Origin of the sequence: Janthinobacterium lividum, from assembly GCF_011601275.1 — a bacterium.
GTDB lineage: Bacteria > Pseudomonadota > Gammaproteobacteria > Burkholderiales > Burkholderiaceae_D > Janthinobacterium > Janthinobacterium lividum_E.
The window spans coordinates 1-115343 of record NZ_JAAOLY010000010.1 but is presented as its reverse complement, the minus strand read 5'-3'; the positions used below and the strand labels follow the sequence as shown (position 1 = coordinate 115343).

General features: G+C 62.8%; 102 protein-coding genes and 3 pseudogenes (1 of these 105 running past the window's edge). 36 read left to right on the top strand and 69 right to left on the bottom strand.

Features of this window, described 5'->3' with window-relative positions:
- A protein-coding gene (locus GYK42_RS16630) for a hypothetical protein (RefSeq protein WP_166448383.1) crosses the window boundary here: on the bottom strand, nt 1-52 show its 5' end (the start). The gene continues 683 nt to the left of window position 1, outside the view; 52 of the gene's 735 nt are visible here — the first part of the coding sequence; its start codon is at nt 50-52; its stop codon lies beyond the left edge, outside the window.
- A gap of 208 nt (nt 53-260) precedes the next feature.
- Between GYK42_RS16630 and GYK42_RS16625 the strand changes: the two genes are divergently transcribed.
- The 3 genes from GYK42_RS16625 to GYK42_RS16615 are packed head-to-tail and all read left to right on the top strand — an operon-like array spanning nt 261 to nt 3111.
- A complete protein-coding gene (locus tag GYK42_RS16625) occupies nt 261-1277 on the top strand; it encodes a M14 family zinc carboxypeptidase (RefSeq protein WP_166448382.1) in 1017 nt (338 codons plus the stop codon).
- Nucleotides 1274-2077 carry an alpha/beta fold hydrolase gene (locus GYK42_RS16620; RefSeq protein WP_166448381.1) on the top strand — a complete coding sequence of 268 codons (804 nt, stop codon included), beginning with the start codon at nt 1274-1276 and terminating at the stop codon, nt 2075-2077. The genes GYK42_RS16625 and GYK42_RS16620 overlap by 4 nt, the downstream gene beginning before the upstream one ends.
- Nucleotides 2068-3111: a serine hydrolase domain-containing protein gene (locus GYK42_RS16615; protein WP_205711431.1), complete on the top strand. Its 1044-nt coding sequence runs from the start codon at nt 2068-2070 to the stop codon at nt 3109-3111. Before GYK42_RS16620 ends, GYK42_RS16615 begins: the two co-directional genes overlap by 10 nt.
- Before the next feature lie 3 nt (nt 3112-3114).
- Here GYK42_RS16615 and GYK42_RS16610 read toward each other — a convergent pair whose 3' ends face one another.
- On the bottom strand, nt 3115-4245 hold the full coding sequence (locus GYK42_RS16610) for a YbfB/YjiJ family MFS transporter (RefSeq protein WP_166448380.1): 1131 nt from the start codon (nt 4243-4245) through the stop codon (nt 3115-3117).
- Nucleotides 4242-5117, bottom strand: coding sequence for a LysR substrate-binding domain-containing protein (locus GYK42_RS16605; RefSeq protein WP_166448379.1), 876 nt, complete (start codon nt 5115-5117; stop codon nt 4242-4244). Before GYK42_RS16605 ends, GYK42_RS16610 begins: the two co-directional genes overlap by 4 nt.
- A gap of 87 nt (nt 5118-5204) precedes the next feature.
- On the opposite strand from GYK42_RS16605, the gene GYK42_RS16600 reads away from it, so the two are divergent.
- Nucleotides 5205-6266, top strand: a complete 1062-nt coding sequence (locus GYK42_RS16600; RefSeq protein ID WP_166448378.1) for an NAD(P)H-dependent flavin oxidoreductase — start codon at nt 5205-5207, stop codon at nt 6264-6266.
- A gap of 40 nt (nt 6267-6306) precedes the next feature.
- On the opposite strand, the gene GYK42_RS16595 is transcribed toward GYK42_RS16600, so the two are convergent.
- Nucleotides 6307-7707, bottom strand: coding sequence for a PLP-dependent aminotransferase family protein (locus tag GYK42_RS16595; RefSeq protein ID WP_205711430.1), 1401 nt, complete (start codon nt 7705-7707; stop codon nt 6307-6309).
- Between the two features lie 294 nt (nt 7708-8001).
- Between GYK42_RS16595 and GYK42_RS16590 the strand changes: the two genes are divergently transcribed.
- Nucleotides 8002-8247, top strand: coding sequence for a hypothetical protein (locus tag GYK42_RS16590; protein WP_166448377.1), 246 nt, complete (start codon nt 8002-8004; stop codon nt 8245-8247).
- A 550-nt stretch (nt 8248-8797) separates the two neighbouring features.
- On the opposite strand, the gene GYK42_RS16585 is transcribed toward GYK42_RS16590, so the two are convergent.
- The 5 genes from GYK42_RS16585 to GYK42_RS16565 form a co-directional block, all read right to left on the bottom strand.
- Complete coding sequence (locus tag GYK42_RS16585) at nt 8798-9247, bottom strand: VOC family protein (protein ID WP_166448376.1); 450 nt, start codon at nt 9245-9247, stop codon at nt 8798-8800.
- An 853-nt stretch (nt 9248-10100) separates the two neighbouring features.
- A complete protein-coding gene (locus GYK42_RS16580) occupies nt 10101-10406 on the bottom strand; it encodes a hypothetical protein (RefSeq protein WP_166448375.1) in 306 nt (101 codons plus the stop codon).
- 661 nt (nt 10407-11067) lie between these two features.
- Nucleotides 11068-11538, bottom strand: coding sequence for a hypothetical protein (locus GYK42_RS16575; protein ID WP_166448374.1), 471 nt, complete (start codon nt 11536-11538; stop codon nt 11068-11070).
- Between the two features lie 13 nt (nt 11539-11551).
- Nucleotides 11552-11935: a hypothetical protein gene (locus GYK42_RS16570; protein ID WP_166448373.1), complete on the bottom strand. Its 384-nt coding sequence runs from the start codon at nt 11933-11935 to the stop codon at nt 11552-11554.
- A 485-nt stretch (nt 11936-12420) separates the two neighbouring features.
- The gene (locus tag GYK42_RS16565) at nt 12421-12765 is read right to left on the bottom strand and encodes a hypothetical protein (RefSeq protein ID WP_166448372.1); all 345 of its coding nucleotides are present in this window, start codon (nt 12763-12765) and stop codon (nt 12421-12423) included.
- A gap of 245 nt (nt 12766-13010) precedes the next feature.
- Here GYK42_RS16565 and GYK42_RS16560 point away from each other — a divergent pair, with 245 nt between their 5' ends.
- Entirely contained in the window at nt 13011-13637 is a 627-nt protein-coding gene (locus GYK42_RS16560) for a tyrosine-type recombinase/integrase (protein ID WP_166448371.1), read from the top strand.
- Nucleotides 13638-13696: 59 nt separating this feature from the next.
- Here GYK42_RS16560 and GYK42_RS16555 read toward each other — a convergent pair whose 3' ends face one another.
- From GYK42_RS16555 to GYK42_RS16535, 5 genes are all read right to left on the bottom strand, one after another.
- Complete coding sequence (locus tag GYK42_RS16555) at nt 13697-14086, bottom strand: hypothetical protein (protein ID WP_166448370.1); 390 nt, start codon at nt 14084-14086, stop codon at nt 13697-13699.
- 465 nt (nt 14087-14551) lie between these two features.
- Complete coding sequence (locus tag GYK42_RS16550; RefSeq protein WP_166448369.1) at nt 14552-15007, bottom strand: nuclear transport factor 2 family protein; 456 nt, start codon at nt 15005-15007, stop codon at nt 14552-14554.
- 62 nt (nt 15008-15069) lie between these two features.
- Complete coding sequence (locus GYK42_RS16545; RefSeq protein WP_166448368.1) at nt 15070-15582, bottom strand: DUF1579 domain-containing protein; 513 nt, start codon at nt 15580-15582, stop codon at nt 15070-15072.
- Nucleotides 15583-15757: 175 nt separating this feature from the next.
- Entirely contained in the window at nt 15758-16543 is a 786-nt protein-coding gene (locus tag GYK42_RS16540) for a TOTE conflict system archaeo-eukaryotic primase domain-containing protein (RefSeq protein WP_166448367.1), read from the bottom strand.
- Nucleotides 16544-16603: 60 nt separating this feature from the next.
- Nucleotides 16604-18145, bottom strand: coding sequence for an MFS transporter (locus tag GYK42_RS16535; RefSeq protein ID WP_240943621.1), 1542 nt, complete (start codon nt 18143-18145; stop codon nt 16604-16606).
- A 118-nt stretch (nt 18146-18263) separates the two neighbouring features.
- Between GYK42_RS16535 and GYK42_RS16530 the strand changes: the two genes are divergently transcribed.
- The 5 genes from GYK42_RS16530 to GYK42_RS16510 all read left to right on the top strand — a co-directional run bounded on the left by GYK42_RS16530 (nt 18264) and on the right by GYK42_RS16510 (nt 23715).
- Nucleotides 18264-19124: a LysR substrate-binding domain-containing protein gene (locus GYK42_RS16530; RefSeq protein ID WP_166448366.1), complete on the top strand. Its 861-nt coding sequence runs from the start codon at nt 18264-18266 to the stop codon at nt 19122-19124.
- A gap of 61 nt (nt 19125-19185) precedes the next feature.
- Entirely contained in the window at nt 19186-19905 is a 720-nt protein-coding gene (locus tag GYK42_RS16525; protein ID WP_166448365.1) for an SDR family oxidoreductase, read from the top strand.
- Nucleotides 19906-20089: 184 nt separating this feature from the next.
- A complete protein-coding gene (gene gstA, locus GYK42_RS16520; protein WP_166448364.1) occupies nt 20090-20704 on the top strand; it encodes a glutathione transferase GstA in 615 nt (204 codons plus the stop codon).
- A 286-nt stretch (nt 20705-20990) separates the two neighbouring features.
- Entirely contained in the window at nt 20991-22547 is a 1557-nt protein-coding gene (locus tag GYK42_RS16515) for an FAD-dependent monooxygenase (RefSeq protein WP_166448363.1), read from the top strand.
- A 61-nt stretch (nt 22548-22608) separates the two neighbouring features.
- Nucleotides 22609-23715, top strand: a complete 1107-nt coding sequence (locus GYK42_RS16510; RefSeq protein WP_166448362.1) for an acyl-CoA dehydrogenase — start codon at nt 22609-22611, stop codon at nt 23713-23715.
- Here the strand turns inward: GYK42_RS16510 and GYK42_RS16505 are convergent.
- From GYK42_RS16505 to GYK42_RS16495, 3 genes are read right to left on the bottom strand one after another with little or no spacing between them, the layout of a single operon-like run.
- Complete coding sequence (locus GYK42_RS16505; protein ID WP_166448361.1) at nt 23698-25068, bottom strand: MFS transporter; 1371 nt, start codon at nt 25066-25068, stop codon at nt 23698-23700. The genes GYK42_RS16510 and GYK42_RS16505 overlap by 18 nt on opposite strands.
- Before the next feature lie 37 nt (nt 25069-25105).
- Nucleotides 25106-25753, bottom strand: coding sequence for a 4-carboxy-4-hydroxy-2-oxoadipate aldolase/oxaloacetate decarboxylase (locus GYK42_RS16500; protein ID WP_166448360.1), 648 nt, complete (start codon nt 25751-25753; stop codon nt 25106-25108).
- A gap of 32 nt (nt 25754-25785) precedes the next feature.
- Complete coding sequence (locus tag GYK42_RS16495) at nt 25786-26448, bottom strand: RraA family protein (protein WP_166448359.1); 663 nt, start codon at nt 26446-26448, stop codon at nt 25786-25788.
- A 93-nt stretch (nt 26449-26541) separates the two neighbouring features.
- On the opposite strand from GYK42_RS16495, the gene GYK42_RS16490 reads away from it, so the two are divergent.
- The 4 genes from GYK42_RS16490 (at nt 26542) to GYK42_RS16475 (ending at nt 29851) form a co-directional block, all read left to right on the top strand.
- Nucleotides 26542-27435 carry a LysR family transcriptional regulator gene (locus GYK42_RS16490; protein ID WP_166448358.1) on the top strand — a complete coding sequence of 298 codons (894 nt, stop codon included), beginning with the start codon at nt 26542-26544 and terminating at the stop codon, nt 27433-27435.
- 150 nt (nt 27436-27585) lie between these two features.
- Nucleotides 27586-28383, top strand: coding sequence for an HDOD domain-containing protein (locus GYK42_RS16485; RefSeq protein ID WP_166448357.1), 798 nt, complete (start codon nt 27586-27588; stop codon nt 28381-28383).
- A gap of 92 nt (nt 28384-28475) precedes the next feature.
- The gene (locus GYK42_RS16480) at nt 28476-28907 is read left to right on the top strand and encodes a hypothetical protein (protein ID WP_034788152.1); all 432 of its coding nucleotides are present in this window, start codon (nt 28476-28478) and stop codon (nt 28905-28907) included.
- On the top strand, nt 28904-29851 hold the full coding sequence (locus tag GYK42_RS16475; RefSeq protein ID WP_240943620.1) for a DUF2145 domain-containing protein: 948 nt from the start codon (nt 28904-28906) through the stop codon (nt 29849-29851). The genes GYK42_RS16480 and GYK42_RS16475 overlap by 4 nt, the downstream gene beginning before the upstream one ends.
- Before the next feature lie 9 nt (nt 29852-29860).
- On the opposite strand, the gene GYK42_RS16470 is transcribed toward GYK42_RS16475, so the two are convergent.
- The 8 genes and pseudogenes from GYK42_RS16470 to GYK42_RS16440 form a co-directional block, all read right to left on the bottom strand.
- Complete coding sequence (locus tag GYK42_RS16470) at nt 29861-31159, bottom strand: glycosyltransferase (RefSeq protein ID WP_166448356.1); 1299 nt, start codon at nt 31157-31159, stop codon at nt 29861-29863.
- Nucleotides 31143-31751, bottom strand: a complete 609-nt coding sequence (locus tag GYK42_RS29295) for a flavin reductase family protein (RefSeq protein WP_166448480.1) — start codon at nt 31749-31751, stop codon at nt 31143-31145. Before GYK42_RS29295 ends, GYK42_RS16470 begins: the two co-directional genes overlap by 17 nt.
- A 21-nt stretch (nt 31752-31772) precedes the next feature.
- A pseudogene (locus GYK42_RS29290) lies at nt 31773-32177 on the bottom strand (GNAT family N-acetyltransferase); the annotation flags it as partial.
- A 47-nt stretch (nt 32178-32224) separates the two neighbouring features.
- Nucleotides 32225-32854: an NAD-dependent dehydratase gene (locus GYK42_RS16460; protein ID WP_166448355.1), complete on the bottom strand. Its 630-nt coding sequence runs from the start codon at nt 32852-32854 to the stop codon at nt 32225-32227.
- A 39-nt stretch (nt 32855-32893) separates the two neighbouring features.
- Entirely contained in the window at nt 32894-33277 is a 384-nt protein-coding gene (locus tag GYK42_RS16455) for a nuclear transport factor 2 family protein (RefSeq protein WP_166448354.1), read from the bottom strand.
- Between the two features lie 31 nt (nt 33278-33308).
- A complete protein-coding gene (locus GYK42_RS16450) occupies nt 33309-34409 on the bottom strand; it encodes an alkene reductase (RefSeq protein WP_166448353.1) in 1101 nt (366 codons plus the stop codon).
- A 74-nt stretch (nt 34410-34483) separates the two neighbouring features.
- Nucleotides 34484-35068 carry a TetR/AcrR family transcriptional regulator gene (locus GYK42_RS16445; RefSeq protein ID WP_205711428.1) on the bottom strand — a complete coding sequence of 195 codons (585 nt, stop codon included), beginning with the start codon at nt 35066-35068 and terminating at the stop codon, nt 34484-34486.
- 59 nt (nt 35069-35127) lie between these two features.
- Nucleotides 35128-36408, bottom strand: a complete 1281-nt coding sequence (locus GYK42_RS16440; protein WP_166448352.1) for an arsenic transporter — start codon at nt 36406-36408, stop codon at nt 35128-35130.
- 177 nt (nt 36409-36585) lie between these two features.
- Here GYK42_RS16440 and GYK42_RS16435 point away from each other — a divergent pair, with 177 nt between their 5' ends.
- Nucleotides 36586-38067, top strand: coding sequence for a phage tail sheath family protein (locus tag GYK42_RS16435; RefSeq protein WP_166448351.1), 1482 nt, complete (start codon nt 36586-36588; stop codon nt 38065-38067).
- 33 nt (nt 38068-38100) lie between these two features.
- Here the strand turns inward: GYK42_RS16435 and GYK42_RS16430 are convergent, their stop codons facing one another.
- Entirely contained in the window at nt 38101-39750 is a 1650-nt protein-coding gene (locus GYK42_RS16430) for a DUF4394 domain-containing protein (RefSeq protein ID WP_240943619.1), read from the bottom strand.
- A gap of 197 nt (nt 39751-39947) precedes the next feature.
- On the opposite strand from GYK42_RS16430, the gene GYK42_RS16425 reads away from it, so the two are divergent.
- The 3 genes from GYK42_RS16425 to GYK42_RS16415 all read left to right on the top strand — a co-directional run bounded on the left by GYK42_RS16425 (nt 39948) and on the right by GYK42_RS16415 (nt 41741).
- Complete coding sequence (locus GYK42_RS16425; protein ID WP_166448350.1) at nt 39948-40220, top strand: DUF6150 family protein; 273 nt, start codon at nt 39948-39950, stop codon at nt 40218-40220.
- Nucleotides 40221-40261: 41 nt separating this feature from the next.
- Complete coding sequence (locus GYK42_RS16420) at nt 40262-40831, top strand: Hcp family type VI secretion system effector (RefSeq protein ID WP_166448349.1); 570 nt, start codon at nt 40262-40264, stop codon at nt 40829-40831.
- Nucleotides 40832-40919: 88 nt separating this feature from the next.
- A complete protein-coding gene (locus GYK42_RS16415) occupies nt 40920-41741 on the top strand; it encodes a hypothetical protein (protein ID WP_166448348.1) in 822 nt (273 codons plus the stop codon).
- A 3-nt stretch (nt 41742-41744) separates the two neighbouring features.
- Here GYK42_RS16415 and GYK42_RS16410 read toward each other — a convergent pair whose 3' ends face one another.
- From GYK42_RS16410 to GYK42_RS16400, 3 genes are read right to left on the bottom strand one after another with little or no spacing between them, the layout of a single operon-like run.
- Nucleotides 41745-43118: an efflux transporter outer membrane subunit gene (locus GYK42_RS16410; protein ID WP_166448347.1), complete on the bottom strand. Its 1374-nt coding sequence runs from the start codon at nt 43116-43118 to the stop codon at nt 41745-41747.
- A complete protein-coding gene (locus GYK42_RS16405; protein WP_166448346.1) occupies nt 43118-46264 on the bottom strand; it encodes an efflux RND transporter permease subunit in 3147 nt (1048 codons plus the stop codon). Before GYK42_RS16405 ends, GYK42_RS16410 begins: the two co-directional genes overlap by 1 nt.
- Nucleotides 46265-46297: 33 nt before the next feature.
- Nucleotides 46298-47467, bottom strand: a complete 1170-nt coding sequence (locus GYK42_RS16400; RefSeq protein WP_166448345.1) for an efflux RND transporter periplasmic adaptor subunit — start codon at nt 47465-47467, stop codon at nt 46298-46300.
- A 133-nt stretch (nt 47468-47600) separates the two neighbouring features.
- Here GYK42_RS16400 and GYK42_RS16395 point away from each other — a divergent pair, with 133 nt between their 5' ends.
- Nucleotides 47601-48356, top strand: a complete 756-nt coding sequence (locus GYK42_RS16395) for a response regulator (protein ID WP_166448344.1) — start codon at nt 47601-47603, stop codon at nt 48354-48356.
- Nucleotides 48356-49438, top strand: a complete 1083-nt coding sequence (locus GYK42_RS16390) for an ATP-binding protein (RefSeq protein WP_166448343.1) — start codon at nt 48356-48358, stop codon at nt 49436-49438. The genes GYK42_RS16395 and GYK42_RS16390 overlap by 1 nt, the downstream gene beginning before the upstream one ends.
- On the opposite strand, the gene GYK42_RS16385 is transcribed toward GYK42_RS16390, so the two are convergent.
- Nucleotides 49435-50328 (bottom strand): LysR family transcriptional regulator, encoded by an 894-nt coding sequence (locus GYK42_RS16385; protein WP_346768101.1) that lies wholly within the window; start codon nt 50326-50328, stop codon nt 49435-49437. The genes GYK42_RS16390 and GYK42_RS16385 overlap by 4 nt on opposite strands.
- Nucleotides 50329-50427: 99 nt before the next feature.
- Between GYK42_RS16385 and GYK42_RS16380 the strand changes: the two genes are divergently transcribed.
- The 3 genes from GYK42_RS16380 to GYK42_RS16370 all read left to right on the top strand — a co-directional run bounded on the left by GYK42_RS16380 (nt 50428) and on the right by GYK42_RS16370 (nt 59001).
- Nucleotides 50428-51426, top strand: a complete 999-nt coding sequence (locus GYK42_RS16380; protein ID WP_166448342.1) for an aldo/keto reductase — start codon at nt 50428-50430, stop codon at nt 51424-51426.
- Between the two features lie 120 nt (nt 51427-51546).
- Nucleotides 51547-52185: an NAD(P)H-dependent oxidoreductase gene (locus GYK42_RS16375; RefSeq protein WP_166448341.1), complete on the top strand. Its 639-nt coding sequence runs from the start codon at nt 51547-51549 to the stop codon at nt 52183-52185.
- Between the two features lie 258 nt (nt 52186-52443).
- Nucleotides 52444-59001 (top strand): DUF3320 domain-containing protein, encoded by a 6558-nt coding sequence (locus GYK42_RS16370; protein ID WP_346768100.1) that lies wholly within the window; start codon nt 52444-52446, stop codon nt 58999-59001.
- Between the two features lie 71 nt (nt 59002-59072).
- On the opposite strand, the gene GYK42_RS16365 is transcribed toward GYK42_RS16370, so the two are convergent.
- Both GYK42_RS16365 and GYK42_RS16360 read right to left on the bottom strand, forming a co-directional pair.
- Nucleotides 59073-60383: an ATP-binding protein gene (locus tag GYK42_RS16365; RefSeq protein WP_166448340.1), complete on the bottom strand. Its 1311-nt coding sequence runs from the start codon at nt 60381-60383 to the stop codon at nt 59073-59075.
- Nucleotides 60377-61042, bottom strand: coding sequence for a response regulator (locus GYK42_RS16360; RefSeq protein WP_166448339.1), 666 nt, complete (start codon nt 61040-61042; stop codon nt 60377-60379). Before GYK42_RS16360 ends, GYK42_RS16365 begins: the two co-directional genes overlap by 7 nt.
- Before the next feature lie 186 nt (nt 61043-61228).
- On the opposite strand from GYK42_RS16360, the gene GYK42_RS16355 reads away from it, so the two are divergent.
- Together GYK42_RS16355 and GYK42_RS16350 are read left to right on the top strand one after the other, a co-directional pair.
- Entirely contained in the window at nt 61229-63094 is a 1866-nt protein-coding gene (locus GYK42_RS16355; RefSeq protein ID WP_166448338.1) for a LodA/GoxA family CTQ-dependent oxidase, read from the top strand.
- The gene (locus GYK42_RS16350; protein WP_166448337.1) at nt 63091-64191 is read left to right on the top strand and encodes a tryptophan 7-halogenase; all 1101 of its coding nucleotides are present in this window, start codon (nt 63091-63093) and stop codon (nt 64189-64191) included. The genes GYK42_RS16355 and GYK42_RS16350 overlap by 4 nt, the downstream gene beginning before the upstream one ends.
- Before the next feature lie 24 nt (nt 64192-64215).
- Here the strand turns inward: GYK42_RS16350 and GYK42_RS16345 are convergent, their stop codons facing one another.
- Genes GYK42_RS16345 through GYK42_RS16335 form a run of 3 tightly spaced genes read right to left on the bottom strand, consistent with a single transcriptional unit; the run spans nt 64216 to nt 65926 of the window.
- Nucleotides 64216-64878: a DUF799 domain-containing protein gene (locus GYK42_RS16345; RefSeq protein WP_046684982.1), complete on the bottom strand. Its 663-nt coding sequence runs from the start codon at nt 64876-64878 to the stop codon at nt 64216-64218.
- On the bottom strand, nt 64875-65234 hold the full coding sequence (locus GYK42_RS16340; RefSeq protein WP_198511281.1) for a DUF4810 domain-containing protein: 360 nt from the start codon (nt 65232-65234) through the stop codon (nt 64875-64877). Before GYK42_RS16340 ends, GYK42_RS16345 begins: the two co-directional genes overlap by 4 nt.
- Nucleotides 65235-65251: 17 nt before the next feature.
- Nucleotides 65252-65926, bottom strand: a complete 675-nt coding sequence (locus GYK42_RS16335) for a CsgG/HfaB family protein (protein WP_166448336.1) — start codon at nt 65924-65926, stop codon at nt 65252-65254.
- A 264-nt stretch (nt 65927-66190) separates the two neighbouring features.
- Here GYK42_RS16335 and GYK42_RS16330 point away from each other — a divergent pair, with 264 nt between their 5' ends.
- Both GYK42_RS16330 and GYK42_RS16325 read left to right on the top strand, forming a co-directional pair.
- Nucleotides 66191-67390 (top strand): YbfB/YjiJ family MFS transporter, encoded by a 1200-nt coding sequence (locus tag GYK42_RS16330; protein WP_166448335.1) that lies wholly within the window; start codon nt 66191-66193, stop codon nt 67388-67390.
- Between the two features lie 38 nt (nt 67391-67428).
- On the top strand, nt 67429-67959 hold the full coding sequence (locus GYK42_RS16325; protein WP_166448334.1) for an ankyrin repeat domain-containing protein: 531 nt from the start codon (nt 67429-67431) through the stop codon (nt 67957-67959).
- Between the two features lie 283 nt (nt 67960-68242).
- Here GYK42_RS16325 and GYK42_RS16320 read toward each other — a convergent pair whose 3' ends face one another.
- Complete coding sequence (locus tag GYK42_RS16320) at nt 68243-69613, bottom strand: efflux transporter outer membrane subunit (RefSeq protein ID WP_240943618.1); 1371 nt, start codon at nt 69611-69613, stop codon at nt 68243-68245.
- 81 nt (nt 69614-69694) lie between these two features.
- Between GYK42_RS16320 and GYK42_RS16315 the strand changes: the two genes are divergently transcribed.
- The 4 genes from GYK42_RS16315 to GYK42_RS16300 all read left to right on the top strand — a co-directional run bounded on the left by GYK42_RS16315 (nt 69695) and on the right by GYK42_RS16300 (nt 75898).
- Entirely contained in the window at nt 69695-70249 is a 555-nt protein-coding gene (locus GYK42_RS16315) for a TetR/AcrR family transcriptional regulator (protein ID WP_166448333.1), read from the top strand.
- A gap of 37 nt (nt 70250-70286) precedes the next feature.
- Complete coding sequence (locus GYK42_RS16310) at nt 70287-71375, top strand: efflux RND transporter periplasmic adaptor subunit (protein ID WP_166448332.1); 1089 nt, start codon at nt 70287-70289, stop codon at nt 71373-71375.
- A complete protein-coding gene (locus GYK42_RS16305; protein ID WP_166448331.1) occupies nt 71372-74482 on the top strand; it encodes an efflux RND transporter permease subunit in 3111 nt (1036 codons plus the stop codon). The genes GYK42_RS16310 and GYK42_RS16305 overlap by 4 nt, the downstream gene beginning before the upstream one ends.
- A gap of 309 nt (nt 74483-74791) precedes the next feature.
- Complete coding sequence (locus GYK42_RS16300) at nt 74792-75898, top strand: GGDEF domain-containing protein (protein ID WP_166448330.1); 1107 nt, start codon at nt 74792-74794, stop codon at nt 75896-75898.
- Between the two features lie 6 nt (nt 75899-75904).
- Here the strand turns inward: GYK42_RS16300 and GYK42_RS16295 are convergent, their stop codons facing one another.
- From GYK42_RS16295 to GYK42_RS16280, 4 genes are all read right to left on the bottom strand, one after another.
- Nucleotides 75905-76873, bottom strand: coding sequence for an IS1595 family transposase (locus GYK42_RS16295; protein WP_166448329.1), 969 nt, complete (start codon nt 76871-76873; stop codon nt 75905-75907).
- 94 nt (nt 76874-76967) lie between these two features.
- Nucleotides 76968-78743 carry an AI-2E family transporter gene (locus GYK42_RS16290; RefSeq protein WP_166448328.1) on the bottom strand — a complete coding sequence of 592 codons (1776 nt, stop codon included), beginning with the start codon at nt 78741-78743 and terminating at the stop codon, nt 76968-76970.
- Nucleotides 78744-78823: 80 nt separating this feature from the next.
- On the bottom strand, nt 78824-79474 hold the full coding sequence (locus tag GYK42_RS16285) for a hypothetical protein (RefSeq protein WP_166448327.1): 651 nt from the start codon (nt 79472-79474) through the stop codon (nt 78824-78826).
- 145 nt (nt 79475-79619) lie between these two features.
- A complete protein-coding gene (locus tag GYK42_RS16280) occupies nt 79620-80648 on the bottom strand; it encodes an AraC family transcriptional regulator (protein ID WP_166448326.1) in 1029 nt (342 codons plus the stop codon).
- Nucleotides 80649-80752: 104 nt separating this feature from the next.
- On the opposite strand from GYK42_RS16280, the gene GYK42_RS16275 reads away from it, so the two are divergent.
- Nucleotides 80753-82246 (top strand): flavin-containing monooxygenase, encoded by a 1494-nt coding sequence (locus tag GYK42_RS16275; RefSeq protein ID WP_166448325.1) that lies wholly within the window; start codon nt 80753-80755, stop codon nt 82244-82246.
- An 11-nt stretch (nt 82247-82257) separates the two neighbouring features.
- Entirely contained in the window at nt 82258-83136 is an 879-nt protein-coding gene (locus GYK42_RS16270) for an alpha/beta hydrolase (RefSeq protein ID WP_240943617.1), read from the top strand.
- Here the strand turns inward: GYK42_RS16270 and GYK42_RS16265 are convergent.
- From GYK42_RS16265 to GYK42_RS16190, 16 genes and pseudogenes are all read right to left on the bottom strand, one after another.
- A pseudogene (locus GYK42_RS16265) lies at nt 83028-83615 on the bottom strand (methyl-accepting chemotaxis protein); the annotation flags it as partial. The gene GYK42_RS16270 and the pseudogene GYK42_RS16265 overlap by 109 nt on opposite strands.
- Nucleotides 83616-83738: 123 nt before the next feature.
- Entirely contained in the window at nt 83739-84695 is a 957-nt protein-coding gene (locus GYK42_RS16260; RefSeq protein ID WP_166448322.1) for a WD40/YVTN/BNR-like repeat-containing protein, read from the bottom strand.
- Between the two features lie 10 nt (nt 84696-84705).
- Nucleotides 84706-87084, bottom strand: a complete 2379-nt coding sequence (locus GYK42_RS16255; RefSeq protein ID WP_166448321.1) for an efflux RND transporter permease subunit — start codon at nt 87082-87084, stop codon at nt 84706-84708.
- Nucleotides 87084-88997, bottom strand: coding sequence for a DUF1302 domain-containing protein (locus GYK42_RS16250; protein ID WP_240943616.1), 1914 nt, complete (start codon nt 88995-88997; stop codon nt 87084-87086). The genes GYK42_RS16255 and GYK42_RS16250 overlap by 1 nt, the downstream gene beginning before the upstream one ends.
- A gap of 28 nt (nt 88998-89025) precedes the next feature.
- Nucleotides 89026-90390: a DUF1329 domain-containing protein gene (locus GYK42_RS16245; protein WP_346768099.1), complete on the bottom strand. Its 1365-nt coding sequence runs from the start codon at nt 90388-90390 to the stop codon at nt 89026-89028.
- 217 nt (nt 90391-90607) lie between these two features.
- Complete coding sequence (locus GYK42_RS16240; RefSeq protein WP_166448320.1) at nt 90608-91297, bottom strand: TetR/AcrR family transcriptional regulator; 690 nt, start codon at nt 91295-91297, stop codon at nt 90608-90610.
- 89 nt (nt 91298-91386) lie between these two features.
- The gene (locus GYK42_RS16235; RefSeq protein ID WP_166448319.1) at nt 91387-92757 is read right to left on the bottom strand and encodes an NAD(P)/FAD-dependent oxidoreductase; all 1371 of its coding nucleotides are present in this window, start codon (nt 92755-92757) and stop codon (nt 91387-91389) included.
- 13 nt (nt 92758-92770) lie between these two features.
- The gene (locus GYK42_RS16230; RefSeq protein ID WP_166448318.1) at nt 92771-93493 is read right to left on the bottom strand and encodes a hypothetical protein; all 723 of its coding nucleotides are present in this window, start codon (nt 93491-93493) and stop codon (nt 92771-92773) included.
- A 22-nt stretch (nt 93494-93515) separates the two neighbouring features.
- A complete protein-coding gene (locus GYK42_RS16225; RefSeq protein ID WP_166448317.1) occupies nt 93516-94199 on the bottom strand; it encodes a c-type cytochrome in 684 nt (227 codons plus the stop codon).
- Complete coding sequence (locus tag GYK42_RS16220; protein WP_166448316.1) at nt 94196-95692, bottom strand: flavin monoamine oxidase family protein; 1497 nt, start codon at nt 95690-95692, stop codon at nt 94196-94198. The genes GYK42_RS16225 and GYK42_RS16220 overlap by 4 nt, the downstream gene beginning before the upstream one ends.
- 10 nt (nt 95693-95702) lie before the next feature.
- Nucleotides 95703-96386: a c-type cytochrome gene (locus GYK42_RS16215; RefSeq protein WP_166448315.1), complete on the bottom strand. Its 684-nt coding sequence runs from the start codon at nt 96384-96386 to the stop codon at nt 95703-95705.
- Nucleotides 96383-97867 (bottom strand): flavin monoamine oxidase family protein, encoded by a 1485-nt coding sequence (locus GYK42_RS16210; protein WP_166448314.1) that lies wholly within the window; start codon nt 97865-97867, stop codon nt 96383-96385. Before GYK42_RS16210 ends, GYK42_RS16215 begins: the two co-directional genes overlap by 4 nt.
- Before the next feature lie 213 nt (nt 97868-98080).
- Nucleotides 98081-99691, bottom strand: coding sequence for a glutamine-hydrolyzing GMP synthase (guaA, locus tag GYK42_RS16205; protein ID WP_034752205.1), 1611 nt, complete (start codon nt 99689-99691; stop codon nt 98081-98083).
- Nucleotides 99692-99757: 66 nt separating this feature from the next.
- Nucleotides 99758-101218, bottom strand: a complete 1461-nt coding sequence (gene guaB, locus GYK42_RS16200) for an IMP dehydrogenase (protein ID WP_034752206.1) — start codon at nt 101216-101218, stop codon at nt 99758-99760.
- A 119-nt stretch (nt 101219-101337) separates the two neighbouring features.
- Nucleotides 101338-101634: an RnfH family protein gene (locus tag GYK42_RS16195; RefSeq protein ID WP_166448313.1), complete on the bottom strand. Its 297-nt coding sequence runs from the start codon at nt 101632-101634 to the stop codon at nt 101338-101340.
- The gene (locus tag GYK42_RS16190; protein WP_035818194.1) at nt 101627-102058 is read right to left on the bottom strand and encodes a type II toxin-antitoxin system RatA family toxin; all 432 of its coding nucleotides are present in this window, start codon (nt 102056-102058) and stop codon (nt 101627-101629) included. The genes GYK42_RS16195 and GYK42_RS16190 overlap by 8 nt, the downstream gene beginning before the upstream one ends.
- Before the next feature lie 93 nt (nt 102059-102151).
- Here GYK42_RS16190 and smpB point away from each other — a divergent pair, with 93 nt between their 5' ends.
- Nucleotides 102152-102601 carry an SsrA-binding protein SmpB gene (smpB, locus tag GYK42_RS16185; RefSeq protein WP_034752217.1) on the top strand — a complete coding sequence of 150 codons (450 nt, stop codon included), beginning with the start codon at nt 102152-102154 and terminating at the stop codon, nt 102599-102601.
- 308 nt (nt 102602-102909) lie between these two features.
- On the opposite strand, the gene GYK42_RS16180 is transcribed toward smpB, so the two are convergent.
- The 5 genes from GYK42_RS16180 to ppsA all read right to left on the bottom strand — a co-directional run bounded on the left by GYK42_RS16180 (nt 102910) and on the right by ppsA (nt 108469).
- Nucleotides 102910-103218 carry an H-NS family nucleoid-associated regulatory protein gene (locus tag GYK42_RS16180; protein WP_010397665.1) on the bottom strand — a complete coding sequence of 103 codons (309 nt, stop codon included), beginning with the start codon at nt 103216-103218 and terminating at the stop codon, nt 102910-102912.
- Nucleotides 103219-103838: 620 nt separating this feature from the next.
- Nucleotides 103839-104783 carry an SPFH domain-containing protein gene (locus GYK42_RS16175; RefSeq protein WP_046684976.1) on the bottom strand — a complete coding sequence of 315 codons (945 nt, stop codon included), beginning with the start codon at nt 104781-104783 and terminating at the stop codon, nt 103839-103841.
- Nucleotides 104784-104798: 15 nt separating this feature from the next.
- Nucleotides 104799-105215, bottom strand: a complete 417-nt coding sequence (locus GYK42_RS16170; RefSeq protein ID WP_046684975.1) for an NfeD family protein — start codon at nt 105213-105215, stop codon at nt 104799-104801.
- 177 nt (nt 105216-105392) lie between these two features.
- Nucleotides 105393-105890 carry a Dps family protein gene (locus tag GYK42_RS16165; RefSeq protein ID WP_046684974.1) on the bottom strand — a complete coding sequence of 166 codons (498 nt, stop codon included), beginning with the start codon at nt 105888-105890 and terminating at the stop codon, nt 105393-105395.
- A gap of 146 nt (nt 105891-106036) precedes the next feature.
- The gene (gene ppsA, locus GYK42_RS16160) at nt 106037-108469 is read right to left on the bottom strand and encodes a phosphoenolpyruvate synthase (RefSeq protein WP_046685533.1); all 2433 of its coding nucleotides are present in this window, start codon (nt 108467-108469) and stop codon (nt 106037-106039) included.
- A 152-nt stretch (nt 108470-108621) separates the two neighbouring features.
- Between ppsA and ppsR the strand changes: the two genes are divergently transcribed.
- Nucleotides 108622-109470: a posphoenolpyruvate synthetase regulatory kinase/phosphorylase PpsR gene (gene ppsR / locus GYK42_RS16155; RefSeq protein ID WP_035818186.1), complete on the top strand. Its 849-nt coding sequence runs from the start codon at nt 108622-108624 to the stop codon at nt 109468-109470.
- 113 nt (nt 109471-109583) lie between these two features.
- On the opposite strand, the gene GYK42_RS16150 is transcribed toward ppsR, so the two are convergent.
- The 8 genes and pseudogenes from GYK42_RS16150 to fabZ (GYK42_RS16115) form a co-directional block, all read right to left on the bottom strand.
- Nucleotides 109584-110801 carry an aminotransferase class V-fold PLP-dependent enzyme gene (locus tag GYK42_RS16150; RefSeq protein ID WP_166448312.1) on the bottom strand — a complete coding sequence of 406 codons (1218 nt, stop codon included), beginning with the start codon at nt 110799-110801 and terminating at the stop codon, nt 109584-109586.
- Between the two features lie 11 nt (nt 110802-110812).
- Nucleotides 110813-111598: a TrmH family RNA methyltransferase gene (locus GYK42_RS16145; RefSeq protein WP_166448311.1), complete on the bottom strand. Its 786-nt coding sequence runs from the start codon at nt 111596-111598 to the stop codon at nt 110813-110815.
- Complete coding sequence (gene rnhB / locus GYK42_RS16140) at nt 111595-112233, bottom strand: ribonuclease HII (protein ID WP_046684971.1); 639 nt, start codon at nt 112231-112233, stop codon at nt 111595-111597. Before rnhB ends, GYK42_RS16145 begins: the two co-directional genes overlap by 4 nt.
- Before the next feature lie 37 nt (nt 112234-112270).
- Entirely contained in the window at nt 112271-113455 is a 1185-nt protein-coding gene (lpxB, locus tag GYK42_RS16135) for a lipid-A-disaccharide synthase (protein ID WP_166448310.1), read from the bottom strand.
- Nucleotides 113439-114230, bottom strand: coding sequence for an acyl-ACP--UDP-N-acetylglucosamine O-acyltransferase (gene lpxA, locus GYK42_RS16130; protein WP_046684970.1), 792 nt, complete (start codon nt 114228-114230; stop codon nt 113439-113441). The genes lpxB and lpxA overlap by 17 nt, the downstream gene beginning before the upstream one ends.
- 1 nt (nt 114231) lies before the next feature.
- Nucleotides 114232-114726 (bottom strand): 3-hydroxyacyl-ACP dehydratase FabZ, encoded by a 495-nt coding sequence (gene fabZ / locus GYK42_RS16125; RefSeq protein ID WP_034752234.1) that lies wholly within the window; start codon nt 114724-114726, stop codon nt 114232-114234.
- A pseudogene (locus GYK42_RS16120) lies at nt 114723-114875 on the bottom strand (UDP-3-O-(3-hydroxymyristoyl)glucosamine N-acyltransferase); the annotation flags it as partial. The pseudogene GYK42_RS16120 and the gene fabZ (GYK42_RS16125), both read right to left, overlap by 4 nt.
- A 110-nt stretch (nt 114876-114985) precedes the next feature.
- Nucleotides 114986-115343 (bottom strand): 3-hydroxyacyl-ACP dehydratase FabZ (gene fabZ / locus GYK42_RS16115; RefSeq protein WP_166448309.1); only part of this gene is annotated, 358 nt, incomplete at its 5' end.

The window sequence follows — 115343 nt, the reverse complement described above, 5'->3', positions numbered from 1 at the left end:
CCAGGTATCCCGCCAGCGCAAGCACATGGACGGATGCCGGGCTGCCTGTCATATCGCTATCGTGTCGCTATCGAGTGAGGGGAAAACTGCGTGGCAACAAGGCATTGCCAAGTAATAATTCTTGCATCAACTGCAATAGCCTACACACAAAAAATGACGGCTTCGTGACATGGCGCAGCGTGCAAATTTCGCCATGCGGGACGTCGGGCGCGGCTGTGATTTCGGCTACACTGGCTGCTACTTTCCCTTTCAGACGCCTGATGATCGAAAAGAATCTGCCCGAGCTGGTCATGCTGAAGCGCCTCATCGACGAGGGCGGCAGCCACCTGGAAGTGGCCGCGCCCTGCAGCATCGCCATGGATGGGCGCGAGTTTCCCGTCTACACGATCGCCATGGGCAATCCCAGCCCCGACGTGCCCGTGCTGGGCTTTTTTGGCGGCATCCACGGTCTCGAACGCATCGGCACGCAAGTGCTGCTATCCTTTTTGGAAAGCCTGGTCGCGCGCCTGCGCTGGGACGCCACCCTGCACCAGCAGCTGGAAAGCATGCGCCTCGTGTTCATGCCGCTGGTCAATCCCGGCGGCATGTGGCAAGCCACGCGCAGCAATCCGCACGGCGTGGACCTGATGCGTAACGCGCCATTGAGCGCGCGCGAAAAAGTGCCGTTCATGCTCGGTGGACAGCGCTACAGCGCCCGCCTGCCCTGGTACCGGGGCGCTGACGGAGGGCCGATGGAGCTGGAAAGCCAGGCCGTGTGCGACCTCGTCGAGCGCGAACTGCTGTCGCGCCAGTTCAGCATCGCCCTCGATTGCCATTCCGGTTTCGGCTTGCGCGACCGCATCTGGTTTCCCCACGCGCATACCAAGGTGCCAATCGAGCACCTGGCCGAGATCGGCGCGCTGGAAGAGCTGTTCAGCCAGAGCTACCCCAACCATAACTATGTGTTCGAGCCGCAAAGCCGCCAATACCGCACCCATGGCGACCTGTGGGACTATCTGTACCTGAACGGCACGAGCTACAGCGGGCGCGTGTTCCTGCCGCTGACCCTGGAAATGGGCTCGTGGCGCTGGGTCAAGAAAAACCCGCGCCAGCTGTTCAACCGGGTCAGCATCTTCAACCCCACGGCCGCGCACCGCCTGCAGCGCGTGCTGCGCCGGCATCTGGTGTGGTTCGATTTCCTCATGCGCGCCGCCAGCAGCCACGGCCGCTGGATGCCGGAAGGCTTGCTGCGCAAGGCCCAGCGCCGGCGCGCCCTGGCGCAATGGTACGAATCATGAACCCGCCCACGTGGATTCTATTGCGCGGCCTGATGCGCGAACAGCGCCACTGGGGCACCTTTCCGGGCACACTGGCGCGCGCCCTGCCCGGCGCCCACATCGTCACGCCCGACCTGCCCGGCAATGGCACGCGCCATGCGCAGGACAGCGCCACCCGCGTGGCCACCATGGTGGAGTCTTGCCGCCAGGAGTTGCAGGCGCACGGCATCCCGGCGCCCTACAATTTGCTGGCCCTGTCCCTGGGCGGCATGGTGGCCGTCGAATGGGCCAGCCGCTATCCGCATGAAATCGCCCGCTGCGTGCTCATCAACACCAGCATGCGGCCATACAGCCCGTTTTACCGGCGCCTGCGCTGGCAGAACTACGGCGCCCTGCTGCGCCAGCTGCTGCTGGGCGACGCAGCCAGCCAGGAAGCGCTGATATTGCGTCTGACCAGCCAGCGGCATGCTGGCGGCAACCCCGCCCTGCTGGCCGACTGGCTCAGCTACCAGCAGCAATACCCGGTGAGCCGGCGCAACGCGCTGTGCCAGTTGCTGTCGGCCGCCCGCTACCGCGCGCCCCTCGTCCGTCCATCCATGCCCGTGCTGGTGATGGCCGGTGCACAGGATCAACTGGTCGATCACCGCTGCTCGCAGCGCCTGGCGCGCGCCTGGCAGGCGGACTGTTTGATCCACGGCGGCGCGGGCCACGACCTGCCGCTCGACGAGGGGCAATGGGTGGCGCAATCGGTGGCGAGGTGGCTGGGCGTGGCAGCGGCAGACGATAACAAGATAAACACGGCACAATCATCATGCAGATAAGCAACCATACAGAGCAACTGACAGCGCTGGTGGAAGCCGGCGTACACGAACAGATTTTTCCAGGCGCGGCCTGGGCCGTGGGCACCGTCGACCACAGCGTGATGAGCGCGGCCGGGCGGCTCACGCCCGAACCTTCCAGCGCCGCGATGCAGGTCGATACCTTGTTCGACATCGCGTCGCTGACCAAGATCATCAGCGTCTGGTCGCTCATCGGCAGGCTGATAAGTCAGAAACGCCTGGCCCTGGACAGCCGGCTGGCCGACGTCTTGCCCGGCACGGCAGGCCATGCGCTGGCGCCCATCACGATTTTCCAGCTGCTCACGCACACGGCCGGCTTGCCGCTGCGCGCCCGCCTGCGCGCCAGCTATGGCGACGTGTACGATGATATCGTGCGCGGCGTGCTGCGCGAGCCGCTGGAAGGCACGCCGGGCCAGGCCGTGGAATACACGGACCGCGCGGCCCTGATCCTCGGCCTGGTCATCGAACGGCTGCTGGGCACGCCGCTGGACGTGGCCCTTGCGGAACATGTGCTGCAGCCGCTGGGCATGGCAGCCACGGTCTACGGTCCCGTGGCGCCACGGCACGGCCAGCTGGTCGCGCCCACCGAATTCTGCGAGCAGGCGGGCGCCCACCTGTGTGGCGTCGTGCATGATTTTTCAACCCGGCTGCTGGGCGGCGTGTGCGGCATTGCCGGGCTGTTTTCCAACGTGCCGGACCTGCAGCGCTTCTTGCGGGCGATGCTGGCGCCGGGCCGGCACGGCAGCGTCTTTGACGCCGGCTGGGTACATGCTTCGCTGACGGTGCAGACGGGCGAGCTGCAGCCGTCGCGCGGCCTGTTCTGGCACCCGGCGGCAGGCACCGCGCCGCAAGACGATGTCTGGTGCCACCTGGGCTTCACGGGCACGGCCATGTGGCTCAGCCCCCGGCGCGGCCGCTATGCCGTGCTGCTGACGAACAAGCTGTATTACACGCGCGAGTTCGACAGGATCAACGCGCTGCGCCGCGACTTCATGCGCTGCGCATTCGACCTCTGATTTTTACAAGCGCAGGCTGACGATAATCGCCAGCAGCAGCGCACTGGCCGCCGCCAATAACGCACTGTTGAAACTGTGCGACTGCGCATACAGGCTGCCGGCCAGTACGGGGCCGATGATCTGGCCGATGCCATACACCACCGTCATGACGGCCATCATGTTGGTCCCTGCCTTGACGGCGGCCCGCTGCGCGGCCGGCATGGCGATGGTCACCGTGCCGACAAACGTGCCGCCGACGAGGATGGCGCTGAACAGATAGCCGGCGGCCGTGGGCGCCAGCACGGGCAAGGCAACGCCCAGCGCCTGCAGCAGCAAATTGAGCCTCAGCGCCTGGCGCGTGCCAAGTCGCTCGTGCAGCCGGTGCCACAGGAAGCACGACGGCGCCGCCCCGAGGCCGAACACGGCCCACACGTGAGCGGAGTTCAGCCCAGGCAAGGCCGCGCCGACCAGCATGGGCAAATACGTGGCCGTGACGATATAACCAAATCCCGCCAGTCCGTAGATCAGCACGAGCGGCCACGGCGCGACGGGCGCCAGGGCCGATGCGACGGCTTGCGCCGGCGCCGCCAGGGTTGCCTGGCCGCTGGCGGCAATGGCGGGCGTAGCCACCAGCCCCGCCAGCACCGTGACGCCGGCCAGCAGCAGCCACATGCCGGCGCTGTGCCAGCCCAGGTGCGACGCCAGCACCAGCAATTCGGCCGACACGGCGATGCCGACGCCCACGCCCGCATACAGCAGCGGCGCGCCGCGACCATGGCCGCGCTGCACCAGCAGCCATAATGACGCGGCCACCATGGCCAGGGCGCTGAAGACGCCGGCCACGCCACGCACCGTCACGATGAGCCAGACGGGCATCGGCAAGGCCAGCACGCCCAGGCACAGCGCCGTGCCGGCCACCGACCACAGGCACAGCCGGTGCGCGCTGTGGGCGCGCGCGCGCATGGCCAGGACGGCGCCCAGCAAATAGCCGGCATAGTTGGCCGAGGCGGCCAGGCTGCCGTCGCGCAAGCTCAAGACGCCTTCCCTGACCATGTGCGGGTAGATGGCCGTGAAGGCGAAGCGGCCAAAGCCCATGCCAATGGCGAGAATGACGGCCGCGGCGATGGCGACGCGCAGCCTGGCCGCCGCGCTCATGCCGCAGCCTCGCCTACCTGCGCCAGCAACTGCTGGAAGGCGGGCACGTCGAATCCCGCGCGCCACACGAGCACGGTGTCAATTGGCCCTGCAGGCAAGGTTTTCAAGGTGGCCGGCGCGTCCGACAGCGCCAGCACGCTGGCCGGCAGCAAGGTCACGCAGGCGCCGGCCGCCACGCAGGCGATCATCGTGTGATACGAGTTCATTTCCTGCACCTGCCACTGCGTGCTGCCCGCCACGCCCAGCACTTCCTCCGCGATGCCGCGGTAGGTGCAGCCCTGCGGGAAGGCCGCCAGCGAGCGCGTGCGCACGTCCGAGGCGCGGCGCGCCTGCGCCTCGCTGGCTGGCAGCAGCAAGTACAACTCTTCTCGCCACACGGCCGTCGATGCGAGGCCCAGCTCCGCCAATGCGGCGGCGCCGCCGAACGCTGGCGGCAAGGCCACGAAGGCGCAGTCGAGCAAGCCCGTGCGCACTTGCTCGATCAGGGGACGCGACGGCCCCGTGCCCAGCGCCAGGCGCGTCGCCGGATAGCGGGCGTGGTATGCGGCCAGCAGCGCCGGCAGGCGGCTGGCCGCCGTGCTTTCCATACTGCCGACGCGCAAGGTGCCGCCCTCGCGCCCACCGGTGACGACGTGCCGCGCTTCCTCCGCCAGCGCCAGCAAACGCTGCGCATACTCGAGAAAGCGTTCGCCCGCCGCCGTCAGGGCCATGCGTTTATTCGTGCGCACGAACAGTTCCGCGCCGATATCGGCTTCCAGCTGCTGGATGCGCGTTGTGACGCTGGACGGTGCGCGGCCCAGCCTGGCCGCAGCCTGGGTAACGCTCAGTTCACTGGCGACGGAGCAAAAAATCCGCAATGATTCAGTATCCATCGTATTCTCTATATGAAAATGATTGTGATATTATATTCTCTAAATACGAATACTGTACAGCCGCCTTAACTTCGTGAAGGAAACACCATGAGCTCGTCCCGGCAATTTCTCGACCACCTAGCCCTGCAATTGCCCATCATCCAGGCGCCGATGGCAGGCATCTCCACGCCGCGCATGGCCGCCGCCGTCTCGAACGCGGGCGGCCTCGGTTCGCTGGCCATCGGCGCCGGCACCGTGGCGCAGGCGCGCCAGATGATCGTCGACACGCGCGCGCTGACGCACCGCCCCTTCAATGTGAATGTGTTTTGCCATGCGCCGGCAGTCAGGGATGCGCGGCGCGAAGCGGCCTGGCTGGCCCATCTGGCACCCCTGTTTGCGGAGCTGGGCGCGGCCGTGCCAGTGGCGCTCGACGAAATTTACGAAACGTTTATCGGCAATGACGCGGCGTTCGACCTGTTGCTGGAACAGCGGCCCGCCGTCGTCAGCTTCCATTTCGGCTTGCCGACGCAACAGCAGATTGCCGCCCTGCGCCAGGCCGGCGTCTACACGATGGCCACGGCCACCAATCTGCACGAGGCGGCGCTGATCGAACAGGCCGGCGTCGACGCCATCGTGGCGCAAGGCGTGGAAGCGGGCGGCCATCGCGGCGTTTTCGACCCGCAAGCGCCGGACGAGCGCCACAGCACCAGCGTGCTGCTGCGCCTGCTGGCGGGCCGCACCGCCCTGCCCCTGATCGCCGCCGGCGGCATCATGGATGGACAAGGCATCCGCGCCGCGCTGGACCTGGGCGCCGCGGCCGCCCAGCTGGGCACGGCGTTCCTGCTGTGCCCGGAATCGTCGGCCAATGCAGGCTACCGGGCCAACCTGAAAAGCGAACGGGCCGCAAGCACGCGTTTGACCAGCGTACTTTCGGGCCGCCTGGCGCGCGGCATGGTGAACCGTTTGATCGAGCACGGCGAAGCGCCGGGCAGCCCGCCCCCCGCCGACTATCCCGTCGCCTACGATGCCGCCAAACAATTGAACGCGCTGGCCAGCCAGCACGGCAATAGCGAATTCGCCGCACAGTGGGCCGGCCAGGGCGCGCCGCTGGCGCGGGAAATGGAGGCGGAGGAACTGGTGTCGGCACTGGCGAGGGAAATGGCGGCCTGATGCCGGGATGCTTCTGGAGATAAGGAAGTGCTCCTGACAGTCAAACCACGGCAGCGCTGAATGACTCGGGCCGCCGCGCAAGCAGGTGAGACAGCCGCTGAAGACCGGCCTGCAAGCGTCCACGGTCCTTGATGCTGCCCAAAGAGATGCGAATGGCGTTCACGGATGCGCTGCCCGTTGCGAATGCCTCCGCCGGCGTGACGGCGATGCCGTAGCTGGCGGCTGCGAGCGCAAGCTGCGAGGAGTGCCAATACGCGGGCAACTCGAGCCATACATGCAGACCGTCTCCGGCGCCGCTGTAGCGTCCCGCCAGCACATCGCGCGCCATCCGGTGGCGCAGGCGCGCCTCCTTGCGTACGCCTTCCATCAATCTGTCAGCCGAGCCGTCGAGTATCCACTGCGTGGCCAGGGCGGCCGTCAGAGGAGCGACCATCAGCGCAAATGATCTGAGCGCGACCAGGAAACGCTCGCGCTCCGCCGGGTCGCGTATCAGCACGAAGGCGACACGCAAGCCGGGCGTCAGGCATTTCGACAGCGTCGAGATGTAGAGCACCTGTGCCGGGGCAAACGCGGCAACGGGCGGCGGCGGGGCATCGGCAAGCAGCCAGTAGGGATCGTCCTCGACGATGCGTACATTGCAGCGCTGCGCAATGCCGGCCAGCTCCTTGCGCCGGCGTTCCGGCATGGTGATGGCGGTCGGGTTCTGCAATGTCGGATTGAGGTAGAACAGCGCGGGCTGGTGCTGGCGGCACGCTTGTTCAAGCAGCTCAGGCAGCATCCCATGCTTGTCCGCGCCCACCGCGATGACGTGCCGGCCGAACTGGGCGGCCGCGGCACGCAAGCCCGGATAACTCGTCGGCTCCGCCAGGATCACATCGCCAGGCTCCGTCAGCGCCAGGATCAATGCGGCGATCGCCGCTTGCGCACCGGGACAGACAACCACCTGCCCTGAATCCAGAGGTCCGAACATCGGTTCCAGCCACCTGGCTCCGGCCTTGCGGTCGGAGTCGCTTCCCCCGCCCAAGTGATAGGTCATCAGCAACTCATTATCGGCGCGCATCAGTACTTGAGACAAACCTTGTCGCAACATGTCGTCGAAGTCCACGCCATCCGGCGGTGGCGGCGTATTCATGGAGAGGTCAAGGATGGCGGTCAATTCGACTTTCGGCGCCGCGACATACGTGCCGCGCGCGCCGCGCCCCTCCAGCAAGTTGCGGCGCCTGGCTTCGTCGTAGGCGCGCGTGATCGTCGTCAGGTCGACGCCCAGCTGTGCCGCCAACTGGCGCTGCGTCGGCAGACGATCGCCCGCTGTCAGCGATCCGTCTGCCACCGCCACCTGCAAGGCATCGGCAATTTGCAAAAAACGGGGCCCCTTGTTCCCGGCCAATCGCGGCAACCAGCTCGTCAAATTTTCATCTTGTATGGTTTTTAACTGGGACATTTTGTCTCAATGTATGGAGATTGTTTTAAGGTAGTATGCCTCATAACCTGCAGCAACACCATCCTTGCATGGCAGTCGCAGACGTTTTTTCCTCACTCATCCGCATGCGGCACATCACCGCGCTCGATACCGTCGTTATTTCAGAGCTAGCTATAATGAAAGAGTCAAACAGGGTGCCTGGGGGGATAGTTGAAGAAAAAGTTGGAACAGTAGCTGCTGAAGCAGCATTTTGAGGCAGTGCGCCTCACGACAGATAGTGTCAAGTAATCAAGTAATAGACTGGAAATACGCAAAATGATCGATTGGACCCCTATAGTCTTCGTGACATTCAAGGCACTCGTGCTCGCCACGGGCATGTTCTTCGCCATCAAGTGGCATTACGATCAAGGCAAGAAGGATAAGGACAAGGCGAAACAGAATCGCGCGGTGCTGCGCGCGAGCGGCAAGGTGGTCGCCGGCTTCGTGCTATTGCTCATGGGCCTGGGACTCGTCACCTTCTTCATTGTCAGGATGGTCGGCTTGGACATGACCCTCCCATGACGGTCAAGAATAGCCGGCAGGTGCATTGCCGGCCATTCGCGGCAAAAACGAGGCCAAAATCCGGCAAGTCGTCTGCACCGAATGGTTGAAATCCGAAGACACGACATCAATCGGGCATGCTCATTGTCTTTGTTGAATTCCGCATCCAGCAGTTGATGTGCAGCGAAAACTGCACCGTATAGTATGTCAGGTTCGGCTTTGCTCAATTATCCAGGAGATACATTTGATGAAAATACTCGGCTTGGCGGGATTGGCGTTATTGGCAGGTGGTCTTTTCGGATGCGCCAGCATTCCCACGGCGCCTGTCACTTGTGCGGCGCCGGGAGGCTCCTGCTACGCCGGGCCGGGAGGGCCTTTGTACGCGGGGCCTGGCGGTCCCATGTATGCAGGCCCCGGAGGCCCCCGCTACGCAGGGCCCGGCGGCGCGTGTTATGCCGGCCCCGGAGGGGCCTGCAATGTCACGCCGGGCGGTGTCGGCGCATGCCCCGCGATCTGCGCCGCACCGGGTTCGGGGCCGATCCTGTAGTGTTCAAGGCCCTGCGTGATTCCCTCAGGACGTCTTCTGCGGCAACTGTTCGGCAAGTCCGATGAGGATTCCTTCGGGACCACGGATATAGCAGAGCCGATACATGTTTTCGTACCGGACTACTTCGCCGACCAGCTTCGCGCCGCGTTTGACGAGCCGGACGAGCGTATCGTCGATATCCTCGACGGTAAACATGACACGCAGGTAACCGAGAGCGTTCACCGGGGCGTTGCGGTGATCGGCGACCACGGGCGGCGCGAGGAAACGCGATAACTCGAGACGGCTGTGACCGTCCGGCGTACGCATCATGGCAATCTCGACGCGCATGCCGTGCAGACCGGTGACGCCACCTGCCCAGTCGCCCTCAATTGGCGCGCGCCCTTCGAAAACGAGACCAAGTTCGGTGAAGAACGCAATGGCGGCATCGATGTCTTCTACCACGATGCCGACGTTGTCCATACGCGTGACTGTCATGTTGCCTCCTGGCCGTCCACTGTAAACCGGACGTCAAATTGACGCATTGTGTGAGGCCTGATCGCGTGGAGAAATCGTCGACGGCCCTTGGCGCTCACCACAGCTTATCATGGAGCCGCCGAATGCGGCGCGGGAAGCGCCATCAGGAAAGAACCGTTACCGCCATCCGCGTCCAGCTGACTAGCTCGTCAGACCGCTGCAATTTTCTCGCATGGTGAATAACTGCTTCTGGCCGAGAGCATATCTCTATTGCAGCGTCCGCTTCCGCCCCAAAGCGGAAGTTCGGTCAATGAATTGACTCGAGACTCAGAATATTTCCATTCAGTAATTGTGCCTTCACCTGAGTATTCTTAGCGCGTAGAACATGTCGCCCAACCGATTGAATATACCCACAGTCACACCCTGGCCCTTCAGTCCGCGTAGTATAAGAATGTCCGTCAATATCGAAATCAATATATCCGTAACCAGGTTTGTTAAACGTTTTATTGACTTTTAGCGTCCCCGTCACTATTGATACATTGCCTTCTCGAAGCGCAGTACGACAGGTTAAAGTATCGAGCCAACCTTCAGTCATGGAATAGGCAGTTACGAAAAAGAAAATTCCTCCGAAAAAAGTCTGGACAATAAGGCCCGCAAGACCACTCATACCTTTAACCCAGCACTTCCGGCGCCAGCTTGCCCATAGCAATGCCATCCCGATTAGAAGATGTGGCACTGTGAACAGGAAACTTCCATAGGAAGTTGGCGCATTAACTGCCGAGTACAATATTGTTGACATTTGATATAAGAAATTTTGTTGGCGAAGTCAGATGCTATGGCCGCTCCTGGCCGGTAGTGGCCTATTGACGTTGCTTCAAATTTTCAGCCGATACCAGTTAGCAATATTTTTTAACTCGTTAGCAGCTCCAAATTTCTTTGCTGCTGGTTGCAGCGAAATCAACACTTCCGCCACACCCGATGGAGGCTCGGTCGTATCACTGAGTCTCACCAAATCCATCGCAAACCAACAGCAGGATACGAAAGCATATTCATTTGACTGCTTGCTTGCTAAATTCAAAACTCTGGAAATGCTACCGAACGCGTCGTTTGGTGACACGCCAATAAGCGCACGCTCTCGGATCTTTGTGACGGCCCACTCATCGTCGCTAAGTTCGACCATCCCCCTATCCAATGCCTTGCAAAACTCATCTGGCACTGACACACCAGCTCCTTATTTCAATTGACTTGGTCCGCTTTTGGCCGCTTGCCGCCGCTGCCGAATTCTGCCCAAACCGGTCTGTTTTGCTTCGCCAAAGCGCACGCTCAACGACCAAATTCAGTGACGCAGAACGCCAGTGTGCAACGACGAGTTAGAATGAAAAACATCTATTGACGCGCTCCTGGAAGACATAGGATCAGCACAACGAGAAATACACAAAATCCGAAGCTACCAACAGCCATTTGGTTATGCGGTTTGCCAATTGGAGGTGGATAGCGACCTACCGTAATTACCCGCAGTAGTAGCCATCCCGGCCAATAAAATATACCCACAATGATTACTTCGGCGACGGCTCGCAATGCAATCTCTACTAATCCATCAAGTGCCATGGTTTTGTCTCGCTAAAATCTAAGTTGACTGGCACGAATATTGAAGAGGGAAGTTAGTGTCTGACTAGTTTAACTAGTTCATGCTCACATTGCAAATAATCAACTTTTCTGGGAAGTGGCGGGAGTCAGATTACGGCCGCCAGCGGCCCATGAGCATAATGAGTTACCAAGCTAGAATAGTTACGCATTGTCACGTCAACTTGAACGTCTGCTCCTGGCCGATTACGGCTGACTCACCCAAGCTGAGCATTTGCCCAATTTATGGCATCGTTTGCACCTATAACTTCGCCCTCTTGCTGGTCAACAAGAACACCGCCGGATACCGATGCGAGCACGCTTGAAGCGGCAAGTGCAGCAGTCAATTCCAGCGGTCGAGAACCGATGATAAACTGAACAGAGAAGCCCAGTTCAGGTGCCAATCCAAGTTCGGCTATATCCTCCGAAGAGGTCGGAGCAACGTAATATTCAAACCCCGCTAGCTCTCCATTGACGGGGCAAGGAAGAAAACCAGTGAAAGAAAAAACATCAAAATCATCGTCCAGAATAACCGGAAAACCTGCATCGGTTATTGCTTTTCTCCATACACTAGGCGCCGGCATATCGCTTCGTTTTAGATATACCATTAAGTCACACGACATAAGAATCTCCGAAAAATAATTGCTGGCAGTGTTTAGCTCCGTCTGCTTCTGGTCGATTTCAGTCATGCCGTTATCTTAGCTATTTAGTTTCCAACTCCTTACGAGCGTTCGCAGCGCTATCCAAGAATGGAGCAGCTAACGCACGCTCTTTTGGAAGCTCAAGCTTGGCAGCTTGTTTCTCGAACAAAATAATATTCCTAAGAGTGGCATCCCGATATTTCTGGCGTAAGACTTCAGCATCTTGAGCTGATTTTACGGCAGCCAACTCCGTGTAGAATCTTGAAGTGATCAGAACTGGCTCATATGATTGAAGTACCCGTTGGGTCTCCTGTGCTTCGAATACTGTCTGCACAGCGATGTTGCGAGCCTCCCCAAAACCCGCATAGAAGAGATATCCGCAAACGAACCCGAGGGACGTAGAAAGTCCAAGCGCAACTATAGTTGAAACGGTTAGTTTATTCATTCTTTTCTATAAATGAACGGCTGCTCCTGGCCGAGAACAGCCTAATCCTCTTTCGGTAACGGGGAACGTGCCATTGGTTCGATATCGTCACCAGAAAGCAATTCTGACAAATCTTCTGGCGATAGCCTCTTCATTTTCTCTTCCAGCTTTCTATCATAGCTTCGGTCATTAGGATCCCAATTTTTATGGGCCTTGCGGGCATACTGCTGGACGAAGCGACCCAGTTCGGCTGCTAGTTGAGATTTTGTGCGCCTTGGAAGCATAGGTTTAGGTCAGTTTTAGTTTTTTCTCAACGTCTGCTTCTGGCCTATTGTGTTGAAGAAGTCGAACGGCAACAATTTCGGGAGGTCTCAGGCCTCCAAGCAGTCGGGAATCATTCAACAGCAGCGGTTCTGGCCAGTCTAGGCTGGCAGAGTTTCGTTCTAAATGTTAACGTCCCCGCATTTTTCAACACAATAGGCCGAAAGGCCTTCTTGGATACGACATCAAATCGAGTCAAGTTTCTGCAAATATGTTTCTGCTATCGATGCAGAAATTTCCCCATGAATTGCTGGTATCTCCAATCGTTGTAGTATGTCCCACATTGGCTGGTAGCGATCAGCTAGTTCATAATTTTCCCAATTTGGACAAATGTAGCACTCAACGGAAAGAATTAGTGAAGCCCATTCCTTCAAATCCGAAGCCGTAATTTTCTGCTGCAAGTACATCTTAATCACGGCTGCAACATCATTCGGGAATACAAATATATCCGAATCGATTTTCTTTTGATTAGATTTTAATATTCGGACAGCGTTGATACTTCCTTTCAGTGCCTCTTCGAATAGGTTCATCTACTTTCCTTCGCCTAGGTATAGGTCTGCTATTGGCCGGTAGCGGAACCAGAGGATAGCGGATTGCTAAGCAGAAAAACTCACAAATTGTCACGCTGCCACGAATGACCGCTTGTGGCCGTATCTCGCCTATAAGCAACGATACCATGTTGTCCAAATGGAAATCCAGTAAATTTCCACCTCACCTTCCTAACGCCGCCGATGCTCTTTAGACGCATAGTAGAGTTCCATTCAGGAGGTCTATCATGGAATATCAAGCACAATTTTTGGGTCAACCTACACCATGGAACAAAGACAAATTAGTCGGGCAAAAAGCGCCGCTGCGCGTAAGCGAAATCTGGGCAATTCGCGTCCGCCTAGAAATCTACCGGAGAGTGCGTGACTTGGCGCTCTTCAACTTAGCCATCGATAGCAAATTGCGTGGCTGCGACTTGGTCCAGTTGCGTGTCAACGATGTATGTCAGGGAGGGCATATAGCAGCGAGGGCCATTGTGATGCAGCAGAAAACGAAGCGACCTGTCCAATTTGAACTTACCGCAGGAACCAGGAAGAGCCTTGGGGAGTGGATTTCGGCCGCAGGTTTACGGCACGGCGACTTTCTATTCCCCAGTCGGATTTCCGAATCGCCGCATATTTCAACCAGGCAGTACGCGCGCATAGTTCACCAATGGTTCGACGAAATTGGATTGGACCCGACGGCATACAGTACACACACGATGCGTCGGACGAAGCCAACCCTCATCTACCGTCGCACAAAAAATTTGCGGGCGGTGCAGCTATTGCTGGGCCACACGCGCTTGGAAAGTACGGTGCGCTATCTTGGCATTAAGGTTGACGATGCGCTAGAAATGGCCGAGCAAACCGATGCTTGAGAACAAGGGCGACGCCAGCAGTCGCCCCGAAGCAGCCGTTGGCAACCGGCTGTTTATGCCTAAAGCAGGGCGGGCCAGATTGCGTCACGAATCTCTGGTTCATGCTTCGAAAAAACGCTGACGCATGCACCAGCGGTCACGATAATCCACTCACGTTGCTGCTCGTTGTAGCCGAGACGCGCATTTTCTTCCTTTGCCCAGCCGCCATCGAAAACCTCAAGGACGGGATAACCTGAAGGAAAGTCCTCAGCCGTCCAGTACTCCGCAAGCGGAACTTCGTCCAAAAGCCTAAAGCCGTCAACCTGAGAAAACGTGACTTCAATGCCACCGTCCATGTTGCGGTTTCGAAGGACGCGTATCGACAGGCGGCCGTCGTAGGAAACAGAGTGAATGTCCGCGCCCCAGTCAAATTGCTCTTGGTACCCAAATGACTTCGCTTTGATTGGCATGTACTTTTTTTCTTAGAAGGCTTGATATGCGTGGAAATAAAACGGATATGGAAACAGGGCCGGAGTAGTTGGCATGGACAACGACCGCTTCTGGCCGGTTGCAGCCTAGCCGAAAACCTGTGTGTGCCAATACATTGTCGGAGCAGCAAACCAACCTTCATTCCGGGCATTTCTAAACTGAGCCAGCTGCCTCATGGGTATTTGATACCGGAAAAAAGCGCTAGCAAGTCCGTTAAGGATGCTTTACTGAGGTTCAATGATTTCACCACAAGAGTATCCTGCTCCCACCGAAGCGTACCCGAAATTTGCATGCCCCACTTGAACAAATGTCGTTCGTCAAGTTGCGAGCCAAAGGTGATGCCAGAACAGTCAAGTCGAACCATCAATTCTTTCCATTCATTGCTCTGAGTGCTTTCCAATGGCTGCTCCTGGCCGATAGCGCACATAGCTATCGGGGGGGCAGGATTATTTTTTGTTGGCCTGCAGCGCCGTTTCGTGATACTGCCAAAGCACGTTCAAGATCTTCCACTCGCCATGATCGTTCTTGTATAAATGCATATAATCGATCCACTCATCCACGGTCAATTTGACGCTTGCCACGCGCTGGTCGACATCGAGGATTTTGATATCAACACGCGGTTGCGTAGGGAATTTCGTGCCGTCCTTGTTGTAGTTACTGGCGACCTTGAGCATGGTGTCGAAGTCCGTGTTCATGATAAATTCAGAACCATCGGCGGCCCGCCAGTAAGTGCGTTTCGCGAGCTTCGGGTCTATGCCACGCTCCATGCGGGCCGGATTAGCTTGGTGTTGCGACTCAATGTAGTCGCGCACCGCGCGTTCAATTTGTTCGTCAGCGATACTGACCGCCTGCGCGAACACTGGCATTAAAGCAAACAAGACAATCAATATAGCTCGCTTCATGATGGATCTTTCTTTACTTAGGGCTGCTCTTGGTCGCTTGCCGCCATTGGCAGCCTCTGCATTCAAGGCTGAATGGGTGCCATTTCCTGTGCGGCGCGCACGAAATCCATAGTCCAGTTCGTTTCCCAGCTTCTTCCTTGATCCTTGGAAAAAGCTTGCTCCCAGCGAGGATTTTTCCCCGGTGTGGCAGTCCAGGTAAAACGCACTTTTATTGCTTGGCCATCGAGTACGTCATCTGCAAAAAATACGCCGATGTGATTGGAGAATTTTCCTACAACGGGGACATCCAGCGTTGCCGGCTTGCGTGCATCGAGCCACCAGATCGACCAAGTTTCGGATGTGATGCAAAACGAGCGCAGTGCAAGGGCGCGGAAGCTACCTTCCGGAAAGTAGAGAACGTTGTCCTCCAGGTTGCCAAAGCCGCCCAATGTCTTGACGGTCGAAGAGAGCCCGTCAAACTCTGTCCACTCCTTGCAATGCGTGAATCTGGAATTGAGCCGTCGATGTTTGACCAGCCAATCGCCGATGATGAAATCAAAGTCCCGGGGGGCGTTTTTCTCAGCTGGCAAGTGCATTGACGGTGTCCTGGATTTAATTTAAGGCGATGAGCGAACTGGCTTTTCATTGCCGATTTGGCTCGATAGCGACCGTAGAGAATAGCAAATTCCCGGCAAGAAAAATGCATATATTTGTCACGCCAGTGAAATGTCCACTGCTGGCCGCCTGCTGTTTGGCAGGAAGAGCGTCCCGCTACTGCAGCCTGTGTCGGAAAGTCGGCTCGATATTGCGCGCATGCAGCCAGCGCACGATGTCTTCCAGCGTAGCGTCCTGCAACAGCAAGCCAGATGAGACGGCCGACACCGGAAATGCGGCGACGGGCGCGGACACAGCATCAGCCGGCCCCGCATGTTCCTGCAATTTCGCCAGCGCCTGCGCGAATTGTCCCGGATTGATGCTGCGCAAGCTTTCCAGGAAGCCCAGCTGGGCGGCTGGCGGCGGCGGCATGTCCAGGCCCGGCTCGTCGACGAAGGCGGCGCCCATGCTGGGGTGGATGAAGGCGGCCCACTTGCCCGACGGCTGCAAGGCGGGTGGCAGCGCCGCCTGCTCCACGTCGGCGGGCGGCGCTGCGGCGAGGATGTCCGTCGAGGCGGATAAAAAGGTGGAACGCAGCAGCTGCACGAACTGGCGCGCCTGGGCGACGGGTACGGGCGTGGCCAGCGACAGCCACAGCTGGAACGCCGTGCCCGAAATGCTGACGGCGGGCGCCGGCAAGTCCAGCTCGTGCTGCACGGCATTGGCGATCGCGCATAGCGCGCTCCAGTGCGCTTCTCCGCCGCCCTTGCCGCCAAATTCCAGCACCAGCGCACGCGTCAGACCGCTCCCGGTCACGAGTTGCACGGCCACCGTCTGCTCACCCGACAGATGGCGCGCCAGCACGGCCGGCGTGAGCAACCGCGCGCCGCCGTCCTCATCCAGATAGTGCTGCTGTTCATCGAACAGGTACAGGCGGGTGAGTTCGGAAATCAGTTTGTGCATGGGCGGCCTCGTGATGACATTGGCAAGACTTGCCAACATGCCCGGATTATAGCCTCCTGGCTATTCGCGCACCGGCAACCCTGCCGCCTGCCGCGCCCGCCCGGCGCCAAACACCAGCCAGCTGGCCACGGCGAACAGGCAGGCGGCCACGCCGCCGTACAGCATCACGGCGCCAAATCCCTGAACCAATGCAAGCTTGGCCACGCCGGCCGGCAGCGCGCCGGCGCCCTTGCCTGCCGATAAATCCTCGGCCATGGCGCGCAAGGTGGCCGCGTCCAGTCCGCCGGGAAGATGCGGCCGCAAGGCGGACTGGATGGCGGCGACGAGGATAAAGCCCATCAGCGCGATATTGATGGACAGGCTGACCATACGGGCGCTGATGTCAATGCTGGACGCCATGCCGGCCCGTTCGCCGGGCACGGCGCCCGTCGTCGTGTTGGTGACAGGCGTGTTGGTCAAGCCCAGACCCGTGCCCGCCAGCAGGCAGCCGGGCAGGATCGTCAGCCAGCTGGCGGCCGCCGCCTGGCTGCCCCACAGCATCAGCAAGAAACCCGCGCCGATGGCCAGCAAGCCGGCGGGGATCACCGCATCGGCCCGGTAGCGCAGCGCCAGCCGCTCGGCCAGCGGCGGCACGAGCAAGGTGGGCAAGGTGTAGGCCAGCAAGGTCAGGCCCGTGTCCAGGCTGTCGTAGCCGAGGCCATGCTGCACATACAGGGGCAGATAAATCATGAGCGGCCAGAAACTGCAGTTCATGCCCGCCGAACCGAGCAAGGCGCCCGAGAAGCGGCGGATGCGAAAGACGGCAAAATCGACCATCGGTTCGGCCTGGCGCCGTTCGATGAAGGCAAACGCGGCAAAACCGGCCAGCGCCATGCCCAGGCTGGCCATTGTGCGCGGGTCCGCAAAACCCAGCGCCGGCCCCTGCGTGAGGCACCAGGCCAGGCTGAACACGGCCAGCGACAAGGTGGCGATGCCGGCCACGTCCAGCTTGCGCCGCTGCGGGTCGCGCGATTCGCTCACTCCCAGCGCCACCGGCAGCATTGCCGCCAGCGCAAGCGGCCCGTGCACGAGAAATACCCACTGCCAGCTTGACAGCGCCACGATGGCCGCGCCGATGATGGGTCCGAAGCCCAGGCCCAGGCCAAATACGATGCCCCAGGCGCCAAACGCCCGGCCCCGCGCGGCGCCCGCCGGGAATTGCCGCGACAGCACGGCCACCTGGCAAATCAGCATGGCGCCGCCGGCCATGCCCTGTACTGCGCGCGCCGCGATCAGCACGCCCGTGCTGCCGGCCCAGCCGCATGCCAGGGAACTGACACCGAACAATGCCAGGCTGGCGAGCAGCAAGCGCTTGCGGCCATAGCGGTCGGCCAGGGTGCCCGTAGCCATCAGCACGGTAGTGCAGGCCAGGGTGTAGGCATTCATGATCCATTGCAAGTCCTTGAAATCGCCATGCAGCACGGTTTCCAGGGTGGGCAGGATGACGGGCACGCTGGAAATTTCCAGGCCAAACATCAGCGAGGCCAGGCAGACGGCGGCCAGGGTGAGTGCGTTTTGTTGCGAAGTAGTCAGGTGCATCGAAGCCTTGCTTTCGGTAGTCATGGAGGGACGCGTAGTGCCGCAGCACTGCAAGCGGCCATTCTAGAAAATGTCGATTCATGAGGGAAATGATAAAATTTTGTACAATTCATTCATTTTCATCATGAATCACGGGAGCGCCATGGACTTCGATACCGCCCTGCTGCGCGCCTTTGTGGCGGTACAGGACACGGGCGGCTTTACGCGCGCCGCCGAACGGCTGCACCTGAGCCAGTCCGCCATCAGCCACCAGATCCGCCGCCTGGAAGAGCAAGCGGGCACCGCGCTGCTGCTGCGCACGACGCGCAGCCTGCGCCTGACGGAAGACGGCGAGGATTTCCTGCGCCATGCGCGGCAGATCCTGACGGCCCAGGATGCCCTGTCGCGGCGCTTCCAGCGTTCCTCGATTGCGGGCGCCGTGCGCTTTGGCGTGCCGGAAAATTTCATGGGCGCGCGCCTGCCCGCCCTGCTGGCGAAATTCGCGCACCTATTTCCCGCCGTGCGCCTGGATGTCACGGTGGGCACCTATCTTGACTTGCAAAAACTGGTCGCCGCCGATGCGCTGGACCTGGCCGTTGTCATGACCCTGGCCGATGGCCAGGATGAGGCGGCCATGCTGCGCCGCACGCGCTTCGTCTGGGCCGCGGCGCACGATTTCCGGCACGATGGCGCGTTGCCGCTGCCGCTGGCGTTTTCACCCGCGCCCTGCATGCACCGGCAAGTGGGCGTCGACGCCCTCGATGGCGCCGGAATCGACTGGCGCGTGGCGTTCACCTCGCCCAGCCAGCAGGGCCTGCGCGCCGCCGTGCTGGCGGGCTTGGCGATCACGGCCCTGCCGCAAGGCGACCTGGAAGCGGGCATGGTGGTCATCGATGGCCGGCATGGCTTGCCCGCCCTGCCCGCAGCCCGGTTCCAGCTGCTCTGGCGCGCCGCCAGCAGCACGGCGGCGGCCGAAGCGTTCGGACAATTGCTGCGCGAGTGGTCAGCCGCCGCAGCGGCATGAAGTTGCAAAAAAGTGTAGCCTTCACAAATGTACATTTTCAGGCTAAAGGAAATCCTTTCCCATGACATCCCGTACTTTTCTCGTCACTGGCGCGACACGCGGTATCGGTTATGCCATCAGCACCTTGCTGCATCAGCAAGGCCATCGGGTCGTCGGCATCGCCCGGCACATTGAAGGCGTGGACTTTCCCGGCACCTTGGTGGCCTGCGATCTTGGCGACCTGGCGCAAACGGCGCAGGTTCTCAAGGCGCTTGAACAAGAGTTTGACATCGTTGGCATCGTGAACAATGCAGGCATTGCCTCACCCCAGCCGCTGGGGCAAATCGACTTTGCCACCTTGCAGAACGTCTTCGACCTGAACGTGCGCGCCGCCATCCAGGTGACGCAGCAGTTCGTGGAGGCGATGAAGCGGCGCCGCTATGGCCGGATCGTGAATATCTGCAGCCGGGCCATCCACGGCAACGTGAACCGCACCGCCTATTCCGCCGCCAAAAGCGCCCTGGTCGGCTGCACGAAAACCTGGGCGCTGGAGTTGGCCGAACACGGCGTGACGGTCAATGCGGTCGCGCCAGGCCCAGTGGAAACGGAACTGTTCCGCAAGACCCGCCCCGTCGGCAGCGAGATGGAACGCCAGGTGCTTGCAACGATACCGATGCGTCGCCTGGGACAGCCCGATGAAATTGCCGCCGCCGTCGGCTTCCTGCTATCGGAACAAGCCAGTTACGTGACAGGCCAGGTGCTGGCGGTCGATGGCGGAGGCAGCCTGGGCGGGCGCGCCTGAGCAGCCGTTAAAAAAACCGGGGACCGGCGCCACGATGGCGGCAGACAGCTCGGCGCCGGCGGCCATTTGAGCCAGCGCAAGCCTCCTCCGGGCGTGAACGGCGAATTGCACGAACACGCATTTACCCGCCGCCTGCGCAGGACTATAGTGGCGTCTTCCCAATCTGTTCAAGGACAGGATCGCCATGAAACTCTTTTACTCTCCGGGTGCCTGCTCGCTGGCGCCGCACATCATCCTGCGCGAAACGGGCACGCCATTCACTCTGGTCAAGGTCGACCTGGGCCAGCACAAGACGCCGGAAGGCGGCAATTACTATGAACTGAACCCGAAAGGCCTGGTGCCGCTGCTGGCGCTCGACGATGGCAGGACCTTGAGCGAAGGCCCCGTCATCGCCCAGTACATCGCCGAGCAGGCCGGCAAAGAGGATCTGCTGCCGCCTGTGGGCAACTTTGCCCGCTACAAGGTGATGGAATGGCAAAATTACATCACCTCCGAGCTGCACAAATCGTTCAGTCCCCTGTTCGATTCCCGCATCGACGCCGCCACCAAGACCATCTTCATCGAGCAACTGGGCAAGAAATATGCGTGGATCAACAGCCGCCTGGAAGGCCAGGCCTACCTGACCGGCGACACGATGACCGTGGCCGATCCCTACCTGTTCGCCGTGACAGGCTGGGCGCCGCAGCTGGGCGTGGACCTGTCGCAGCTGGCCAATGTGCAGGCATTCCTGGGCCGCATGACCGAGCGCGACAGCGTCAAGGCTGCTTGGGAAGCGGAAGGACTGGCCAAGGCTGCCTGAGGGCCGTTGCACGGGGTTTCCCTGGACTGGCGGCGCGCGACAGTCCCGTGCTAAGATCGTGGCGTCGAAAAAGGTGGACCGGCGTGGTGAGCCCCGGTCAGCCGTCCGCCTGCGGACGGTCATATTCCAGCCCTGGGGGCCGCGGACCACGACGAAAAGCGGACGTGCGCCGTTTTTTCGTCGGCGTGCGTTCCGTCATCCTGCTGCCTGAACGGCGTTCCGCCTGCCGCGAAAATTCACCACGTCCTTGACCGAGTGTGCTCTGCACAACATCCAGGACGACATCATGAAACCTGCTTCAATCCACACCCCTGTACTCATCATCGGCGGCAGCCTCGTCGGGCTTTCAGCCTCGCTCTTCCTCGCATGGCGGGGCGTACCGCACATCCTCGTTGAAAAACACCACGGCAGCGCCGCGCACCCCCGCGCCACGGGCTTCACGGAACACACGCTGGAATTTTTCCGTGCCGCCGGCATCGCCGAGCGCATTCCCCAGGTACCGCCCGGCACCAGCGTGCGCCGCGCACGCGTGGAAAGTCTGGCGGGTCAGCACTACGAGGAATTGCCATGGACGCCGGGCCAGCCGGAAGAGCGCGACGGCAAGGCCTCGCCCATGGCCGGCGCCGCCATCGCCCAGGACTTGCTGGAACCGATACTGCGCGAGGCCGCCCGCGCACGGGGCGCCGACCTGCGCACGGGCGTGGAACTGTTGTCCGTGCAGCAGGATGCGCAGCGCGTCACGGCGCAGCTGCGCCAGCGCGACACGGGCGCATGCTATGCCGTCACGGCCGATTACCTGATCGCCGCCGATGGCGCGGCCAGCCCCATCCGCGAACAGCTGGGCATCGCGCGCCAAGGCGCCGGCCCCCTGCGCGTGCTGCGCAGCGTGCTGTTCCGCTGCGCGGAGGCGGACGCCTTTCTGGAACAGGGCATCCGCCAGTTCGACATCGACCAGCCAGGCTTCAAAGGCTTCCTGGGCACGTATTCGGATGGGCGCTGGTTCCTCATGTTTGAAGAACAAAGCGATAGCACTGACGAGCAATTGCGGGCGCTGGTCCGCCAGGCCCTGGGCAAGGACATGGTCTTCGAACTGATCACCACAGGGCGCTGGGAGCTGGCCGGCCTGATCGCGGACAGGTTCAGCGAGGGGCGCATTTTCCTGGCCGGCGATTCTGCCCATCAATTGCCGCCCACACGGGGTGGCTACGGCGCCAACACGGGCATAGACGACGTCTACAACCTGGCATGGAAGCTGCAAAGGGTCCTGCGGCGGCAATCGCGCCCCGCCCTGCTCGACACCTATACGGACGAGCGCCGGCCCATCGCCTGGCTGCGGCACCAGCAAACCTTCGCCCGGCCGGACTATGCGAAATGGGTCGGCGATGGCTATCAGGACGCGCCACTGTATGGCAATCTGGCGATGGAACTGGGCCAGCTGACGCGGTCCAGCGCCATCCTCGGCGCGGACGCGGCACTGCCGCCGGCCGCCCATCCGCGCGACTGGGCCGGCCAGCCAGGCACGCGCGCGCCCCACGTATGGGTCCGGCATCGCGGCAACAGCATCTCCAGCATCGACCTGTTGACCGAGGATTTCGTGCTGCTGACAGCCGATCCGCGCTGGTCCGCCGCCGCCGCGCACATATCGTTGAAGACCTTGCTGGCCGACGCCGACGTGGTTTTCCCCGCCGACCTGGCCTTCGGCGCCACCTTCGGCACAGGCGATGACGGCGCCGTGATCGTCCGGCCGGACGGCATCATCGCCTGGCGCTCGGCGCCGTCTGCGGCGCCAAGCGCCACGCTGCTGCGCGCGGTGATGGAAAAAATCGCCTTGCCGCACGGCTGACGGCAACGGCGCCGCCGCGCTGTGCGAAAATGCCCGGCTTTGCCATAGCCGGACTTTGCCCATGCCGCACGCTGCCCTCGCTACCATTGCTATCCTTTCCGAACGCGACGCGGGCCGCATCGCCCGCCACGCCCAGACGGCCGACGCGGCCCGCTTTTTGCATCCGGCCCAGCAAGCCTTGCTGCACCGGCGCGGCTGGCTGACGATGCTGGCGCCGCGCAGCGCGGGCGGCGCCGAGCTGCCCTTGCCGCAAGTGGTGCGTCTGGAAGAAGCCGTGGCCGCCGTCGATGGCAGCATGGGCTGGGTGCTGACCCTGTGCGCGGGCGCGGGCTGGTTCGCGGGCTTTCTGGCGCCTGCCATGGCGCAGTCCATCATCGGCACGCCGCGCGTCTGCCTGGGCGGCAGCGGCGCGGCCACCGGCTACGCGGAGGAAGAATGCGACGGCTACCGCATCACGGGCAGCTGGGACTACGCCAGCGGCGCGCCGATGGCCACGCACTTCACCCTGAACGCCCTGCTGCGGCGCGATGGCCAGCCCCTGCTCGATGCGGATGGCAAGCCGCGCATCCGCGCCTTCCTCGTGCCCGCCGCGCTGGTGCAACTGGTGCCCTCCTGGAACAGCATCGGCATGCGCGCCAGCGCCTCGCACAGCTATCGCATCGATGGCCAGTGGCTCGGCAAGGAACATGGCTTCACGATCAGTCCCGGCACCGCGACGGCCGACGGCCCCCTGTACCGCTACCCGTTCTACTCGCTCGCCTACGTGACCTTGGCCGCCAACGTGGCCGGCATGGCCGCCCATTTCATGCAATTGGCCGAGGAATGCATGCGCCACCGCCGCCACGCGCGCGCCGGGTTGCCCCTGCTGGACGTGCCGGAAGTGGCCGCATTCTTGCAAGGCAAGCAAGACGCCTTCACTGCCGCCCGTACCCGCTTCTATGCCGTGCTGGACGATAGCTGGGCAACGGTCGCCGCCGGCGCGGCGCTCGACGCGGACGGCATGCAGGCCGTGCAGACGAGTTCATTGGATTTGGTCGCCGTGTGCCGCGCGGCAGTCGATGGCCTGTATCCGTACTGCGGCCTGTACGCGGCCCGCGAAGACAGCACCATCAACCGCGTCTGGCGCGATTTCCATACGGCCAGCCAGCATTCACTGCTGCTGCCCTGACGGCCGCAGCTTGAGCGGTTCGGCAATGGTCAGCACCACCAGGAAGGTCAGGCAGGAAATGGCCGCCATGAAGCCGAACACATAATCCCAGCCGTAGTGGTCGAGCAGCATGCCGACGATCCACGGCGTGGCCGCGCCGCCCAGCTGGCCGCCCATGTTGACGACGGCGTTCGCCACGGGGAATTTTTCCTTCGACACGAATTGCATCGGATACACCATGTAGGCAGAGAAACCAATGCTCAGCAGTAAGCCCGTGAGGAACAGCAGCGCGCCGTATTGCAGCGGGTCGGCCGGCGCATGGATCAGCAAGTACATCATGACGGCCGTCGACAGGGCGGAAATGAGCATGCCGGGCTTGCGGCGCTTGTCGAGCACGCGGTCGGCCAGCAAGCCGCCCAGGATATTGCCGAAGACGGCGCCCACCCACGGCGCGGCCGCCACCATGCCCATGTTCATGATGGAAAACTGTTTTACGGTCAGCAAATACGTGGGGATCCAGGCCAGCAGCACGCTGGAAATGCCCAGCTGGCAGCAATAGCCGAGCGCGCAGCCGAGAATATTCCACGAAGCAAACACGCCGCGGCTGGTGGTAACAGCTGGCACCTCGCGCACACGGATCAGCTTGTCGAGCCAGGGCATGGGCCGCGACGTGGCCGCCGCGCCGGTGCTGCTGCCGTCCAGCGCCTTTTCCTCGATGACGGCCAGTTCTTCCCCGTTGACGAAGCGGCTTTCTGCCGGCTTGTTGGTGACCAGGAAATACCAGAAGATGGCCAGGATCACGCCGGGCACGGAAAACCAGATGAACACTTCGCGCCAGCCCCAGGCGGCGATGATGGCCGCGCCGAGGATGGGCGTGATGACGGGGCCGAACTTGACGGCGGACAGGAACAGGCCCGAGGCCGTGCCCTTCTCGCGCGAGGGAAACCAGTGATTGATGGTGGTCGTCACGCCGATCGGCAACGGCCCTTCGGCCAGGCCCAGGCCGATCCGGCACAGCTTTAATGACAGCAGGGAACCCACGAGCCCCGTCAGTCCCGTGGCAACCGACGTGAGCACCATGGAAATGGTAAACACCTTGCGCACGCCGAACTTCGACAGCAGCCAGGCGGAAGGCAGTTGCGCCAGCGCATACGCGACGAGGAACAGGCTGACGAGCCCGCCCGCGTCGGTATTGCTCATTTCGAATTCGCGGCGCAAGAAGGGCAAGACCACGCCCAGGTTGGCGCGGTCGGCGGCGGCTATCGTGTAGACGATGAAAAACAGGGCCGCGACGACCCAGCGGTAGCGCGTGGGACGGCGGGCGGCCAGCGGTGCCGCCGACGCCGCAGCCGGGGCGGTGGTAATGGTATGCATGAGGGTGTCTCCTGATTTTTTTGGTTATTGGCGAATGTCAGCGCAGTTCCAGCCGGCGCAAGGTCTCTTCCAGCCCCAGCAGGTCGACGGTCGTGGCGCCGTCTCGGATCTGCTGGCGAAATTGCGCTTCCTTTTCTTCGCGCTGGCGGCTTTTCAGCAGCACCGCGTCCACCTCGTGGCGCTTCACCACCACCACGCCGTCCTGGTCGCCGACGATGATGTCGCCCGGGTCGATGCCGACGTCGCCGATGGTGACGGTCACGTTCAGGCGTCCCGGCTGGTGCTTGCCCGTGCCCTTGATCGACAGGCCCCGGCTGAAGACGGGAAAGCCGGCTTCCGTCATGGCGGCCGCGTCGCGCACGGCGCCGTGGATCACCAGGCCGGCCAGGCCGATCCGCTGCGCCTGCTCGGTAAACACGTCGCCCCACACGCCCGCTTCCAGGAAACCCTTGGCGTCGACCACCAGCACGTCGCCGGGCCGGGCCTTGAGCATGGCGTAATGCAGCATCAGGTTGTCGGCCGGGCGCGTATCGACGGTCAGGGCGGGGCCGGCCAGGCGCATGCCGGGCGCAATCGGCTTGATGCCGCTGTCGAGCGCGCCTTTCGCGCCCTGCGCTTCATAGATGGTGGCCGCGCCCAGCTGGCGCAGGGCCTGCAAAGTGGCAATGGAAACATGCTGGTCCATGGTGTGCTTTCAAAGATGAAGTGAGGGAAGAATCAGGCGGCCGCGGGCTTGCGCTGCAGGGTGTGATAGCCGAACTGGCGCCGCGCGTTGCGCAGGGACATGCCGTCCAGCGCGGCGGCGACGATGCGCAACTCCACGGCCTGCATGGCCAGGGCCCGTTCGAAGACGTCGTGTGCCCTGCCCGCCGGCACGATGACGACGCCATCCTGGTCGGCCACGACGATGTCGCCTGGCGCCACGCGCACGCCGGCCAGGCTGACGGGTGCGCCGACGGCGTCCACCTGCACCCGGTCCTTGCCGGTGCGCATGAAACGCCCCAGCGCAAACAGGGGGTAGCCGGCCGCATCGGCTTCCGCCGTGTCGCGGCATACGCCGCCGATGACGGTGCCGGCCACGCCCCGCTGCGCGGCCAGCTGGCTCATGATGCCGCCCCATACCGTGCAGTCGCTGCGACCCGCGTTGTCGAGCACGGCAATGGCGCCGACAGGAATATCGTCGAGGTAATCGCCCACCGTGCCGGGCGACTGGCTGTCGACGGGCGCGAAGCGCACGGTGAAGGCGGGGCCGAACAGGCGCCGCGGTCCCGCCACAGGGACGAGGCCGGGCACGCTGCCGGGCAAACCGAAATAGTCGAGCGCGTCCGACACTTCCGCGCTGCTCAGGCCGCGGGCCTGCGTGAATACACTGTCTTCCATGAAACGTCTCCAGATCTTGTTGTCGTGGAGCTCAGTTTCATATAAAGTGTTTTCAATATCAAACATCGATTATTGACTCTTGGATCAATAAAAATGAACCTAAGACAGCTACGGTATTTTTGCGAGGTGGTGGAAGCGGGCAGCGCCGCGCACGCGGCCGAGCGCCTGCACGTGGCGCCCACGGCTATCAGCATGCAGCTGGGGCAGCTGGAAGAACACCTGGGCGGCGAGCTGTTCGACCGGTCACGCCGCCCGATGGAGCCGACCTCGCTGGGCCGGTTTTTCTATCCGCGCGCCAAGGAACTGCTGCTGCAGGCGGCGCGGCTGGACGACGAGGCCAAGGGCCTGGCGACGGGCAGCCACGGCTGGCTGGGCATCGCGTTTACCCGCTCGGCCACGTTTTCCGTGCTGCCGCGGGCCATCCGCCAGTTTCGCGCCGCCTATCCGCAGGTACAGCTGGACCTGGTCGAGGCGCTGTCCGAATACCAGCCGGCGCAGCTGCGCCAGGGTCGCATCGATATCGGCCTGTCGCGCTTCATCGGCCCCTGCGAAGCACCGCCCGACCTGTGCCATGCGGTCACGCTGGACGACCCGCTGGTGGCCGCCCTGCCCCTGCACCATCCATTGGCGGGACGCACGTCGCTGCGCGCGGCCGAGCTGGCGGGCATCCCCTTCATCCTGTATCCGAAAGACCCGATCAGCCCGTTCGGCCAGCAGATCGTCGCCGCGCTCAAGGCGGCGGGCGCCGAGCCGGCCGTCGCGTATTCCGCCGTGGAAATCTACACGGCCCTGTCATTGGTGGGCGCCGGCCTGGGCGCCACCTTGGTGGCCCGTTCCATCGCGGAAAACAACCGCACCGACGTGGTTTTCCTGCCCGTGGACGACATCGCCACGAGCACCACCGTGGTAGCCGTCACGCGGGCCGATGAAAAAAGCCGCCTGGTGGCGGCTTTCCTGGAGATTCTGGCGCATGGCGCAGGACGCTGACGGTGCCTCAGAAATCAAGGTGTTGCGTCCGTGTTCCAGCCAAAGGCTGGCGGACGCCATACGGACCGGATTGCCTGATACTATGGGACATTGCTACTTCCCGCTCCCCTATCCATGCACGTCAACACGCTCAGCAGCCTTGCGCAACTTTTGGCCAGCGCCGAAACGGAAACCTTGGCCTTTCCCACCAGCATCAATACGGCCCTGCTTCTGCAAAAGGAACTGGCCAACCCCGATTGCCACTCGGCCGACATCAGCCGGCTGCTGCTGTGCGAACCGACCTTGTCGGCGCGCGCCGTGGCGCTGGCCAATTCGGCCATGTTCGCGGCAGGCCAGGCGCCGGCCATCACCAGCGTGCGCGCCGCCGTCGAGCGGCTGGGCCACCGCAACCTGTATGCGCTGGCGACGGCGGCCGTCATCCGCCAGCTGAACGCGGGCATCCGCGACGAAGCCTTGCGCGCCCGCGCCACCCAGCTGTGGGCGCACACCGTGCACGTGGCGGTGCTGGCGCATGCGCTGGCAGGCACCGTCACGCAGACGGATGCCGATACGGCGCTGTTCGCCGGCATCGTGCATGAAGTGGCGGGCTTTTATCTGCTGGCCCAGGCCGACAAGACCCCGGGCCTGTACGACCACCTGGAAACGCAGATGGCCTCCACTCTGGAAGTGATCGGCCGCGCGCTGATGCGCCAGCTGGGCGTGCCACAGCCGGTGGCCGATGCCGTCAATACCTTGCCCGGCTCGACCATCATGCTGCCGCCCGAGGGCTTGCGCGACACCCTGCTGCTGGCCAAGGCGCTGGCGCCCGTTGCCTCGCCGCTGCCGCAGGCCGGCATCACCATCAGCGCGCCGCTGCAGGACTACCTGGAACACGATCCCGTGCTGCAGGCGCTGCGCACGCAGCCGTCAGCCGAAGCGAAGGCCCTGATCGAGGTACTGCTCAGCTGATGGCCGATCTGCTATGATGGCGCTGGCCGGGACGAACCCGGTCCGCTTTCATTGATGTCCACTGGAAAACTGCCTTGACTACCTCCTTACGCATGCTCGGCCTGGCCGCAGCTCTGACCATGGCGTGCAACGCCAACGCCGACAGCTTCGTTTCCTCGGCCTCCAGCGCCGGCTCCCAGTCGAGCGGCAGCATTTCCGATTCGCTCAACGGTTCGAGCAACAGCTCCTCGCGCGACAACAAGGTGGCCAATGGTCCCTACCGCATTATCGACGTGGCCGCCGTACCGGGCCGCGACGGCATGACGCGCCTGACCATGCAGGCCGACGCCACGGCAACGCCGCTGGTGCTGGACTTGCCGCAAGCGGCGCTCGACAAGCAGCAGCTGGCGCAGGGCGACGTGGTGCATGCGCAAAACCGCGCCTACGGCATCGAATTTTCGCGTAACGACACGCGCGCCGCCTTCTTCCTCGTGCTGGCCGACGACTGGTACGGCGAAATGGCCACGCGTCCCGTCAGCCTTTGATTCGTTTTCTCCCGCGAAGCCCGGCGCTGCTGCTGGGCGTTTGCGCCATCTTCAGCGCCGGCGCTGCGCAGGCAGGCACCTCGCTCGCCTCCTCGCGCTTTTGCGACCGCGCGCAGGAACTCACGGCCACGGAACAGGATCGGCTGTTGCGCTTTGCCGCCGTCGTGCGCGAAGAACTGGCCGCCAGTGTAGGCAGCGTGGCCCTGATCAGCCGCTCCGGCCTGGACCTGGCCCGCTTCGGCATCCGCTATTCGCACGCCGCGCTGGCGTGGCGCCACGACAACGACAGCGGCTGGTCCGCGCGCCAGTTGTACTACGCCTGCGACGAAGGCCGCCCGCGCATCTTCGACCAGGGCACGGCCGGTTTCGCCATGGGCACGAACAACCCATCGCTCGGCTATATCTCGCTCGTCAAACTGCCGGCGGAAACCGTGCCGCCCCTGCGCCGCGCGCTGCTCGATCCCGTGCGCGTGCAGCAATTGCTGGCGGGCCGCTACAGCGCCAACGCATACGCCTACAGCCTGAAATACCAGAATTGCAATCAGTGGGTAGCGGAAATGCTGGCCGCCGCCTGGGGCGAACTGGCCGCAGGCAGCGACTTGCGCGCGCGCGCCCAGGACTGGCTGCGCGCCGCGCCTTACGACACCGCCGCCGTCGACGTGGGTGCGCGCTGGCTGATGCTGGGATCGATCTTCGTGCCCCTCGTGCACATGGACGACCACCCGCAGGAAGCCATCGGCACGATGCAGCTGGCAGTGAGCCTGCCGGCCAGCCTGGAAGCGTTCGCGCGCCAGCGCCTGCCCGCCAGCGAGCGCGTGGAAATCTGCCACGACGGCAAGCAGGTGGTGGTACACCGGGGCTGGGATGCGATCGCCGACGGCTGCGTGCCCGGCGCGAACGACCGGATCATCGCCCTCGACGATACGCCGCACAGCACTCCCTGACGCCAGTCCCTAAGCAGCGGCCAGCGCCGCTTCGACTTGGTCAAGCAGGCGCGCTGGTTCCAGTCCCTGCCCCATCCGGCGGGCCACCTCGCGGCACGCCAGTGCGACCTCGGGCGCGGCCAGCAGGCGCGCCAGCTGCCGCCGCATGCGCCCTGCCGACAGCCGTTTGGCCAGCAAGACATCCCCCACGCCGAGCCGTTTGACCCGCCAGCCGTTATCGAACTGGTCGTACGCAAACGGCACGATCAGCTGCGGAATGCCCGCGCGAAAAGCCTCCGCGCTGGTGCCGATGCCGCCGTGGTGCACCACGGCCGCCACGCGCGGCAACAGGGCCGCAAACGGCGCGTGCGCCTGCCACAGAACGCTGGCCGGCAAGTGCTGCGGCACTTGGGCCGCATGGGGTGTAATGAACAGGCCGCGCCGCCCCAGCCGCCGCAAGACGTCCAGGGCGATGCTGAAATAGCGCTGCGCGTGCTGGTGGCCGGTACCGGGCGTAAACACGATGGGCGGCGCGCCCTCGCCGAGAAAACGTTCCAGCTCGGGTGACAACGCTGCCTGGCGCTCCACGGCGCCGGTGAAACCGGCTTGCACGAAGTGCGGCGGCCAGTCCGCCTGCGGGGTGGCGAACCACGCGGGAAACAGCCCCAGCGAAGCATCCGGCGCGGCCAGCATGTGCGCAAAAAAATGCGACTCCGGCGGCAAGCCGTGCTGCGTACGCGCGGCATTCAGGCCGGGCAGCATCAGCGGGTCGATCATCGTGCGGTGGATCATCCGCCACAGGGCCTGGCGCCAGGCCAGCGGCACCCAGGCGGGAATGCGTAGCGATCCCGTCGTCAGCAAGTCATGGCTGCTGCACAAATTCGATGGCGCCAGATACGCCGCGACGATGCGCAGGTCAGGCCGCGCGGAGCGTGCCAGGGCGGCCATCGGTACGAGGATGGGATGGCACAGCACCACGCACGCCTCGCCGGCCGGCAAGCCTTGCACGACGTCGCGCAGGGCGCCTAGGTGCGGCACGAGGCCTTTCCATACCACGCCCCAGCCCTTGCGCTCATCCCACAGGCCGGGGTCGCCCAGCATGGCCTGGCCCTCTTGCGCGCTGCCGAAGGTGTGATAGGGCAGACTTGACGCCTGCGCGGCCGCTTCCTGCCAGCCCGGCACGAGCAGCAGCACGCGCCGGCCCCGTTGCTGCAAGCCCTGCGCCAGCGCGATAAACGGCTGCATGTCGCCGCCCGTACCGCTGCTGGCCACGATGACGAGCGGGGTGGCGGCGGCCTGACCCGCCAATGCGTCAGCTTGGAGCAGCATCGAGCGCTTCGCCGATCGCATAGAATCGCCCGCCGGCGATATAGTGCAGGCTGCGCCACGATGGATCGGCGTCTTCGAAATGCCAGTGCCCGTCGCGGAACACGCGCGTGTCGGCCCAGGCACCCACCACTTCGCCGATGAACAGGTCATACGCGGTCTGGTTGTGCGGCTCGGGGATCAAACGGCATGCCAGCCAGGCGGAACACCCGGCCACGAACGGCAAATCAAAGCCGTCCATGTGAAACAGCCGCACGCCGGCGCGCGCCAGTTTGTCGGGTTGCGCATCGAGGCCATGCGTGCCGACGGCGTGGGTCAGCTGCAACTGCGCCGCCGTCGGCACCTGGATGACGAACGTGCCGCTGCCTTCGACCAGCGCGCGCGTGCGCGTCGCCTTGTCCAGCACCACGGTCAGTTTCGGCGGAGAGAAATCGAGGGCGCAGGCCCAGGCGGCGGCCATCACATTCTCGATGCCGTCATGGCGGGCCGAGACGAGGATGGACGGGCCGTGATTGAGCAGCCGATACGCTTTTTCCAGCGGCACGGCGGCGATGTGGCCGTGCGCATCGCCCCCGCTTTTCAGCGACAGCAGCATGTCCCACCGGTCGATGCCAGGCCCGAAGCCGTCCGGCGTCACCTTGACTGTCTCAAAGCCGAAGCGCGCATAAAAAGCCTGCGTGTGCTGGCTGGTGTTCATGCTCACCTTGGCCACGCCCGGCACGGCGCGGATGGCGTCCAGGCGTGCCTGCGTCAACGCGCGACCCAGTCCCTGCCCATGCAGATCCTGCGCCACCATGCCCCAGCACAGGCTGGCGACCGTACCGCCCGCATCGAGCGCATGGCCGCCGCAGGCGACGATGCCCCCATCGCGTTCGATGACCAGGTACGGATGGGTCGAATTTTCCAGCCACGCGGCAAAGTCCGCGCGCTCGGACGGGTCGAAAAAACGCGGCGTATTGCCGTCGAAAAGGGCCAGGCAGGCGTCGCGGTCGCCGGCCTGGTAAGGGCGTACTGTTTGCATTTTTTGTACTCAAAAAAACATGAACGGCAATTATAAGGGGCGCGCGGTCAAGCCAGCTGCTCCGGGCCGACGACGTGCACGCCCGGCGCGCCAGCCAGCGCCGCTTCCAGCAAGGCGCTGGCGATATGCGGCGCGGGATTGATGCGCCAGCGGCGCGGCAGCACGGGTCCCAGCACGCGCAGGATGCGCAATGCGGCGCCCTCGCCCGCCCGAGCTTCATCGCGTGCGCCGCCGATCAGGCCTGGCCGCACGTGGGTAAGCGATGCAAAGCCCAGCGCTTCCAGGTCGCGTTCCAAGTCTCCCTTGACGCGGTTGTAGAAAAAACGCGAGGCCGCGTTGGCGCCGGCGGCGGAATTGAGCGCATACGTGCGCGTGCCGGCCGCCAGCGCCAGCCGCGCCGCGGCCAGCGGATAGTCATGGTCGACTCTCCGGAACGCCTGCCGCGTGCCCGCCACCTTCATGGTCGTGCCCAGGGTGCAGATGACGGCATCCGCCTGCCACCAAGGGGCATCGGCCGGCAAGCGGTCGAAGTCGATGAGCGGCGCATCAAGCTTGGGATGCGCCGGCAGGGATTTGCGCACCGGCGCGACGATGGCCGTGACGCGCAAGTCACTCAGCGCCAGGCGCAGCACTTCTCGGCCCACCAGGCCGGTGGCGCCTATCAGTATCAACTTCATTCCTTCTCCCGCATGCACTGGACGCCACACGATACAGCATCAGGCGCCCGCGTGCGTGTGATAGATCTTGCTGACGATGGTCCACTCGCCCTGCACCTTGAGCAGGTTGAAAAAATCGGTGAAGCGGAAGCCCGAGATGTCGTCCGTATCGACGCGCGCGCTGGCCGCCGTGCCCACGATATCGATCCTCGCGATGGCCGCCTTTGCCTGTGGCGATGGCCGGAACGCGCTGTCGATGATTTCGAACAGGCCTTCGATGGGCCCGCCCGTCAATTGATCGTCGCCGTCGACGCCGAAAATGGTGGCCTGGCTGCTGAAGGCCGGGCGCATGATGCTGCTGTCGGCCTGCGCGCCGCCCGCATTGTATTGATTCAGCACGGCGATGATGGCCTGGTAATCCTGCACATAAGTGGTGGTGTTCATGGTGCGCTCCTTGGTTGGGTGAAAAGAAAAATCAGGACTGGCTGACGGGCCAGTCTGTGTAGCCGCTGGCGCCGCCGCCGTAATATGCTGCGCGCGGCGCTTCGGTCAGCGCCACGCCACGGCGCAGGCGGGCCACGAGGTCCGGGTTGGCGATAAAGGGACGGCCGAAGGCCACCGCATCGACCCTGCCTTGCGCGCGGCGCGCCTGCGCCAGCGGCAAGTCGTAATGGTTGTTGCCGATGTAGGGGCCGCTGAACAGCGCCCGCAGCGCGTCGAGGTCGACGCCGTCCGGCACATCGCGCGAGGTGGCCGTGGCGCCCTCGACGAAGTGCAGGTACGCCAATCCATGACGGTTCAGTTGCTCGATCAGGTAGCCGTAGGTGGCCATCACGTCGCTGTCGACGGGCGTGTTGCCCGCGTCGGGCGTGACGGGCGACAAACGGATACCGACCCTTGCTGCGCCCCACACGTTCACCACGGCGTCCGTCACTGCCAGGGTCAGCCGCGCGCGGTTTTGAATACTGCCGCCATACGCATCCGTGCGCCGGTTGGTGGAATCGCGCAGGAACTGGTCGAGCAGGTAGCTATTGGCCGAATGCACCTCGACGCCATCGAAACCGGCGCGCAGCGCACACGCGGCCGCATGCGCATACTGGGCGACGATGCCGGCGATTTCCCGCGTTTCCAGCGCGCGCGGCATGGAGACAGCTTGCATGCCGCTGGCCGTGTAGGTGCTGCCCTCGGCCCGGATGGCGGAAGGCGCGACGGGCGCGGCGCCGCCGGGCTGCAGGCTCGTATGCGAAAAGCGTCCCACATGCCACAGCTGGCAGACGATCTTGCCGCCCGCCGCATGCACGGCATCGGTGACCAGCTTCCAGCCAGCCACCTGCTCGTCCGTCCAGATGCCCGGGGTCAGGGCATAACCGCGCGCCTGGGGCGAGATATTCGTCGCCTCGCTGATGATCAGGCCGGCGCTGGCCCGCTGGGCGTAATACTGGGCGTGCAAGGCGTTCGGCACGCCATCGTCCCCCATGCGGCTGCGCGTGAGCGGCGCCATGACGATGCGGTTGGCCAAGGCCAGCGCGCCCAGGTCGACTGGAGTAAATAAATCGCTTTCATGCTGTTCGTTCATCGTATGGCTTTCATATTCTGTGAGAAAAACCAGTAACAACTGACCGGTCGTCTAGTTAATGGTTAAAAAAACGGCTAGGACAGCAGCCGTTGCGTGGTCGACATGGCGGCGTCGAACGGTCCGCCGTTCCTGGCCACCTTGACCATCAGCGAAGCGCCCAGCCACAGCTGGTACAGCGATTCGGCCAGCACGCGCGCCGGCGTCGCCGTCGTCACGGAACCGTCGAGGTGGCCCGCTTCGATGCACTGCGTCAGGCGTTCCAGGATGGCGCCCGTGCCCTGCTGCAGTACGGCGCCCATGTCCACGGACAAGTCGCACACTTCGGCGCCCAGCTTGACCACCAGGCATTTGCCTTCCGGCGCGCTGCCGGCCTGGGTCGCGCTCCAGTAGTCAAAATACGCGAGCAGGCGCTCGCGGGCATTGCCCGGGCCGTCCAGCAAGGCGTCGACCGTCTGCAGATAGGTGGTGAAATAGTCGTCGAGCAAGGCTTGGCCAAACTCTTCCTTCGACTTGAAATAATAGTAGAACGAGCCTTTCGGCACGCCGGCCGCCGCCACCAGTTCGGCCAGGCCCACGGCCGTATAGCCCTTCTCGGCCATCAGGGCCTTGGCGATGTCGATCAGGTGCTGGCGCATGTCGGCGGAAGATTTTTTGCTCATGCGGCCAGTATAGCAAAAAATCTGACCGGTCGTCTAGTAAACTGCCCCCTGCTCCGCCATCACCCCAGGCGCAGCGCCAGCGCGGCCAGGGTCACAAGCAGCACGGGCACGGTCAGCACGATGCCGACGCGGAAATAGTAGCCCCAGGAAATGTGGATATTCTTGCTGTCGAGCACGTGCAGCCACAGCAAGGTAGCCAGGCTGCCGATGGGCGTGATCTTCGGTCCCAGGTCGCTGCCGATGACGTTCGCGTAGATCATCGCTTCGCGCACGGCCCCCTGCGCCGTCGTCGGGTCGATGGCCAGCGCGCCCACGAGCACCGTCGGCAGGTTGTTCATCACGGACGACAACAAGGCCGTCAGCACGCCCGTGCCCATGGCCGCGCCCCACACGCCGTACTGCGCAAAGTGGTTCAGCATGCCCGTCAGGTACGCCGTCAAGCCCGCATTGCGCAAGCCGTACACGACCAGGTACATGCCCAGCGAAAAGACGACGATTTGCCACGGCGCATGGCGCAGCACGTGGCGCGTGGAAATCACGTGGCCCCTGCCCGCCACGCCCAGCAGCAATGCGGCGCCCACGGCGGCGATCAGGCTGATGGGTACGCCCAGGGCTTCCTGCGAGAAAAATCCCGCCAGCAGCAGCGCCAGCACCAGCCAGCCGGCGCGGAAGGTGGCAAGGTCGCGGATGGCGGCGCCTGGCTGCTTGAGCTGCGCCGCTTCGTAGTCGGTCGGGATATCCTGGCGGAAAAAGATCAGCAAGGCCGCCAGGGTGGCGCCCACGGCGACGACGTTGACGGGCACCATCACGGACGCGTACTCGGCAAAGCCGATCTTGAAGAAATCGGCCGAAACGATATTGACCAGGTTCGACACCACGAGCGGCAGGCTGGCCGTGTCGGCGATGAAGCCGGCGGCCATCACGTAGGCCAGGGTGGCCCTGGCGGAAAACTTCAGCGCCCGCAGCATGGCGATGACGATGGGCGTGAGGATCAGCGCGGCGCCGTCATTGGCGAACACGGCGGAGACTAGCGCGCCCAGCAGGACCAGCAGCACGAACAGTTTCCTGCCGCTGCCCCCGCCCCAGCGCGCCACGTGCAAGGCGGTCCATTCGAAGAAACCGGCCGCATCCAGCAGCAGGCTGATGATGATCACTGCCACAAACGTGCCGGTGGCGTTCCACACGATATGCCAGACGACGGGAATGTCGCCCCAGTGGATGACGCCGGCCGGCAAGGCGACACAGGCGCCGATGACGGCGCTCCAGCCTATGCCCAGGCCGCGCGGCTGCCAGATGACGAGGATCAATGTGGCGAGAAAGATGAGGAAAGCGGTGAGCATGTGCAGTCGTCCGGGGAAAAAACGAGAATGATATTCAATATTTCAATATTACTGGAATTATCAAATAAATGTAAAGCGAGAAATGACCATTACCGCCTGATCACTGGCTATACTAGGACGATGCGTGGCCCGATGCGCGCCCCCTCACTCCCTCTGACCAACCAGGAAAGCATGCAAATGGCGCAATATAAAACTCCCGGCGTGTCTATCGTGGAAAAAAATGCGTTTCCCGATTCGGTCGTTGAAGTCGCGACGGCCGTGCCGGCCTTTGTCGGCTATACGGCCAGCGCCAGCCACGACGGCGATTCCCTGCGCAACCAGCCGTGGCGCATCGCTTCGATGACGGAATTTACAGCCTGCTTCGGCGGCGCGCCCATGCCCGGCTTCATGCTGGAGGCGGGCCACGCACCCGCGACGCCTGGCGGCGCGTCGTGCACGTTGCGCCAGGTCGCCGGCCAGTTCCTGCTGTATCACAGCATGCAGCTCTTCTTCCAGAATGGCGGCGGCGCCTGCCATATCGTCTCCGTCGGCGATTATCTTGACACGCCGGACATCGACACACTGCGCGCCGGCATCGATGCCCTGCTGCAGGAGCGGGAAGTCACGCTGCTGGCCGTGCCCGACGCCATGCTGCTGGCGCTGGACGACTGCCATGCGCTGCAACGGCACATGCTCATGCATTGCGGCCAGCAGATGCGGAACCGCTTCGCCATCCTCGACATCCACAATGGCGCGGCGCCGTTGACGGATGGACCCGTGGCCGCTTTCCGGGACGGCATCGGCAGCGACTCGCTGGCCTTTGGGGCCGCCTACTATCCGTGGGTACAGGCCACGGTCGTCTCGCTGGAGGAACTCAATTTCACCCACATCCGCACCAGCCAGTGGGCCGCGCTGCAAGATCTGCTATTGCAGGCGCTGGACGCCGGCGGGCAGCGGCAAGTGTCGGCCCTGTTCGAGCAAATGGCCATCGCGCAGTCTTCAGAAAACGGCCAGGCAGGCAGCGTCACCGCCATCGACCGTGCACTGCGCGCCATGAGTCCCCTGTACCGGCAACTGCTGCTGGCCATGCACGGCCAACTCAATCTGCTGCCGCCAGGCGCCGCGATGGCCGGCCTGTACACCATGACCGACAACACGCGCGGCGTGTGGAAGGCGCCGGCCAACGTGGGCATGGTGGCGGTCAGCGCGCCGGCCGTCAATATCACGCAAGAGGACCAGGAAGGCCTGAACGTGCACAGCACGGGAAAGTCGGTCAACGCCATCCGCAGCTTCGAAGGCGAAGGCACCCTGGTGTGGGGTGCGCGCACGCTCGACGGCAACAGCCTCGACTGGCGCTACATTAACATTCGCCGCACCATGATCATGCTCGAGCAGTCGCTGCGCCTGGCCATCCAGGCCTATGTGTTCGAGCCGAACGTGGTTAGCACCTGGGTCACCATCAGTAGCATGGCGAGCAACTTCCTGACCGGCATCTGGAAGCGCGGCGGCCTGGCCGGCGCCTCGCCGAGCGACGCCTTCCAGGTGGACGTCGGCCTGGGAACGACGATGACGGCCGAGGACATCCTGGAAGGCATCTTGCGGGTCACAGTACTGGTCGCCATCAGCCGCCCGGCCGAGTTCATCGAACTCACCTTCCAGCAGCAAATGCAGAAGTCGTGATACACCGGGCGGCGCCTAGCTGGCCTACTTGACTTACTTGAGCGCGATGGCGATATCGACCAGCCCCACCGCCCCGTTGCCGATGAGGGACGCCGCCGGCGTGGCCGCGCCGCCGCTCGGCACGGCCGCGCCCGTCGCCAGGTCGATGCGGTACAGGGAGCTTGGTCCCGTGGCCGACGTGCGCAAGGCCGCCAGGGCCAGGCCGTTGGCGCCGCCCGCGATATCAAAACCGACGTCGCCCGCCACGGCCACGCCCAGGACGCCCACATTCACCAAGGCGCCGTCGTTGGGCGGATTTTGCAGGGAGAGCGCCGCGCTGGCCGTGTCGATATCGAACAGCATGGTCGCCGTCGTACCGGCAAAGCTGTTGCTGTAGGCGGCTGCCGTGACGGTCGGCGCCGCGCCCGCGTGGTTGATGGCGCCGTCGGTGGTCGTGGCGCCCGTGTCGACATTGATGCGCAGGCTTTGCCCCGTGTTGCCGATCACGCGCAGGCGGTCGGCGACGGGATTGAAATCGACGCCAAAGGCCGTGCCGGCGATGGCCGTGTACGGCACAGTGACGTCCAACGCATCGGCGGCCAGCGTCGCCTTCACGGTGACGGCGCCCGTGGCCGGATCGATGGTGACGATGCGCCCCGCCGACGATATCCCGTACAGCAAGCCATCCTTGGGACGGATGTCAAAGCCCAGCAGGCGCTCGCCCGCCACCAAGCCTGTGACGGCCACGTTGGCGTCCAGCGTGTTCGGCGTGGCCGTCTTGAAGGTGACGATGCGGGCGTCGTCCGTCAAGCCATAGGCGACAGGCGCGGCCGGCGCTTTCAAGGCGATGCCGCGCAATTCTTCCGTCACGCCGACGGCCGCCACCAGGGTCGCCGGTGCCGTGCTGGCTGCCAGGTTCAGGGTGTACAGGTTGCGCGCGCCGGCTACCGTCATGACGGCGTAGCCCGTATTCGTGCGCGCATCGATGTCGAAGCCGGCCACGCCGGTGGCCGCCACACCCAGCGACACGGCGCCGGCCAGGGTGCCGTTGTTCGGCGGATTTTGCGTGTACAGCGTGGCGTTGGCCGCGTCGATGACAAATAAAGTGGTGCTGGCCGTGCCGGCAAAGCTGTTGCTGTAGGCCGCCGCCGTGATGGCCGTATTGGCGGCGCCGCCATTGATGGCGCCATCCGTGGTGGTGGCGCCCGTGTCGACATTGATGCGCAGGCTCTGGCCCGTATTGCTGACGATGCGCAGGCGGTCGGCGACGGGGTTGAAATCGACGCCGAACTCCGTGCCGGCCAGCGCCGTGTAAGGCGCCGTCGCATCGCCCGCATCGGCCGCCAAGGTGGCTTTCACGGTGGCTGCGCCCGTCACGCCATTCAGGATGTAGATGCGCCCCGTGCTGCCGACGCCATACAGCTGGCCATCGGCGGGACGGAAATCGATGCCCAGCAGGTTTTCGCCGGCCTGCAAGCCCGTCACTGTCGCCGTGCTGCGGATGGTGGCCGGCGTGGCGCGGTCGAACGACAGCAGCTTGTTGCTGGCGGTGAGCACGAAGACATCGCCAGCCACTACCACGGGCGGCGGTGGCGTGACGACGACATCGTCGTGGTCGCTGCCACCGCCGCAAGCGGACAAGGTCATGGCGACGGCGGAAACAAGCAGCAGCTTGGCGAATGGCAAGGTTGGCAGTGGTGACATGGTCGTGGTCCCGATAGAGTGAGTGGAGGTGCCGCTCATGCCGCCGTTGCGGCGAGCGCACCCCTGTACTACTCGCCGTGCCCGCGTTTGGATGCAGCCATGCAAAAAAATTTATTCCGGCGCAATTTATGCTTGTGTTTAGGCAACTTTCTCAGTGTATAGTCTTGGACAGGATATCCAAAAACATGGGGCGGACTATGGCAGTCGTGTATCAGACAACCGTATTGGGCGATGCGCAGCTGCGCGTAGCCTTGGTGGAACGCGGCAGCGCCGACCTGCTGGTGCATCGCGTGAGCAGCTTCGGCCTGGCGCGCAGCGACGCCCAATGGTTCGTCACCCGTGACCGTCAGAGCGCCACGGTAATCGTCTGCTTCACCTCGCAAGGCATGGCGCAGTTGAAAATCTGCTTTGTCGACAGCTACGGCGAAGCGGGCTGGCAGGTGCCACGCCCGCACCATATCCAGCTGTAGCGCAAAAGGTCCGTACACACTGACTTGAAGGGAGCATTGCCATGGATTTGATTTTGCTGGAACCCGGCAACGGGGAGCTCGTGTTCGGCAAGACGCCGGGTGATGGCAATGCCGGCATCGACGCCATCTGGCGCGACGCCGCTGCGCTGCAGGGCATGGGTCCATGCATCGAGCTGGTCTCGCTGCACCAAGGCATGAAGCAGCAAATAACGACGGACGTCAGCAATTCTGCGCGCACATCCGGACGACCCGTGATCACGGAATTTACCTGCGTCAAATATGTCGACCAGACGTCCGTCAAGCTGTATGAACTGTGCCTGCGCGCCGAGCCGCTGGGCCGAGGTGCGGCCCAGCCGACCAAGCTGTACATCGCCCGCAACGCAGGCGACAAGACGGTCAACATCATCACCATCTCGCTGCGCGACGCGCTGATCAGCGAAATCCAGCTGCAAACCCATCCTGACGACATGCCCACCGAACAGTTCAAGCTGAACTTTACGGAAATCCTCTGGAGCCACAGCGTGCAGCAGGCCGACGGCAAGCCCGGCCCCCAACACACGGCAGGCTGGAGCCTGCCGCGCAACCGCCCGATCGGGGCCTTTACGGCATGATAAAGATGACCTTCGCCTGCTCGCCCCGGCAGTCCCGGCGTCTGGCATGGTAGACATTCAGCAAGACACACGCGATAAGGATACCCGCATGAGCAACTACATCCGCATCGCCGGCAGCCCCGCCACCGGTATCGTACTGCTGGGCGACGATGGCACGGTGCGCAGCCTGGCCCAGGTCGAGCCGAACTTGTACTGGCGGGACTGTGCTAGGGCCCCTGGCTTCCTACCTGGCGATACGGCGTTCGCCTGCCTGCTCGGCGACAGCGTCGGCTACACCACGCTGGTCCATGGCACTGCCATCCGTTTTCTCGCCGCCCTGGGCCAGCCGCAGGCGCGCTGGAAAGACGTCGCGGGGCCGCCTGCCGGCACCGGCATGGCCGGCCTGGCCGGCGACCACCATCACGGCTACCTGCTGCTGGCCGCCGATGGCCACGGCCTGTACCGGCTGGACAGGTCCGCCAATGGCAATGGTGAGTGGAATGCATGGGAGCGCTGCGCCGCCCTGCCCACGCTGTTGCGCGGCAAGGCTGCCCTGATCGCCGGCGACTGGCAGCATGGCATGCTGGCGGTGGGCGACGGTGCGGCAGCAAAACTGCCGCACGCCAACGACGCCTGGACGGCGCTGCCGCCGCCACCGCTGGCCATCGAGATGGTGACGGGTAATTTCCATGATGGCTTCATCGCCTATGGCGAGGGGCAGCTGTGCATGCTGGACTCGGGCGCCCAGCCAAGGTGGAGTCGCCTGAGCATGCCAAACTTCGATTTGCGTGCCCTGTCCGGCGACCCGGTCCACGGCGTGGCCGCCGTGCTGGCCGATTCCAGCGGCGACGGCACCCTGGTCGCGTATGCCCTGCGTCCGGGACGGGAACCGTGGTCGCTGGCGCTGGCGCCGCCAAGGCCTGCCGCCTAGCCCCTACTCTTCCAGCCCGCCCCCCAGCGCCTTGTACAGCGCCACGGCAGACTTGAACTGGTCGCGCCGCGCGTCGAGCAACGTCTGCTGCGCCGCATACGACTGGCGCTGCGCGTCGAGCAATTCCAGGCGGCTGTCCTGGCCCGCGTCGTAGCGCAGCTGCGACAGCCGCTGGCGCTGCCGCGCCGCCGCCACCACGCGCTGCTGGGCATCGATCTGCTGCGCGTACGTGGCGCTGCCGGCCAGGCCGTCGCGCACGTCGCGGAAGGCCGACTGGATCGCCTGCTCGTACTGCAGCACGGCCACGTCCTTGCGCAGGCGCGACAGCTGCAGTTCCGCGCGCAGCTGGCCCCCCTGGAACAGCGGCTGCGTCACTTGCGGCGCGAACGACCAGCTGCGCGCGCTGCCACGGAACAGGTCGCCCAGCTCCGGGCTGGCAAAGCCCAGCGACGCCGTCAGCGACAGGCGCGGGAAGAAGGCGGCGCGGGCGGCGCCGATTTCCGCATTCGCCGCCACCAGCGCATATTCCGCCTGCAGGATGTCCGGGCGGCGCGCCAGCAAGTCCGACGGCAGGCCGGCAGGCAGCTGTGTCAGCACGGGCTGGCCGTCGAGCGGACGGCCAGCCGGCAAGTCCGTCGGCAGCGGCGCACCGAGCAGCAATTCCAGGTTGTTGCGCGCCAGGGCACTGGCCCGTTCGCGCGCCTGCACGTCCGCCTCCGCCGTGGCGGCCTGCCCTTCCGCCTGCGCCACGTCCAGGCCGCTGCCCTGCTGCGCGCCGTGCAGGCGCTGCGTCAGAAGCAAGGCCTGGCGCCAGTCGAGCAGGGTCTGCCGCGCCAGCGCCAGCTGCTCTTCCGCCAGCCGCTGCTCCAGATACGCATCGGCCACGGCGCCGATCAGGGCCATGTGCGCGGCGCGCTGGCCCTGCTGCGTGGCCAGGTAGCGGGCAAACGCGGCGTCCGACAGGGAGCGCAGGCGGCCGAACAGGTCGATCTCGAACGCGCTCATGGCGATGCCGGCAGTGAACTGATTCTGTGTCACCGCATCGGCGCCGCGCTGGCGCACGCCGCCCGCATTGGCGCCGATGGCCGGATAGCGGCCCGCATCCTGGATCTGGTACTGGGCCCGCACGGCTTCCACGTTGAGGGACGCCACGCGCAAGTCGCGGTTGTTTTCCAGGGCGATGTCGACCAGGCGCTGCAGGCGTGCATCGAGCAGCATCTGGCGCCAGCCCAGGTCGGCCGCAGTGTCGCCCATGGCTGGCGCGGAAACCTCGGCATACGCGGCAGGGATCGGCGCCGCCGGCTTGACCAGCGGCGGCGTCAATGAACACGCCGACAAGGCCAGCGCGGCCAGGGGCGTAATAAAGAATAAACGCATTACAACTCTCCTTCCACCGCCTTGACGGCGATGCGATGACTGCGTTTGTTGAAATAACTGCTCATCTTGTCGACGGCGCCCAGCACCACGACAAAGAACACGGGCACGAAAAACACGGCCAGCACGGTGGCGGTGATCATGCCGCCGAACACGCCCGTGCCGATCGCGTGCTGCGTCTCGGCGCTGGCGCCCGTGGCCAGCATCAGCGGCACCACGCCCAGCGCGAACGCCAGTGACGTCATCAAGATCGGGCGCAGGCGCAGGCGGGCCGCCTCCACGGTCGCCTCGACCAAGCCCTTGCCTTGCGCCTGCAGCTGGCGCGCATATTCGACGATCAGGATCGCGTTCTTCGCCGACAGGCCGATGATCGTGATCATGCCCACCTTGAAGAACACATCGTTCGGCATGCCGCGCAACATCACGGCCAGCACGGCGCCCAGCAATCCCAGCGGCACGACCAGCATCACGGAGACGGGAATCGACCAGCTTTCATACAGGGCCGCCAGCACGAGGAAGACCACCAGCATCGACAGCGCCATCAGCATGGGCGCCTGCGAGGCCGATTCCTTCTCTTGCAGCGACTGGCCCGTCCACGCCAGCGCGAAGCCGGGTGGCAGCTGCTTCACGAGACGCTCCATTTCCAGCATGGCGTCGCCGCTCGACACACCCGGTGCCGCACTGCCCGAAATGCGCGCCGCAGGATAACCCTGGTAGCGCACCAGCTGCAGCGGCGATTCGCTCCACACGGGGCGCACCAGTTCACCCAGCGCCACCATGCCGCCCGCGTTATTGCGGATGCGCAGGGCCAGCACGTCGTTCAACTGCATGCGCGACGGCGCATCGGCCTGGATGATCACCTGCTGCATGCGGCCGGCATTCGGGAAATCGTTGACATAGGTCGAGCCCATGGCCGCCGTCAGCATGTCGGCAATCGCCGTAAACGATACGCCCAGCGCTTCGGCCTTGGTGCGGTCGATATCGAGGCGCACGCTGGCGCCGGGCGGCAAGCCGTCCGGATACACGCCCGCCACCTTGTTGCTTTGCGCGGCCAGGCCCAGCAGCTGGTTCTGCGCCGCCTGCAGGGCTTCAATGCCCTGGCTGGCGCGGTCTTGCAGGCGCAGGGAAAAGCCGGAAGAATTGCCCAGTTCATCGATGGCGGGCGGCATCAGGCTCATGATCACGCCCTCCTTCGCCTGCGACATGGCGGCCTGCGCCAGCGCCACTTCTTCCTGCGCCGTGGCGCCGTTGCGCTCTTTCCAATCCTTCAGCATGGTGAAGGCCAGGCCCGCGTTCGGGCCCGCACCGGAAAAACTGAAGCCAAGAATAGACTGGTTCACTTCGATACCGGGCCGGGTGGCCACGTGCTGCTCGTACAGTTTGACGACATCGAGCGTGCGCTCCATGGTGGCGTCGGACGGCAGCTGGATCGAGGTGATGAAGTATCCCTGGTCCTCTTCCGGCAAGAAGGCCGACGGCAGTTGCATGAAAGCCATGCCCAGCGCCGCGACGATGGCGCCATATAGCACCATCGAGCGGCCCGCGCGTTTCACCATCGCCACCACGCCTTTTTCATAGCGGGCCGTCATGCGTTCAAACTGGCGGTCGAACCACAGGAAGAAGCCCTTCTTGTCATGGTCGTGCGGACCGATGGGTTTCAACATGGTGGCGCACAATGCCGGCGTCAGGGTCAGCGCCAAAAACGCCGAGAACAGGATCGACACGGCCATGGCCAGTGTGAACTGGCGGTAGATGGCGCCCACGGAACCGCTGGCCAGGGCCATCGGGATGAACACGGCCGTCAGCACCAGGGTGATGCCCACTACCGCCCCCGTGATTTCACGCATGGCTTTCGACGTCGCCTCCTTCGGCGACAAGCCTTCGGTCGCCATCAGGCGCTCGACGGCTTCCACCACGACGATGGCGTCATCGACGATGATGCCGATGGCCAGCACCATGCCGAACATGGTCAGCACGTTGACGGAGTAGCCGGCCATCAGCATGACCGTAAAAGTGCCCATCAGCGCGATTGGCGCGACGATGGCGGGAATCAGGGTATAGCGTATCTTTTGCAGGAACAGGTACATGACGAGGAATACCAGCACCATCGCTTCCAGCAAGGTGACGACCACCTTTTCAATCGATATCTTCACGAACGGCGCCGTATCGAACGGCACTGAATACTTGATCCCGGCCGGCATGGTGTGCGCCAGTTCGGCCATGCGCGCACGCACGGCGCTGGCCGTCTGTACGGCATTGGCCCCCGGCGACAGCATGACGGCGGCGCCCGACGCGGCTTGGCCGTTTTCGCGGATGCTGAAATTGAAGCTTTGCGCGCCCAGCGACACTTTCGCCACGTCGCCGATGGTCACTTTCGAGCCGTCCGCATTCGCGCGCAGCACGATGGCCGCGAACTCCTGTGGCGTTTGCAACTGGCCCTGCACCGTCAGCGGGATGGTCACGCGCTGGCCGTGCACGGCAGGCGAGTCACCGAGGCGGCCCGGCGCGATCTGCGCATTTTGCTGCGCGATGGCGGCCGTCAGCTCGCCCATGGCGATGTTGTACGACACCAGCTTGGCAGGATCGACCCAGATGCGCATGGCGCGCTCGGAGCCGAACAGCTGCACCTTGCCCACGCCGGGAATGCGACGCAGTTCTTCCGTCACGTTGCGCGCCAGGTAGTCGCCCAGCGCCACTTCGTCATGCTGGCCATTGTCGGAAATCAGGCTGACGATCATCAAAAAGCCGGACGACGCCGATTCCACCGTCAAGCCGTTTTGCCGCACGGCTTGCGGCAGGCGCGGTTCGATGGCTTTCAGGCGGTTTTGCACGTCCACCTGGGCCATTTCCGGATTCGTGCCGGGCTGGAAGGTGACGTTGATCGACGCCGAGCCCGAGGTATCGGTGGACGACTCGAAATACAGCAAGTGCTTGACGCCCGACAGTTCGCGCTCGATCAGGCTCACCACGGAATCGTTCATGGTTTGCGGCGTGGCGCCAGGGTAGTTGGCGCTGATGCTGACGCTGGGCGGCGCCACCGAGGGGAAGCGCGCAATCGGCAATTGCGGTATGGCGATCAGTCCGAACAGGACGATGAAGACCGCCACCACCCACGCAAAGACGGGGCGGTTGATGAAAAATTGAGGCATGTCGTTAAGCTTTCATGGTATTCAAATGGCGCATCAATGCGCCTTGGCGGCAGCAGTTGCCGCAGTTGCAGCCACGGCGGCGGCGCGCTTCCACGGTTGCGGCGCGGCGGTGGCGCCCGGCTGCAAGCGTTCCTGGCCTTCGATGACGACGGTTTCGCCCGCCTTCAAGCCGCCGTTGACCACGTACTGGTGGTCGATCACGTCACCCACGGCGATGGTTTTGAGGCTCGCTTTGTTCGTGCCATCGAGGACCCAGGCCTGCGCCTGGCCGCCGCTGCTGTGCAAGACGGCCTGCTGCGGCAGCAGCACGCCATTTGCCTGCACGGCGCGGGCGATGCGGGCGCGCACGAACATGCCAGGCAAGAGCTGGCGCTGAGGATTGTCGACCAGCACGCGGATGACGGCATCGCCCGTGCCCGCATCGACGCTGATGCCCGAGAACAGGATGCGGCCCGTGACGGGATGCGGCTGGCCATCGGCCCCCAAAATGGTCACGGGCAGCTTGTCGGCGCCCCCGTTGCCCGAGGCTTGCAAGGCGGCCAGCGCGGCGGCCGGCTGGCGCACGTCGACATACACCTTGTCGATCTGCTGGATGCGCGCCATCGGCGTGGCGTCAGCCAGGCCCACGAGCGCGCCTTCCGTCACCAGTTCGGAGCCGATGCGCCCGGCAATCGGCGCCTCGATGCTGGCAAAGGCCAGGTCCAGGCGGCGGCGCGCCAAGGCGGCACGCGCCTGCGCCACGGTGGCCACGGCTTGCTCGCGCTGGGCCACGGCGTCGTCATAGGCCTGGCGGCTGATGGCGTCCGCTTCCACCAGCGGTTTTAACCTGTCGGCCTGGCTGCTGGCGCGGTTTGCCGTGGCCACCGCATGCTGCAGGGCGGCGGCGGCCGAATCGACGTCCGCCTGGAACGGCGCCGGATTGAGCTGGAACAGCTTCTGTCCCGCTTTCACTTCGGCGCCCTGCTCGAACTGGCGGCGCAGCACGATGCCGCCCACCTGCGGGCGGATGTCGGCCGTGCGGAAGGCGGCCACCCTGCCCGGCAATTCGTCGCTGAGGACGACGGGCGCCGCTTGCAGCTTGAGCACCGTGACGGCGGCGGGCGGCGCGGCGCCTTCTTCCGGCGCGGGCTTGGAACAGGCGGCAAGACTGAGCAGTGCCGCGGCGATCAACGTGTTTTTCCTGGTGAGGTACTTTACTGGCATGACTTTTCTCTATGGCTGATCCCAACCGGCAGTCCGGTCGACAGATAACAAGAGCATAGAAGGCCAACGTGGATGTTCCGTCAAAGAAATGTGGAGATTCGATGGAGACAGCGAAGAATGCTAGACTAATTGCATGAACTATCATCACAGCGCCAGCCAGCCCTCCTTCCTTGCCACCACGCCGCCTTCCGCCCTCGTCCTGATCGCCGAAGATGAACCGCAAATCGCCCGCATCCTCGCCGGTTACCTCGAGCGCGACGGCTACCGCACGGCCTTCGCGCACGATGGCCAGGAAGCGCTGCAGCAGCACCTGGCGCTGGCGCCGGACCTGCTGCTGCTCGACGTGCAAATGCCCCGTGTCGATGGCTGGGGCGTGCTGGCGGAAGTGCGGCGGCGCGGCGAAACGCCCGTCATCATGCTCACGGCCCGCGACCAGGACGCCGATAAACTGGCCGCCCTGCGCGTGGGCGCCGACGACTACATCATCAAGCCCTTCAATCCGGCCGAGGTGGTGGCGCGCGTGGCTGCCGTGCTGCGCCGCTCGCGCGTGCGCCACCATCCGGTGGGCGGCCAGCGCCTGCGCTGCGGCCCCATCGAAATCGACCAGGAAACGTATGTGGCCAGCGTGCTGCAGGAAGGCATGGCCCAGCCCCTCATGCTCAGCCTGACGTTGACGGAATTTCGCCTGCTGGCGCACCTGGCGCGTACGCCGCGCCGCGTCTGCAGCCGCCTGGAATTGCTCGAGTCGTGCATGCCCGAGAGCAATTCGATGGAACGCACGGTGGACAGCCACGTCAGCAAGCTGCGCAAGAAGCTGGAAGAAGCGGGCGTGATGAACATGCCGGCCAGCCTGCGCGGCGTGGGCTACCGGCTGGAAAGCGATCTCTGATGCGCTTCACTGGCCTGAACCGGCAAATCATCCTGTCGATGTCCGTGCTGATGGTGTGCAGCATCCTGATCATCTGGATCGGTTCCTGGACCTTCTTCGCCATCGCCTTCAAGATCGATCCCGGCATGCTGTCCGAGCCGGACGACTGGTCGCCCAGCACCGTCGAATGGCTGTGGATCTTCGCCATCACCGTCTTCGGCCTGGGCCTGGCCGCCTTTTTCGCCATCAAGCTGGCCGCGCGCATCTTAAAACCGATCAATTCCGTGATGGACAGCGTGCGCCGCGTGGCCCACGGCGACCTGTCCGCGCGCGCCTTCGCGGGCGACCGCAGCCTGGGCGAGACGGCCATGCTGGTCGATGACTTCAACAGCATGGCCGAGCGCCTGCAGCGGGGGGCCAAGGAAAGCGAAACGTGGAATGCGGCCATCGCGCACGAACTGCGCACGCCCGTGACCATCCTGCGCGGCACCTTGCAGGGCGTCGTCGACGGCGTCTTCAAGCCCGAGGAAGTGCCGTTTTCCAGCCTGCTGGCGCAAGTCGAGGACCTGGGCCGCCTGATCGAGGACTTGCGCACCCTGAGCCTGGCCGACAGCGGCCACATGCAACTGCGCATGGCGTGGACGGACCTGACCCTGGAAATCGAGGAAGTGGGCCGCCTGCTGGCGCAGGAGATGGAAGCGGCCGGCTTTACCCTGCAGCTGTACCTGTCCGACCATCCCGTCTGCTGCGACGCGGCGCGCATCCGGCAAATCGTGCTGGCCCTGCTCGACAACGCGCGCCGCTACGCGCACCCGGGCTTGCTGCGCGTGCGCACCCGCGCACTGGCCGGCCAGTACTATCTGAGCGTCGAGGATGCGGGCCCCGGCATTGCAGAGGAACTGGCGCCGCACGTGTTCGAAGCCTTCCGCCGCGGCGACAGCGACGGCGGCGACCCGCATGCAGGCAGCGGCCTGGGTCTGGCCGTGGTCGAAGCCATCGCGCGCGCGCATGGCGGCAGCGCGGCCTGCACGCGCGGCAAGGCGGGCGGCAGCGTGTTCACCATCAAGTGGCCGGTCGAGCACGGCGCGCCGCCGGCCGCCTAAGCAAGACCGTCGGCGCGGACCATGTCGACAAAGGCGCGCAGCACGGCCGGCATCTGCCGCCGGCTCGGGTAGTACAGGAAGTAACGGGACGGCGGCGGCAGCCAGCTCTCCAGCACGCACGCCAGGCGGCCCGCCGCGATATCGGCGCGCGCATCGGCCTCGTACACATAGGCCAGTCCCGCCCCATCGCGGGCCGCGCGCAGCATCAGTTCATCATCGTCGAACACGAGCGGCCCGCCGACGGCGATGCTGACGCCCTCGCCCGCCTGCTCGAACTCCCACGCGTACTGGCGCCCGCTGGGAAAACGCCGGCCTATGCAGGCGTGGTTCAGCAGCGCGCGCGGCGTGGCTGGCACGCCATGCGCCGCCAAGTAGGCGGTCGACGCCACCACCACGAACGGTTGCGGCGCGCCCACGGGCACGGCGATCATGTCGGCCGCCACCTGCTCGCCGAAGCGGATGCCCGCGTCAAAACCGTCGCGCACGATATCGATCATGCCGTCGTCGGTCACCACTTCGACCTGCACGCGCGGATAGCGGGCGACAAAACCGGCCAGCATGGGCGCCAGCAGCAACCGGGCAGCCGGGCGGGGCACGTTCAGGCGCAGCTTGCCTGCGGGCACATCCTGCAAGGTGCTCAGATCCAGCAAGGCATCATCGATTTCGCGCATGGCCGGCGCCAGCCGCGCCAGCAGCAACTGGCCCGCCTCCGTCGGCGTGACGCTGCGCGTCGTGCGGTTGAGCAGGCGCACTCCCAGGCGCTCTTCCAGCGCGCGCAGCGCATGGCTGAGGGCGGAGGCGGACACGCCCCGTTCCAGGGCCGCCTTGCGAAAGCTGCGCAGGCGGGCGACGGCGGCAAAGGCCGTCAATTCGTTGAGGTCAGCCATCATTCATGAGATTCATTCAGTAATACGTGCAGGATTAGCTATCTTATCGCATGCTGTTCCTTCGCCCATACTCCTGGCATCTTTTTTTGAAAAGGGATGACAATGGAACACAGAACACTGGGCAACTACGGCTTGCGCGTCGCCCCCATCGGTCTGGGCTGCATGGGCATGAGCTTTGCCTATGGCGGCGCGGACGAGGCCACCTCGCTGCGCGTGCTGCACCGCGCCGTGGAACTGGGCGTGACCCTGATCGACACGGCGGAAGTCTACGGTCCCTACGCCAACGAGGACTTAGTAGGCCGCGCCCTGAAGGAACTGCGCGGCAAGGTCCACATCGCCACCAAGTTCGGCTTCAAGATCTTGCCTCACGGCCAAGGCGTCGAACGCATGGCCGGTGTCGACAGTCGGCCCGAGCACATCGTGCAAGCCGTGGAAGGATCGCTGTCCCGGCTCGGCATCGAGTGCATCGACTTGCTGTACCAGCACCGCGTGGACCCCGCCGTGCCCATCGAAGACGTGGTCGGCGCCATGGCCGAACTGGTACGGGCGGGCAAGGTGCGCCACCTGGGGCTGTCGGAAGTGTCGGCCGCCACCCTGCGCCGCGCCCACGCCGTGCACCCGATTGCGGCCGTGCAGTCCGAATACTCGCTGTGGAGCCGCGACGTGGAAGCGGACGTACTGCCCGCCTGCCGCGCGCTCGGCATCGGTTTCGTGCCCTACAGCCCGCTGGGCCGGGGCTTCCTGACGGGCCAACTCACATCCGGCGCCGCGCTGGCGCCAGACGATTACCGCCACAGCCTGCCCCGCTTCCAGCTGCCCGCAATGGCGGCCAACGCCCACCTCGTTGCCGAATTGCAGCGCCTGGCGGCCGCGCGCGGCGCCACGGCGGCGCAATTGGCCCTGGCCTGGCTGCTGGCGCAAGATACCGACATCGTGCCGATTCCCGGCGCCCGCAGTCTGGTCCACCTGGAAGAAAATGTGGCCGCCGCGCAGATCACCTTGAGCGACACCGAGCTGGCCGCCATCGGCGCCGCCATTGCGCCCGCTGCCGTCCACGGCGCGCGCTACCCGGCGGTGGAGCTTGCCATGGTTGGCCTGTAGACAATCATGCTGGAGTGCGCTAGCTTGAGTATGACAAGCAATTCTTTGCCTCTTTGCACTTGAAATGCCTGAATCCGCTATCATTTCCAATCTAAAATATTCATTATGAAAGGGATTTATATGTCCGATTTGCTCGAAACACTGCAATGGCGCTACGCCACCAAGAAAATGGACCCGACGAAAACGGTGCCGCAAGACAAGGTCGAGCGCATTCTGGAAGCCGTGCGCCTGACGGCCAGCTCCAGCGGACTGCATCCTTACGAAGTCTTCGTCGTGACGAATCCGGCCCTGCGCGAGCAGATCAAGCCGCATGCGTGGAACCAGTCGCAAGTGACGGACGCCTCGCACCTGCTGGTGTTTGCCGCCTGGGACAATTACACGGTCGAACGCATCAATGCGCGCTTTGACCTGGTCAATGAAGTGCGCGGCTTCAAGAACGAAGGCTGGGAAGCCTACCGCCAGCAAATCCTGGCCACGTATCCACAGCGCGATGCGGAAACCAACTACCAGCACGCGGCACGCCAGGCCTACATCGGCGTGGGCACGGCCCTGATCGCCGCGGCGCAGGAAAAAGTCGATTCGACGCCGATGGAAGGTTTTGATCCAGCCAAGGTCGATGACATCCTGAAGCTGCGCGAAAAAGGCCTGCGCTCCGTCGTCATGCTGCCGCTCGGCTACCGCGCCGACGAAGGCGACTGGCTGGTGGACCTGAAAAAAGTGCGCCCTGCGCGCGAGCAATTCATCACCGAGCTGGCATAAGCACCTCGCCAGTGACTGAAAAGCGGATGCCGGCGACGGAATCCGCTTTTTTCATGGCGACTCGTCCATGCCCGTCATATTAGCCCGGCCAAACAGCGCAGCCGCTTCACTGCAAGAACAGAACCGAATATCGTTGATGTGAGATTTGGTGAGTAATTGCCTATTTCCAATGTGTTAATGTGGTTCAATGAATGTATCTATAGCAAATTAGTTTCAAAATAGACACGAAATTCATCGAATTCATTAACGGGGAAGTACGTGGAACAAGTAGAAGACCTGGCGGAACAGCCCGTCAAAGCAACACCAGAGTACGCAATTCGAATCTCCAATGCCAGCAAGCTGAACTTAGCAGACTTCCAGAACTCCATTCCTCTGCTGCGTGAACTTTCCATTGTCAATGACGGTGATAGCGAGATCACCGATTTGCGGTTACGCCTAGAATCGTTTCCTCCATTTTTGAAATCAAAAACCTGGCTGATCGATGCCTGCCAGGCAAAGTCCAACTACGGCATCAAAGATTGCGATGTGCAACTGGACGGCATAGTACTCGGCAAACTGACCGAGGCCGAGACCTCGACAATTACATTGACATTGTTTGGCAAGACAGGCGCGTCCACGGAGCGCGTGCTTGCGACAGAGGAACGTAAGGTAGAGCTGTTGCCGCGCAACCAGTGGGGAGGACTTTCCCACCTGCCCGATCTCGTTGCTGCATTCGTGCAGCCAAATGAGCCGGCAATCGACCGGTTGCTCAAACAAGTCGCCGACGTATTGCGACAGGCGGGGAAAAGCCCTGCGCTGGACGGTTATCAGGGTGGTGCAAAACGTGCATGGGAGCTTACCTCTGCTTTGTGGACAGCCGTGGCAGGGCTGGGGTTGGACTACGCTCTTCCACCAGCCAGTTTCGAGCACCGAGGCCAGAAGGTACGCAGTGCGGCACAGGTGATGGACGCCCGCATCGCCACCTGCCTTGACCTGACGCTAATGTTTTGCTCGGCGCTGGAACAGGCGGGCTTGAATCCCATTGTGGTATTCACGAAGGGACACGCGTTTGCTGGCGTATGGCTACGTCAGGAAGAATTTTCCACGGTGGTTATCGATGACGTGACGGCCATCCGCAAACGCATCAGGTTAAAAGAACTAACCCTGTTCGAAACGACACTGATTACCTCGCGGCCGGCACCATCCTTTACGTATGCCACCGATCTGGCCGCCAGTCAGGTCGCCGAACAGGTCGAAGAGCAATTCGAGTTGGTGGTTGATATCCGGCGTGCCCGCATGCAACGGATCAAACCGCTTGCCAGCGGTGTAAGCCAGGATATCCTCGCCCCCGCCGACAGCGCGATGAAAGCAACCGCCGCCACATTTGACGACGGCGCACCTGATTTGCCAGACTACGGAACGACGAGCGAGGCGCCCGGCTTCGATCCGATGGACAGACTGGCCCGATGGCAACGCAAGCTGCTTGACCTATCGCTGCGTAACAATCTCCTCAATTTCAAGAGCGGCAAGAAGTCTCTCAGGATAGATGCACCGGAACCTGGCATACTGGAAGATGTGCTGTCCGACGGTGCACCGATACGACTGTTACCAAGACCAGATCTGATGGATGGGCACGACCCACGCAACCAGGCAATACACGAACAGCGCGCACGTGAAGACGTACGTCGCGAGCATGCCCTCGATGCGCTGAAACGGCGCGAGGTATTCGTCAGCGTCAACGAGCAGGAACTGGAAACCCGGCTAGTCGATCTTTACCGTAGTGCCCGCACGGTGTTACAGGAAGGGGGAGCCAACACGCTGTTTCTGGCACTAGGCTTTTTGAACTGGACGCGCGACGACAAAGCGGGACAGAAGTGTAAAGCGCCGTTGATCCTGATTCCAGTTTCGCTTCAGCGCAAGAGTGCGCGCTCCGGCTTTACCTTGTGCCTGCATGAAGACGAACCACGCTTCAATCCCACGCTGATTGAGATGCTGCGGCAAGACTTCAATCTCAACCTGGGCGTCATGGATGGCAAGTTGCCGCAGGATGCCGCAGGACTTGACGTCGCGCTGATATGGCGTACCGTCTCGCATGCCGTGCGGGACATCAAGGGCTGGGAAGTATCAGACGAAGTGGTGCTAGCTTCGTTCTCGTTCGCCAAATACCTGATGTGGGTCGATCTGACGCAACGCACGGATCAGTTGCGTCAGAGTCCGGTCGTGCGCCACCTGATCGACAGTCCGCGCGAACCCTATCCATCCACGGTAGCGTTTCCGCTGGCGAAAGAGCTCGATGCGCAATTTTCTCCTGACAAGACATTCTGTCCACTTCCTGCCGATTCATCGCAACTGTCAGCGGTCATGGCCGGAGCCAAGGGTAAAAATTTTGTACTGATCGGGCCACCAGGAACGGGCAAGAGCCAGACCATTGCCAACCTGATCGCACAGTGCCTGGCCGAAGGAAAGCGGGTGTTGTTTGTGTCGGAGAAGATCGCAGCGCTCGATGTGGTGTATCGACGCTTGCGCGAGGTGGGCCTGGGCGAATTCTGTCTCGAACTGCACTCGAGCAAGGCACGCAAGCTCGATGTGATCACCCAGCTGCAAAGAGCTTGGGAAGCCCAGGGCGCTGTTGATCCAGAGGAATGGCAAGCGCAGGCGGCCAAGTTGAAGCGGCTGCGCGACGAATTGAACCAGTACGTCGCTCGACTGCACCACCGGCATCGTAATGGCCTGACAATTTACAAGGCGATCGGCATCGTGGTCGATGGCGAAGATGTGCCTAAACTCGATCTTTCCTGGAACTCGGCCGATGTACACGACCATACGCAGCTTGACGCCATGCGCGACTTGACTACCCGTCTGGAAGTCAACGCCGGGGCGGTTGGCGCCCAAGAATTACTCAAGGGTCCGCTGATGATAGTCGGGCAAGCGGAGTGGACTCCTTCTTGGCAGCAAGCATTCATCAGTGCGACGAGGACGGTGGTACCGGCAGTTGAAGAGCTACAATTGGCCATCACCAGTTTTGAGAATGCAACCAATCTTGCGGGCTTGCCGACTGGCCGGCGTGCACGCCTGGCAGTGGCTGATCTGACGCAAGCACTGCCCAATGCCTTTGGCCGTCAATGGGGCTTTGTGTTCCGATCTGACGCGCGCGAGCTACTAACTCATCTGCGTGATGGATACCAACTACTGCTCCAGCATCGTGATCTGAGTGCACACATCCGTCCTGCATGGACCGAGTCCGTCGTCGCCCGATGCAAAAAAGCACTGGCGCTGCTCGAAGAGCGTGACCGCGTGATGTCGCTGCTGGGCCAACCCTGGTCTGACGATATTCAGGCCGAGTTCGAGAAAGGATTGCAACTGCTCCACACCCTGGCCGCGAGTGTAAGCAACCTGTCCGTGCAGTATGGCGAACAAGTGGACGCACTGAACGTGCATCAACTACAACGTGGCTGGGTCGAAGCAGAACGCAGTGCATGGCCCTTGTCGTGGATCCGCAAGCGCCAGCTCACAAAAGTGCTGACCGATTGCGTGACTGGCGATGGCGATGCCGATATTGGCCGTGACCTGCCTTTGCTGGTCCGTATCCGTGAATTGCGATCCGCAATCGACAAGGTGGAAATAGGTACGGTGAGTGACGGTATTTGGGCGGGTTTGAAGACGCGTCCTGAATTTGTTCAGACAGCGCTACGCTTGCAGCATGTGCTCGGACAAGCACGCCGACAAGAAGTCTGGAATGATCAGGGATTTGACGTAATCGAGAGCGGACGTTGTGGCAAATTGCTTGCACTGGAGTTGGAGCGTTTGCGGCAACTTCGTGCCCTCAATAGTGAAATCGCCGATATGCAGCCGCTGTCCGCAGACACAGGCGGCCTGTGGGATGGTCAAGCGACACGCCCTCATTTGCTGGCAGCGGCCATGCGCTTTGCGATTGCCTTGCGCGCTGTGCAGGACGCTGGCGTGCTGCAAGGCGAGCATGATGAGATCGCGACATCAAGCTGTGGCGCGGGGCTAGCTGCTGACTACCAGTACGTGCGTCAGCGCGCTATCCTTGAAGAAAAGCTGCGCGCCTTTGATTATTTGCGCGCCTCGACCGGCGGCACTTGGGCAGGCCTGCAGACACGCGCAGACGACATCGACTGCGTGGCAACCTTTCATTCAGTACTTACATCGGCAATTGCCAACTTAGCAGAGACAGTCGAAGACGCTGACGTGCTGCGTCAAGCATTTGAACAATTGGTTGTAGAAGGCAACGCATTACTAACACCATCTGGTCTACTTGCCAGCAGCGGCGCACAGTATAGGGCCGCGCTTGATGCCTTGCAGCCCGTGCTCGCCAGTCTTGCCGCCGTAGGTACATTCAGCGAAGGCGTAGCCATGCAGTTCAACGAGCTGCCATTGAACGAGCTGATCATCTGCTGCAAGCAAATCGTTGCAGCAGAACCACGCCTGAAGGCATGGTGCGCATGGCGCAAGGTACGCTCAGAAGCGCTGTCGTTATCGCTGATGTCGCTTGTCAACGCAATGGAGGACGGCACAGTGCAGCCAACAGAAGCGCTGCGCGCCTTTGAAACCAACTATAGCCGCTGGTGGCTCAATCAGGCTGTCGACAACGAAACCGTCATCCGCAACTTCGTTTCTGCCGAACATGAAAAGCGGGTCGGGGACTTCCGCGCACTTGACAGACAGTTTACGGATGTCACACGCGCGTGGGTGCGTGCCTCGCTTTGCGCGGGCATGCCGCGCTCCGAGGAAGTAACGCGCCATTCGGAATGGGGCGATCTGCGCCATGAAATCAACAAGAAGAAGCAGCACATGCCGTTGCGCGAGCTGATACAAAAGATTCCCTCCGTGCTGGGGAAGCTGGCGCCATGTCTGTTAATGAGTCCGCTATCAATTGCCCAGTACCTGGCTGCCGATGCCAGTGCATTTGACTTGGTGGTGTTCGACGAAGCATCACAGATTCCGGTATGGGATGCGATAGGTGCCATGGCCAGAGGCAGGCAGGTGGTGATGGTGGGCGATCCCAAGCAGTTGCCGCCGACCTCATTTTTTGACCGCGCAGAATCGTCGAACGACGACGGGGATGTCGAAGATGACCTCGAAAGCATCCTTGATGAATGCATGGGCGCGAACCTGCCGACAATGAATCTGGCTTGGCATTATCGTAGCCGCCACGAGTCCCTAATCGCGTTTTCAAACCATCGTTACTATGGTGGAGGCCTGGTGACATTCCCATCGCCGGTCGCCGAAGACCGTGCCGTCAGCTTCCATCACGTGGCAGGCGTGTATGAGAAAGGTGGTGCGCGCATCAACAAGCCCGAAGCGAAGGAGTTAGTGGCCGATATCGTTGCAAAGCTGCGTGCGCCGAACTTCAGGGAATCGAAACTGACGATCGGCGTCGTCACCTTTAATACGGAACAGATGAACCTGATTGAAGATTTGCTTGACGAAGAGCGCCGCAAGGACCCATCGCTGGAACCATATTTTTCGGAGACTGAACCCGAACCGCTGTTTATTAAGAATCTGGAATCGGTGCAAGGTGATGAGCGCGATATCATCTACTTCTCGCTTACCTATGGTCCAGACTTGGCAGGTGCGATATCGATGAACTTCGGTCCGATGAACCGCGATGGCGGCGAGCGCCGACTGAATGTCGCAATCACGCGCGCGCGCCAAGAGTTGCGGGTATTTTCAAGTCTGAAACCAGAGCAATTCGACCTGTCTCGCACACAAGCCGCTGGGGTGCGAGACCTCAAGCAATTTCTGGAATTTGCCGAACGTGGCCAGCGTGCGCTAGCAGAGGTGAGCAAAGGTAGCATGGGAAGCTTCGACAGCCCATTTGAAGAAGCGGTGGCCGCAGCACTGGCCTCTCGCGGCTGGCTGGTGCATACTCAAATCGGCGCATCGTCATTCCGTATTGACTTGGGCGTAGTGCATCCAGATGCGCCCGGCATCTATCTTTGCGGTGTCGAGTGCGATGGCGCTACTTACCATCGCTCGGCAACGGCGCGTGACCGTGACATGTTACGTGAGCAGGTATTGCGTGGTTTAGGCTGGGAAATCGTGCGCATCTGGTCTACCGATTGGTGGATAGACCGAGCCGGTACACTTGAAAAGACGCACGCGGCATTGGAGCGCTTGCTTGAGCTCAGCCGGCAACAACGTAGCAAGTTGGCGGAGCGCGAAGCGGCTGAGGCGGAGGCAAAGGAAATCCTGACCAAAGCGCAAACAGAAACAACGGCGTCCACAGAAATGATAGGACTGACAAGCCCTGTTCTTGATATTCAATATGCCTCACGTGTTGCCGCCAGTCCGGATATTGACTTGACGAACACCACGCGAAATGAAGTGATTGAGTCTGCAACGGTAGACAGCATGAATGCCGACACTTTCTTTGATGCTTCCTACGATGACCAGCTTCGACACATGATTGAGCAAATCGTTGATCTCGATGGGCCATCACGCGATACCGTACTGGCGCGTCGCATCGCACGGGCGCACGGTTGGCAGCGTACCGGCGCACGCATTCAGGAGCGCGTCTCCTCGATAGCGCTTTCGTGCCTGAAATTTACGGAGGAAGATGTCGGCATGTTCTTCTGGGCGCGTGACCGAGAGCCTGAGCGAGCTATCCTATTCAGCCACGACGGAAAGGGTGGGCGCAACGTGGACGAAATTTGCATGGCTGAACTCATATCCCTCGCCCAACTGGTCGCCAGAGAAGGCCGGGCTGGCGACGACGCTGTGATGGCAATGGCAAAACGGCTTGGCATGCATCATGTTCGGGCCAGCAGCCGCAAGAGACTGGAGACCGCGCTTGACAATGCTATGAGTTAGAGCAAGCACATCATTTCTAGCATATTACGTAGTGATGTCATGCTGATCGGCATACGATTTTTCTTCACTATTCACGCCGCCTGCGGAAAGCGCACCGTCACCTGCAGTCCCCGGCCCGCCTCCCCATCGGCCAGCGCGATGTCGGCCTGGTGGTGTTCGGCGATGTGGCGCACGATGGACAGGCCCAGGCCGCAGCCCCAGGCGTCGTTGCCGTCGGGGCGGAAAAAGCGGTCGAACAGGCGCGCATGGTGCTGTTGCGGCACGCCGGGGCCGTTGTCGGACACGCGCAGCAGCGGCCGCCCCTCTTCCAGTGCCGCCTGCAAATCGACCCGGCCGCCCTGCTGCGTGTAGCGCAAGGCGTTGTCGATCAGGTTATTCAGCAGCACTTGCAAGCCGTCGGGATCGGCTTGCACCAGCACCGGGGCCGGCGGCGTTTCCAGCACGCCCAGGTCGATGTCGCGGCTGTCGGCCAGCGCGCTGTGGTCGGCCACGGCCGCTTCCAGCAACTGTCCCAGATCCACCGTGTGCAGCTGGCTGGCCGTGAGCGCCGTTTCATGGCGCGCCAGGCTGAGCAATTGCCGCACCAAGTGGGTGCTGCGGTCCAGCCGTTCATGCAGGCGCGCCAGCGCCACGCGGCGTTCTTCCTCGCTGCCGGCCCGTTCGGCCACCTGCAGCTGCAGTTTCAGCGCCGTCAGCGGCGAGCGCAATTCGTGCGCCGCATCGGCGACAAAGGTGCGCTGCGCCGTCAGCGCCGCCTCGAACTGGCCCATCAGGCTATTTAACGCCAGCGCCACGGGCCGCAGTTCGGGCGGCATGTCGTCGGCCGCCAGCGGCGTGAGCGCTTCCGGCGAGCGTCCGGCCACGGATTCGGCCAGCCGGTGCAGCGGCGCCAGCGCGCGCCCCACGACGGCGACGATCAGCAGCGCCAGGATCAGCGCGAACACCAGCAAGGGCGCGCCGGCGCGCGTGGTCATCTGCCATGCCAGCTGGTCGCGCACGGCCTGCGCCTGCGCCACCTGCACGTAGCGGCCGCGCCGCGTCTCGCCGTACAGGCGCCAGTCCTCGCCGTGCAATGTGACATCGGCAAATCCGGCCAGCGCATAGCGCGGCAATGCCGGCTGGCCCTGCAGGACGGGTAATGGCTGGCCGTCCTCGTCCCACGCCTGCAGCACGAACGCCTCTTCCGGCTCCTGCGCGGCGGCCAGGCCCGCCTGCGGCTCGAACTCGTCGGGCAAGGCCACGGCCAGCTGGCGCAGCTGCAAATCGGCCAGTTCATTGGTTTCTTCCAGCAGCGAGCGGAACAGCGAAATGCCGGCGCCGAGCACGCACAGCAAGGTGGCGGCCAGCAAACCGAGCAGTAATTGGCGGCGGATGGTCAGCATGCTGCCAGCCGCATCTTGTAGCCCACGCCGCGCACGGTCTGGATGGCGTCCGCGCCCAGCTTCTTGCGCAGCTGGTAGACGTACACGTCGACGGTATTGCTTTCCACTTCGCAATCCCAGCCGTACAGCTTTTCGCTCAGCTGACGCTTCGACACCACCTTGCCCGGATGGTCGAGCAAGGCGCGCAGCACGGAAAACTCGCGCGGCGGCAATTTAATCAGTTCTCCCTCGAACGTGACGTCGTGGCTGGCCAAATCGAGTATCAGCGCGCCATGCTCGATGACGGAGCGCGAACGGCTGACCCGGCGCCGCAGCAGCGCGCGGATGCGCGCCAGCAGCTCATCGAGGTCGAACGGCTTGACCAGGTAATCGTCGGCGCCGCTGTCGAGCCCGTCGACGCGGGCCGGCGTGCCGTCGCGCGCCGTGATGATCAGCACGGGCAACTCGGCCCCCCGCGCGCGCATGCTGCGCAGCACCTCCATGCCCTGCTTGCCGGGCAAGCCCAGGTCCAGCAGCATCAGATCGTAGGCGAAACCGGCCAGCGCCAGCTCCGCATCGTGGCCGTCGCGCACCCAGTCCACGGCATAGCACTCGCCGCGCAAGCCCTCGACCAGGCTTTCCCCGATCATCGGATCGTCTTCCACCAGCAACACGCGCACCTGGACCTCTCGCAGTCTTGAAAATACCGCTATCTTAACGTGGCTGGAAAAAGCGGGTCTGGCCGAGGCCGCAGCATGTGTCCGGCGCTCCTCGCCGGAATTCACGATGCGGTGACTATGTGCGCATTTGGCGCGTTTTTTATGCGGTATATTTTCCTTCCCTCCACGCATCTGGAAAGGCCTGCCATGTCCAGTTCCACCCAAGATACCGTCATCGTCAAGGCGGCGATTTATCCGCCCATCGGCATTGCCCGCGTGGGCAACAGTCCCAGCGAATACTTTCTGGGACCGGAAGTGCCGGAACCGGCGGCGCGGCCGGCCGGCTACTACCGCGATGCGTCCGGGGCCATCAAGCGCCAGGCGGCGCTCTTTCGCATCTACGGCCTGAATGCCGCCGGCGTGGCGGTGGCCGAATTGAACGCTGGCAATGCCGACATCGAATGGTCCGTCACCCTGGCCAACACCAAGGCGGCGTGGTACCAGTTCCAGATCGCGCTCGATATCCCCGAGGCGCACGTCACACAGCCCTCGTTCCTGCGCAACATGGCCGTCACGGACCGCGCGCAATTGTCCATCACGCCGGGCGAGCGCAAGATCAGCGGCAAGGAACAGCCGGCCGTGGCCTTCGACAGCGGCAGCTTCCTGGGCACACCGGTCTACCTGGGCGAATTGCAGACGGACGCCATGGGACGGCTGATCGTGCTGGGCGGCCACGGCAAGTCGGCCTCGTGGAACGGCGCGCGCGCCATCACCTTCGCCAACAACGAAGGCTGGCATGACGACACGTCCGACGGCCCCGTCTGCGCCAAGGTCAGCTATCAGGGCCAGGCTTTGCCCGTCGACATGGCCTGGGTGGTCGTCGCGCCGCCCGATTACGCGCCGCAGCAAAAATCCGTGCGCACCATGTGGGACTTGATGCGCGACTTGTTTGTTTCCGAAGGCAAAATTGCCGCGCCTGCCCTCCCTTCGTTCCAGGACGATATCCGCCCCATTTTCGAGCGCCTGTCCAACCTGCAATGGGTCAACGCGGGCTTCGCGGCCGCCTTCGGCTGGGACGGCAGCACGCCATTCAGCCGCGACGAATGGATGGCGCGCCTGGCCAGCCCATCCGAAAACCGCAGGGAGTGGCGCAACGTCATCTATAACCAGTTCCGCCAGTTCGAGCGCGACGCCTGGGCGCCATCGCCGTGGCCATGGCTGTATGGCGATGCGATGGCCATCCCGCCGGCAGACACGCCGCGCCAGAACTGCGCGCTGAGCAATCTGCAATTGCGCTTCCTCAAGCAATGGGCCGACGGCAAGTTCACGGACGACTACGCGCCCGGCAAGGCGCCGCCGCAAAGCCTGGCCGAGGTGGACGTGGCCCAGCAACCGGACACCCTGTTGCGCGCGGCCATGGAATTCTGCCTGGCCGACGCCTTCCACCCGGGCTGCGAAATGACCTGGCCCATGCGCCAGGCCAGCATGTACAGCGCGCCGTTCCGCCTGGCGCACCGGCCGCCGGGCTGGGTCGAGCCCGATTACGGCGCCGTCCTGACGCCGGACAATATCGGCAGCCCCTGCTCGGCGCAGATCGCCGGCGGCGTGACGCGCTGGATGGCCGTGCCATGGCAGACGGACACGGCCAGCTGTCGCTCCGGCTACCAGTCCGACTACGATCCCTACGTGCCCACGTTCTGGCCCGCGCGCGTGCCCAACCAGGTGATGAGCAAGCTGGCCTACGACACGGTGATGAACCGGGAAGTGCCCGTCGACGACCGCCTGGCCGCTTTTGCCCGGCGCGCCGCGTGGATACGTCCGCTGGGCAACATCAGCTATGAAGAACAGATCAACAACATGATCGCCGACCTGGCGCAAGTGGGCGTGGTCGAGGTGCGGCCCGGTCCCACGGACGTAACCGGCTTCCCCACGTTCCTGCAGGTGGAAAACCTGCCGCAGCCGGTAGCCGGCAAACACCAGCTGCGTGCGGCAGCGGCCATACCGGACGAGTTCGTCGACGTCGACCTGGAGGGCACGGAAAAAGCGCGCCATCTGCAGCGGCACCGCTTGTGAGCTTGCTGCAGGCCGACGTGCTCATCGTCGGCGCCGGTCCGGCCGGCGCCACGGCCGCCCTGAACCTGGCGGGGCGGCACCGGGTGTTGCTGGTCGACCGGCTGGCCGCACCGCTGGCGCGCATCGGCGAATCGCTGCCGCCAGCCGCTGCACGCCTGCTGCAGGACATGGGCTTGCTTGAAGCCTTCCTGCGGCAGGGCCATGCGCCCTACCACGGCAACCGCGCCTGGTGGAACGGTACCTGGACGGAACACCACTTCCTCAGCGATCCTGATGGGCACGGCTGGCACCTGGCGCGCGGCACCTTCGACTTGTGGCTGCGCGACGAAGCGCGCCGGCGCGGCGCCGCCCTGCTGGCTTCGGCCACAGTTGCGGGCATCACGCCCGAGGATGGCGGCTGGAGAGTACGGCTGGACACGCATCACGGCCCCTGCGACGCGGCCGCGCGCATCGTCATCGACGCCACGGGACGCAGCGCCTGGCTGGCCCGCAAAGTCGGGGCGCGGCGCCAGCGCAGCGACCGGCTGGTTTCAGTATGGCAATACGGACATGACCGGGCGCCATCGGCGCGGGGCTTGGCCCACATCGAAGCTTGCGAAGACGGCTGGTGGTACAGCGCGCCCCTGCCCGGCCAGCGCCGCGTGCTGGCCCTGCATACGGATGCGGACTTGCTCGCCAACGACGCCCTGCGCGACGCCAGCTGGCTGGAAGCGGCGGCGCGCCGACTGCCTGCCACGGGGGAATTGCTGGAGCAGCAAGGCTATGCGGCCGATACGCTCGCCATGGCCACCCCCGCCCATACGGCCAGCCTGGACGCCGGCGCGGGCCCAGGCTGGTTCGCCGTCGGCGACGCCGCACTGAGCTTCGATCCACTGTCGTCGCAAGGTATCTTCAACGCCCTGTACACGGGCCTGACCGCGGCCGAGGCCGCCGACCGCATGCTGCAGGGAGAGCTGCAAGCCTGTCAACACTACAATGGGGAATTGGCGGCCATCGGCGCCGCATACGAGCGCCACCTGGCGTACTGTTACAGCCTGGAAACGCGCTGGCCGACGGCGCCGTTCTGGAACCGGCGCCGGCCAGGCGACAGGCCCTGAACAGTGCAGGGCCTGGTATTACAATTACTGCGCCAGATAGCGTTCCGAACGGGGACCGTACAGCAGGCCGTTCGGCACGCCGGCCGACAGCAGCCGCGCGTTCGCCGTACCGGCGATAGGATGGCTGGCATCGGTGCTGGTGTTGATGATCTGCTTCACGGCCGCCGTCACCAGGGCGCCGATCAGGCCGCCGCCACCGCTGTTATTGCCTTCATTGCTAGACGCGCTGGCCGCGCCCTGCCACAGCAAGGCGCCCGTCTTCAGGTCGACCAGCTTGGCATCGACGGACACCACCGTCACGCTGTCGATCACGGCGTACGTCGTGCCGTACTTGGAGATCGTCACGTACAGGCCCGCATCGGCGCCAAAGATCTCGTTGAGCTTTTTCGCATCGACGCCGTGGATATCGGCGGCGTTCGTCAAGCCGTTCTGCTTGAAGGTTTCACCGACCACGGCCACCGGCAGCACATAGTAACCCGCTTCTGCCAGCGGATACGTTACTTGCGCGTAGACGCTGTTGCCGGCATTGACTTCCGGCGAATTGTTCAACGGCGGCAAGACCACGATCGAGCGGGGCTTGGCTGCCTTGAAGGCGGTGTAATCGTATGCCGCCTGCTTCGTGGCGCAACCGACCATGAAGATGGCGGGACCCAGGCACAGGGCCATTTTCAACATGCGCGACATCATAATTTTTCGCCTTTTTTCAATTTACCCAACAGGAAGTCCATGTACGGCGTCGATTCCGGGAACAGTTTCTTCTCGTCTTCGAATTGCGCGGCGACCTGCTCCGGCTTGCCCGCGATCGAGTACAGCATGCCCAGGTGGGCATGGAAGCCCGGCGGCGCATGATTGCCTTTCGCAGCGATCATTTGCAGGTCTTTTTCCATGGCGGCCATCTGCTGCTCCGGACTTTCGCCTTTCAGGTATTCATACACTTGCGGCTGGTAGCCTTCCCATTGGTACAGGGTCTTCGATTGCGTGGCGCAACCGGTCAGGGCGGCACAGGCGAGCATGGCCAGCAGGGCGGCGCCCTTGTTCATCATTGTTTTCATGGGATACCTTATTGTTTGCGCATTGCGCCCGCTTCGACGCCAGCCACCAGGCGCTCGACCGCTTCGCGCATGGCCAGGTCCAGGACTTTGCCGTTGAGGGTGGCGTCATAGCTGGCGGTGCCGCCAAAACCCAGCACTTCACGGTTCGACAGGCTGTATTCGCCGGCGCCGCCGGCCGAAAACACGACTTCAGACGTAGCGATATTGACGACGTTCAAGGTGACCTTGGCATACGCCACTTGGGTCTTGCCGCGGCCCATGATTCCGAACAATTGCTTGTCGCCCACTTCCTTGCGGCCGAATTCGGTCACGTCGCCCGTGACGACGAAGTCCGCGCCCTTGATGTTCTGGCCTTGTTTCTTGAAGTCGGCTTCCTGCTTGAGCTCGGCCATGTTGTCGCGGTCGAGGACGTTGAAACGGTTGGACGTCTGCAGGTGCGCAATCAAAATCGTTTTCGATTGGCTGCCCAGGCGGTCGACGCCATCGGAAAAGATGCCGCGCATGAAGTTGGAGCGGTTGTCGAACTTGCCGACAGCGATCAGGGTGCGTGGGCCGACATAAGGTCGGGCCGCGCTGGCGACTGTGGGAACAGCCAGGGCTTGGGACGATTCGGAAGCGCAGCCAGCCAACGCCGCGCCAATCAGCGCTGCGATCAACAACGCGCCAGGTTTATTCTTGTTCATAGTGCCCTTAAGATATGGAGGATCAGGAGTCAGCTGCAAAATTGAATTTTGGCAAGTTAATTTCCTGCTTGCAATTATATGAGATTGCAAGTCTCACAATTCTCTCCAAAAGTAACGATGACAAAGATTACATTGTTGCTCGCCACATACAGATGTGCCCCTGCTTGACTTCCCTGGCCCGATTCATTAACTTACTAGTAAAAATGCGTGTCGTCAGCGCCACTTCCACCCACGCTTCCCCCCTACCTGGATGGGTCTCAGGCCATGCCGACACACGATCATTCCCCGTCCCATCCGCTGGCCACCGCGCTGGCGCTCTCGCTGGGCGCCGCCGTCGCCCTGGGCCTGTCGCGCTTTTCCTATGGCTTGCTGCTGCCGCCCATGCGTGCCGACCTGGGCTGGTCTTACCTGCTGGCCGGGGCCATGAACACCTTCAATGCGCTCGGCTATTTTCTCGGCGCCCTGGCCACGCCCGCGCTGATGCGTCGCCTGGGCGTATGGCGCCTGCTGATCATCGGTTCCGTGCTGGCCAGCATCTTCATGCTGATGTCGGGCCTGGTCAGCGACACGACGGCCCTGTTCCTGCAGCGCGTGTGCGCGGGCGTCGCCAGCGCCTTCATTTTCATCGCCGGCGGCGTGCTGGCGGCGCGGCTCGGTTCCATGCACAGCCAGCGCGCCGGCTTCTACATCGGCCTGTATTACGGCGGCACAGGCTTTGGCATCGCGTTGTCGGCCCTGCTGGTGCCGGCCGCATTGGCCGCCGCGCAAGACCACGGCGCCGCGCACGCATGGCAATGGCCCTGGCTGGCACTGGGTGTCGCCTGCCTGCTCGCCACCGCCATCATGGCCGTGCCGGCGAAGGCGATCGGCGAAGCGCCGCGCGCCGTCGACACGCCGCGGCGCTTCGCCTGGCGCGACTTTGCGCCCAGCCTGGCCGGCTACTTCATGTTTGGCGTCGGCTATATCGGCTACATGACCTTCGTTATCGCCCTGCTCAAGCAGCAAGGCATGAGCGCCACCCTGATCACCGTGTTCTACACCTTGTTGGGGCTGGCGGTGGTGGCGTCGTCGCGCATCTGGGCCCGCATGCTGGACCGCTACAAGGGCGGCGAATCGCTGGCGATCCTGAATGGCGTGCTGGGCGCGGTGACCATCCTGCCCGCACTGACGAGCTTTGCGCCCGTCGTTTTCATTTCGGGCCTGGTCTTCGGCGCCGTGTTCCTGTCCGTGGTAGCCTCGACCACGGCCCTCGTGCGGCATAACCTGCCGCAGCAATCCTGGACGGCCGGCATCAGCGCCTACACGACGGTGTTCGCGCTGGGCCAGATCGCCGGCCCCATCGTCGTCGGCTGGATCGCCGACGGCCCGGCCGGACTGGAGCGGGGATTGATCGCCTCGGCCATCGCCCTGTTCATCGGCGCCGCATTGGCTTCGCGGCAGAAGGCGCTGGCGCCGGCCGCATAGTAGACTAGGACATTGACCACCCTCGCGGAAAGAACACGATGACCGATGCACGACACCTCCCGGCAACGATGGATGCCGAAACCCTGGAATTCATCCAGGGCCTGTTTGCCCTAGTGCGCGAAGGCGACACGCAGCAACTGGGCGCCATGGTCACGCAAGGCGTGCCGGTCAACTTCCGCAACGAAAAAGGCGACAGCCTGATCATGCTGGCCAGCTACCATGGTCACCTGGAAACGTCGCGCCTGCTGCTCGAAGCGGGCGCCGACGCCAACGTCCCCAACGACCAGGGCCAGACGCCGCTGGCCGGCGTGGCCTACAAAGGCTACCTGGACATCGCCGCCCTGCTGCTCCAGCACGGCGCCAAGGTGGAAGGCAGCAGCCCGGACGGCAAGACACCGTTGATGATGGCCGCCATGTTCAACCGCCTGGCCATCCTCGACCTGCTGCTGCAACACGGCGCGCGCATCGACGCCGTGGACAGCCGCGGCATGAACGCCGTCAAGCTGGCACAGACCATGAATGCGCAGGAGACATTGGTTCGCCTGGCCAGCTTGGGTCAGGCGGCGTGAATGCGGCGACCATAGCAAAACCTTCAGCGGCGGAATGACGTATACAACCGGTCCCGCCGCACGCCCCCCCTGCCACCTCGTTTCCCCCCAAAAAAAGCCCCTGAAAAATCAGGGGCCTGGCTGTTTCAATGACCCGACGTTACCTTATGGTGCCGGACGGGACATTATTCCCACTCGATGGTCAACGGTAGCGATATGTCCTTGGCTTGAAGAGGAATATACGGATACCAGCACGGCCATACCATCAGAAATACCCTCATCGTCTCACGCTCGACGGCCAAGGTCACAAGGTGCCGGCGAAGGCCCGCCGCAAACCGACGGCTGCCTCCCAGCGCGCACCCACGGCTTGGGCCAGCGCATCGCGTGCCTGCAAGTGAGTCCGGCGCGCATCGAGCACCGCGCCCATGTCCGCCATGCCAGCTTCATACAGCCGGGCAGCATTGCCCGCCGCCGCGCCGCCTGCCGCGTCCACCCGCCGCCACTCCTCCAGGGCACTGCCGGAGGACGTCCATTGGCTCAGCCGCGACTCCACATCGACCAGTGCGCCCAGCATGGCTTTCTCGTACTCGGCCATCGCCTCCTTCGCCCGCGCATCCCGCACCGCGATATTGGCGCGAACGCGGCCGCCGTCCAGGATCGGCATACTCAGCGACACGCCATAGCCAACCGCCAGTTGCGGCACCGCCGACGCCCCATGCTCAGCCAAGCGCTCGCGGGAGCCGGACCAGGCAAGCTGCAAACTCGGATAGACGTCGCGTCGCGCCACTCCGGCGCGCGCCAGGGCCGCATCCAAGGCGTGCGCCTGGCGCTGCACATCCGGCCGGCGCTCCAACAACTCGCCGGGCAGGACAGCGGCCGGCGCCCCCGGCACCTCGGTCTGCCACACGGACCTGCCCAAATCCGGGGTCTGGCTGCGCCCCAACAGCAGCGACAACTGGCGCAAGCGCACCAGATGCTGGCCTTCGATCTGCGCCAGGGTGGCACGCTCCTGAGCCAGTTCGGCGGTCCAGCGTTCCATATCCAGCGCGGTCACCATGCCGGCATGGAACTTGCGCGACGACACCTCTGCCTGTCGCTGGGCGACGTCGATCGCCTCGCGGCGCAGCACCAGGCGCTGCTCCAGCGTGCGCAATTCAAAATAGGCCGTGGCGACATCGGCCGCCAGCGCGATTTTGGTCGCCTGCCAACCCAGACGCACGCTCTCCGCATCGGCCTTGGCCGCAGAAATGCCCTGGGCGCCGCGGCCGAACAGATCGACTTCCCACGCCGCGCGCAGGCCCAGCGATGTCCGTTCCATTTTAGGGCTTCCAGCACTGTCGCGTCCGCGCTGGGCACCGGCCATGGCATCCACCCGTGGACGACGGTCCGCCTCGGCTCCGTCCACCAGAGCACGGGCCTGCTCCAGACGGGCGGCCGCAATTTTCACATCCTGGTTGGCCGCCAGCGCCGAGATGATCAGCGCATCCAACACCGGATCACCAAACTGCTGCCACCAGGCGTCGCCCACAGTGCCGTGGACGACGGGAACAGCTCCCACCCAATGGGCGGGAACTGCCAAGTCCGGTGCGCTTGGCGTAGTGCCGGGCGCCATGCTGGCGCAACCACTCAATGCTGCCATCACGGCGAACAGAGGAAGGGAATTCAGAATTTTCATTGATACACCTTTTCAATTGACAACGGTTTTTCAAAACTATACTATACGTATAGTAAAGAATCAAATGAAAAGGAAATCAGCATGGCTATCTCGGAAAAACGGACCGGTCGCACCAGCAAACGCGACCAGCTGCTCGATGCTGCCGCCGCCATCGTCAGCAAGCACGGCGTTCAACAGCTCACCATCGATGCAGTGGCAATGGCCGCCAATGTCACCAAGGCCGGATTGATTTATCACTTCAAGACCCGCGACGAACTGCTGGGGGCACTGGTTGAGCGCATGGCGCAGGAATTCGATCTGCAGACCTTGCCTCAGGAAAGCCTGACCATGCGCTCCGCGCTGAGCCGGATGTCGCAGGAGACCTTCGAGATGACGCAGGAACAACGCCAGCTCATGGCCAATTTGCTGGCGGCCGTTTCGTCCTACCCGCAGCTGATCGCGCCGGTGCAGGCCTTGTACGCACGCAACTATGACTGGATGACCCAAAGTGGCGAACGCGCCGACCAAGCCATGATCCTGGCCGCCGCCCTGGACGGCATCGCCCTGCTCGAATTACTCAATTTGCATCAATTTACCCCCCAGCAGCGCGCAGCGATGCGCGCCGCTCTGGACAGCGCTATCCGCGCCCTGCCCTGAACCGTCTCATATCCGCATTTTTAAGGAAGATCCCATCATGCGTTCCCGTTCTCTCTGCGCTCTCAGCGCAGCCCTGCTATTGGCTGCCTGCGTTGAACACGCTCCCCCGCCTGCGCCGTCCGCAAAACCGGTAAAGATTGAAGTTGCCGGCGACAGCGCCAGCCATCCCGCCGACAGTTTTGTGGGCACCCTGCGCGCGCGCCAGCGCACCGACCTGAGTTTTGAAACGCCCGGCCGGCTGACCATCATGAAAGCCGACGTCGGCGATCAGGTGCGCGCCGGCCAGGTGCTGGCGCAACTTGACCCGGCACCGGCGCGCTGGCGCCTCGACAAGGCCATTGCCGACCGCAACGCGGCCAACGCCACGATGGCTGAACGCCAGACCTGGTTGCGCCAGCAGGAAGCCCTCGCACGCGACGGTATCATTTCGCCAGCCGCATTGCAGGCAGCGCAAGCGTCACACCAGCAGGCCGTAAGCCAGCAGGCCGCTGCCGAAGCGGCTGTGGCCACGACGCGCCGCGACCTGGAATTGACACGCATCACGGCACCGTTCGATGGCCAGGTTGTAGCCCGCTTGGCACAACCCTTCATCGATGTCGCGCCGGGCCAGGCTATCTTGCAGCTAGAGTCAGGCAATGCGCTGGAACTGGTCGCTCAACTTCCAGACTCGGTGGCGGCGCGCCTGAAACCCGGGATGACAGCCCATGCCCTCAGCGGCCATGAACGTGTGGCCGTCAAACTGGAACGTCTCTCCAGCCGCAGCGACAATGGCTCGCTGGCACAGGCCATTTTCCGCCTCGAACATGCGCCCGCGAGCATGCGCAGCGGCGCAGCCGTCGCGCTGGAACTGCCGCTTCAAGAGACGCAGTCCCTGACCCTGCCAGCGAGCGCCATCATCGCCGCCAATGACGCCAAGGGCGCCACTGTCTTCGTCGTCAAGGACGGCAGCCTGCAGCGCCGGGTGGTCGGCACGGATGGGCGACTGTTGCCCGCAGGGCGCGTGGCCATCAACAGCGGCGTGACTGCAGGCGACCAGGTGGTCGTGGCGGGCACCGCCTTCCTGACTGAAGGCCAGGCAGTCGTCGTGCACCGTTCGCAAACCCTGCTGCAAGGAGCACGCCAGTGAAGCTCACGTCTTCCGCGCTCAATTCGAGCCGGCTTACCTTCTTTGTCGCGCTGCTGATCCTCGTCACCGGCGCCTTTGCCTTCCTCACTTTCCCGTCCCAGGAAGAGCCTTCGGTGACCATGCGCGAGGGTGTCGTGTTCGTCGCCAATCCCGGCCTGCCGGCCGAACGCCTGGAGCAGTTGGTGGCGCGGCCGCTGGAGGAGCGCCTGCGCCAGCTTAACGAACTCAAGACCGTCACCAGTACCGTGCGGGCGGGCAGCGTACTGCTGCAAGTGAGCCTGCGCGACGATGTCCGCGATCTGGTGCCGGCATGGCAGCGCATGCGCGCCAAGGTGGACGAAGCCGTACCATACTTCCCCGCAGGCACCCTGCCGCCACAGGTGGACGATGATTTTGGCCGCGTCGCCATTGCCTCGATTGCCATCACGGCGCCCGGATTCTCGATGAGCGAAATGCGCGCGCCACTCAAGCAACTGCGTGAAGGCTTGCTGCGCGTGCCGGGCGTGCAAGGCGTAAGCTTCCACGGCCTGCAGGAAGAACGCGTGTACATCGAATTCGACCGCGCCCGCCTGGCTGCGCTGGGTTTGTCGAGCGCCAACGTACTGCAGCAATTACAGCAACAAAATATAGTCCAATCCGGCGGCCAGGCCGTCATTGCCGGTCTTAACAGCGCGGTGGTGGCATCGGGCGAAATACGCTCGCTGCCAGAACTGCAAGCCTTTCTGCTCAGCGTGCCGGGCACGGGCAAGTCCGCCGTGGCGGCCAATGTGCGCCTGGGCGACATCGCCCAGATTCAGGTAGCGAAAGCCGACCCTGTCGAAAGCGCCGCCATCTACCGCGGCGCGGATGCGGTGGTGCTGGGCGTCTCGATGCGTTCCGGCCAGAACATCAAGGCCGTGGGGAAGGCGCTGAGAGAACGCGTAAGCGAGCTGGAGCGCCAACTGCCGGCCGGCTTTACCCTCGACTATGCGACCTTCCAGCCCGATGTGGTGGCTGCCGAGATGGGCCACATGAACCAGGTGATGCTGGAGACGGTGGTGATCGTGATGATCGTGGTAGTGCTATTCCTCGGCTGGCGTGCCGGCGTGGTGGTCGGCAGCATCGTGCCGCTGACCATTCTCGCCACCCTGCTGTTGATGCGCTCGCTCGGCATCGAGTTGCACATCGTTTCCATGGCCGCCATCATCATTGCCCTTGGGCTGCTGGTCGACAACGGCATCGTCATCGCGGAAGACGTCGAGCGCCGCCTGGCAGCTGGCGAAGAACGGCGCCATGCCTGCGTCGAAGCCGGCCGCACGCTGGCCATCCCGCTGCTGGCTTCCTCGCTGGTGATTATCTTCGCGTTCTCGCCTTTCTACTTCGGCAACACCTCCACCAGCGAGTACCTGCGGCCGCTGGTCGTGGTGCTGACACTGGCCCTGCTCGGTTCCTGGCTGTTGTGCCTAACGGTCACGCCGCTGCTGTGCTACCACTTCCTGCAAACGGGTCATGGCCACGACGACATCCCCAAGCCGAGCCACTTCTACCAGGCCTACGCCAGCACGATCCGCCGCGTGCTCGATCACAAAGGCGTTTTCCTGGCCGTGATGTGCACCGTGCTGGTGCTCGCCCTGGCGGTGCTGGGCAGCCGCCCGGCGGGCTTCCTGCCGTCGTCCGACCGCCCCCAGTTCCAGGTCGAGCTCGAACTCCAGCCAGGAAGCGACGCCCGCCGCACGCAGGACGTGGTGCGCGGCTTGAGCAACTGGCTGGGCGATCGCAAGGCCAATCCGGACGTCACCACCAGCATCGGTTATGTGGCCGAAGGTGGTCCACGCGTGGTCCTCGTGCTGAATCCACCCCTGCCTGCCTCGAACATCGGCTACTTCACCGTCACCGTTGCCGACCCGAAGAAAATGGATGCGGTCATGGCGCGCACCCGGGTCTGGATGACGGAGCATCACCCCGACGTGCGCGTCGACGCCAAGCGCTTCTCCCGCACGAGCAATGACTCGGGCGCGGTGGCCTACCGCATCTCGGGCAACGATGAAACAGTCTTGCGCGCCATTGGCTTGCAGGTGGAAGCCGCGCTGCGCCCCCTGCCCGGCCTGGAACAGGTCAAGGATAACTGGGGACCGCGCCTGTCGCGCGTGGATATCGAGATTGACCAGAACAAAGCGCGCCGCCTTGGCATCAGCAGTGAAGAAATCGCCAGCGCACTGGCCACCCGCAATAGCGGCGCCGCAGTATCGGTGCTGCGCGACGGCGACACCCTGGTGCCGCTGGTGGTGCGCGCCAGCCAGGCCGAGCGCGCCCGTCCCGAAGACATGGCCAATACCTTGGTCCAGCCTGCGGCCGGCGGCGCTCCGGTGCCCTTGTCGGCCATCGCCACCGTGAAGCTGGGCTCGGAGCCTTCCACTATCCGCCGCCGCAACCTTGAACGGACGCTGACCGTCAGCGCACGCAACGCGCAAGGCACGGCGCAGCAAGCGGTCGACCTTGCCGCGCCAGCGATCGCCCGCATTGCGCTGCCACCGGGCTACCGCATTGAAATTGGCGCCGAACTGGAGGAAGCCGCCGAATCGAACGCAACTCTGGGCAAATACCTGCCGGCGGCCATGGTCGCGATGTTGATACTGTTCATCTGGCAATTCGGCTCCTTCCGCAAGCTGGCCCTGATCATCGGCATCATCCCGTTTGCCATGATCGGCGCCGGCCCGGCGCTGGTGATTGCCGGCGAACCGCTGGGATTCATGGCCAATTTCGGACTGCTGTCGCTGGCCGGCATCATCGTCAACAACGCCGTGTTGTTGCTCGAGCGCATAGAAGTGGAACTGGCGGCCGGCCTGCCGATGCGGGAAGCCGTGGTGGCCGCTGCCGTGGCGCGTCTGCGGCCGATCGTGATGACCAAACTGACGTGCATCGCCGGCCTGATTCCGCTGCTGCTGTTCGCAGGCACGCTGTGGACCGGCATGGCCGTCACCATCATGGGCGGCTTGTTGCTCGGTACGCTCATTACGCTGGGCCTGGTCCCGGTGCTGTACGAGCTATTGTTTGACGGCCGCATCGCCGCCTGGGCCGCGCGCCTCACTGGTTCGCAACGCCAGCCGACTCAACAGGCCGTCGGCTAAGTTCGGTTCCTCGTTTGGCAAGCCCCGGGGTGCGCCCCGGTGCTTGCCTTTTTTTATGCGATGAATACCCGCGCCCGACCAGATTACCCTCCGATCCGCCGTAACTGGAGCATCAGCAACGGCTGGCTACTTTTGCTCAATTCTCCCCCGTTTGCGCAAGCTGGTTCCGCTCAGGCTGCGCCTCGTCTATAAGGTTTGCGGTCTTTGCTCGTTCCAGCGCAGCCAGCTATGCGTACCACGGCGGAAACCTAGGACAATCGGCCAAATGAAATAGAGTATGATCGCGCAAGACACAACTTGGGCGGCCAAATGACAGATGCGATCGAAATCCTCCGGCACAACTACAACGGCGCCTACCTGCAAAGAAAATTCCTGTCCTATCGCGCCCAGACTTGCCTGATCATCCTGCTCACCGCCGTCATGGGCGTGAGCGGATGGATTGTCGATTACAACATCGATCCGGACGCCGCACCTGGCCTCGTATGGATGCGGCTGTGCTACGGGTGGCTGGTCATTCCCGCCTGGTACATCTGGCGCACCGAGAGTCATCGGCGGGCAGCACTGTGCGCGCTGGTCACACTAGTGTTAGCACAGGTGCATGATATTGCGATCCTGCACCGGCTGACGGGCGGACTGTCAAGCGCTGTCATGAGTTTTGTGTTCTACCCGCTGGTCGTCACTTTGCTCTGTCTTGGATTTTCCCTGTTCGTCAACTGGTTGGCGCTGGCGCTCGTGACACTCAGCCCGCTCGTGCTTGCCTCGACCGGCTGGCTGCGCGACTTTCCGGACAAGCTGTATAGCCTGATCATCTGGCCGACCTCGATTTTCCTCGCTTGCATTTGCGTGGCGTTTGCGATGGGCTACCACCGGCGCTATCTGCTCGAGCGCGCGCTGGAAGATGCCTCCAACACGGATCCATTATCGGGCGTCGCCAACCGCCGGCATTTTCAGTACCTGCTGCAGCGCGAAACTTCCCGTCTGCTGCGCCTGGCCCAGCCATGCTCGCTGCTGATGCTCGACATCGACCATTTCAAGCGCATCAACGACAACTACGGCCATCCCACCGGCGACCGGGCGATCAAGGCGCTGGCCCATGCCTGCACCCTGAACTCGCGCGATGTTGACGAGGTGGCGCGGCTGGGCGGCGAAGAATTCGCCATCATCCTGCCTGGTGCCAATGCGGAGGGAGCTTTCCAGTTGGCCGAGCGCATCAGGGCATATGTCGAAGCGATGCAGTTTGCCAGTGACGATGCACAGGCCATCCGCTGGACGGTGAGCATCGGCATTGCCAGCCTGGAAAACGGAGTGCAGGCGCAGGCTAGCGCCGAGTCCCTGGGCGAGCAACTGGTTGCCCGGTCCGATGCGGCTTTATACGAAGCCAAGAACGCCGGCCGCAATTGCGTGCGGGGGCCTTGATTTAGGCTATGTCACCGTCAGATGTGGGAATGCCCCCAGTGTTGCCTTCAATAATGTTTCCGGCGAACGGATGCGTCCGGCGTCGAGTATCCAGCGCCAGCCCAGGTAATTCGGCAGGTAACGGGACGCCACGCCATGAAAGGGCCGTAGCCAGTCCCGCAGGCGGCTGTGATATGCATTGACGTTCTGCACATGCACGGCGCCCTGCACGCGGATGCCTGCGCGCAAGTTGACGGCCTGGTGGCTGATGTCCGCTTCACGGGCAAAGGCGCGATAAGCGGCATGGCCATCGGTGACCAACAGAATATCCTTGTCGATCATGGGCAACAAATAATCGTGTACCTGCGCCTTCGTCAGCGCCCCTTTTCCCGTGACGAAATCGAGGGTCTGTCCAGTGCGGTCGCGCGCCACCAAGATGCAGACCTGCTCATCGGAAATGCCGCGTTTGCGGGCATGGCCGCCCCGGCGGCGGGCCGGACGCGTCATGTGCCGCGCGCCCTTTTCCGATTCGAGCACATATAGTTCGTCCGCTTCGGCGATGCCATGCAGGCAATGCGGCCGGTCCGTTTTTGCCAACGATAAAAACCGGTGGCGCCAGCGAAAGGTTGTGTTGCGGTGCACGCCCAGTTGTGACGCCGCCTTGCGCACGGAATCCGAGGCCAGCAAGCAATCGGCGTAATCGAGCCACAGTGATTTATGGCGCAAGCGCGCCAGCGGCGTGCCGCTCAACGCATTGAAGGTGCGGCCGCACGGCACGCACCGGTAGCGCTGCAGTCCATGTGCATGGCCATGCCGGTGAGCATGATTGCTATTGCAGGCAGGACAGTGCAATCGCTGCCGGGCCACGCTTTCAGCTAGTGCCGCGGCAGCACCCTGCGGTGCGCTGCCTCGCAGCAGAGCGATACCCACCAGGCGCTGGCGACGGTTCAGTGCGGCGAACTGGTCGATGAAGGTGTTCCATTGGCCTGTCTGCATGGAAGGCTCCCGTTTGTCTGCGATACACAGTCAGACAGCAGGGACACTGGAAGATTCCCGGATTTCCCCTACTTAGCGGGGACAGAGCCTTGATTTACGCCGACTGGCGCGGCGCTACGAAGGCCAGCGCCTCCTCAAAGCTCTGCAGGACCAGGTCCACATGGACGGCGACTTTGGCCGGTTCCACCGCCACCGCTTCGCGCGGGCGGATGGTTGCCACCGAAACGTCCGGGAGCGCGCTGCGCAGCTCGGTGACGACCTTGGCCCAGGCATCGATATCGCTCTCCAGCGGATAAGCGATAAACACGGTCGAGATCAGCTGATCCGCGCCCGGATCGCCTTCCGGCCCAGCGTCCAGCCTGAGCACGTAGCTGCGCGCATCCAGGCCCGCCTCGCGCAATACCAGCACCAGCAGTTCGCTCATGAACTCTTCCCGCATGCCCGGCAGTGCCGTCGACAGGATGACCGAACGGGCCGGCACGTCCAGCGAGCCCTGCCAGCGTCCCAGCCGTTCTTCGCGCCGTTGCCGCAAATGGGCACCGATGTTCTCGTTCAGCAGGGAGATACGGCGCGCACGCGCGCTGGCCTTGGCCTGCCCCGCCGCCAGCGTGTCGGCCACCATGGCGACGGTGGCGCGGAACTGTTCCTTTTGGCTGCCGAGCATACCGGAACTGGCCAGCGCCAGCCCGGGCAGCATGACCTTGTCGCAATAGTGCGCCAGCGTTGCCTTGCGCAGGAAGGCATGCGCATCGTCAATGATGGCGTCGGCCTCGCCGCTCAGCACGCGATGATGGAAACGCTGCGCCGCGTTGGTATGAGGCGCCTCGGCAAACAGGATGCAGATTGGCTCCAGGCTCTTGATGTAGCGCCCGGCCACAACGATGCACAACGTCAGAGGTGTCGACAGCAGCAGGCCAAGCGGTCCCCAGATTGCGCCCCAGAACAAGGCGGAGACGATGACCGCCAATGGCGACATGCCGACACTTTGTCCATAGACCCGCGGCTCGACCACGTGCGCAACCAGTAGCTCTAGCAGCAGAAACAGCACCATCGCATACACCGCCAGCGTCCACCCCGGATCGACCGCTGCCGAGAACAAGGCAATCGCCGCGCCTGCAATAAGGGCTCCGATATACGGTACAAAGCGCAGCGCGCCGCACAGGCTACCCCATAGTGCGGCGTGCGGAATGCCAATCAGCCATAGCGCCAGGCCGATCACCACGCCGAAAGTCACATTCAGGACCAGCTGTGTAAAGAAGAATCGGGAGACCCCTTCCGCAGCGTCCTCCAACCCTTGGATGGTGCGGCTGACGTCGCGCTGCCCAACCAGGCGCAGCACGCGGTCGCGCAAATTTTGCCGGTCCAGCAGAATGAAGATCAGGAGCACGAGAATCAGGAAGGCCTCGCCCAAGGGACCGGATACTACGCCGATGGCCTTGGCAATCGAGTCGCTGGTGCTGACCCGCTCGCGAATCTCGACCGGCAGCGGACGCGGCCCCGCCTCCGGCAGCGTCCCGGCAGGCTCGCTATCGATCAGCTGCGGCGCCAGGCGGGACAGCGGATGCTGGACCATCTGTTCCAGCCGCCGGGTCTTGGCACGAATCTCGGCGCTGTACTGCGGCAGGTCGGACGACAGCGCCATCACGTTCGCGCCCAGCACCGCAAAGGCGCCGACAAACGCCACGATCACCAGCCCCAGAGCGCCAAACGTCGCATGCACGTGCGACAATCCGAGCCGCCCCATCGCCCGGATCACCGGCGCCAGGGCCAAGCTCAGCACCAGCGCGGTCACGATAGGTTGCAGCACATCCTGGGAAAAATACAAAATCGCCAGCACGCACGCTGCCGTCAGTGCAAAGTTTGCTTTCATTACCGTTCCGTTAAATAAAAAAACCCAGCTGCCCCTCGGCCGCTGGGTGAAAGCCATCCCTGAGCGGACGGCGGAGACCACTAGCTTGAAGAGTGCGGCCTGCTCTGGAGGCGCTCCAGCGCGCAATAGGCGTGATGCAGGGAGAAGCCGAGGAAGGACCATGCAAGCAAGGCGAACGAATAGAAAATCACGTGATCGTCATCGCCGGGAATATGGTAGAAGTCGTAAATGCTCGCAATGGTCTGAGCGAACAGCATGGCCAGCACGACGCTCGCCGCTTGCAGCTTCTCGCCGGCGCGCGCCAGCCTGAAGGCAAAACCGAGGAGATAAACCGAAAACAGCGTCCACATCACCAGATAGAAATACGGCTTCGCTTCAATCAGGAAGTCAGCCTCCCATACAAACACGGTGACCACCAGGCCGGCGGCAAACAAGGTCACGTCCACGAACGTTGAGGGCTTGAACCGGTGTGTCACAGCCATCAGGCCCGCGATAGCGATCACCGGTATCCCGAAGGCGCGGGAAAAGGCATCGCAAAACAGCGAGATGTTGAGAAATTCTGGAACTTCGGTTAAGGCATTGATCAGTAAATTCGTCGCCGAGAACGCCACAACCAGCCACTCCCCCCCGAGCAGGAAATTGCGCTTCTTGAGGAACTTCACACCGTAGTTCAATGATGTCGCGATCAACACAGTATCAGCGAGACAATAAATATAGTACTTGAATTCCATGACGGTTCCTGGTGGCTATTTTCAAAGTAGGTACATCGTAACAAAGATAGGACAATAAACCAATTATATGGAGTAAAAAAAACGATAGGAAGGTCCTGTCGTTTCATCTCCGCCACAAGCGGCCATCAGCGGCCACGCCTCCGTGTCAAGGTTCGCCGGGCGAAACAGCGTTCCCGGCCCGCAGCGCCAGCGGCGTCGCGCCAAACCAGAGACGGCAGGCGCGCGTCAAAGCCGATTGCGCGGGAAAGCCCAGCATCAGTGAGACCTGGCCGATCGTCATCCGCGTGCCGCACAAATATTCCTGTGCGAGCTGCTTGCGGACTTCGTCCTTGATCGCGCCAAAACTGGTGCCCTCTTCCGCCAGCCTGCGCTGCAGTGTGCGCGGATGCAGGGCCAGCAACCCGGCGACATTGGACTTATCGCAGCTCGATGTACCCAGCGTGCGCCTCAACGCCAGGCGTACCCTCTCCGAAGCACTTTGCTCGGCCACACCGAAATTGCGGAAGATATAGTCCTCGGCGACCTGGCGAAACGAAGCGTTGGCGCCCTGCACATTGGCGCCAAACGTCTTGCGAGAAATGTAGAGAGTAGCGCCAGACGGTTCCGCCAACAGCCTGGCACCAAAGAAGCGCTCGTAGACCGCACGGCTGACGACAGGCTGGTGCGACAGCGAAACGGCACACAATTCGTAGTTATCGCCAGCAAACAGGCGTAGGAAATTATGCGCATCGGCCAGGCACAAGTCGCTATTCTGGCGAGTGACGATCGGGCCGGAGAGACGCACTTCCACCGAAACGGCCACCGTATTGGGCACGTTCGACGTGCGCTCATCGACCGAGACGACAATGCCTGGGCTTTGAACAAACAGGTAGCGAATCACATCATTAAGTGCATCGCGTACGGTCGGTGCATTGCGCATCACCAGGCTCAACGGTCCCAACACCTCGATGCTTTGATGCGACGACATGCGCAGCCCGAAGTCTCCCAGCCCGGTTACTTCGGCGCTCGCTTCCAGCAGATGCGTAGCGGCGCGCAACGAGATCAGTGCATCATCCGCGCTGAGTACCGATTCGTCGATGTGATAGCGGCGCATGAGCGGCGCGGGATCGTGGCCCATTTCGCGCATCAGCGCCTGGTAGCCATGCAATCCCCTTGCGTGTACATTGGGTTCCATGTCTCAGAATGTAAAAAAATAGTCTCGCCATGTCAAGCAGCGTTGCCACATGACCGCTACAGTTGGCGCTTGGAGCATATACATACATACAAGGGAGACATCCAATGAAGAGCCATTTTGATGTACTGATTATTGGCGCCGGCCTGTCCGGCATAGGCATGGCCTGTCATTTGGCGAAAGCGTGCCCGACCAAACGGGTGGCAATTCTGGAACGGCGGCAGGCAATTGGCGGCACCTGGGACCTGTTCCGTTACCCCGGCATCCGGTCGGACTCGGACATGGTCACTTTTGGCTATTCCTTCCGCCCGTGGCGCCAGAACAAGGTGCTGGCTGATGGCCCCGAGATCCGCCAGTACATAGAAGACGCGGCGCGCGAACACGGCGTTGACCGCTGGATACGCTACGGTACCATGATCGACGGCGCGAGCTGGTCGACCGAGCATCGTTGCTGGACTGTCGACGCGCACGACGAAGCGAGCGGCGAAAAGCTCAGCTTCACCTGCAAGCAGCTGGTGGCGTGTACCGGCTACTACAACCATGATCAAGGGTATCTGCCCAAGTTCCCCGGCGAAGAGCAATTCAACGGCTTGCGCATTCATCCACAACAGTGGCCGGAGGACCTCGATTACCGCGGCAAACGCATCGTGGTGATCGGCAGCGGCGCAACCGCCGTCACGCTCATTCCCGCCATGTGCGATAAGGCAAGCCATATCACGATGTTGCAGCGCTCGCCGAGTTATGTCATGACCGTGCCCGGCTACGACAAGGTTGCCGCCGCGCTCGGCTACGTGTTGCCGGCAAACTGGGTGTATGGCATGGCGCGCTGGCGCAATCTGCGTCTCCAACAAGGCGTGTACAAGGCGGCCAGGCGCTGGCCGCGCCAGGTCCGCTCGTGGCTGCTGAATCATGTGCAAAAACAGGTCGGCAACAAAGTCGACATGCAGCATTTCACACCCAAGTACAACCCCTGGGACGAGCGCCTGTGCGCCGTGCCGGACGGCGACCTGTTCAGGGTACTGCGCGAAGGCAAGGCTTCAGTGGTCACGGACCAGATCAAAACCTTCACGGAAAACGGTATCCTGCTGCAATCGGGACAACACCTGCAAGCCGACATCATCATCACCGCCACCGGCCTGCAACTGCAATCGCTCGGTGGCATGCGCCTGAGCGTGGATGGCGAAAAAGTTGAACCTGGCAAACTGATGAGCTACAAAGGTGTCCTGCTGCAAGACGTTCCGAACTTTGCCTACCTGTTCGGCTATACCAACGCCCCGTGGACGTTAAAGGTCGAAATGTCGGCGGACTATCTGTGCCGCCTGTGGCAGCATATGGATGCGGTCGGATCCGACGTGATGACCGCCCGCGCGCCGGCCGGCGAAAAACTGGACGAGTCTGTTCTGGGCTCGCTGCAATCGGGCTACGCCCAGCGCGGCCAAGCGCTGCTGCCGCGCCAGGGTCGCTCGCTGCCGTGGCGCGTGCTGAATAACCTGAAAGCGGATCGCACTATGCTGCTGCACGATGCCGTCACCGATGATGCTCTGGAGTTGCGCGGGCCAGGCCAGCTGAAGACCGCATCGTTCCCGCGTCGCGCAGCATGAAGGCGCACAGCATGGACTCGCATTTTCTGAGCGCGGGCGAAACCTGCGCCGGCACGCTGCTGCTGCCGGCGTCGGCGACGCGGCCGCCGGTAGTCATCATGGCAAACGGCTTCGGCGGCATCCGCAGCGCCGCGTTGCCGGAGATCGCACAGCATTTTGTGGACGATGGCTATGCGGTCTACCTGTTCGACTACCGCAACTTCGGCGATAGCGAGGGACAGCCAAGGCATTGGGTGAGTCCGCGACGACACCTGGCCGACTGGAAGGCGGCGCTCAGGCACGTGCGCGGCCTGGCCCGCATCGATCACGACAAGATCGTACTGTGGGGGACTTCGTTCTCAGGCGGCCACGTGATTGAAACGGCTGCACGCGACCCGGGCATCCGCACGGTCATTGCGCAGGTACCCCACGTCAGCGGCATCGCCAGCGTGCTGCAACTGCCGCTGCACATCAGCTTCTGCCTGATGCTGGCGGCGCTGCGCGATCAGCTTGGCCGTATCGTCGGCCGGCCGCATTACAGCCGCATCGTTGGCCGCTCCGGCGAAGTGGCAGCCCTGTGCAGCGCGGAATGCTGGGATGGTTATGCCCGCCTGATTCCACCGGGCGCAAGCTGGGACAATCGGGTGCTGTCGCGCATCTTTCTGGAACTGCCGTTCTACAGCCCTGCCCGTTCGGCGAGGAAGGTGAAGGCGGCGACCTTGATTATTGCCGGGAAGCGCGATTCGGTCACGCCCGCCGCTGCGGCGCAGCGGGCTGCCAAACGCATCCCGAACTGCGAGTTTCATCTATTGGATGGCAACCACTTCGAACTGCACCAGGCCAGCGAAGCTGTGTGCCAGCACAGCATCGCCTTGCAACTGGCTTTCCTGAAGCGGCAAATCGCAGCCTGAGAGTTATTTGGGGGAGCATGCCGGAACACGGCAAGCGCCTCGCTCAGTTCTGCGGTCAGGTCGGACAACGCCACCGTCGCAGCGGATACATCCTCGAGCAGCCCGGTATTGGGCTGCGTCATGCCACCACTCCCCTTGATTGCACGGCCAATCTGCTCAATGCCGCTGGCCTGGCGCTGCAATGCCACGCTGATTTCGCCCATGATGGTGTCCACTTTGCAGATCGAGGCGACGATCTGCCGCATAGTGCCACCGGCCTCGTCCACCAGCACACTGCCTGCCGCGACCTTGGCAGCGGAATCGCCGATCACCACCTTGATTTCCTTCGCGGTGGCAGCGCTACGCTGCGCCAGATTGCGCACCTCGCTGGCAACGAGCGCAAAACCACGTCCCTGCTCGCCTGCGCGTGCCGCCTCCACCGCCGCGTTCAGTCCAGGGATATTGGCCTGGAAAGCGATGCCGTCAATGACAGCGATGATCGCCGGCGCCGCGCCGTCCTCGGCCCGTGCGGCCGAGAACACCGGCGGCACATACAGCAGTGTCATGATTGTTGTCGTTTTAAAAATTTTTAAATGAAATAGTTGCAACTTGGCAAGCACTACTCAGCGCGCGACCAGCCCCGCCAGCGAGAGCAGAACGGGGGGAGTGGCGCCGGCGGCAAGGACGGCGGTCAGCGGTTCCCGTTCGGCCCGCTGGGCCAGCGTGAAGGTGGCGCCGCCATCGGTACTGCGCAGCACGGTCCCGGACATGCCCGCCACCAGCACGCTGCCATCGGCCTGCTGCGCGATGCCGGTCAATGACAAGGTGGTGTTCGAATGCAGTGCCTGCCAAGTCCTGCCATCGTCACGGCTGCGGTACAGATGGCCGCGCATGCCGCAGACCAGCAAGGTACCGTCGGCCAGCGCCGTTCCGTACCACAGCGAGCCCTTGCCGCCTGCAGCGGCCATGTTCCAGGTCGCGCCGCCGTCGGTCGAACGGTAGACGGCCCCGGCTTCGCCGGCGACCAGCAGCGTCCCGCGCTGCGAGACAAACACGTGGTAGAGATGGCGGTCGGCGTTGTCGCCGCTGCCGAGATGGCGTTCGGTCCAGCTGCGGCCGCCATCATGGGTTTCGATGGCCCAGCCATACAAACCGACCGCAAAGCCATGTTCCACGCTGTCAAAGTGCAGCGACAGGACCGGCTGCTCCAGGCCCGGGGTGGCGCGCAGCAAGGTCCAGTTGTCGCCGCCATCCTGCGTGCCCAGCACCACGCCGTCATGGCCTGCGGCGTAGCCGCGCCGTGCATCGAGGAACTGGACGCTGGTCAACATGGAGCGCACCGGCACAGCCTTGGCCTGGCGGAAGCGGACGCCGTCGTCGGACAGCAGCACCACGCCGTGGTCGCCTACCGCGACCACGCGCTGGCCCGCCAGGGCCGCTGCCAGCAACGGCGCCCCGGTTGCGTTGGGCACGCGCTGGGCTGGCAGCAAGGACGGCCAGCGTTGTGGTTCGGCTGCTGTCGCCTCGCAGGCGACCCGCAGAACGATCAGGATCAGAATGAAGTGTCTGAAAAAATACATGGCTGCCCTTCTAGTGTTGTAAGGCGGCCGGCATGCGCACCGGCCCGGTTCGGGGAATCACCCATTCCAGCACTGCAGCAACCGCAGGCAGCAGGGTAATCGCCATCACCATATTGACGAGGAACATGAATGTCAGCAGCGCGCCCATGTCAGCCTGGAATTTCAGGCTGGAGAAGGTCCACGTCGCGACGCCGACCGACAAGGTAATGGCGGTGAACACCGTGGCCAGGCCGGTTTCCGTCAGCGCCATTTCCAGCGCCTCGGTAAATGCGCGGCCATGCGACAGCTGGACCTGCAAGCGGTTATAGATGTAGAACGCATAGTCGACGCCAATGCCCACCGCCAGCACCATCACCGGCAGGGTCGCCACCGTCAGGCCGATTTCCAGTTCCTTCATGAACCAGTAACCTATCCAAGTGGCCACCGTCAGCGGCAGGCAGCAGACGATCATGGCGCGCCAGTCGCGATAGACGAGGAACACCAGCACCAGGATGGCGGCATACACGTACAGCATCATCGGCGTTTCCGATGCCTCCAGCACTTCGTTGGTGGCGGCCTGCACGCCGGCGTTGCCGCTGGCCAGACGCAGCTTGACGCCGTCCAGCGTATTGGTATCCCGGAACGTCTTCACCGCCTCGACCACGCTCTTGATGGTGGTGGCCTTATGGTCAGGCAGGTACAGATTGACGCCCTGCACCCGGCAATCGCCGGACGACAGGCCCGCAATCCGGTTGTTCACACCGGCGAACTGCGATCCCAGACCGCGCGGGTCGCGCGTCAGCGTGGCCAGCTTGGGATTGCCCTCGTTCAGGCCTGCGTTGTACAGCTTGAGCTGCCCGGCCAGCGAATCGGCCGACACCACGCCTGGTACGCTGCGCATCAGCCATGTGAACTCGTCGATGTACAGGAACTGGTCGGCGCGCGAACAGACTTCGCCCAGGCGCGCCGGCGTCGCCTCGAACACCACCGTCAGCCAGTCGAGACCAACGTCGAATCGGCCGACGATGGCAGCGGCATCGCGGTTGTAGCGCGACTCGGCGCGCAGCTCCGGCGCGCCAGGCTGCAGGCTGCCGATATGGCGGCCCTGGCTTTGCCAGAACGCCAGGCCGAAGATGCCCGCACCCAACAGCGTCACCAGCAGCGCATTGCGCGGTCGGGCGATACGCGCCACCGCCTGCAGCCAGCCGCTGTGCTTTTCGCGTCGCTCCAGCGCATCGCGGGCGAATGCCGGTGTAAAGCGGAAGAACGAGGCGGCAACCGGCAGCATCATCAGATTGGTCAGAATCTTGTAGCCCACGCCGATGGCCGCCGTGATGGCCAGCTCGCGTATCATCGGGATCGGAATCAGGATCAACGTGATAAAGCTGACCAGTGCCGTGATCAGCGCCAGCGATCCGGGGATCAGCAAGCCTGTAAAGCTGTGCCGCGCCGCTGCCGCCGGATCGGCGCCATGCGCCACTTCGCGGATGATGAAGTTGATTTGCTGGATGCCGTGCGACACGCCGATGGCAAACACCAGGAAAGGCACCAGGATCGCCAGCGGGTCCAGTCCGAAGCCCAGCAATTGCAGCGTGCCAAACTGCCACACCAGCGAGGTCAAGGAGCAGGCCAGCGGCAGCAGGGTCAGGCGGATCGAACGGCAATACCAGTAGACCGCCAGGCCGGTCAGCAGGAACGCCACGGCAAAGAACCGGGTCACCTCATCCGAGCGGTCGGCAATGTCACCGATCTGCTTGGCGAAACCGATGATCTGGATTTCCACCTTGGCGTTTTCAAACGGACGCCGGATCTTTTCCTCCAGCTGCCGGTTGAACTGGATGTAGTCCAGCTTCTTGCCAGTGCGCGGGTCGGTGTCGACCAGTTCGGCGGTGATCAGCGCGCTGCTCTGGTCACGCGCCACCAGGGTGCCAACATGGCCGCCCGCGATGGTGCGCTGGCGCATCTGCGCGATCACTTCACCGTTCAGCTTTTCCGGCACGATATCGCCGCCCGCCACCGGTTCGGCGCGGAAACCATCCTCCGTGATCTCGGTGAAGAACACGTTCGGCGTCCACAACGAGGTCACGCTGGTGCGTTCCACGCCAGGCAGATAGGTGACGGCATCGGTCACCTTCAGCAGCTGGGTGAGCGCCTCCGGGTTCCAGACGTCGCCCTGGCGCGCATGAACAGCGATGGTCAGCCGATTCGCGCCGAACAGCTGGTCACGATACTTTTCGAACGTCTCGATGTACTCGTGGCCCTGAGGCATTTGCTTTTCAAAGCCGGCCTCCAGGTGCAGCCTGGTGGCGAGCACGCCCATCAGGACGGTGAGCGCCGCCAGCGCCAGGAGGAAGATCCGCCGGTGCCCGAACAGGGCCGTTTCCAGACGGGTGATAAGATGGGAGAGCATTAGAATGACGACGCCAGGCTGATGGACATGAAATTACGGTCGCGCAGCAAATTGCTGGCACCACCGCCCCAGTTCTGCGTGAAATCGACGCGCAGCTTCAGCTCCGGCTTCACCTTGAAATCGATGGCGGCCCCCAGCACTGCGGCGCCCGCCCCCTTAATAAAACCCGGCAGCGCCGTCGCCGCTACGCCTGACAGACCTTGTGAGATCGCAATGTCCGGCGCCAGCGATGCGCGCGTGCCGAACACATTCGGGTACGTCACCGAAGCCGCCGCCACCATGCCCCACGAGGTCCGGGTCGGCAGTGTGTAGTCGGCCGTGACGGCATACGGCACGCTGCCGTCCAGCTTTAGGCCCGGATAATAGGCGACTGCAGTCTCCCCCGTGATGGTGCCCTCGCTGGCGCCCAGGGCGCGCAGCAGGCCACCCAGCGAACCCGATGGCGACAGAATGTGGATACCGGTCAGATGCAGTTGGTAATGCCGGGTGTCGACCCAGCCGCGGCAAAACGTCTCCACCGGCGCCACCGTGAAATCGGCCAGAGCGTTGCAATAATGTGCATTGCGCGGATCGATGACCGCACTCGGGTCGATGGCGACGCCGTCGCGCGGGCGGAACGACAGCTCGGTGCCGATGGCCCACTCGCCGGCCTGGAAGTTGTACGACACGCCAAACAGATTGCGGTGCGTGCCGTAGTCCAGCATGCCTTCCAGCCCAAACGGATTGGCCGTCGTGCCGGACACCCGGTAGCTGACAAACGGTACCTTGTCGTCGTAGCGCGTGAAGTACAGGCCCAGCTCATTGCCCGACTCAGGGAACTGGTAGCGCAGCGCAATGCCGCCCTGCCCGTTGTGCGGCGCGTGGTCGCCGGCGCGCGGGATGATGGTGCCGGTGCCGAGGATGGCGCCCGCCGGATTGGCCGCCGGGTCCGCCAGTTCGGCGGCGCTGAGACGGCGGTCGTACGGCGCGCCGGTGACGGGATTCGGCCCGGTGATGACGGTGGCCGTGTTGCCGACGCTCCCGGCAGGGAACGGGCCGATTCCGGCCGGCGCGGCCGCCGCATTGAGGAGCGAGGTCGGCAGATAGACTGCGCGCCCGCCCTTGCCGGCAACATTACTGGTCGAGAAGAAGGTGCCCGGCGCATCGAACACAAAGCTGTTCCACTTCCACTGATAGAACGCTTCCACGCCGAGGCCATGCGCCAGCGAACTGCTGAACGACAGCATGGGCGACGGAATGAACAGATTCTTGAGCGGTGTGCCCGGCTGGTGCGCAGCCGGAATATAGATCGGATTGATCGAGTTGACGCCACCGGTGATGTAAAGGTCCTCGCCCCAGCTCAAGACCTGGTTGCCGACGCGGACGCGAGCCTGCTGGGCGCCGATATCGAACTCCTTGGTCACGTAAGCGTCGAGCCAGCGCGGATTGCTGACGGCGAAATCCTTGGCCTCCCGGTCGAGCGGACCGTTTTTCGTGCGGTCGATGGCGAAGTCCTGGTTGACAACGCCTCGCAACAGGCCGCTCCAGCCGTCGCTGGCTTTCACATACAGGTCGGCCGAATATTGCAAGTTGGCCGATACCACCTGCCCTCGCTTGTAATGCAGATTGCCCAGGTCCTGATTCAGGCGCAGCGTATCCAGGTTGACCGAGTACGCCTCCGGATTGCCGGCCTGCAGCGGCGTGATCGCATCGCCCACGCAACCGCCGTTGTCGTTGCCGAGGTTGCGGCAGTTCGGCTGCGAGGTGCGCACTACCGCCCCCATCGACACCGTCGAATCCAGGTTCACCGTCCAGCCGTTGGCCAGCGGCCATTCCGCCGCCGCCACCGATCCGGCCATCGCCCACGCTCCCAGCACGGCCAGGCATGCTTGCGTCCGGACCATGCGCATCTTCACTTTATCTTGTGTTTTCATCTCCACCTCTCGTCATGGCGTTGGGAGCTTAGCGCGTGGTCGCGCGGCGCAGACCGTCGGGTTCGAAGGTGCCTGCCTTCATGCGGCCTTCGCGGCCAGCCAGCCAATCGGCCTCCTTGCCGCCGGCCTGCACCCGGTCGATCAGGACCCGGCCCGCCACGTGGTCGTAGCTGATGTTGGCTGACCATACGCATGCGGGCACTTCCCACGCCATATACGGGCCCATCTCGGTGGTGCGCCAGACCTTGCCTTGCGCGTCATACATATCCTCGACCAAAATGGTCCAGGTATCCTCGTCGATATAGAAGGTGCGCTTGGGGAACATGTGGCGCAGGCCGTCCTTGAGTGTCGCCTCGACCACCCACATGCGGTGCAGCTCGTAGCGGGTCAAGTCGCGGCTGAGGAATTTCGGCTTGACCACGTCCGCCACCTTGTTGGCCGGCGAATTCAGGCGATAGGTGTTATACGGGACGTACAGCTCCTTCTTGCCGGCGAGCTTCCAGTCATAACGGTCCAGCGGGCCGTTGTACTGCAAGTACTGGTCGACGATCTGCAGGTTTTCCGTATTCAGGACCGGCGCATCGTACTGGTAGGTCGGTGCGCGGCGCACGCGGCGCTGGCTGGTGAAATACAGCCAGACGTCGTTCGGCTTGCCGAAGTTGTACTGCGCCAGTGTCGCGTCGCCAGCAATCGATGGCGGGCCGGTGAACACATTGAGCAGTTGGTATTCAATGCCGCGTGCATCGGCGATACCCTTGTTCGATGGCGACCACATCGGCGCCAACGCCCATTCATCCTGCGCGATCGGTTCGCCGATGCTGTCGCTGCCCTTGGGCGGGATGTAGGTGGAAAAATGCGACTGGAAGCCTTCGCCGCGCCAGCTCAGCTTATGGTTCCAGATGGCTTCCGCGCCACTGCGCGGAATCGGGAACGGTACGGCGGCGCCAATGGCCTCAGCCATGTCGTAGCCATTGGGCGCCATTTTCGCGCTGGCCGCATTCTTCCGGGTACGCTCGTAGAAGAAGTCCGGGTAACCGCAGGAACGGTGCGTCGGGTAGACGTCCATTCGATAGCCTGGGATGGTCCTCACCATCTCCAGCTGGCCTGGCGCCAGCTTGTCCTTGTAGCGGTCGACGTTGGTGGCGTCGATCGAGAACGCGCGCTTGTCGCTGGCGTAGGGATCGGGGCGCACCGCCCCCGGTTTCCAGCCGGCCGGCGGCACCATGTCGCCGCCGGTCCACGCCGGGATCGTTCCGTCCTTGTTGCCCGCGCGTTCAGCACCCACCGGCGTCAACTCCTTGCCAAGCCGGGCGGCATCCTGCTCGCCTGCAGCTGCACTCAGCGCCGTACCAACCAAGAGCGCCGTACCGAAAAATGTCATCTTGATGCTCACCTTCGTCTCCCCATGAATGAGTGCCGGATAACAAGCCGGCCCTTGCTGTGTTATTGTTAGGTCATAATACTAACTATAGGTCAATGAGACAAACAAAGAAATAAAAAAATTACGGCGCTGTGGTATTTCCAGCGCCGTTGCTCAGCCGATCGCAAAGCAAAAAAAAACGACAGGAAAATCCTGTCGTTTCACATCCGCATCCGCGTCGCCGCGATTGTCAGCCGTTCGTTGTCAGTGGCGCCTTCAGCAGGGCCTCCACCGTCGCCATGAATTTTGCATCGAGGCCACGCGTGTAGTTGCGCTTGCGGCGGCCAGCGCCCAGTTGATAGTTCAGGCCATCGGTGATGGCAATCAGCAAGGTCGCGCGGTGCAGGCAATCGGCAAGGCTATAGTCGGGATAAGCACTACGGATCAGCTCGGCCGCCTCGCGCGTCAAGGTCTCGTACCAGTCGTCCAGCAGGCGCGAGCATTCCTCATCGATCATCGCAAACGAGACGAAATGCCACCACAGCGCCGACGCTTCGGGATTCTTCACCTCACGCAGCGATTGTTCAGCGAGCGCGACTATCCTTTCCAGCGGTGGCAGATTGCTGTTCAAGGTGCTGCGCATCTCGCGCAGATAAGTTTCGATCACGGGCTCGACAACGGCACGCAGTACCGCCAGCCGGGTCGGGAAATAATACTGGAGGTTGCTGATGCTGATGCCGGCACGGGCCGCCACCTCGCGCAGGGAGAATTCCAGCCCCCCGCCTTCGAGAAGCACCTTTTTTGCCACCTCCACAATCGCGTTACGGGTACGCACGCCCTGCGCCCGCAAACCACTCCGCGCAGTTTCGCCTGTCGCCAAACTCGCTGCCTCCCGCTTCTTGCGCACTGGCTTCTCATTGGATTCTTTTACGTTTGTCATCGTCGTAGGGATTAGGAAAACACCTGATTGTTTGGTATATATACCAAAAAGTCAAATCACCAGACGGATCGCTACGATCGATGCCGGAATCAGGCGGCCCTCGCCTTCCGGTTCACACGGCCATCCAGCATGCCCACCAAGCCTAGCGTCGCCCTGGTGGCGCACCATTGCAGCGGCTCCGGCAAAATCGGCGCGACCTTGCGCTGCAATGCCGTGAACAGGGGATGATCGGCGCCGAGCATGCGCTCAGCAATCAAGTGCCCGAGCAGCGACTGGGGCGCCAGGCCGTGGCCTGAGCATCCGGCGCTAAAGTAGATGTTCCGGTGCGCCCCCGTCACACCGACGATCGGCAGGGCATCGTTGGCGACACTGACATAACCGCTCCAGCAGGCCCGCACGGAGATGTCTTTCAAGGTCGGAAGGCGGTCGTGCAGTGCGACCCTGAGCTCGCCATACGAATCGTAGGCGGGCACGTTCGGCGTTTTCGCGCCATAGGGAGACTGCACGCGCTTGGTGGTCACCAGCAGCGTGTTATGCGGCGTCAGGCGGAAGCTTTCCATGATCCAGTGTGCCGTCATGATGCCTTCGCGTCCGTGCCAGCCCAGGGAATTCAGTTGCGCCGTCGACAGCGCTTCGGTCTCGATTGCCGAGACCCGCAGCACCACCACCTTGTCGGCAAGGAGTCCATTCTGAGGCGTATAGGCGTTGCTGGCAAAGAGCATGGCTGGCGCAGTGACGCTGCCGCGTGGCGTTTCAACCTTGACTACCGGGCCCTCGGTGTAGGAAAGCATCGGCGTGTTTTCATACAGCTTCACGCCGGCCAGGATCGCAGCACGGCGCAAGCCCATCACATACTTCCCCGGATGCAGGGTACCGCCATGCGCCGTGCATTCACCAAACAGGAAAGCTGGTGGAATGCCGCGCGCACGCATCGCGGCCGAGTCCAGGAAGGTCGACTTGAAGCCCAATTCGGCGCCGACCCGCATGCCCTTGCGCAACCGCTTTTCCTGGGATGGATGAATGGCTGCGCGGATGATGCCCGACTGCCTGTAATCACATTCGATACCATATTCCTTGAGCTTGCCCTCGACGAAGGTGACCGCGTCTTCGTAGAAGCGGACGATCTGGGCTCCCGTCTCCGGACCGACCTTTTTATGGAACAGTTCGTACTCTATGCCGATGGCGCCAGCCAGGTAGCCGGCATTGCGGCCGCTGGCGCCGAAGCCGGCAAACTCGCGTTCCAGGACAACCACCCTGACGCCCTTGCCCGCCAGCGCCAGCGCGGCGGAAAGGCCCGCGTAGCCGGCGCCGATGATGACCACGTCGGCGTTGACGTCGCCCTCCAGCGGCGCCTGCATGTCGCCGGGCTTTTCCACCCAGCCGCCCAGCGTACGGTACTTTTCAAGATCGGCTTTCACTTTGGCCTCATCGGCCGAGAAGGCGTAACTGCTTGTGTGCATGATGGTCTCCTTTTTAGCGGACGGTCGCATAGTGGCCTGCCAGGGTCGGCGCAGGTTTGCGCAGCAGGGTGACGCCGAACAGGAACAGCCACAGCGGATGGATCACCAGTGTGATCATCAGCATGGTTTCACCAAGCTCGTGCCAGCCGCCCAGATTGAACGCGAGCTCCAGCATAAACAGGCAGATATCGAGCGTGAGCAGGCGGCCAAAGCCCCACTTTTCGCCACGCAGGAACCGCGCAGCCACGATGCCCCACAACAGCAGGACCGGCGCCTCGGCGTTCCAGATGCCTTGTGCCGCGCGTTGCAAGGTGATCCACAGGGCGTCGGCCACCGGCTTCGCGCCGGGTGTGTTGGCGGCCAGTTCGGCCACTGCCGGCAGCGTGAGACTGAGCAAGCCGGCACCGGCGATCCCCAACACTGCGTAGACGATCAATCCGGCCAGCCCGATGTCAGCCAGGGCGCCCAACTTCTGGCGCATCGGCTGCCACAGGTAGCCGCCGACCGCCAGGAACGGCACATACCACCCCAGAATATCGGCCCACATCGACAAGCGATACAGATTTTGCGACTCTGCCGAGTACGCCAGCATCATGGTGGGATGTTCAAGGACCTCGAAATCAAAGCCGGCCGCCGCGCCGACCAGCACCGCCATACTCCAGGCAAGTACCGCGCCAATCACCGCCAGCCAGCCGACCACGGCGCGCGGGTCGTTCGAGTTATTTTTTTGTATCATGTCTCTACTCCTTTTTCTTTTATTAGCGGCTCGCGAGGAAATGCGCGAGGTCCTCAATGTCCCCAGGCGAAAGCGCATTGACGACCGCCGGCATCATGCCTGACGCATCCCGGCGCTTGCCGGTCTTGAAGTTGCTCAGTTGATCGACCAGGTAGTCGTAGCTCTGCCCGGCCAATCGCGGATAGGCGTCCTTGCCCTCCAGCTGCGGGCCGTGGCAGGCCGCACAATTGTTGGCCGTGGCCAGCGCTGCGCCACGCGCCGCCCGCGTCGGGTCGGCATGGAAGTCCGTATTTGGCTGCGCCTTCATCCGCGAAAAGTTCGTGACCATCGCCTCGAACTCCTTGTCAGTCAGGCTCAGCGCAAATGGCGTCATGGTCGGATCGTTGCGTTCGCCGCTGGCGAAGGCGTGCAGCTGCTTGCGCAGATAGGCTTCCTGCTGCCCAGCCAGGCGCGGATACAGCTGGGTGCGCGCCTGGCCTTGCGGACCATCGTGGCAATAGAAGCAGGAGTCGGTGGAGCGTGGCCACGGTCCCGCCATCTGTGCGTTTTCACGCGCAATGGTGTCGACCTCCTGACTCACCCGCAGCAGGCCATACAGTTCCGGTCCATAGCGCAAGCCTGCTACCAACAGCACGGCCAGCAACAGCCCGCCCGACAGCATGAAGAACTTGCGGCCGCGGCTACGCTTTTTCTCGTTACCCATCATGCCCTCCTTGCCGCGATGGCTTGCAGTGCCTGCAACGCCGCTTTATGGCCGGAACGTACAGCGCCATCCATATAGCCGGCCCAAATATCGGCCGTCTCCGTGCCCGACCAGATCAAGCGGCCCAGCGGGGGATGCAAGGCTGTGCCGTACTTGGTCAGAAAGCCCGGCGGCATCGGCGAGACGCAGCTCAGCGTCCAGGGATCGGCCTTGCGCCAGTCATGCTCGTGGTAGGACAGCGGATGCAGCGCTTCCTCGCCGAAGGCCTGGGCATAGATGCGCGACAGTTCGGCCTCGGCCGCCTTCTTATCGGACGGCAGCATGCTGATTTGCACGAAGGCGTTGATCACGCCAAACGAGAGGTCTTCCGGCGAATTGTCGTAAGCCCACAGCACAGCGCCGCCCGGCTGGAAGATCCAGCCGTTCAAGCCTTTCTCGCGCCAGAACGGCTTCTTGTAGACATGTGCCGTCTTGCGTCCCGGTGCAAAAGCGGGCCAGCGTCGCTGCATTTCGCGGCGCTGTTCGGGCAGTGGCGGGTCGTAAGTAATCTGCTGGCACAGCGCTGGCGACAGCGCCATGATGACGTGACGCGCGCGGATCACGCCTTGCGGTGTGTGAATCGCCACCGGGCCGTTCTGCCACTGCTCGATGCGTTGTACCGGGCTCGACAGACGAATCTTGTCGCCCAGCGCCTCGGCCATCTTGATCGACAGGATTTGCGAGCCGCCCGAGATGCGGGTTTGCTGGGCGCCGCCCTTGACCGCTTCGAGCCGGTCATAATTGCACTCGGCCGAATTGACCATCGATAGCCAGTGCAGCAGCGACAGCCGCGCTGGCGAAGCGCCGCCGGTGATCGCCAGGCCCGCCGACCAACCGACCTGGTCCGCCGGTTCGATGTTCCTTTTGGCAAGCCACTCGCCCACCGACATGCCGTCGAATTCGGCGGCACGCGGCGAGGTCCACGGCGCGCCACACGGTACGCTGCGCGCCAGTTTTTCGAGTTCGTGCGCGATGTTGGGATCGGTGCCGAACCCGCCCTCGGTATCAACCGCAGCGCGGGCGCCCTTGGCCAGCAGCGTGGACTTGCCCTGCCAGTAGGTGGGGAAAGTGCCAACACCGAGCTCGCGCGCCAGGTCGGCGACGGCGGTCTGGCCGGGGCCTATCCACTGGCCGCCCGCTTCCGAGAAATAGCCTTTGCCGAGATCATGGTTCAGCGTGCGGCCGCCGACGCGACCGCGCGCTTCCAGCACCACGAAAGATTCGCAGCCGGCGCGGCGCAGATCGCGCGCCGCCGTCAGGCCGGCCAGGCCGGCGCCGATGATGGCGACGTCGAGCACATCGCGCCCCTCGCTGGCGGCCACCGCGGCGCTGGCCGCCTCGGGCAAAACCGCTGCCGTGGCAGCGGCCGTCACCGATGCCGCCATGCCGAGAAAGCTGCGGCGGCTGAGCCGCCCCTGCCCCATGATTCCGTCTTGAATTGTTACGTCTTCGTCCATTACTTTTTCCTTATCGGCTCGCAATGAATTGCGCAAGGTCGTCGATATCCTGGCCCGACAGCGCCGCCACCACGGCGGGCATGGCGCCGCTGGCGTCGCGCCGCGCACCGCTCTTGAAGCGCGTCAGCTGGGTCTGCAGATAACCGTAGCCCTGCCCGGCCAGGCGCGGATAGGCGTCCTTGCCCTCCAGTTGCTGGCCATGGCAGGCTGCGCAGTTGTTGGCCTTGGCCAGCGCTTCGCCACGCTTCACCTGCGCTGGATCGGCATGGAAGGTCGCATTGCGCACGGGCGGCATCTTCGAAAAGTGCGCAGCCAGCCCGGCTAGCTCACGCTCCGACATGCTCAGCGCCATTGGCGTCATGGTCGGATCGCTGCGCTCGCCGCTGACGAAGGCCTGGAGCTGCTGCTTCAGATAGGCTTCCGGCTGTCCTGCCAGGCGCGGATAAGTCTGGGCACGCGCGTTGCCATTGACGCCGTGGCAGGACAGGCAGGCCTCGCTGGCGCGCGGCCATGGTCCGCCGGTGCGCGTGTTCTCGCTGGCGATTTCATCAATCTTCTTGCCCAGCTGGATCAGGCCCAGCAGTTGCGGACCGTAAAGGACGGCGGCGGCGGCGGTGGCCGCGAGCAACAGGCCGCCCGTCAGCAGCAGGATGCGTTTGCCGAGGCTGCGCGGTTTGGATGCCTTACCCATCATGCCCTCCTTCCTGCTACGGCTTGTAGCGCCTGCAAGGCTGCCTTGTGACCGGAGCGGATGGCGCCGTCCATGGTGGTGATCCAGATTTCGGCGGTTTCCGTGCCCGCCCATATCAGGCGGCCAATGGACGGGTGCAGCACATCACCGTACTTGGTGAGAAAACCGGGCGGTATCGGCGAGGTGCAGCTCAGCGACCATTGATCCGCCTTGCCCCAGTCGTGGTCGTGATAGGCGATCGGATGCAACGCTTCCTCACCGAAAGCCCTGGCATAGATGCCCGACAGCTCGGCCTCGGCCGCCTTCTTATCGGTCGGCAGCATACCGGGATTGATAAAGGCCGAGATCACGCCAAACGAGACGTCCTCCGGGGAGTTATCGAAAGCAAATTGAAGCGGACTGTTGAGTGGAATGACAGCACCGTTGTAGCCTTTTTCTCGCCAGAACGCCTTCTTGTAGACGTGCGCCGTCTTGCGCATCGGCGCAAACGCGGGCCAGCGGCGCTGCATTTCGCGGCGCTTTTCCGGCAGCGGAGGCTCGAAGCTTATCTGCTGGCACAGTGGCGGCCCGAGCGCCACGATCACGCTGCGTGCACGGATCACCCCTTTGGCCGTGTGGATGGTGGTCGGGCCGTTTTGCCAGTTCTCGATGCGCAGCACGGGGCTGGACAAGCGCAGCTTGTCTCTCAGCGCTTCGGCCATCTTGATGGACAGGATCTGCGACCCGCCCGCGATGCGGCTCTCCTGCGCGCCGTCCTTAATGGCCTCCAGCTTCCGGTAGTCGCAATCAGCAGAATTGATCAGTGAGAGATAGTGCAGCAAGGAGAGCTTGCTAGGCGTGGTGCCTGTCGTCAGTTGCGCGCCCAGCGCCCAGCCGAGCTGATCTTCCGCGCTGAGATTCTTTTTCGCGAGCCAGTCCGCCAATGACATGGAGTCGAACTCGGCTGCACGCGGCGAGGTCCACGGCGCAGCCGTTGGCACGCTGCGCGCCAAGTCTTCCAGTTCCTTGCGCAATTTCGGATCCGTGGACAAGCCGCCGTCGCATTCGACGGTGGCGCGCGCATCGCCCGCCAGCATGACGATCTTGCCTTGCCAGTAGGTCAAGAAGGTGCCGATGCCCAGCTCGCGCGCCAGATCGGCGACAGCCGTCTGGCCCGGGCCGATCCACTGCCCGCCAGCTTCCGAGAAATAGCCGTTGCCCAGGTCATGGTTCAGCGTGCGGCCGCCGACGCGGTCGCGCGCCTCCAGCACCACGAAGGATTCGCAGCCGGCGCGGCGCAGGTCGCGTGCCGCCGTCAGCCCGGCCAGCCCGGCGCCGATGATGGCGACATCGAGCACATCGCGCTCATCGCCCGCCGTTGCCAGTTTTGGCAGCGCCGCCACAGTCGCACCTGCCGTCACGGATGCGGCCATGCCGAGAAAACCACGACGCGAGAGCTTCGCCTGATCCGGCGCCTCATCCCGCTCAGTAGCAATGTCTTCCATATCATCTCCCAAGTAGTTATTAGTACAGACTACCAAACTTAGGTCAAGAAGACAAATAAACACTGAAAAATATTTTCTCCGGCTCTTTTCTGTCGTTTTTTAATAAAAGAGTGGCCCGCGCCGCCAAAATGAAAAAGGCCGTTGATGATGCAAACTGCATCATCAACGGCCTTCTATTTTTTGCTTAAAAATCAGCTAGTTATAGCGAACTCATCACTCCCACTCGATGGTCGCCGGCGGCTTGCCCGAAATATCGTAGACGACGCGGTTGATGCCGCGCACTTCATTGATGATGCGGTTCGACACCTTGCCCAGCAGGCTGTGCGGCAGGTGCGCCCAGTGGGCCGTCATGAAGTCCTGCGTCTGCACGGCGCGCAGGGCCACCACGTATTCGTAGGTGCGGCCATCGCCCATCACGCCTACCGATTTGACTGGCAGGAAGACGGCGAATGCCTGGCTGGTGGCTTCGTACCAGTTGGTTGGAACGCTATCTTGGTCGAAGCCGGGAACCACGACCGGCTCATACGGCGTGTTGCGCAGCTCTTCGATGAAGATGGCGTCGGCGCGGCGCAGCAGGTCGGCATAGTCTTTCTTGACTTCGCCAAGGATGCGCACGCCCAGGCCCGGGCCTGGGAACGGGTGGCGGTAGACCATGTCATGCGGCAAGCCCAGGGCCACGCCCAGTTTGCGCACTTCATCCTTGAACAGTTCGCGCAAGGGTTCCAGCAATTTCAGCTTCATGGTGTCCGGCAAGCCGCCCACGTTGTGGTGGCTCTTGATGGTCTGGCCTTTCTTGCCCTTGCCCGCCGATTCGATCACGTCCGGGTAGATCGTGCCTTGCGCCAGCCATTTGGCGTTGACCAGCTTGCCCGATTCCACCTGGAATACTTCGACGAATTCGCGGCCGATGATCTTGCGCTTCTGTTCAGGATCGGTAACGCCGGCCAGGTGCCCCATGAACTGGTCTTCCGCATCGACGCGGATGACTTTCACGCCCAGGTTCTTGGCGAACATGTCCATCACCATCTTGCCTTCGTCCAGGCGCAGCAGGCCGTGGTCGACGAAGACGCAGGTCAGCTGGTCGCCGATGGCGCGGTGGATCAGGGCAGCGGCCACGGACGAATCGACGCCGCCGGACAGGCCCAGGATGACGTCGTCCGTGCCGACTTGCGCGCGGATCTTTTCCACCGCTTCGCTGATGTAGTCGGGCATGTTCCAGTCAGACTTGCAGCCGCAGATTTCATGCACGAAACGACCGAGCATGGCCTTGCCCTGCACGGTGTGCGTCACTTCCGGGTGGAATTGCACGCCGTAGAACTGGCGCTCTTCATCGGCCATGGCGGCGATCGGGCAACTCGGGGTGTTGCCCATCAGCTTGAAGCCTGGCGGCATTTCCAGCACCTTGTCGCCATGGCTCATCCACACTTTCAGCATGCCGTGGCCTTCGTCGGTGACGAAGTCGGCGATACCGTTGAGCAACTTGGTGTGGCTGCGGGCGCGCACTTCGGCGTAGCCGAATTCGCGCACCAGGCCGTTTTCCACCTTGCCGCCCAGCTGAGCCGCCATGGTTTGCATGCCGTAGCAGATGCCCAGCACGGGCACGCCCAGCTCGAACACGGCTTGCGGCGCGCGCGGCGAGTCGCCGTCCAGCGTGGAATTGTGGCTGCCCGACAGGATCACGCCGGCGGCGCCATAGTTGCGCACGAATTCGTCGCTGACGTCATACGGGAAGACTTCGGAAAACACGCCGGAATCGCGCACGCGGCGGGCGATCAACTGGGTGACTTGGGAACCGAAATCGAGAATGAGGATTTTAGAATGCATGATGGGGACTTTATCTGAGGTCATTACAAAACCGGCGCACTAGGCGCCGGTCTGGTCTGTCGCTATTTACTCGGAACGGTAGTTCGGGGCTTCTTTCGTGATCTGCACATCATGGACATGCGACTCGCGCATGCCGGCCGAGGTGATTTCCACGAATTCCGCTTTCTCGCGCAGTTCGTCGATGGTCGCGCAACCGCAGTAACCCATCGATTGACGCACGCCGCCCACCAGCTGGAAGATGATCGCCAGCACGCTGCCCTTGTAGGCGACGCGGCCTTCGATACCTTCAGGCACGAACTTGTCGGCTTTCATGGTGGCGTCCTGGAAATAACGGTCAGCCGAACCATCGGACATCGCGCCCAGCGAACCCATGCCGCGGTACGATTTGTAGCTGCGGCCCTGATACAGGATCACTTCGCCTGGCGCTTCTTCCGTACCGGCAAACATGGAACCCATCATGACGGTCGAGGCGCCAGCGGCCAGCGCCTTGGAAATGTCGCCCGAGAAGCGGATACCGCCGTCGGCGATACATGGCACGCCCGTGCCTTCCAGTGCTTCGGCAACATTCGAGATGGCCGTGATTTGCGGCACGCCCACACCGGCGACGATACGCGTAGTGCAGATCGAGCCAGGCCCGATGCCGACCTTGACCGCATCGGCGCCGTATTCCACCAGCGCCTTGGCGGCAGCGGCGGTAGCGATGTTGCCGCCAATCACTTCGACTTGCGGATACTTGGTCTTGATCCAGCGTACGCGGTCCAGGATGCCTTGCGAGTGGCCGTGCGCCGTGTCGACCACCAGCACGTCGACGCCGGCAGCGACCAGCAGGTCGATGCGCTCTTCATCCTTGGCGCCTACGCCGACGGCAGCGCCGACCAGCAGTTTGCCCTGGCTGTCTTTCGACGCGAACGGGTGGGAAGTCGATTTCTGGATATCCTTGACAGTGATCAAACCGCGCAGCTCAAACGCGTCGTTGACGACCAGCACGCGCTCGAGGCGGTGCTTGTTCATCAGGCGCTTGGCTTCGGCCGTATCGGCGTCTTCCTTGACGACCACCAGCTTTTCGCGCGGGGTCATCTTGGCGGAAGCTTCCGCGTCGAGTTCCTGTTCAAAGCGCAAATCGCGGTTGGTGATGATGCCGACGACTTCCTTGCCCTTGACGACAGGGAAACCGCTGATGCCGTATTGTTCCGTCAGAGCGATCACGTCGCGGATTTTCATTTCCGGCGGAATCGTGATCGGATCGCGCAGCACACCTGCTTCGAAACGCTTTACGCGGGCCACTTCACGTGCCTGGTCCTTCGGATTCAAATTCTTGTGGATGATGCCGATGCCGCCTTCCTGGGCCATCGCGATCGCCAGACGGGCTTCCGTCACCGTATCCATGGCTGCGGACAGCAAGGGGATATTCAGGGTGATATTACGGGTCAGGCGAGTTTTGAGGGACGTATCGGCGGGCAGAACGTTGGAGTAGGCTGGGACGAGCAGCACGTCATCGAATGTGAGTGCTTTTTGAAGTAGACGCATAGCATTTCCTATTGGCGCAAAAGCAGATTATACAGAAAAAAGCGCCCTCCGTCCTTGCAGCATAGAAAAGATATTTGAAAATAGCAAAACTGCCGCCGCCCTGCCCGCGCCCTGGCCGCTCAGTCCTTGGCAGGTTTGCTGCCGGCGCGGCGCCGGCGCGCCTCTTTCGGATCGGCCTGAAGTGGGCGATACACCTCGATGCGGTCATGCTCGCGCAAGACCGTATCGAGCGGCTTCTTCTTGCCATAGATACCGACCATATTGACGGCCAGGTCGATGCTGGGGATTTCCTGCAGCAAGCCGCTCTGCGCCACCGCCTGCTCGATGGTGGTGCCCACTGGCACCGTCAAGGCGTGCAGGAAGCTGCTGTCGGGCAAGGCGTGGCAGACCTGCACGTGAATGCCAATCTCAGCCATACACGGTCTCCGCGCGCTTGCAGAAGGAATCGACCATGCTGTTGGCGATCATGCCGAAGACGGGGCCGATGATCTGTTCCAGTACGCGGCTGGAAAACTCGTAGTGCAGGTCCAGTTCGATCTTGCAGGCATCTTCGCGCAAGGCCTTGAAGGTCCACACGCCGTCGAGGGTCTTGAAAGGACCGTCCACCAGCTTCATCTTGATGGAAGTCGGCGGCACGTTCTCGTTGGACGTGGTGAAGCTTTGGCGCACGCCGTGGTAATGTATGCCCACGCTGGCGACAACCGTGTTCTCGCCCCGCTCGCGTATCTCGACCGCACCGCACCAAGGCAGGAATTTGGGATAATCCTCCACCGCCGCCACCAGCGCGAACATTTGTTCGGCGCTATAGCCGAGAAAAACTGATTTATGTACTACTGCCATTGAAGAACCATTTGCTATGATGTTGGATACATTTGATTTTATCGCGCTTGCGCGAGACAGTAGTTTAACCGACCCGCGCACATTTACCATCTCATGACCATAGCAGACAACAGAAAAGCCTTCCACGACTACTTTATCGAGGATCGCTACGAAGCCGGCATCGTGCTGGAAGGCTGGGAAGTCAAAGCCATCCGCGACGCCCGCGTACAAATCAAGGAAGCCTACGTCGTCGTCCGCGGCGATGAACTCTTCCTGTTCGGCGCGCATATCAGCGCCCTGCCGACCGCCTCCACCCATATCCATCCGGAAGCCGTGCGCACACGCAAGCTGCTGCTGCACCGCACGGAAATGGATAAACTGATCGGCAAGGTGGAACGCTCAGGCTACACCCTCGTGCCGCTCAACCTGCACTACAAGGGCGGCCGCGTGAAATGCGAAATCGGCCTGGCCAAAGGCAAGAAGCAGCACGACAAGCGGGCTGCGGAACGCGACCGCGATGGCGCGCGCGAAGTGCAAGCGGCAATGAAATCGCACCGCCGCTGATCCGGTACTGCGCGCAGCATGCTGCGGCCACACCGACAAACCCGGCTATATGCCGGGTTTTATTTTGCCGATTGCCTGCGACAAGCGGAAATGCACAGCCCACGGGATAAAAACAGGGAAAGGAAGAGATACGGCGGAAATAAGACTGGTATTGGCGAAAATACCGGGAAGATAATCAATGGAAATCAGCTTTGCCTGTCTGGCCAAAGACGATAAATCAGGAAAGTTCCGGATGCTTGCATGCTGTCTGGTATTACCCCTGCACTACTCCACAGGACAAGCATCCGAATGAATGGCGTATTACTACATTACACCTTCAGCAGATCGCGCGATTTGCCCGAATCGGTCCACTCTTTGACCCATTTCGGTTGACGGCCACGGCCAGTCCATTGCTGCGTCGCATCATCCGGATTGCGATAGCGTACTGCCACCGTGCCGGTTTTAGCGCGGATACCCGTACCAACCAGATCTTTGACGGAAACACCAACGCTCTGGGCGATCGCCAGGATTTGTTCGCGCGCTTTGGACAGATCGTCCTGTTCGCGTTTCTTCATTTGCTTCTTGATGTCGTCCTGCAAGGTGCGCAGTTCGGACAGGGATAAGCTGGACAGATCCATGATATTTCCTTGTGTGAGTTGAAAAATATAACTGAACAGTTAAATTCTATCCAATTGTAACGCGACTGAGGTGATTTTTCTGAAGATTTGATTGTTTTTTACAATTCTTTTACCAAAAATCCTACTTCCCCGGCTTTCAAGCGATGCGCGTCTTCAATCAAGGAGGCGGACATCGTACATGGACCATCTGCGCAAGTACCCCTGCTTTGCACGGCGGCGTTTGCATACAGCGCCATCGGCCATGTTTATTCTGCGGCACCATCATTGCAATTTATAGTAATTCAAAATTGCAATTAAAAAATATACATGGGACCAATATTGTCGTGCATCGTGCATCGCTGCCAAACGCCGCCCGTGCATCGGAGCAATCACCACCACCCACATGCGGCAGATTTTACGCCAATTAAAAAAAACAGCACCACACGACAGCACATAATCGCGAAAGTGCGCACAGCATAGCATGAGGAATATATTTTTCAACATTAAGCATTCACCCGCAGTTACTCCCCCCTGCTGCCTGCTGATAATCAAGACGGTACAAATGCAAACTGCCCGCTATACAGCGGGCAGCATTGACGACAAACTTGCTACGGACTTGCTATTCACCCAGCCAGCGCTAATCAGGGAATCGCCACGCCGCCTTTCGGCTTCTGGGTTTTCACCACCTGCATCGCCGTGGCGATCAAACCGCTCATATCACCGAGATTGGCCGGCACGATAATCGAGTTATTCGTTTTCGCCAATTGCGCGAAGGCGCCCACATACTGCTCGGCTACTTTCAGGTTGACGGCATCTTCGCCGCCCGGCTCGCGAATGGCGGCGCCCACCTGGCGCAGCGCCTCGGCACTGGCCTGCGCCAGCGCGACGATGGCTGTGGCCTGGCCTTCGGCACGGTTGATCGATGCCTGCTTCTCGCCTTCGGAGCGGGCAATATTCGCTTCGCGCTCGCCGCTGGCGATATTGATCTGCTCCTGCTTGCGCCCTTCCGAAGCGGCAATCAGCGCGCGCTTTTCACGCTCGGCCGTAATCTGCGCCTGCATCGCATGCAAGATCTCCTTGGGCGGAGTCAAATCCTTGATTTCATAGCGCAATACCTTCACGCCCCAATTCGCCGCCGATTCATCGATGGCATTCACGATGGCCGTATTGATATGGTCGCGTTCTTCAAATGTCTTGTCGAGTTCCATTTTACCGATCACCGAGCGCAAGGTCGTTTGCGCCAATTGCGTAATGGCGGCAATATAATTCGACGAGCCATACGAAGCGCGCATGGCATCGGTAATCTGGAAATACAGAATGCCATCGACCTGCAATTGCGTATTGTCGCGTGTAATGCACACCTGCGGCGGCACATCGAGTGGAATTTCCTTGAGCACATGCTTGTAGGCGATACGGTCAACAAAAGGCACGACAATATTCAGGCCAGGGCCCAATACCGCATGGAACTTGCCCAGACGTTCCACCACCCAGGCATGCTGTTGCGGCACGACATTGACCGTCTTGAAGACAAATACCAATGCCAGCAATAACAAGATCAGCGACATGCTTCCGATGCTTACTTCCATAATCTATTCTCCAGGTTATCCAACAATCAAACGGCTGCCGCGCACGGCGCGTATGGTGTAATGACCGGCCTGCGTATCGCTGCCGGGAATCAGTTCCACATCCCACAAGGCGCCGCGATACATGACACGCGCCGCACCATCGACCCAGTGCGCGACTGCCACGCTTTGGCCGATATCGAGATTCACATTCGGATCCTGGGCCGCATCGCGCCGCGCCGCCTTGCCAAAACGGCTGCGCCGCAATAACAGGGTAGCCGCCACGCCGACAATGGCGGCCGTCAGGGCCTGCCAGCCGCCATTTCCGCCCGCCAGCGCCACCAATCCTCCGGCACTGACGCCGATGGCGATCATCAGCAAATAAAACGTGCCTGTAAACAGCTCCAGGATCAATACCGCGCCAGCCGCGACAAACCAGCCTACCCATTCAGCCATGATGCCTCCATCCTTGTGAATCCGAAAATAAAAAACCCCGCAGCCTATATAAGCGACGGGGTTTAATGCGCTGTACTGCCTGATATTATTCTTGCCAAACACCTATATACAAGCAGTCTAACGCAATTCCGGATGGCGTCAATAGCCAGGGGCGAATTAGCGCCGCCGGAAAGAAATTTACTCCTCGAGCAGGCTGCGCAGCATCCACGCCGTCTTCTCATGCAAATCCAGGCGCTGCGTGATCAGGTCGGCCGTCGGCTGATCATTGGCTTTTTCCAGCAACGGGAACAGGCGGCGCGCCGTGCGTGCGGTCGCTTCCTGTGCCGATACCAGGTGACTGACCATCTCCAGCGCCGGCGGCACGCCGTCGATTTCCTTGATCGAAGCCAGCTTGACGAATTCCTTGTAGGTACCAGGCGCCGGATAGCCGAGGGCGCGGATGCGTTCGGCGATCAGGTCCAGCGCGGCCCACTGTTCCGTGTATTGCGTCATGAACATCAGGTGCAGCGTATTGAACATCGGCCCCTTGACGTTCCAGTGAAAATTATGGGTCATCAGGTACAAGGTGTAGCTGTCGGCCAGCAGGCCGGACAGGCCTTCCGCAATCTTCGCGCGGTCCGCCTCGGAAATGCCGATGTCGATCTTTGCAACTTTGCTCGGTTTCTTGCTTGCCATGTGAACTCCTGTTTCAATGTATTGGTGGAATCATTTTAGCTGATCTGGCGCAAGCCCATCGAATACTGCCGTGCGCCGCATGGCGGGCATAAAAAAACCCGCTGCCGGGTGAGCGGCAGCGGGTTTTCAGACGGAGATAAAGATGCTTACGCTTTCAGCGCAGCCAGCTTTTGCCAGGTATCGATCACCGAGTCGGGATTGAGCGACATCGATTCGATGCCCTGCTCCATCAGCCAGACGGCAAAGTCCGGATGGTCGGAAGGACCCTGGCCGCAAATGCCGATGTACTTGCCGCGTGCCAGGCAAGCCTTGATGGCCAGGGCCAGCAGGGCTTTCACGGCAGGATCGCGCTCGTCGAAGTCGGCGGCCAGCAATTCCATGCCGGAATCGCGGTCCAGGCCCAGGGTCAGCTGGGTCAGGTCGTTCGAACCGATCGAGAAGCCGTCGAAATGGTCGAGGAACTGGTCGGCCAGGATGGCGTTCGACGGCACTTCGCACATCATGATGACGCGCAAATCGTTTTCGCCGCGCTTCAGGCCATTCTTCGCCAGCAGGTCGATGACTTTCTCGGCCTGGCCCAGGGTGCGTACGAACGGCACCATGATTTCCACGTTCGTCAGGCCCATGTCATTGCGCACGCGCTTCATCGCTTCGCATTCCATGTTGAACGCTTCGGAGAAGTCGGCCGACAGGTAGCGCGCCGCGCCGCGGAAGCCCAGCATCGGGTTTTCCTCGTCCGGCTCGTAGCGCGAACCGCCGATCAGCTTCTTGTACTCGTTCGACTTGAAGTCGGACAGGCGCACGATGACTTTCTTCGGCCAGAACGCGGCGGCGATGGTGGCGATGCCTTCGGCCAGCTTGTCGATGTAGAACGCCTTCGGCGAAGCGTGGCCGCGCGCCACCGATTCCACGGCTTTTTTCAGGTCGGCGTCGATGTTCGGGTATTCCAGGATCGCGCGTGGATGCACACCAATATTGTTATTGATGATGAATTCCAGGCGCGCCAGGCCCACGCCCGCATTCGGCACGGACTGGAAGTCGAACGCCAGCTGCGGATTGCCCACGTTGAGCATGATCTTGGTGTCGAGCTTCGGCAATTCGCCGCGCGACACTTCCGATACTTCCGTTTCCAGCAAGCCGTCGTAGATCTTGCCTTCGTCGCCTTCGGAGCACACGACGGTGACGAACGTGCCGTCTTTCAGCACGTCGGTGGCATCGCCGCAGCCGACGACGGCAGGCACGCCCAGTTCACGGGCGATAATTGCAGCGTGGCAAGTACGGCCGCCACGGTTGGTGACGATGGCCGACGCGCGCTTCATGACCGGTTCCCAGTTCGGGTCCGTCATGTCGGCAACGAGCACGTCGCCTGGCTGCACGCGCTCCATGTCGGCCGGGTCGTGAATCACGCGCACGGGGCCGGCGCCGATCTTCTGGCCGATGGCGCGGCCGGACGTCAGCACGGTGCCAGTGCTTTTCAGCTTGAAGCGCTCCTGCACGTCGGTCGCCTTTTGCTGCGACTTGACGGTCTCGGGACGCGCCTGCAGGATGTACAACTTGCCGTCGCGGCCATCCTTGCCCCACTCGATGTCCATCGGACGACCGTAGTGGTTCTCGATGATGACGGCGTATTTTGCCAGTTCCACCACTTCGCTGTCGTTCAGCGAGTAGCGGTTGCGCATTTCGACGGGTACGTCGACGGTTTTCACGGAACGGCCAGCTTTCGCTTCGTTAGTGAATTCCATCTTCAGCAGCTTCGAGCCGATATTGCGGCGGATCACAGGCGACTTGCCTTTTTCCAGCATCGGCTTGTGCACATAGAATTCGTCGGGATTGACGGCGCCCTGCACCACGGTTTCACCGAGGCCATAGCTGGAAGTGACGAAGACCACGTCCTTGAAGCCCGATTCCGTATCGATGGTAAACATCACGCCGGCCGCGCCCAGGTCGGAGCGCACCATACGCTGCACGCCGGCCGACAGGGCCACTTCAGCGTGCGTAAAGCCTTTATGTACGCGGTAGGAGATGGCGCGGTCGTTATACAGCGACGCGAACACCTGCTTCATGGCGTCGAGCACGTTGTCGATGCCGACCACGTTCAGGAAGGTTTCTTGTTGACCAGCAAAAGAAGCGTCCGGCAAGTCTTCCGCCGTGGCGGAGGAACGCACGGCAAACGACATTTCCGTGTCGGAATCGGCTACCAGCTTGGCGTAGAACTGGTCGATTTCGGCGGCCAGGCGTGGCTGGAATGGCGTTTCCACGATCCATTGACGGATCTCGGCACCGGCTTGCGCCAGCGAGCGCACGTCATCGATGTCCAGCCCTTCGAGGCGCTGGGCGATGCGTTCGGCCAGCGGCAAGCCGCCATTGGCGCTATACGACAGGAAATCGCGGAATGCCTGCGCCGTGGTGGCAAAGCCACCGGGCACGCGCACGCCGGCTTCCGCCAGTTGGCTGATCATTTCGCCCAGGGAGGCGTTCTTGCCGCCGACGGATTCGACATCCGTCATGCGCAAATGCTCGAACGAGGCAACATACACCGCGTCCTTGTCTTCCTGCTGTTGCGATACTGCGTTGGTCATAATGACACCCTTACTGATGATAGAAATCTTTACGCGCGGCGCACAGACAGTCTTCTTGTTATTCTTGGCGTCGTGCAGCACAATCATACCGTTGCAGCCATTTTACCTTGTGCGGCGCAAATTGACGACGCACAATCTTGATCCGAAAACCCATGACACAAGAACCACGCCCTCCTCTGCCCTCCGCGGCCCGCACCGTCTTCTTCGTTTCCGACGGCACCGGCATCACCGCCGAGACGTTCGGCCACTCGGTGCTGACGCAGTTCGATCTGCGCTTCCGCCAGATCCGCCTGCCTTTCATCGACACCATGGACAAGGCCTACGAGGCGGCGCGCAAGATCAACGAAGCGTTTGCCACCGATGGCCAGCGCCCGATCATTTTCTCCACCCTGGTGAAAAACGACCTGTCGGCCGTGATCCGCAAGTCCAGCGGCATGCACATGGACCTGATCCAGACCTTTGTCGCCCCGCTGGAGCAGGAACTGGGCGTGATGTCGACCCATACCATCGGCCGCTCGCACAACATCGTCGACAGCGAGGAATACAAGAACCGCATCGAGGCGATCAACTATTCGCTGGCACACGACGACGGCCAGTCGCACAAGAACCTGTCCTCGGCCGATGTCATTCTGGTGGGTGTTTCGCGCTCTGGCAAGACCCCGACCAGCCTGTACCTGGCCATGCAATACGGTATCAAGGCGGCCAATTATCCGCTGATTCCCGACGATTTCGAGCGCGACAAGCTGCCATCGGCCTTGCTGGAATTTAAGAATAAAATTTTCGGATTAAGCATTACGCCCGAACGTTTGTCGGAAATACGCAACGAAAGACGCGCCGGAAGCAAGTATGCGGCCATTGAAAATTGCCGTTACGAGGTCAACGAGGCGGAAAAAATGATGAAACGCGAAGGAATACGCTGGCTGTCATCGACCACCAAGTCGATCGAGGAGATCTCCACGACGATCCTGCAGGAGATCAAGCCGAACCGCCGCGAATACTGAGAACGCCTGACCAAACCTGCTGCGCGTCGGTATAGGCGGCCTGCGATGCTCACCGTACTAGAAGTACGGTTGCGCTTCTCGGCCACCTCTCCCTTCCGCTCGCTACGGTTTTGTCAGGCGTTCGCCAGGCTGGAGTTCACCTCGCTGGACAGCACCGTCAGCGCGGCCACCAGTTGATCGAGTTCGGCGGTGGTGGTCGTAACGGCCACCGTGGCGCGCACGACATCGGCATCGCCGATATTGCGCTGCACGGTAAAGACGCCGAAGCGCTGCAGCAAGGCTTGCTGCAGGTCGCGCGCGCTCATGCCGTCGACGGCAAAGGCCACCAGTGCCGTGCCGCGCCTCGCATCGAGCGGCGACAACATGCGCACGCCGGGCAGTTGCGCGGCGCGGCTGATCCAGTAATCGCGCAGCCAGGCCAGGCGTTCGTTCTTGGCCGGCGTGCCGCCCAGGTGCGCATGGAAGTCCAGCGCGGCAGGCGCGGCCAGGATGGCGCCGATCGGCGGCATGCCCATGTGCAGGCGGCTGCGGATATCGTCAAGCGGATAATCGTCGTCGCCACAATGCGGCTCGATCTTGTGCAGCTGCGATGCGCGGATATACGCGACACCGAGTCCCGCCGGAGCCCCCAGCCATTTATGCAGATTAAAACCGGCGAAATCAACGCCCATGGCTTGCACGTCCACGTCGACCTGCCCCAGCGCATGGGCGCTGTCGAGCAACACGTCGATGCCGTATTCGCGCGCCAGCGCCATGATGTCCTGCAGCGGCAGTTGCTGGCCGTTGGCCGGCGTCACCTGCGACAGCAGTAGCAACTTGGGCTTGACGGCCTGGCGCATGGCTTGCGCGTAACGGGCGACGATTTCGTCATCGCTGATGGGCAAACTCAATTGAACTTGCGTGCTGGTGACGCCACGGCGCTGCGCCAGCCAGCGCATGGCCGTGCGCATGGCCGGATAATCGAGATTACTCCAGAGCACAGTATCGCCGGGCGCCAGGCCGTGATATTGCGTGATCAGCACCTGCATCGATTCGGTGCCGCTGCGGGTCAGCAGGATCTCGTGCGGCTGCGCGTGAATCAGCGCGGCGACGCGCTGGCGCAGGATATCCACGTGCGTACGCGTGAATTCGCCGCGCACGAAGGGACTCAGTTGCTCGTTGGTGTAGCGCACGGCCTGTTCGAACGCCGCGTGCACAGGGCTGGCCATGGCGCCGAAATAGCCATGCTCGAGATTGACGATGGCGTCCGGCGGCGCGGGATAAAATGCGGCGACCTGGCGCCACCAGGCTTCGTCACGTACGGCGCCATCGGCAAGCAAAGGGAAAGACATGGCTACCCTGTTCAGGACTGGCCCTGGCGCAGCTGCTCGAAGAAGCAGACGGCGGCGCAGGCGGCCACGTTCAGCGATTCGATCTGGCCCAAGTGGGGAATGACCACCTGGTGCGTTGCCATCGACAGCAGGTCGTCGGCGACGCCCTGCCCTTCATGGCCAAACAGCCAAGCGACGGGCTGGCGCAGGTCGACGTCGTACAGCTGCTTCGTGGCGTAGCCGCTGGTGGCCAGGGTCGCCACCTTGGCGCCGGCAACGAGCGCCGCCAGGTCGACGTTTTCAAAGATGTCGAGCACGAAGTGTGCGCCCATCGCCGCGCGCAGCACCTTCGGCGACCAGCAGAAGGCCGTGCCGGCGCTGCAGTAGACCTGCGTTATGCCGGCGGCGGCGGCGCTGCGCAAAATCGACCCCACGTTGCCCGGGTCTTGCAGGTTATCGAGCAGCACAGCCGATACGCTCAAGGGCTGCGTGACGGCCCGTTCCGGCGTCTCGATGAGGAACATCACACCCACGCCGTGTTCGACCTGGCTCACCGCGTTGTACAGCGCATCGGGCAAGCCCAGTACGTGCGCGCGCTGGCTTTCCAGCTGGCCGACGATGTCCGCCACTTCCGGGTTCCGCAAGGCGCTTTCGCTGACGATGCACTGCTCCGGCATGCCGCGCAGCTGCAGATACGACTGGCAAAGGTGCACGCCGTCGAGCAAGGTGCGGCCCGACTTGCGGCGCGCCTGCGAACTGCCCGCCAGTTTCAGCAAATCCTTGTATTGCGCGTTGTCGCGCGAGGTAATCGTCTTCATGCCGCCACCTCTTGTCCGCCAAACAGGGCGATCACGTTGCGCACGGGCGCGAACGAGCGGCGGTGCACGGGCGAGGCGCCGTGCAGGTGCAGGCGTTCCAGGTGCAGCTTGGTGCCATAACCCTTGTGCTGGTCGAAGCAGTATTCGGGATAGGCCGCATGCAGGTGCACGAGGGCCGCGTCGCGCGCCGTCTTGGCCAGGATCGAGGCGGCGGAAATCGAATCGACCTTGTCGTCGCCACCGACGATGGCCATGCCGCGTATCGGCATCACGGGACAGCGGTTGCCGTCGATCAGGGCCAGGGTCGGCACGGTCGCCAGGGCCTCGACGGCGCGGCGCATGGCCAGCATCGACGCCTGCAGAATGTTCAGGCGGTCGATCTCCTCTTCCGACGCTTCGGCGATGGCCCAGGCCAGGGCCTTGGCCTTGATCTGCGGCGCCAGCAGGTCGCGCTTGGCTTCGCTGAGTTTTTTCGAATCGCGCAAGCCGTCGATGGGCTGCTGCGGGTCGAGGATCACGGCGGCGGCGAACACGGGGCCGGCCAGCGGACCGCGGCCAGCCTCGTCGACGCCGCAGATGATTTCATCGAGCGAGAATGGCAAGTCGTCAAACAGGCCGGGATAGATATTTTTCACGTTGAATCTTTGGTAGGAACTGCGATTGAAACGGTGCTTACTTGCGGTTGGCGGCAATGACCTGCATGACGGCATTCGCGCTTTCCTGCGCGCTGTCGCGCAGCAGGCTGTGATGCATGTCCGTGAAGCGCTGCACCAGGCGCAAACGCCCGGGAACGTCGCTCAGCTGCTGCCACATGGCTTCGGCCAGTGCCTCGGGGCTGGCTGCGTTTTGCAGCAGCTCGGGCACCAGGTAGTCGCGCGCCAGGATGTTGGGCAAACCAATCCATGGCTGGTAGCCCATGTGGCGCATGATTTCCCACGAGGCGCGCATCATCTTGTAGGCGATGACCATGGGCTTCTTGTACAGCGCCACTTCCAGCGACGCCGTGCCGGAGGCCACCAGCACCGCATCGGCGGCGCAAATGGCCGTATGCGAGCCGCCGTCGGTCAGCAGTATCTCGACGTCCTGCAGGCCCGCTTCCGCAATCAGCTGCAGGAAGTACTGGCGCTGTTTTTCGCCGGCCATGGGCGCGACGAAACGCAAGGAGCGGTCGCGCGCCAGCAGCAGCTTGCACGCGCCGACAAAAGCCACCGTATTGTATTTGAGTTCGCCCATGCGGCTGCCCGGCATCAGGGTCACGACATTCGCGTCTTCCGGCAAGCCCAGGGTGCGCCGCGCGGCCGCTTCGTCGGGCTGCAGGGGGATCATTTCAGCCAGCGGATGGCCGACATAGGTAACGGGCACGCCCGCCTTGCGGTAGATCTCTTCCTCGAACGGGAAGATCACCAGCATGTGCGAGACGGCCTTGATAATTTTCTTGATGCGGCCGCCGCGCCAGGCCCAGATCTGCGGCCCGATGTAGTGCACGGTGGGGATGCCGCCTTCCTTCAGCTGCTGTTCCAGTCCCAGGTTAAAACCCGGATAGTCGGCGCCGATGAAGACGGCGGGACGCTCGGCCAGCAACTGGTCGCGCAGCGCGTTCTGGATGCCCTTGATCTCGCGGTAGCGGGGAATGATCTCGAACAGGCCGCGCACGGTCAGCTTGTCGAGCGGCCAGTCGGACACAAAACCCTGCTTGGCCATGTGCTCGCCGCCGATGCCATGGAAGCGCGCGCCGGGCAGCTGCGGCACGAGGCCGGACAGCAGCCGGCTGGCCAGCAGGTCGCCCGACACTTCGCCGGCGACGATGGCGACATTGGCGACCGGCTGGCCGCTGGACTGGTCAGCGGACGATGCCACGCGACGCCACTCCAAGGAATTCGCGCATGGCGCGAATGTGTTCCGCCACCTCGGGCGACGATGCCGCTTCTTCTTCGAACAGGGCAGCCTTGGATTCTTCCAGGGTCAGTCCCGCGCGGTAGATGAGTTTATACGCGGCGCGGATGCCGTTGATCTGCTCGCGCGTAAAACCGCGGCGTTTCAAGCCTTCGATATTGACGCCGTGGGCTTGTGCCGGATTGCCGTTCAGGAGCACGAAAGGCGGCACGTCCTGCGTCAGGCTGGTGCTCATGCCGACGAAGGCGTGCGCGCCGATCTTGCAGAACTGGTGCACATTGGCGAAGCCGCTCATGATGACCCAGTCGCCGATTTCCACGTGGCCCGCCAGCTGGGCATTGTTCGAAAAGATCGTGTTGTTGCCCACCAGGCAGTCGTGCGCCAGGTGCACATACGCCGAGATCCAGTTGTCATTGCCCAGGCGCGTGACGCCGCCGCCCTGCACGGTGCCCGTGTTGAAGGTGCAAAATTCGCGGATCGTGTTGCGGTCGCCGATTTCCAGGCGCGTCGCCTCGCCCGCCCATTTTTTATCCTGCGGCTGCGCGCCGATGGAAGAAAACTGGAACAGGTGGTTGTCGCTGCCGATCGTCGTGTGGCCGTCGATGACCACGTGCGGGCCAACCCTGGTGCCGGCGCCGATGCGCACGTGCGGACCGATGATGGTGTACGGACCCACCTCGACCGAGCTGTCGAGCTCGGCCTTCGGATCAATCACTGCCGTGGAGTGGATGGCCGCCATGTTACTGCCCCGCTGGCTGGCTCGCAGATTGGCTGGCATCCTGCGCGCTGCGGATGGTGCACATCAGTTCCGCTTCCACCGCCAGCTTGCCGTCGACCGTACCGACGGCCTTGTATTTCCAGATGCCGCGCGATACGCGCAGGATTTCCACGTCCATCTTCAGCTGGTCGCCCGGTTCGACTGGACGCTTGAAGCGCGCATTGTCGATGCCGACAAAGTACACGACCGAGTTCTCGTCCGGTTTCACGCCCATCGACAGGAACGACAGCAGGGCCGCCGTCTGCGCCAGCGCTTCGATCATCAGCACGCCGGGCATGACCGGCTTGTGCGGGAAATGGCCCTGGAAGAACTCTTCGTTGACCGTCACGTTCTTGATGGCGGTGATGGTTTTATCGGCTTCCCAGTCCAGCACGCGGTCAACCAGCAGCAGCGGGTAGCGGTGCGGCAGCAGCGATTTGATGGCGAGGATGTCGAGGGTCTTTTTTTCAGTAGTCATTTTTCGTCTTGGGTGGTCAGTGTTTTAATTGTTTTTTCAAGCGCGCGGATCTTCTCGCGCATGCTTGACAGGTTGCGCACGATGGCGGCGCTCTTTTCCCGGTCGGCGTTCATGGCCAGCGGACAGAAACCCGTGTACTGGCCCGGCTCCGCGCGATACGCACGCGCGGACCGATGCTGGTGTACGGCCCCACCTAGACCAATCTGTCGAGCTCAGCTTTCAGATCAACATTGGCTTAGAGTGGATGACCGCCCTATTACTACCCCGCCGGCTGGCTCGTATCCTGCGCACTGCGAATGGTACACATGATTTCCGTTTCCAGCGCCAACGTGCCGTCGACCGAAGCGACGGCCTTGTATTTCCAGAGGCCGCGCGACACGCGCAGGATTTCCACGTCCATCTTCAATTGGTCGCCCGGTTCGACGGGACGCTTGAAGCGCGTATTGTCGATGCCGACAAGGTACACGACCGAGTTCTCGTCCGGTTTCATGCCCATCGACAGGAACGACAGCAGGGCCGCCGTCTGCGCCAGCGCTTCGATCATCAGCACGCCGGGCATGACCGGCTTGTGCGGGAAATGGCCCTGGAAGAACTCTTCGTTGACCGTCACGTTCTTG

Bases quoted from the DNA above. Each gene is read 5' to 3' on its own strand.
- smpB (WP_034752217.1), top strand. From the start codon at position 102,152: ATGACCATAGCAGACAACAGAAAAGCCTTCCACGACTACTTTATCGAG.
- GYK42_RS16460 (WP_166448355.1), bottom strand. From the start codon at position 32,854: ATGAAGTTGATACTGATAGGCGCCACCGGCCTGGTGGGCCGAGAAGTG.
- GYK42_RS16215 (WP_166448315.1), bottom strand. From the start codon at position 96,386: ATGATGGGTAAGGCATCCAAACCGCGCAGCCTCGGCAAACGCATCCTG.
- GYK42_RS16315 (WP_166448333.1), top strand. From the start codon at position 69,695: ATGGCTATCTCGGAAAAACGGACCGGTCGCACCAGCAAACGCGACCAG.
- GYK42_RS16190 (WP_035818194.1), bottom strand. From the start codon at position 102,058: ATGGCAGTAGTACATAAATCAGTTTTTCTCGGCTATAGCGCCGAACAA.
- GYK42_RS16275 (WP_166448325.1), top strand. From the start codon at position 80,753: ATGAAGAGCCATTTTGATGTACTGATTATTGGCGCCGGCCTGTCCGGC.
- lpxA (WP_046684970.1), bottom strand. From the start codon at position 114,230: ATGGCGGCCATCCACTCCACGGCAGTGATTGATCCGAAGGCCGAGCTC.
- GYK42_RS16615 (WP_205711431.1), top strand. From the start codon at position 2,068: ATGCAGATAAGCAACCATACAGAGCAACTGACAGCGCTGGTGGAAGCC.
- GYK42_RS16165 (WP_046684974.1), bottom strand. From the start codon at position 105,890: ATGGCAAGCAAGAAACCGAGCAAAGTTGCAAAGATCGACATCGGCATT.
- fabZ (WP_034752234.1), bottom strand. From the start codon at position 114,726: ATGACTACTGAAAAAAAGACCCTCGACATCCTCGCCATCAAATCGCTG.
- GYK42_RS16600 (WP_166448378.1), top strand. From the start codon at position 5,205: ATGAGCTCGTCCCGGCAATTTCTCGACCACCTAGCCCTGCAATTGCCC.
- GYK42_RS16235 (WP_166448319.1), bottom strand. From the start codon at position 92,757: ATGCACACAAGCAGTTACGCCTTCTCGGCCGATGAGGCCAAAGTGAAA.
- GYK42_RS16560 (WP_166448371.1), top strand. From the start codon at position 13,011: ATGGAATATCAAGCACAATTTTTGGGTCAACCTACACCATGGAACAAA.
- GYK42_RS16445 (WP_205711428.1), bottom strand. From the start codon at position 35,068: ATGAGCAAAAAATCTTCCGCCGACATGCGCCAGCACCTGATCGACATC.
- GYK42_RS16230 (WP_166448318.1), bottom strand. From the start codon at position 93,493: ATGATACAAAAAAATAACTCGAACGACCCGCGCGCCGTGGTCGGCTGG.
- GYK42_RS16515 (WP_166448363.1), top strand. From the start codon at position 20,991: ATGAAACCTGCTTCAATCCACACCCCTGTACTCATCATCGGCGGCAGC.
- GYK42_RS16450 (WP_166448353.1), bottom strand. From the start codon at position 34,409: ATGAACGAACAGCATGAAAGCGATTTATTTACTCCAGTCGACCTGGGC.
- GYK42_RS16210 (WP_166448314.1), bottom strand. From the start codon at position 97,867: ATGGAAGACATTGCTACTGAGCGGGATGAGGCGCCGGATCAGGCGAAG.
- GYK42_RS16390 (WP_166448343.1), top strand. From the start codon at position 48,356: ATGCGCTTCACTGGCCTGAACCGGCAAATCATCCTGTCGATGTCCGTG.
- GYK42_RS16575 (WP_166448374.1), bottom strand. From the start codon at position 11,538: ATGACTGAAATCGACCAGAAGCAGACGGAGCTAAACACTGCCAGCAAT.
- GYK42_RS16550 (WP_166448369.1), bottom strand. From the start codon at position 15,007: ATGAAGCGAGCTATATTGATTGTCTTGTTTGCTTTAATGCCAGTGTTC.
- GYK42_RS16365 (WP_166448340.1), bottom strand. From the start codon at position 60,383: ATGCTGACCATCCGCCGCCAATTACTGCTCGGTTTGCTGGCCGCCACC.
- GYK42_RS16220 (WP_166448316.1), bottom strand. From the start codon at position 95,692: ATGGACGAAGACGTAACAATTCAAGACGGAATCATGGGGCAGGGGCGG.
- ppsR (WP_035818186.1), top strand. From the start codon at position 108,622: ATGACACAAGAACCACGCCCTCCTCTGCCCTCCGCGGCCCGCACCGTC.
- GYK42_RS16270 (WP_240943617.1), top strand. From the start codon at position 82,258: ATGGACTCGCATTTTCTGAGCGCGGGCGAAACCTGCGCCGGCACGCTG.
- GYK42_RS16430 (WP_240943619.1), bottom strand. From the start codon at position 39,750: ATGTCACCACTGCCAACCTTGCCATTCGCCAAGCTGCTGCTTGTTTCC.
- GYK42_RS16280 (WP_166448326.1), bottom strand. From the start codon at position 80,648: ATGGAACCCAATGTACACGCAAGGGGATTGCATGGCTACCAGGCGCTG.
- GYK42_RS16295 (WP_166448329.1), bottom strand. From the start codon at position 76,873: ATGCAGACAGGCCAATGGAACACCTTCATCGACCAGTTCGCCGCACTG.
- GYK42_RS16610 (WP_166448380.1), bottom strand. From the start codon at position 4,245: ATGAGCGCGGCGGCCAGGCTGCGCGTCGCCATCGCCGCGGCCGTCATT.
- GYK42_RS16590 (WP_166448377.1), top strand. From the start codon at position 8,002: ATGATCGATTGGACCCCTATAGTCTTCGTGACATTCAAGGCACTCGTG.
- GYK42_RS16145 (WP_166448311.1), bottom strand. From the start codon at position 111,598: ATGAAGACGATTACCTCGCGCGACAACGCGCAATACAAGGATTTGCTG.
- GYK42_RS16525 (WP_166448365.1), top strand. From the start codon at position 19,186: ATGACATCCCGTACTTTTCTCGTCACTGGCGCGACACGCGGTATCGGT.
- GYK42_RS16310 (WP_166448332.1), top strand. From the start codon at position 70,287: ATGCGTTCCCGTTCTCTCTGCGCTCTCAGCGCAGCCCTGCTATTGGCT.
- GYK42_RS16170 (WP_046684975.1), bottom strand. From the start codon at position 105,215: ATGGCTGAATGGGTAGGCTGGTTTGTCGCGGCTGGCGCGGTATTGATC.
- GYK42_RS16580 (WP_166448375.1), bottom strand. From the start codon at position 10,406: ATGGTCGAACTTAGCGACGATGAGTGGGCCGTCACAAAGATCCGAGAG.
- GYK42_RS16300 (WP_166448330.1), top strand. From the start codon at position 74,792: ATGACAGATGCGATCGAAATCCTCCGGCACAACTACAACGGCGCCTAC.
- GYK42_RS16330 (WP_166448335.1), top strand. From the start codon at position 66,191: ATGCCGACACACGATCATTCCCCGTCCCATCCGCTGGCCACCGCGCTG.
- GYK42_RS16625 (WP_166448382.1), top strand. From the start codon at position 261: ATGATCGAAAAGAATCTGCCCGAGCTGGTCATGCTGAAGCGCCTCATC.
- GYK42_RS16490 (WP_166448358.1), top strand. From the start codon at position 26,542: ATGAACCTAAGACAGCTACGGTATTTTTGCGAGGTGGTGGAAGCGGGC.
- guaB (WP_034752206.1), bottom strand. From the start codon at position 101,218: ATGCGTCTACTTCAAAAAGCACTCACATTCGATGACGTGCTGCTCGTC.
- GYK42_RS16340 (WP_198511281.1), bottom strand. From the start codon at position 65,234: ATGATGAACAAGGGCGCCGCCCTGCTGGCCATGCTCGCCTGTGCCGCC.
- GYK42_RS16195 (WP_166448313.1), bottom strand. From the start codon at position 101,634: ATGGCTGAGATTGGCATTCACGTGCAGGTCTGCCACGCCTTGCCCGAC.
- gstA (WP_166448364.1), top strand. From the start codon at position 20,090: ATGAAACTCTTTTACTCTCCGGGTGCCTGCTCGCTGGCGCCGCACATC.
- GYK42_RS16585 (WP_166448376.1), bottom strand. From the start codon at position 9,247: ATGACAGTCACGCGTATGGACAACGTCGGCATCGTGGTAGAAGACATC.
- GYK42_RS16435 (WP_166448351.1), top strand. From the start codon at position 36,586: ATGGCGCAATATAAAACTCCCGGCGTGTCTATCGTGGAAAAAAATGCG.
- GYK42_RS16540 (WP_166448367.1), bottom strand. From the start codon at position 16,543: ATGCACAAACTGATTTCCGAACTCACCCGCCTGTACCTGTTCGATGAA.
- guaA (WP_034752205.1), bottom strand. From the start codon at position 99,691: ATGCATTCTAAAATCCTCATTCTCGATTTCGGTTCCCAAGTCACCCAG.
- GYK42_RS16620 (WP_166448381.1), top strand. From the start codon at position 1,274: ATGAACCCGCCCACGTGGATTCTATTGCGCGGCCTGATGCGCGAACAG.
- GYK42_RS16180 (WP_010397665.1), bottom strand. From the start codon at position 103,218: ATGGATCTGTCCAGCTTATCCCTGTCCGAACTGCGCACCTTGCAGGAC.
- GYK42_RS16410 (WP_166448347.1), bottom strand. From the start codon at position 43,118: ATGCGTTTATTCTTTATTACGCCCCTGGCCGCGCTGGCCTTGTCGGCG.
- GYK42_RS16260 (WP_166448322.1), bottom strand. From the start codon at position 84,695: ATGTATTTTTTCAGACACTTCATTCTGATCCTGATCGTTCTGCGGGTC.
- GYK42_RS16405 (WP_166448346.1), bottom strand. From the start codon at position 46,264: ATGCCTCAATTTTTCATCAACCGCCCCGTCTTTGCGTGGGTGGTGGCG.
- GYK42_RS16510 (WP_166448362.1), top strand. From the start codon at position 22,609: ATGCCGCACGCTGCCCTCGCTACCATTGCTATCCTTTCCGAACGCGAC.
- GYK42_RS16420 (WP_166448349.1), top strand. From the start codon at position 40,262: ATGGATTTGATTTTGCTGGAACCCGGCAACGGGGAGCTCGTGTTCGGC.
- GYK42_RS16250 (WP_240943616.1), bottom strand. From the start codon at position 88,997: ATGAAAACACAAGATAAAGTGAAGATGCGCATGGTCCGGACGCAAGCA.
- GYK42_RS16385 (WP_346768101.1), bottom strand. From the start codon at position 50,328: ATGATGGCTGACCTCAACGAATTGACGGCCTTTGCCGCCGTCGCCCGC.
- GYK42_RS16400 (WP_166448345.1), bottom strand. From the start codon at position 47,467: ATGCCAGTAAAGTACCTCACCAGGAAAAACACGTTGATCGCCGCGGCA.
- GYK42_RS16345 (WP_046684982.1), bottom strand. From the start codon at position 64,878: ATGATGTCGCGCATGTTGAAAATGGCCCTGTGCCTGGGTCCCGCCATC.
- GYK42_RS16375 (WP_166448341.1), top strand. From the start codon at position 51,547: ATGTCCGATTTGCTCGAAACACTGCAATGGCGCTACGCCACCAAGAAA.
- GYK42_RS16285 (WP_166448327.1), bottom strand. From the start codon at position 79,474: ATGGAATTCAAGTACTATATTTATTGTCTCGCTGATACTGTGTTGATC.
- GYK42_RS16455 (WP_166448354.1), bottom strand. From the start codon at position 33,277: ATGAACACCACCACTTATGTGCAGGATTACCAGGCCATCATCGCCGTG.
- GYK42_RS16565 (WP_166448372.1), bottom strand. From the start codon at position 12,765: ATGAACCTATTCGAAGAGGCACTGAAAGGAAGTATCAACGCTGTCCGA.
- GYK42_RS16535 (WP_240943621.1), bottom strand. From the start codon at position 18,145: ATGACTACCGAAAGCAAGGCTTCGATGCACCTGACTACTTCGCAACAA.
- GYK42_RS16255 (WP_166448321.1), bottom strand. From the start codon at position 87,084: ATGCTCTCCCATCTTATCACCCGTCTGGAAACGGCCCTGTTCGGGCAC.
- GYK42_RS16395 (WP_166448344.1), top strand. From the start codon at position 47,601: ATGAACTATCATCACAGCGCCAGCCAGCCCTCCTTCCTTGCCACCACG.
- GYK42_RS16530 (WP_166448366.1), top strand. From the start codon at position 18,264: ATGGACTTCGATACCGCCCTGCTGCGCGCCTTTGTGGCGGTACAGGAC.
- GYK42_RS16355 (WP_166448338.1), top strand. From the start codon at position 61,229: ATGTCCAGTTCCACCCAAGATACCGTCATCGTCAAGGCGGCGATTTAT.
- GYK42_RS16505 (WP_166448361.1), bottom strand. From the start codon at position 25,068: ATGCATACCATTACCACCGCCCCGGCTGCGGCGTCGGCGGCACCGCTG.
- GYK42_RS16545 (WP_166448368.1), bottom strand. From the start codon at position 15,582: ATGCACTTGCCAGCTGAGAAAAACGCCCCCCGGGACTTTGATTTCATC.
- GYK42_RS16335 (WP_166448336.1), bottom strand. From the start codon at position 65,926: ATGAACAAGAATAAACCTGGCGCGTTGTTGATCGCAGCGCTGATTGGC.
- GYK42_RS16470 (WP_166448356.1), bottom strand. From the start codon at position 31,159: ATGCTGCTCCAAGCTGACGCATTGGCGGGTCAGGCCGCCGCCACCCCG.
- GYK42_RS29295 (WP_166448480.1), bottom strand. From the start codon at position 31,751: ATGCTGCTGTCGCTGAAAAGCGGGGGCGATGCGCACGGCCACATCGCC.
- GYK42_RS16440 (WP_166448352.1), bottom strand. From the start codon at position 36,408: ATGCTCACCGCTTTCCTCATCTTTCTCGCCACATTGATCCTCGTCATC.
- GYK42_RS16500 (WP_166448360.1), bottom strand. From the start codon at position 25,753: ATGGACCAGCATGTTTCCATTGCCACTTTGCAGGCCCTGCGCCAGCTG.
- GYK42_RS16380 (WP_166448342.1), top strand. From the start codon at position 50,428: ATGGAACACAGAACACTGGGCAACTACGGCTTGCGCGTCGCCCCCATC.
- GYK42_RS16325 (WP_166448334.1), top strand. From the start codon at position 67,429: ATGACCGATGCACGACACCTCCCGGCAACGATGGATGCCGAAACCCTG.
- GYK42_RS16415 (WP_166448348.1), top strand. From the start codon at position 40,920: ATGAGCAACTACATCCGCATCGCCGGCAGCCCCGCCACCGGTATCGTA.
- GYK42_RS16320 (WP_240943618.1), bottom strand. From the start codon at position 69,613: ATGAAAATTCTGAATTCCCTTCCTCTGTTCGCCGTGATGGCAGCATTG.
- GYK42_RS16225 (WP_166448317.1), bottom strand. From the start codon at position 94,199: ATGATGGGTAACGAGAAAAAGCGTAGCCGCGGCCGCAAGTTCTTCATG.
- GYK42_RS16175 (WP_046684976.1), bottom strand. From the start codon at position 104,783: ATGGAAGTAAGCATCGGAAGCATGTCGCTGATCTTGTTATTGCTGGCA.
- GYK42_RS16150 (WP_166448312.1), bottom strand. From the start codon at position 110,801: ATGTCTTTCCCTTTGCTTGCCGATGGCGCCGTACGTGACGAAGCCTGG.
- GYK42_RS16570 (WP_166448373.1), bottom strand. From the start codon at position 11,935: ATGAATAAACTAACCGTTTCAACTATAGTTGCGCTTGGACTTTCTACG.
- GYK42_RS16290 (WP_166448328.1), bottom strand. From the start codon at position 78,743: ATGAAAGCAAACTTTGCACTGACGGCAGCGTGCGTGCTGGCGATTTTG.
- GYK42_RS16555 (WP_166448370.1), bottom strand. From the start codon at position 14,086: ATGCCAATCAAAGCGAAGTCATTTGGGTACCAAGAGCAATTTGACTGG.
- GYK42_RS16495 (WP_166448359.1), bottom strand. From the start codon at position 26,448: ATGGAAGACAGTGTATTCACGCAGGCCCGCGGCCTGAGCAGCGCGGAA.
- GYK42_RS16605 (WP_166448379.1), bottom strand. From the start codon at position 5,117: ATGGATACTGAATCATTGCGGATTTTTTGCTCCGTCGCCAGTGAACTG.
- GYK42_RS16595 (WP_205711430.1), bottom strand. From the start codon at position 7,707: ATGTCCCAGTTAAAAACCATACAAGATGAAAATTTGACGAGCTGGTTG.
- GYK42_RS16240 (WP_166448320.1), bottom strand. From the start codon at position 91,297: ATGACAAACGTAAAAGAATCCAATGAGAAGCCAGTGCGCAAGAAGCGG.
- GYK42_RS16480 (WP_034788152.1), top strand. From the start codon at position 28,476: ATGCTCGGCCTGGCCGCAGCTCTGACCATGGCGTGCAACGCCAACGCC.
- ppsA (WP_046685533.1), bottom strand. From the start codon at position 108,469: ATGACCAACGCAGTATCGCAACAGCAGGAAGACAAGGACGCGGTGTAT.
- GYK42_RS16425 (WP_166448350.1), top strand. From the start codon at position 39,948: ATGGCAGTCGTGTATCAGACAACCGTATTGGGCGATGCGCAGCTGCGC.